General features: G+C 69.8%; 101 protein-coding genes and 1 tRNA gene (2 of these 102 cut by a window edge). 70 read left to right on the top strand and 32 right to left on the bottom strand.

The window, feature by feature from the left end; translation table 11 throughout:
- Positions 1–1,113, top strand: partial view of a hypothetical protein gene (locus ACIRON_RS10855; RefSeq protein WP_402992338.1) — the 3' portion only. It extends 54 nt beyond the left edge of the window; 1,113 of the gene's 1,167 nt are visible here — the last part of the coding sequence; its start codon lies off the left edge, out of view; its stop codon occupies positions 1,111–1,113.
- The gene (locus ACIRON_RS10850) at positions 1,073–1,933 is read left to right on the top strand and encodes a hypothetical protein (RefSeq protein WP_402992337.1); all 861 of its coding nucleotides are present in this window, start codon (positions 1,073–1,075) and stop codon (positions 1,931–1,933) included. The genes ACIRON_RS10855 and ACIRON_RS10850 overlap by 41 nt, the downstream gene beginning before the upstream one ends.
- A 3-nt stretch (positions 1,934–1,936) precedes the next feature.
- Here the strand turns inward: ACIRON_RS10850 and ACIRON_RS10845 are convergent, their stop codons facing one another.
- Positions 1,937–2,572, bottom strand: coding sequence for a TetR family transcriptional regulator (locus ACIRON_RS10845; RefSeq protein WP_091041549.1), 636 nt, complete (start codon positions 2,570–2,572; stop codon positions 1,937–1,939).
- A gap of 161 nt (positions 2,573–2,733) precedes the next feature.
- Between ACIRON_RS10845 and ACIRON_RS10840 the strand changes: the two genes are divergently transcribed.
- The 11 genes from ACIRON_RS10840 (at position 2,734) to pulA (ending at position 21,914) form a co-directional block, all read left to right on the top strand.
- Positions 2,734–4,860 carry an acyl-CoA dehydrogenase family protein gene (locus ACIRON_RS10840; protein WP_402992336.1) on the top strand — a complete coding sequence of 709 codons (2,127 nt, stop codon included), beginning with the start codon at positions 2,734–2,736 and terminating at the stop codon, positions 4,858–4,860.
- A gap of 100 nt (positions 4,861–4,960) precedes the next feature.
- Positions 4,961–6,664, top strand: coding sequence for a right-handed parallel beta-helix repeat-containing protein (locus ACIRON_RS10835; protein WP_402992335.1), 1,704 nt, complete (start codon positions 4,961–4,963; stop codon positions 6,662–6,664).
- Complete coding sequence (locus ACIRON_RS10830; RefSeq protein WP_402992334.1) at positions 6,651–7,046, top strand: hypothetical protein; 396 nt, start codon at positions 6,651–6,653, stop codon at positions 7,044–7,046. Before ACIRON_RS10835 ends, ACIRON_RS10830 begins: the two co-directional genes overlap by 14 nt.
- Positions 7,047–7,098: 52 nt before the next feature.
- A complete protein-coding gene (locus ACIRON_RS10825; RefSeq protein WP_402992333.1) occupies positions 7,099–9,276 on the top strand; it encodes an acyl-CoA dehydrogenase in 2,178 nt (725 codons plus the stop codon).
- Positions 9,273–9,791, top strand: coding sequence for a MaoC family dehydratase N-terminal domain-containing protein (locus ACIRON_RS10820; protein WP_402992332.1), 519 nt, complete (start codon positions 9,273–9,275; stop codon positions 9,789–9,791). The genes ACIRON_RS10825 and ACIRON_RS10820 overlap by 4 nt, the downstream gene beginning before the upstream one ends.
- A complete protein-coding gene (locus ACIRON_RS10815; RefSeq protein ID WP_402992331.1) occupies positions 9,788–10,192 on the top strand; it encodes a Zn-ribbon domain-containing OB-fold protein in 405 nt (134 codons plus the stop codon). Before ACIRON_RS10820 ends, ACIRON_RS10815 begins: the two co-directional genes overlap by 4 nt.
- Complete coding sequence (locus ACIRON_RS10810) at positions 10,189–10,572, top strand: MaoC family dehydratase (protein WP_402992330.1); 384 nt, start codon at positions 10,189–10,191, stop codon at positions 10,570–10,572. The genes ACIRON_RS10815 and ACIRON_RS10810 overlap by 4 nt, the downstream gene beginning before the upstream one ends.
- Positions 10,573–10,672: 100 nt before the next feature.
- Positions 10,673–11,842 (top strand): lipid-transfer protein, encoded by a 1,170-nt coding sequence (locus ACIRON_RS10805; protein ID WP_402992329.1) that lies wholly within the window; start codon positions 10,673–10,675, stop codon positions 11,840–11,842.
- Positions 11,843–11,972: 130 nt separating this feature from the next.
- Complete coding sequence (locus tag ACIRON_RS10800) at positions 11,973–14,951, top strand: carbohydrate binding domain-containing protein (protein ID WP_402992328.1); 2,979 nt, start codon at positions 11,973–11,975, stop codon at positions 14,949–14,951.
- Between the two features lie 128 nt (positions 14,952–15,079).
- On the top strand, positions 15,080–16,483 hold the full coding sequence (locus ACIRON_RS10795) for an alpha-amylase family protein (protein ID WP_402992327.1): 1,404 nt from the start codon (positions 15,080–15,082) through the stop codon (positions 16,481–16,483).
- A 130-nt stretch (positions 16,484–16,613) separates the two neighbouring features.
- Positions 16,614–21,914 (top strand): pullulanase-type alpha-1,6-glucosidase, encoded by a 5,301-nt coding sequence (gene pulA / locus ACIRON_RS10790; protein ID WP_402992326.1) that lies wholly within the window; start codon positions 16,614–16,616, stop codon positions 21,912–21,914.
- A gap of 467 nt (positions 21,915–22,381) precedes the next feature.
- Here the strand turns inward: pulA and ACIRON_RS10785 are convergent, their stop codons facing one another.
- The 3 genes from ACIRON_RS10785 to kstD are packed head-to-tail and all read right to left on the bottom strand — an operon-like array spanning position 22,382 to position 26,408.
- A complete protein-coding gene (locus ACIRON_RS10785) occupies positions 22,382–23,848 on the bottom strand; it encodes an FAD-binding protein (protein WP_402992325.1) in 1,467 nt (488 codons plus the stop codon).
- The gene (locus ACIRON_RS10780) at positions 23,845–24,729 is read right to left on the bottom strand and encodes a MaoC/PaaZ C-terminal domain-containing protein (RefSeq protein WP_402992324.1); all 885 of its coding nucleotides are present in this window, start codon (positions 24,727–24,729) and stop codon (positions 23,845–23,847) included. Before ACIRON_RS10780 ends, ACIRON_RS10785 begins: the two co-directional genes overlap by 4 nt.
- Positions 24,729–26,408: a 3-oxosteroid 1-dehydrogenase gene (kstD, locus tag ACIRON_RS10775; RefSeq protein ID WP_402992323.1), complete on the bottom strand. Its 1,680-nt coding sequence runs from the start codon at positions 26,406–26,408 to the stop codon at positions 24,729–24,731. Before kstD ends, ACIRON_RS10780 begins: the two co-directional genes overlap by 1 nt.
- A 190-nt stretch (positions 26,409–26,598) precedes the next feature.
- Between kstD and hsaA the strand changes: the two genes are divergently transcribed.
- From hsaA to ACIRON_RS10755, 4 genes are read left to right on the top strand one after another with little or no spacing between them, the layout of a single operon-like run.
- Positions 26,599–27,792, top strand: a complete 1,194-nt coding sequence (hsaA, locus tag ACIRON_RS10770; protein ID WP_402992322.1) for a 3-hydroxy-9,10-secoandrosta-1,3,5(10)-triene-9,17-dione monooxygenase oxygenase subunit — start codon at positions 26,599–26,601, stop codon at positions 27,790–27,792.
- Positions 27,792–28,712 carry a 4,5:9,10-diseco-3-hydroxy-5,9,17-trioxoandrosta-1(10),2-diene-4-oate hydrolase gene (hsaD, locus tag ACIRON_RS10765; protein ID WP_402992321.1) on the top strand — a complete coding sequence of 307 codons (921 nt, stop codon included), beginning with the start codon at positions 27,792–27,794 and terminating at the stop codon, positions 28,710–28,712. The genes hsaA and hsaD overlap by 1 nt, the downstream gene beginning before the upstream one ends.
- On the top strand, positions 28,709–29,605 hold the full coding sequence (gene hsaC, locus ACIRON_RS10760; protein WP_402992320.1) for an iron-dependent extradiol dioxygenase HsaC: 897 nt from the start codon (positions 28,709–28,711) through the stop codon (positions 29,603–29,605). Before hsaD ends, hsaC begins: the two co-directional genes overlap by 4 nt.
- Positions 29,606–29,635: 30 nt before the next feature.
- Complete coding sequence (locus tag ACIRON_RS10755) at positions 29,636–30,217, top strand: flavin reductase family protein (protein ID WP_402992319.1); 582 nt, start codon at positions 29,636–29,638, stop codon at positions 30,215–30,217.
- 204 nt (positions 30,218–30,421) lie between these two features.
- Here ACIRON_RS10755 and ACIRON_RS10750 read toward each other — a convergent pair whose 3' ends face one another.
- Entirely contained in the window at positions 30,422–30,835 is a 414-nt protein-coding gene (locus ACIRON_RS10750; protein ID WP_402992318.1) for an RpiB/LacA/LacB family sugar-phosphate isomerase, read from the bottom strand.
- 49 nt (positions 30,836–30,884) lie between these two features.
- On the opposite strand from ACIRON_RS10750, the gene ACIRON_RS10745 reads away from it, so the two are divergent.
- Positions 30,885–31,262: a VOC family protein gene (locus tag ACIRON_RS10745; RefSeq protein ID WP_402992317.1), complete on the top strand. Its 378-nt coding sequence runs from the start codon at positions 30,885–30,887 to the stop codon at positions 31,260–31,262.
- Position 31,263: 1 nt separating this feature from the next.
- On the opposite strand, the gene ACIRON_RS10740 is transcribed toward ACIRON_RS10745, so the two are convergent.
- Positions 31,264–31,716: a nuclear transport factor 2 family protein gene (locus ACIRON_RS10740; protein WP_402992316.1), complete on the bottom strand. Its 453-nt coding sequence runs from the start codon at positions 31,714–31,716 to the stop codon at positions 31,264–31,266.
- Positions 31,717–31,836: 120 nt separating this feature from the next.
- Between ACIRON_RS10740 and ACIRON_RS10735 the strand changes: the two genes are divergently transcribed.
- On the top strand, positions 31,837–32,676 hold the full coding sequence (locus tag ACIRON_RS10735; RefSeq protein WP_402992552.1) for an alpha/beta hydrolase: 840 nt from the start codon (positions 31,837–31,839) through the stop codon (positions 32,674–32,676).
- Here the strand turns inward: ACIRON_RS10735 and ACIRON_RS10730 are convergent.
- Complete coding sequence (locus ACIRON_RS10730) at positions 32,669–33,508, bottom strand: LLM class F420-dependent oxidoreductase (RefSeq protein ID WP_402992315.1); 840 nt, start codon at positions 33,506–33,508, stop codon at positions 32,669–32,671. The two genes, ACIRON_RS10735 and ACIRON_RS10730, sit on opposite strands and share 8 nt — an antisense overlap.
- A 62-nt stretch (positions 33,509–33,570) precedes the next feature.
- On the opposite strand from ACIRON_RS10730, the gene ACIRON_RS10725 reads away from it, so the two are divergent.
- From ACIRON_RS10725 to ACIRON_RS10665, 13 genes are all read left to right on the top strand, one after another.
- A complete protein-coding gene (locus ACIRON_RS10725) occupies positions 33,571–35,178 on the top strand; it encodes a GMC family oxidoreductase (protein ID WP_402992314.1) in 1,608 nt (535 codons plus the stop codon).
- Positions 35,178–35,975 (top strand): enoyl-CoA hydratase/isomerase family protein, encoded by a 798-nt coding sequence (locus tag ACIRON_RS10720; RefSeq protein WP_402992313.1) that lies wholly within the window; start codon positions 35,178–35,180, stop codon positions 35,973–35,975. Before ACIRON_RS10725 ends, ACIRON_RS10720 begins: the two co-directional genes overlap by 1 nt.
- A gap of 54 nt (positions 35,976–36,029) precedes the next feature.
- Positions 36,030–36,602, top strand: a complete 573-nt coding sequence (locus ACIRON_RS10715; RefSeq protein WP_402992312.1) for a TetR/AcrR family transcriptional regulator — start codon at positions 36,030–36,032, stop codon at positions 36,600–36,602.
- 1 nt (position 36,603) lies between these two features.
- Positions 36,604–37,827: a cytochrome P450 gene (locus ACIRON_RS10710; RefSeq protein WP_402992311.1), complete on the top strand. Its 1,224-nt coding sequence runs from the start codon at positions 36,604–36,606 to the stop codon at positions 37,825–37,827.
- Between the two features lie 145 nt (positions 37,828–37,972).
- Positions 37,973–38,752 (top strand): SDR family oxidoreductase, encoded by a 780-nt coding sequence (locus tag ACIRON_RS10705; protein ID WP_402992310.1) that lies wholly within the window; start codon positions 37,973–37,975, stop codon positions 38,750–38,752.
- The gene (locus ACIRON_RS10700; protein WP_402992309.1) at positions 38,749–40,104 is read left to right on the top strand and encodes a cytochrome P450; all 1,356 of its coding nucleotides are present in this window, start codon (positions 38,749–38,751) and stop codon (positions 40,102–40,104) included. Before ACIRON_RS10705 ends, ACIRON_RS10700 begins: the two co-directional genes overlap by 4 nt.
- Positions 40,101–40,295: a ferredoxin gene (locus ACIRON_RS10695; RefSeq protein WP_402992308.1), complete on the top strand. Its 195-nt coding sequence runs from the start codon at positions 40,101–40,103 to the stop codon at positions 40,293–40,295. The genes ACIRON_RS10700 and ACIRON_RS10695 overlap by 4 nt, the downstream gene beginning before the upstream one ends.
- Positions 40,296–40,898: a hypothetical protein gene (locus ACIRON_RS10690; RefSeq protein ID WP_402992307.1), complete on the top strand. Its 603-nt coding sequence runs from the start codon at positions 40,296–40,298 to the stop codon at positions 40,896–40,898.
- On the top strand, positions 40,895–42,376 hold the full coding sequence (locus ACIRON_RS10685) for an aldehyde dehydrogenase (protein ID WP_402992306.1): 1,482 nt from the start codon (positions 40,895–40,897) through the stop codon (positions 42,374–42,376). The genes ACIRON_RS10690 and ACIRON_RS10685 overlap by 4 nt, the downstream gene beginning before the upstream one ends.
- Positions 42,377–42,585: 209 nt before the next feature.
- A complete protein-coding gene (locus tag ACIRON_RS10680; RefSeq protein ID WP_402992305.1) occupies positions 42,586–43,332 on the top strand; it encodes an SDR family oxidoreductase in 747 nt (248 codons plus the stop codon).
- A 5-nt stretch (positions 43,333–43,337) separates the two neighbouring features.
- Positions 43,338–44,603, top strand: a complete 1,266-nt coding sequence (locus ACIRON_RS10675; protein WP_402992304.1) for an NAD(P)-binding domain-containing protein — start codon at positions 43,338–43,340, stop codon at positions 44,601–44,603.
- Positions 44,600–46,210 (top strand): FAD-dependent oxidoreductase, encoded by a 1,611-nt coding sequence (locus ACIRON_RS10670; RefSeq protein WP_402992303.1) that lies wholly within the window; start codon positions 44,600–44,602, stop codon positions 46,208–46,210. Before ACIRON_RS10675 ends, ACIRON_RS10670 begins: the two co-directional genes overlap by 4 nt.
- A gap of 184 nt (positions 46,211–46,394) precedes the next feature.
- Positions 46,395–46,817 (top strand): nitroreductase/quinone reductase family protein, encoded by a 423-nt coding sequence (locus ACIRON_RS10665; RefSeq protein WP_402992302.1) that lies wholly within the window; start codon positions 46,395–46,397, stop codon positions 46,815–46,817.
- A 2-nt stretch (positions 46,818–46,819) separates the two neighbouring features.
- On the opposite strand, the gene ACIRON_RS10660 is transcribed toward ACIRON_RS10665, so the two are convergent.
- The 4 genes from ACIRON_RS10660 to ACIRON_RS10645 are packed head-to-tail and all read right to left on the bottom strand — an operon-like array spanning position 46,820 to position 52,438.
- Positions 46,820–48,061 carry a hypothetical protein gene (locus tag ACIRON_RS10660; RefSeq protein WP_402992301.1) on the bottom strand — a complete coding sequence of 414 codons (1,242 nt, stop codon included), beginning with the start codon at positions 48,059–48,061 and terminating at the stop codon, positions 46,820–46,822.
- A complete protein-coding gene (locus tag ACIRON_RS10655) occupies positions 48,058–49,641 on the bottom strand; it encodes a succinic semialdehyde dehydrogenase (protein WP_402992300.1) in 1,584 nt (527 codons plus the stop codon). Before ACIRON_RS10655 ends, ACIRON_RS10660 begins: the two co-directional genes overlap by 4 nt.
- 12 nt (positions 49,642–49,653) lie before the next feature.
- Positions 49,654–51,270: a GMC family oxidoreductase gene (locus tag ACIRON_RS10650; RefSeq protein ID WP_402992299.1), complete on the bottom strand. Its 1,617-nt coding sequence runs from the start codon at positions 51,268–51,270 to the stop codon at positions 49,654–49,656.
- Between the two features lie 4 nt (positions 51,271–51,274).
- Positions 51,275–52,438, bottom strand: a complete 1,164-nt coding sequence (locus tag ACIRON_RS10645) for a steroid 3-ketoacyl-CoA thiolase (RefSeq protein WP_402992298.1) — start codon at positions 52,436–52,438, stop codon at positions 51,275–51,277.
- Positions 52,439–52,637: 199 nt separating this feature from the next.
- Here ACIRON_RS10645 and ACIRON_RS10640 point away from each other — a divergent pair, with 199 nt between their 5' ends.
- Positions 52,638–53,861, top strand: coding sequence for a cytochrome P450 (locus ACIRON_RS10640; RefSeq protein ID WP_402992297.1), 1,224 nt, complete (start codon positions 52,638–52,640; stop codon positions 53,859–53,861).
- On the opposite strand, the gene ACIRON_RS10635 is transcribed toward ACIRON_RS10640, so the two are convergent.
- From ACIRON_RS10635 to ACIRON_RS10610, 6 genes are all read right to left on the bottom strand, one after another.
- Positions 53,852–54,358: a GNAT family N-acetyltransferase gene (locus ACIRON_RS10635; RefSeq protein WP_402992296.1), complete on the bottom strand. Its 507-nt coding sequence runs from the start codon at positions 54,356–54,358 to the stop codon at positions 53,852–53,854. The genes ACIRON_RS10640 and ACIRON_RS10635 overlap by 10 nt on opposite strands.
- 57 nt (positions 54,359–54,415) lie before the next feature.
- Positions 54,416–55,384 (bottom strand): NAD(P)-dependent alcohol dehydrogenase, encoded by a 969-nt coding sequence (locus tag ACIRON_RS10630; RefSeq protein ID WP_402992295.1) that lies wholly within the window; start codon positions 55,382–55,384, stop codon positions 54,416–54,418.
- Positions 55,385–55,452: 68 nt separating this feature from the next.
- Complete coding sequence (locus ACIRON_RS10625) at positions 55,453–56,259, bottom strand: enoyl-CoA hydratase (protein ID WP_402992294.1); 807 nt, start codon at positions 56,257–56,259, stop codon at positions 55,453–55,455.
- Between the two features lie 121 nt (positions 56,260–56,380).
- Positions 56,381–57,544, bottom strand: coding sequence for a thiolase domain-containing protein (locus ACIRON_RS10620; RefSeq protein WP_402992293.1), 1,164 nt, complete (start codon positions 57,542–57,544; stop codon positions 56,381–56,383).
- The gene (locus tag ACIRON_RS10615) at positions 57,544–58,599 is read right to left on the bottom strand and encodes a thiolase domain-containing protein (RefSeq protein ID WP_402992292.1); all 1,056 of its coding nucleotides are present in this window, start codon (positions 58,597–58,599) and stop codon (positions 57,544–57,546) included. Before ACIRON_RS10615 ends, ACIRON_RS10620 begins: the two co-directional genes overlap by 1 nt.
- 10 nt (positions 58,600–58,609) lie before the next feature.
- Complete coding sequence (locus ACIRON_RS10610; RefSeq protein ID WP_402992291.1) at positions 58,610–59,560, bottom strand: Zn-ribbon domain-containing OB-fold protein; 951 nt, start codon at positions 59,558–59,560, stop codon at positions 58,610–58,612.
- Positions 59,561–59,704: 144 nt separating this feature from the next.
- Here ACIRON_RS10610 and ACIRON_RS10605 point away from each other — a divergent pair, with 144 nt between their 5' ends.
- The 6 genes from ACIRON_RS10605 (at position 59,705) to ACIRON_RS10580 (ending at position 66,025) form a co-directional block, all read left to right on the top strand.
- On the top strand, positions 59,705–60,754 hold the full coding sequence (locus ACIRON_RS10605; protein WP_402992290.1) for an LLM class F420-dependent oxidoreductase: 1,050 nt from the start codon (positions 59,705–59,707) through the stop codon (positions 60,752–60,754).
- A 128-nt stretch (positions 60,755–60,882) separates the two neighbouring features.
- Entirely contained in the window at positions 60,883–61,740 is an 858-nt protein-coding gene (locus ACIRON_RS10600; RefSeq protein WP_402992289.1) for an SDR family oxidoreductase, read from the top strand.
- Positions 61,737–62,963, top strand: coding sequence for an NADH:flavin oxidoreductase (locus tag ACIRON_RS10595; protein WP_402992288.1), 1,227 nt, complete (start codon positions 61,737–61,739; stop codon positions 62,961–62,963). The genes ACIRON_RS10600 and ACIRON_RS10595 overlap by 4 nt, the downstream gene beginning before the upstream one ends.
- A 26-nt stretch (positions 62,964–62,989) precedes the next feature.
- Entirely contained in the window at positions 62,990–63,706 is a 717-nt protein-coding gene (locus ACIRON_RS10590) for a PaaI family thioesterase (protein WP_402992287.1), read from the top strand.
- Between the two features lie 53 nt (positions 63,707–63,759).
- Entirely contained in the window at positions 63,760–65,337 is a 1,578-nt protein-coding gene (gene fadD8, locus ACIRON_RS10585) for a fatty-acid--CoA ligase FadD8 (RefSeq protein WP_402992286.1), read from the top strand.
- A gap of 79 nt (positions 65,338–65,416) precedes the next feature.
- Positions 65,417–66,025: a cytochrome b/b6 domain-containing protein gene (locus ACIRON_RS10580; RefSeq protein WP_402992285.1), complete on the top strand. Its 609-nt coding sequence runs from the start codon at positions 65,417–65,419 to the stop codon at positions 66,023–66,025.
- A gap of 1 nt (position 66,026) precedes the next feature.
- Here ACIRON_RS10580 and ACIRON_RS10575 read toward each other — a convergent pair whose 3' ends face one another.
- Positions 66,027–66,830 (bottom strand): crotonase/enoyl-CoA hydratase family protein, encoded by an 804-nt coding sequence (locus tag ACIRON_RS10575; protein WP_402992284.1) that lies wholly within the window; start codon positions 66,828–66,830, stop codon positions 66,027–66,029.
- 48 nt (positions 66,831–66,878) lie between these two features.
- On the opposite strand from ACIRON_RS10575, the gene ACIRON_RS10570 reads away from it, so the two are divergent.
- The 3 genes from ACIRON_RS10570 (at position 66,879) to ACIRON_RS10560 (ending at position 70,648) form a co-directional block, all read left to right on the top strand.
- Positions 66,879–68,543, top strand: coding sequence for an acyl-CoA synthetase (locus ACIRON_RS10570; RefSeq protein WP_402992283.1), 1,665 nt, complete (start codon positions 66,879–66,881; stop codon positions 68,541–68,543).
- Complete coding sequence (locus tag ACIRON_RS10565; protein WP_218131216.1) at positions 68,540–69,649, top strand: nitronate monooxygenase family protein; 1,110 nt, start codon at positions 68,540–68,542, stop codon at positions 69,647–69,649. The genes ACIRON_RS10570 and ACIRON_RS10565 overlap by 4 nt, the downstream gene beginning before the upstream one ends.
- 177 nt (positions 69,650–69,826) lie before the next feature.
- Positions 69,827–70,648: an alpha/beta fold hydrolase gene (locus ACIRON_RS10560; protein WP_402992282.1), complete on the top strand. Its 822-nt coding sequence runs from the start codon at positions 69,827–69,829 to the stop codon at positions 70,646–70,648.
- A 4-nt stretch (positions 70,649–70,652) separates the two neighbouring features.
- Here ACIRON_RS10560 and ACIRON_RS10555 read toward each other — a convergent pair whose 3' ends face one another.
- Positions 70,653–71,165 carry a hypothetical protein gene (locus tag ACIRON_RS10555; protein ID WP_402992281.1) on the bottom strand — a complete coding sequence of 171 codons (513 nt, stop codon included), beginning with the start codon at positions 71,163–71,165 and terminating at the stop codon, positions 70,653–70,655.
- Positions 71,166–71,343: 178 nt separating this feature from the next.
- Here ACIRON_RS10555 and ACIRON_RS10550 point away from each other — a divergent pair, with 178 nt between their 5' ends.
- Positions 71,344–71,694 carry a hypothetical protein gene (locus tag ACIRON_RS10550; RefSeq protein WP_402992280.1) on the top strand — a complete coding sequence of 117 codons (351 nt, stop codon included), beginning with the start codon at positions 71,344–71,346 and terminating at the stop codon, positions 71,692–71,694.
- Positions 71,695–71,711: 17 nt separating this feature from the next.
- Here the strand turns inward: ACIRON_RS10550 and ACIRON_RS10545 are convergent, their stop codons facing one another.
- From ACIRON_RS10545 to ACIRON_RS10530, 4 genes are all read right to left on the bottom strand, one after another.
- On the bottom strand, positions 71,712–72,422 hold the full coding sequence (locus ACIRON_RS10545; protein ID WP_402992279.1) for a hypothetical protein: 711 nt from the start codon (positions 72,420–72,422) through the stop codon (positions 71,712–71,714).
- A gap of 131 nt (positions 72,423–72,553) precedes the next feature.
- On the bottom strand, positions 72,554–73,795 hold the full coding sequence (locus tag ACIRON_RS10540) for a DUF222 domain-containing protein (protein ID WP_402992278.1): 1,242 nt from the start codon (positions 73,793–73,795) through the stop codon (positions 72,554–72,556).
- Between the two features lie 569 nt (positions 73,796–74,364).
- Positions 74,365–75,441, bottom strand: a complete 1,077-nt coding sequence (locus ACIRON_RS10535) for an acyl-CoA dehydrogenase family protein (protein WP_402992277.1) — start codon at positions 75,439–75,441, stop codon at positions 74,365–74,367.
- A gap of 74 nt (positions 75,442–75,515) precedes the next feature.
- Positions 75,516–76,718 carry an acyl-CoA dehydrogenase family protein gene (locus tag ACIRON_RS10530; protein ID WP_402992276.1) on the bottom strand — a complete coding sequence of 401 codons (1,203 nt, stop codon included), beginning with the start codon at positions 76,716–76,718 and terminating at the stop codon, positions 75,516–75,518.
- A gap of 88 nt (positions 76,719–76,806) precedes the next feature.
- Between ACIRON_RS10530 and ACIRON_RS10525 the strand changes: the two genes are divergently transcribed.
- The 8 genes from ACIRON_RS10525 (at position 76,807) to ACIRON_RS10490 (ending at position 82,989) form a co-directional block, all read left to right on the top strand.
- Complete coding sequence (locus tag ACIRON_RS10525; RefSeq protein ID WP_402992275.1) at positions 76,807–77,976, top strand: Rieske 2Fe-2S domain-containing protein; 1,170 nt, start codon at positions 76,807–76,809, stop codon at positions 77,974–77,976.
- Complete coding sequence (locus ACIRON_RS10520; RefSeq protein WP_402992274.1) at positions 77,976–78,281, top strand: hypothetical protein; 306 nt, start codon at positions 77,976–77,978, stop codon at positions 78,279–78,281. Before ACIRON_RS10525 ends, ACIRON_RS10520 begins: the two co-directional genes overlap by 1 nt.
- The gene (locus ACIRON_RS10515; RefSeq protein ID WP_402992273.1) at positions 78,271–79,338 is read left to right on the top strand and encodes a 2Fe-2S iron-sulfur cluster-binding protein; all 1,068 of its coding nucleotides are present in this window, start codon (positions 78,271–78,273) and stop codon (positions 79,336–79,338) included. Before ACIRON_RS10520 ends, ACIRON_RS10515 begins: the two co-directional genes overlap by 11 nt.
- Positions 79,339–79,489: 151 nt before the next feature.
- Complete coding sequence (locus ACIRON_RS10510) at positions 79,490–80,071, top strand: hypothetical protein (protein ID WP_402992272.1); 582 nt, start codon at positions 79,490–79,492, stop codon at positions 80,069–80,071.
- Positions 80,072–80,206: 135 nt separating this feature from the next.
- Positions 80,207–80,977 (top strand): 3-oxoadipate enol-lactonase, encoded by a 771-nt coding sequence (gene pcaD / locus ACIRON_RS10505; protein WP_402992271.1) that lies wholly within the window; start codon positions 80,207–80,209, stop codon positions 80,975–80,977.
- A gap of 49 nt (positions 80,978–81,026) precedes the next feature.
- Positions 81,027–81,767, top strand: coding sequence for a class I SAM-dependent DNA methyltransferase (locus ACIRON_RS10500; protein ID WP_402992270.1), 741 nt, complete (start codon positions 81,027–81,029; stop codon positions 81,765–81,767).
- A 137-nt stretch (positions 81,768–81,904) separates the two neighbouring features.
- On the top strand, positions 81,905–82,675 hold the full coding sequence (locus ACIRON_RS10495) for a class I SAM-dependent methyltransferase (RefSeq protein ID WP_402992269.1): 771 nt from the start codon (positions 81,905–81,907) through the stop codon (positions 82,673–82,675).
- Positions 82,672–82,989 carry a hypothetical protein gene (locus ACIRON_RS10490; protein WP_402992268.1) on the top strand — a complete coding sequence of 106 codons (318 nt, stop codon included), beginning with the start codon at positions 82,672–82,674 and terminating at the stop codon, positions 82,987–82,989. The genes ACIRON_RS10495 and ACIRON_RS10490 overlap by 4 nt, the downstream gene beginning before the upstream one ends.
- On the opposite strand, the gene ACIRON_RS10485 is transcribed toward ACIRON_RS10490, so the two are convergent.
- Positions 82,973–83,689: an SDR family NAD(P)-dependent oxidoreductase gene (locus ACIRON_RS10485; RefSeq protein WP_402992267.1), complete on the bottom strand. Its 717-nt coding sequence runs from the start codon at positions 83,687–83,689 to the stop codon at positions 82,973–82,975. The genes ACIRON_RS10490 and ACIRON_RS10485 overlap by 17 nt on opposite strands.
- Before the next feature lie 77 nt (positions 83,690–83,766).
- On the opposite strand from ACIRON_RS10485, the gene ACIRON_RS10480 reads away from it, so the two are divergent.
- Positions 83,767–84,156, top strand: a complete 390-nt coding sequence (locus ACIRON_RS10480) for a winged helix-turn-helix transcriptional regulator (RefSeq protein WP_402992266.1) — start codon at positions 83,767–83,769, stop codon at positions 84,154–84,156.
- A 3-nt stretch (positions 84,157–84,159) separates the two neighbouring features.
- Here the strand turns inward: ACIRON_RS10480 and ACIRON_RS10475 are convergent, their stop codons facing one another.
- Both ACIRON_RS10475 and ACIRON_RS10470 read right to left on the bottom strand, forming a co-directional pair.
- Positions 84,160–84,585 carry a nuclear transport factor 2 family protein gene (locus ACIRON_RS10475; protein WP_402992265.1) on the bottom strand — a complete coding sequence of 142 codons (426 nt, stop codon included), beginning with the start codon at positions 84,583–84,585 and terminating at the stop codon, positions 84,160–84,162.
- A gap of 11 nt (positions 84,586–84,596) precedes the next feature.
- Positions 84,597–85,082: a nitroreductase/quinone reductase family protein gene (locus tag ACIRON_RS10470; RefSeq protein ID WP_402992264.1), complete on the bottom strand. Its 486-nt coding sequence runs from the start codon at positions 85,080–85,082 to the stop codon at positions 84,597–84,599.
- A gap of 47 nt (positions 85,083–85,129) precedes the next feature.
- Here ACIRON_RS10470 and ACIRON_RS10465 point away from each other — a divergent pair, with 47 nt between their 5' ends.
- The 7 genes from ACIRON_RS10465 (at position 85,130) to uvrB (ending at position 95,461) form a co-directional block, all read left to right on the top strand.
- On the top strand, positions 85,130–86,014 hold the full coding sequence (locus ACIRON_RS10465) for a TIGR03619 family F420-dependent LLM class oxidoreductase (protein ID WP_402992263.1): 885 nt from the start codon (positions 85,130–85,132) through the stop codon (positions 86,012–86,014).
- Entirely contained in the window at positions 86,011–87,177 is a 1,167-nt protein-coding gene (locus ACIRON_RS10460; protein WP_402992262.1) for a hypothetical protein, read from the top strand. The genes ACIRON_RS10465 and ACIRON_RS10460 overlap by 4 nt, the downstream gene beginning before the upstream one ends.
- Positions 87,178–87,256: 79 nt before the next feature.
- Positions 87,257–89,620, top strand: a complete 2,364-nt coding sequence (locus tag ACIRON_RS10455) for a protein kinase (protein WP_402992261.1) — start codon at positions 87,257–87,259, stop codon at positions 89,618–89,620.
- A gap of 40 nt (positions 89,621–89,660) precedes the next feature.
- On the top strand, positions 89,661–90,455 hold the full coding sequence (locus tag ACIRON_RS10450) for an SDR family oxidoreductase (RefSeq protein WP_402992260.1): 795 nt from the start codon (positions 89,661–89,663) through the stop codon (positions 90,453–90,455).
- On the top strand, positions 90,448–91,617 hold the full coding sequence (locus ACIRON_RS10445) for a sulfotransferase family protein (RefSeq protein WP_402992259.1): 1,170 nt from the start codon (positions 90,448–90,450) through the stop codon (positions 91,615–91,617). The genes ACIRON_RS10450 and ACIRON_RS10445 overlap by 8 nt, the downstream gene beginning before the upstream one ends.
- A 102-nt stretch (positions 91,618–91,719) precedes the next feature.
- Positions 91,720–93,309 (top strand): phospholipid carrier-dependent glycosyltransferase, encoded by a 1,590-nt coding sequence (locus ACIRON_RS10440; protein WP_402992258.1) that lies wholly within the window; start codon positions 91,720–91,722, stop codon positions 93,307–93,309.
- A 10-nt stretch (positions 93,310–93,319) separates the two neighbouring features.
- Positions 93,320–95,461: an excinuclease ABC subunit UvrB gene (gene uvrB, locus ACIRON_RS10435; RefSeq protein ID WP_402992257.1), complete on the top strand. Its 2,142-nt coding sequence runs from the start codon at positions 93,320–93,322 to the stop codon at positions 95,459–95,461.
- Positions 95,462–95,701: 240 nt separating this feature from the next.
- Here the strand turns inward: uvrB and ACIRON_RS10430 are convergent, their stop codons facing one another.
- The gene (locus ACIRON_RS10430; RefSeq protein ID WP_402992256.1) at positions 95,702–96,877 is read right to left on the bottom strand and encodes a macrolide family glycosyltransferase; all 1,176 of its coding nucleotides are present in this window, start codon (positions 96,875–96,877) and stop codon (positions 95,702–95,704) included.
- A gap of 146 nt (positions 96,878–97,023) precedes the next feature.
- Between ACIRON_RS10430 and ACIRON_RS10425 the strand changes: the two genes are divergently transcribed.
- From ACIRON_RS10425 to ACIRON_RS10410, 4 genes are all read left to right on the top strand, one after another.
- A complete protein-coding gene (locus ACIRON_RS10425) occupies positions 97,024–98,649 on the top strand; it encodes a hypothetical protein (protein ID WP_402992255.1) in 1,626 nt (541 codons plus the stop codon).
- A gap of 9 nt (positions 98,650–98,658) precedes the next feature.
- The gene (locus ACIRON_RS10420) at positions 98,659–99,972 is read left to right on the top strand and encodes a nitrate/nitrite transporter (RefSeq protein WP_402992254.1); all 1,314 of its coding nucleotides are present in this window, start codon (positions 98,659–98,661) and stop codon (positions 99,970–99,972) included.
- A gap of 85 nt (positions 99,973–100,057) precedes the next feature.
- Entirely contained in the window at positions 100,058–101,608 is a 1,551-nt protein-coding gene (locus ACIRON_RS10415; RefSeq protein WP_402992253.1) for an ArnT family glycosyltransferase, read from the top strand.
- Between the two features lie 45 nt (positions 101,609–101,653).
- The gene (locus ACIRON_RS10410; RefSeq protein WP_402992252.1) at positions 101,654–103,639 is read left to right on the top strand and encodes a phosphocholine-specific phospholipase C; all 1,986 of its coding nucleotides are present in this window, start codon (positions 101,654–101,656) and stop codon (positions 103,637–103,639) included.
- On the opposite strand, the gene ACIRON_RS10405 is transcribed toward ACIRON_RS10410, so the two are convergent.
- Positions 103,636–104,253, bottom strand: coding sequence for a DUF1707 domain-containing protein (locus tag ACIRON_RS10405; RefSeq protein ID WP_402992251.1), 618 nt, complete (start codon positions 104,251–104,253; stop codon positions 103,636–103,638). The two genes, ACIRON_RS10410 and ACIRON_RS10405, sit on opposite strands and share 4 nt — an antisense overlap.
- A 129-nt stretch (positions 104,254–104,382) precedes the next feature.
- Between ACIRON_RS10405 and ACIRON_RS10400 the strand changes: the two genes are divergently transcribed.
- The 3 genes from ACIRON_RS10400 to ACIRON_RS10390 are packed head-to-tail and all read left to right on the top strand — an operon-like array spanning position 104,383 to position 107,542.
- The gene (locus tag ACIRON_RS10400; protein WP_402992250.1) at positions 104,383–105,657 is read left to right on the top strand and encodes a glycosyltransferase family 4 protein; all 1,275 of its coding nucleotides are present in this window, start codon (positions 104,383–104,385) and stop codon (positions 105,655–105,657) included.
- A 3-nt stretch (positions 105,658–105,660) separates the two neighbouring features.
- Positions 105,661–106,428, top strand: a complete 768-nt coding sequence (locus ACIRON_RS10395; protein ID WP_402992249.1) for a class I SAM-dependent methyltransferase — start codon at positions 105,661–105,663, stop codon at positions 106,426–106,428.
- 7 nt (positions 106,429–106,435) lie between these two features.
- Complete coding sequence (locus ACIRON_RS10390; RefSeq protein ID WP_402992248.1) at positions 106,436–107,542, top strand: prenyltransferase; 1,107 nt, start codon at positions 106,436–106,438, stop codon at positions 107,540–107,542.
- Here ACIRON_RS10390 and ACIRON_RS10385 read toward each other — a convergent pair.
- A complete protein-coding gene (locus ACIRON_RS10385; protein WP_402992247.1) occupies positions 107,519–108,154 on the bottom strand; it encodes a class I SAM-dependent methyltransferase in 636 nt (211 codons plus the stop codon). The genes ACIRON_RS10390 and ACIRON_RS10385 overlap by 24 nt on opposite strands.
- A gap of 74 nt (positions 108,155–108,228) precedes the next feature.
- Between ACIRON_RS10385 and ACIRON_RS10380 the strand changes: the two genes are divergently transcribed.
- Positions 108,229–108,813 (top strand): 2'-5' RNA ligase family protein, encoded by a 585-nt coding sequence (locus ACIRON_RS10380; RefSeq protein WP_402992246.1) that lies wholly within the window; start codon positions 108,229–108,231, stop codon positions 108,811–108,813.
- Here the strand turns inward: ACIRON_RS10380 and ACIRON_RS10375 are convergent.
- From ACIRON_RS10375 to ACIRON_RS10365, 3 genes are all read right to left on the bottom strand, one after another.
- Entirely contained in the window at positions 108,777–109,634 is an 858-nt protein-coding gene (locus tag ACIRON_RS10375; RefSeq protein WP_402992245.1) for a DnaJ domain-containing protein, read from the bottom strand. The genes ACIRON_RS10380 and ACIRON_RS10375 overlap by 37 nt on opposite strands.
- Positions 109,635–109,800: 166 nt before the next feature.
- Positions 109,801–109,876: transfer RNA gene (locus tag ACIRON_RS10370), tRNA-Gly, on the bottom strand.
- Between the two features lie 57 nt (positions 109,877–109,933).
- Positions 109,934–111,028 (bottom strand): hypothetical protein, encoded by a 1,095-nt coding sequence (locus ACIRON_RS10365; protein WP_402992244.1) that lies wholly within the window; start codon positions 111,026–111,028, stop codon positions 109,934–109,936.
- A 100-nt stretch (positions 111,029–111,128) separates the two neighbouring features.
- Here ACIRON_RS10365 and ACIRON_RS10360 point away from each other — a divergent pair, with 100 nt between their 5' ends.
- The 3 genes from ACIRON_RS10360 to ACIRON_RS10350 all read left to right on the top strand — a co-directional run.
- Positions 111,129–112,091, top strand: a complete 963-nt coding sequence (locus ACIRON_RS10360; RefSeq protein ID WP_402992243.1) for a tyrosine-type recombinase/integrase — start codon at positions 111,129–111,131, stop codon at positions 112,089–112,091.
- A 114-nt stretch (positions 112,092–112,205) separates the two neighbouring features.
- Complete coding sequence (locus ACIRON_RS10355; RefSeq protein ID WP_402992242.1) at positions 112,206–113,789, top strand: GMC family oxidoreductase; 1,584 nt, start codon at positions 112,206–112,208, stop codon at positions 113,787–113,789.
- 52 nt (positions 113,790–113,841) lie between these two features.
- Positions 113,842–115,343 carry the 5' portion of an AMP-binding protein gene (locus tag ACIRON_RS10350; RefSeq protein WP_402992241.1) on the top strand. The gene runs 109 nt beyond the window's last position, so only the first 1,502 of its 1,611 coding nucleotides appear in the window; it begins with the start codon at positions 113,842–113,844; its stop codon lies beyond the right edge, outside the window.

Below are 115,343 nucleotides of genomic sequence, written 5' to 3'. Positions count from 1 at the left end.
TTCCTCTACAGCTTCGTCCTCGCGATCCCCGTCTACGTCGACGATGTCTCGGCGCTCTGGAGTGCGCGCGGGCACGCCTGGTTCGGCGACGTGCTGAGTCGGCTCGTGGACGGGTTCTCGTTCCTGTGGGGGTCGGCGGTGATGAACGAGGGATACCCGGTCGCACCCGTATCTGCCTGGCCGACGGTCGTCTTCGTCCTCCTGCTCGTCGTCCTGGTCTACGCGATCTTGCGGACCGGATCGGACGGTCCCTATGCGGTCGCCGGGCGGGTGCTGTGCGCCTGTCTCCTTGCCGGGGGACTGACGAACCTGTTCGTCGTGGTCCAGACCATCCTGGATATCCGTGGCGGACTGGAGGCGCTGCCGTCGGTCATCTGGGCGCTGTCCGACGACGGGATCTGGCTCGGCCTGGTCGTGGGCGTGTTCGGAGCGTTCGCGGCGTACCTGGCGGCGGTGCTTGCCGTTCTCGCCACACTCGCTCTGCGGGACGGTGACGGAACGACCGAGCCCATCACCCTGCCGGAGGACAGGTGGGCGGGGGCGGCGCACGTCGCGACCTGGGGCGCACTGCCGATGCTGGTGGTGGCCCTCGTCGGTGGGTTCGTCTGGGACTACGGTCCGGACGCGGACCCGTACGGAGCGGACATCAGCTCGCGGCAGGCCTGGGTGCGCCTGATCTGGTTCGCTCACGCCAGCCTGACGGCCCCGCACAACCCTCATTCGCTCAGCGGGAGCTTCGACACCTCGGTCTGGCTGCCGCGTACGTTGACATCGGCCGCCCTGGTGGTGCTGGTGTGGCTGGCAATCCGCCTGCTGGTAGCGCGTTGGTCCCGTGCAGGCGGCCCGACCGCGCTCGGCATCGTCCTGCAGTGTTGGGGTGTGGTGGCCGTGCTCGCCGCGGTCGTCGGCCTGTGCGAGGGCGCGCTCGTGCGGCAGGAGGAGTTCGCCGGGGCGGCGTCCTACTGGGCGCTCGAGACGGTCGCCGACGGGGTGCGCTTCGCGGTCTGCTTCGGCTGGATCACCGGGGTGGCCGTAGCGCTCGCCCACCGATTCTCGAAAGGAATCCAGACCGATGTCGAAGCAGTCGAAGCAGTCGAAGCAGAGGCCGGCTGAGACCGAGGCGCCTGCAAGGGACGGGCGGAGTCGGCTGGCATCGCTGGTGACTCGACCGGCCACCTGGGTCGTCGGCGTGATCCTGGTGGCTCTGGGCGCCACCTTCAGCTCAGGCCTGCAGAGCCTCTTCGCGGGGCTCCTTCCTGATGGCTGGAGCGAGCCTGGTAACGGCATCAAGGTCGTGGACGTACGCCGCAAGCCGGTGAGTGGACCGGTGCTGATCCCTCGGTCGGAATCGGCGACGGCCTTCAGCGATCGGAGCGACGCGGTGAGCTCGATCAACGACCCCGAGTGGGAGGCGGAGCACAAGTGGTACGCCGCCGGCTACATCACCTGGGATGTGACGCTCGTCGGGCGACACAGCGACCCGGTGGTGATCACCGACCTGCGCCCCGAGCGGACCGGACCGTGCACGAAACGGCTCGATGACGGCACCCTCGTCGACGACATCCCCCAGGGCGAGGGCAAGAAGATCGAGCTCGAGACCGCCATCGATGCCGAGGTCCCGCAGCTGACGTCGGCGGAGGACGGCTCAGCCTACTTCGACGCCGGGACCGTCACGCTCGCCAAGGGCGAGACGGTGGTGATCTCGATCGAGGCGACCAGCGCGGGGCCGACCTGTGAGTGGGTGCTCGAGGCTGACTACGTCGACCACGGCAAGCGCGAGACGATGACGATCACGGCCCCTGGCGACCGTCCGTTCGCGATCACAGGCCTCATCAGGGAACGCCCCTACGACCTCGTCTGGGGCATTGGCTGCAACCGCGCGCTGAAGCCAGAGGAGATTTCCGCCGACTTCGACGAGCTTCCTGGTTGCTGAGGCTCAGCGGAGCAGGAGGCGTACGGCGACGTCGATCGACTTCTCGACGTCCTCGGCGTCCATGCGGCCGGTGACCCAGGAGATGAGGGCGGAGAGCCATACGTCGGAGATGATCCGGATGATGGCGGCCTCCTCCTCGGTGACCTCTCCGTGATCGGGGGTGCCGTGCATGGCGCGGGCGATGACCGTGGTCAGGCTGGTGCCGACCTCGTGGATCTCGCCGGTCACCGACTGGTCGGCGAACATGAAGGCGCGGACCAGGGCCTCGGTGAGCTTGGGCTGCTTCTGCAGGGCGCGGGTGCGGCGGTTGAGGACGTACATGATCCGCTCGTGGGCGGTGTCGCCCGGCGTCGCGCGGATGGCGGAGCGGTCGACGTCCTTGGTGAACTCACGCGCCAGCGCGGAGACCAGCAGATGGATCTTCGAGGGGAAGTAGCGGTAGAGGGTGCCGAGCGCGACCTCGGCCTTCTCGGCGACCGCGCGCATCTGCACGGCGTCGAAGCCGCCCTCGGCGGCGAGCGTGATCGTGGCGTCGAGGATGCGCCGGCGGCGCTCTCGCTGGGCCGCGGAACCGCCGGTGGGTGCGGTGGCCGGACTCGGGCCGTCGGTGTCTCGTGGCTCCGTGCTGACGGACGTCACTGGTTGTCCCCCCTAGGACTATGACCGGATCTCGATCTGTGGATATCAGGCTAACCGCATCGGCGCCCGAGAGTGAAACACGTTCTTCCGTGAGTCTAGACTTGTAACACGTTCTACATCAGGCTCTATTCCAGAGGCCGCGGAAATAGTAGGAGGTTCCTGTGCCGATCGGCATCACCGACGAACACCAAGCCCTCAGCGAAAGCTTGTGCGATTGGGCCAAAGGGCTGGGCGGCATCGCGCTCGTCCGCGCTGCCGAGGGCACCGCCTCCGCGGGTTTCGACGAGGTGTGGCGAGGTGTCGAGGAGTACGGCGTCGCCGGCATCGCGGCACCCGAGCCGAACGGTGGCGGCGGAACGCTGCTGGACGCGGCCGTCGCGCTCGAGGCCTGCGCCCACGAGCTGCTCCCGGGGCCGCTGCTCGGCAGCGCGGTCGCCGCCTTCCAGGCCGGCGCGGCCGGGCTCGACGATGTGGTCGGTGCTGTCACCGCCGGTGGCTGCGGGATCGCGCTCGACCCGGTCCTGGAGCTCGGCGAGCGTCTGCGAGGAACCGTTCCCGTCGTCTACGACGGCGGGGGATCGGCCCATCTGCTGCTCGGTGCCCGTGGGTCCGATGGCGCGGAGCGCTGGTTCTTCGTCGCGGCCGAGCAGGTGGACGTACGTCCCCAGGTGGGCCCTGATCTGACCAGGCGGGTCGCCGAGGTGCGGGTCGACGTCGATGCCGGTGAGGCGGTCGAGGTCCCGGGCCTGCGGGGCGAGGCGGTGCGGCGTACGGCACTCACCCTCGCTGCCGCCGAGGCCGCCGGGATCGCGCGGTGGTGCCTGACGACGGCCGTGGAGTACGCCAAGGTGCGCGAGCAGTTCGGCGCGCCGATCGGGTCGTTCCAGGCGATCAAGCACCTCTGTGCCGAGATGCTGGAGACGGCCGAGGCGGTGGCCGCGACCGCCTGGGACGCCGCCGCCTCGGCCGACGACGACGCCGCCGATCAGTGGGCCTTCGCGGCAGAGGTCGCGGGGGTCACGGCGATCGACGGCGCCGTCAGGGCCGCCCAGGACTGCATCCAGGTCCTCGGTGGCATCGGCTTCACCTTCGAGCACGACGCCCACCTCTACCTGCGCCGGGCGGTCGCCCTGCGCAGCCTCCTCGGCGGCGGCGACGCCCACGCGGTCGCCCTGGCCGAGCACGCCGTGGCCGGGGTACGCCGCTCGGTCCGTGTCGACCTCGACGGCAAGGACGAGTCGGTCCGTCCCCAGGTGCGGGAGACCGTCGCGACGATCGCGGCGCTTCCCGAGGCGGAGCGCCGCGACGCGCTCGTGGACGCCGCACTTCTCGCTCCGCACTGGCCCGCTCCGTACGGCCTCGGCGCCGGTCCTGTCGAACAGCTCGTGATCGACGAGGAGCTCGCCGCGGCCGGGGTGTCCCGTCCCGACATCAAGATCGCGGGCTGGGCCGTGCCGACCATCCTCAAGCACGGCACCGACGCCCAGCGTGAGCGGTTCGTCGACGCCTCGCTGCGCGGTCGGATCGTCTGGTGCCAGCTCTTCAGCGAACCCGGTGCCGGCTCCGACCTGGCCTCCCTGGCGACTCGCGCCGAGCGCGTCGAGGGCGGCTGGCGGCTGACCGGCCAGAAGGTGTGGACCTCGCTGGCGGCCGAAGCCGACTGGGCGATCTGCCTGGCGCGTACGAACCCCGACGTCCCCAAGCACAAGGGCATCACCTACTTCCTGGTGGACATGCGCAGCGAGGGGATCGACGTCCGCCCGCTGCGCGAGCTGACCGGTGAGGCGCTCTTCAACGAGGTCTTCCTCGACGGCGTCTTCGTGCCCGACGAGCTCGTCGTCGGCGATGTCGACGGTGGTTGGCGCCTGGCCCGCACGACGCTGGCCAACGAGCGGGTCGCGATGGCCTCGACCAACCTCGGCGGCAGCGTCGAGCGCGCGGTGGAGCTCGCAGCGGGTCGTGGCGAGGCCGATCTCGCCCGGGTCGGCCATGCCGTCGCGCTCTCCACGGTCTGCGCGCTGCTCGGCGTCCGCTCCACGCTCAAGGCGCTCGCCGGGCGCGGGCCCGGCGCGGAGTCCTCGGTCGCCAAGCTCTTGGCCGTACGCAACCGCCAGGACGCCTCCGAGCTCGTCGTCGACCTCCTCGGTCCGCTGGCGCTCACCGACGACCCGCAGGTCCGTGAGGACCTGCACCAGTCTCAGCTCACCCGCTGCCTCTCCATCGCCGGCGGCACCACCCAGGTGCTGCGCAACGTCGCGGCCGAGCAGATCCTCGGCCTGCCACGCTAGAGCCCCACGAGTCGACGTGTTCGGCTGACGATCGCCGCTAGGCTTCCTCGGGAGTCGGACCTTTCCAAGGAGGCGGCGCTTGTCGGCCAGGACGTTGCGTGTGACGGGCAAGGCGCGCCGTGGCTATCCCAGCATCCAGGCGGCGCTCGAGGAGGCCTCTCGGTCGCTCAGGGATGTCAGGGTCCTGATCGAGCCCGGGACGTACGACGAGCAGCTGATCGTGCGCGGAAACGTCTCGCTGGTCGCCAGGGAGCCCGGTTCGGTGACGATCCGCTCGGCTGCCGGGCAGGTGCTCGACTGCGACGGGACGATCAGCCTCTCGGGCCTACGGTTCGTCGCCGAGGTGGGGGAGGCGGTCGTCTGCCGGGGTGGTTCGCTCGAGGTCCGGCAGATCGATGTCGAGACCCGGGGCCGGATCAGTCTCTGGGCAGCCCCGGGCACGAGGGTCGAGGCGAGCGGCTCCACCTTCCGAGGTGGGCGGGTGCTCTTCGCCGGGGCTACGGGAGTCGTCGAGAGTTGCGAGCTCCTCGACAGTCCTGACAACGCCCTCGCCGTGATCGAAGGGGCTCGGGTGGAGGTTCGTGACTCCCGTATCGAGCGTCCGCGCTTCAGCGCCGTGAGGGTGGAGGCGGGCTCGTCCGTGACGATCGCGTCCGGCCGTTTCACCTCGTGTCACGACACCATGGTCGCGGTCATCGGCGAGGCGGCGCGGGCCGAGATCTCCGGCACCACCATCGAAGACACGGGCACGGCGATCGGGTTCGCCGAGCGTGCTTCCGGAACCGTGCGCGACGTGACGGTGCGCCGGGCCCGGCATGCCTTCTCCTCCAGGTCGGGGGCGAACCCGACCGTGAGCGGCTGCGCCTTCCTGGAGTGCGTGGAGACCGGCATCAACATCTCCGAGCGTGGTGCCGGGTCCTTCCGGGACTGCGTCATCCAGGACGCGGAGGCGATCGGTGTCTTCGTCAAAGGTGATGGCGCCGAGGTCGGCCAGTGGGGTGCGGTCGACATCAGCGGCTGCACGATCGAGCGGTCCGCGGTGGGGATCGTCGTCGAGGGCGCCGAAGCCCGATTCCGCGACGTCCGACTGAACCGGCTCCGCTTCGCCGGGGTCAGGCTTCTCGCCGGCGCGGCCGCGACCTTCGACGAGCTGAGCCTCAACGACACGCCGGTCGGCCTAGACGCCCGCGGGAAGGCCACCGGGACCTTGACCGGGGCGGAGGTCATCGGGTGCAGCGCGCTCGCGCTCTCGGCCGTGGACGAGGCCCGGATCATGGTCTCGCAGAGCGTCATCGCGGACGCCGGCGGTGGCGTAGGTGTCCAGGGCACGGCGAGCCTGGTGATGAAGCGCTCCGAGCTGAGGGACATGGAGTCGTTCGGCCTGATCGCGATGGGAACCGGCACGCTGGTGGTCGAGGACAGTGACCTGCTGCGGCCCGGTGCCATCGGTGTCATCGGGATCCATGACGCCTTCGTCGACGTCAGGGACACCACGGTGACGGACGCGGCAGACATCGGGTTCCGGGTCCTCGACAAGTGCGGCGGTCAGATCCAGGGGTGCACCGTGTCCGCAGCCGCCGGGCTCGCGGTGACCAAGAACGACTACGTACGCGTCATCGGGCTCACCTCCGCGCTTCTGACGATCACGACCAGCTCGGTGAGCGCGAAGGACGCGGTCGTCGCGCACGTCACGAACATCTACAACACGCCGATGTTCTTCAAGGAGGTCACCGGCCAGGTGGCCATAGGCAACGGGTCCGTGGAGCAGGTCCAGGAGCGAGGAGAGGTCGATGAGCGGCAGTGACGACAGGGAGAACGTCTACAACGAGCCGATGTTCTTCGGAGACTTCAACGGGCAGATGTCGATGGGCAATCGGGAGAGCGTCCAGTATCAGGTCAACCAGGCGAGCGAGCCGGACATCGCCACGGTCGTCGCCGAGGTGTTGAAGAAGCTCGGCGCTCTCGGGCTCCCCGAGGACGATCTGAACGACGCGGTCGTCGAAGGCAAGGCGGTCCTGGCCGAGGTGGCCAAGGAGGAGCCCGACCGCACGGTCGTACGCCGAGGCATCAACTATCTCAAGGGCGCGGTGGCGGGGATCGCGGCCGGTGTGGCCACCGGCGCGAACCAGGGCGCCGCCGAGATCGGCCAGCAGATCGTCCGCGACCTGGGCAGCCTGATCATCTGAATTCTGCGAGCCGGCGCTCGCGCACTGAAGTAGAACACGTTACAGTTTCGGCATGGGAGACGAGACGCTCGATGCCGTACGCAGCGTGGTGGCCGAGGTCCTTGCCCGCGAGTCCGACCGGGGTGACTGGTCGGCCTGGGCGAGTGCCGGCCTGACCGCGCTGCCTGTGCCGGAAGCCCAGGGTGGCGAGGGGTTCGGGTTGACCGAGATCGCGGTGCTGCTGCGCGAAGCCGGGAGCCACGCGGTGCGGGTGCCGGTCTGGGAGACGCTCGCGGTCGGTGCGCTGACGCTCGCCGGTCACGGGACGCCGGGGCAGCAGGACGCGATCCTGCCCGGCGTGGCGAGCGGCGAGACGCTGCTGAGCCCAGCGTGGCTCGAGCCAGGACGACCGCAGACGCCAGCGGCGGCCTACCGGGACGGCGCTGTCAGTGGTCGCAAGACCGGAGTGACGTACGCCGCTGAGAGCACGCGCCTCCTGGTCACCGCGATCTCCGCCGACACCGGTGCGCCGGTCGTGGCGCTCGTCGACCCGAACGGACCCGGCGTCACCCTGGTCCCGGCGAGCACCTCGGGCGAGGTGCCGCAGCACACCGTCGTGCTCGAGGACGCCCCGGCCGAGTTGCTGGGTGAGGGAGCCTTCGAAGCCCTGACCGCCCGTGCCGCCGCCGGGCTGGCGGTGAGCGCCGCGGGCATGCTCGCCGGGGCGCGGGATCTCACCGCCGCCTACGTGAAGAACCGGCAGCAGTTCGGCCGAGCGCTGGCGGAGTTCCAGGCGGTCGCGCTGCAGATGGCCGACGTCTACGTCACCTCCCGCACGCTCGACCTCGCCGCCGACAACGCGGTCGCCGCCGTCGCGGGTCAGCGAGCCGCCACGGCCGACCTGAAGGTCGCCGCCTACTGGTCCAGCCAGGTCGCGCCGTACGCCTTCCGCACCTGCCACCATCTCCACGGCGGCATGGGGGTGGACGTGACCTACCCGCTGCTCGGCTTCACGACCTGGGGCACCGACATCGCCCACCTGCTGAACACCCCGGCCGAAGCCGTCCCGGTCGAGACCGAGGGGACCAAGAACCTCGAGCTGACCGAGGCCCAGCGATCCCTGAAGACCGAGGTCAGAGCGTACTTCGCAAGTCTGGCCCACGAAGAGCCGGCCGATCCGGGTCCGGAGGGCTCCTGGGACCGGCACGGCCCGACGTACCAGAAGCTCATCAAGCAGCTCGGCGACGACGGTTGGATGGGTGTGGGCTGGCCGAAGGAGTATGGCGGCCATGGCCTCGGCGAGGTCGAGCAGACGATCTTCGCCAACGAGGCGCAGTACGCCGACGTCCACCTGCCCTCGGTGACCCTGCAGACGGTCGGCCCGACGCTGATCCGCTACGGCTCGACGAAGCAGAAGGACCTCTTCCTCAACCGGATCCTGGCCGGCGAGGTGCACTTCGCGATCGGCTACTCCGAGCCCGAGGCCGGCACGGACCTGGCGAGCCTCCGCACCACAGCCAGGAGAGATGGCGACCACTACGTCGTCAACGGCCAGAAGCTGTGGACCACCGGGGGCCACGCCGCCGACTACATCTGGCTCGCCTGTCGTACCGACCCGGACGCCCCCAAGCACAAGGGCATCTCGATCCTGATCGTCGACACGACCGACCCGGGCTTCTCCTGGACCCCGATCATCACCGCCGACGGCTCCCACCACGTCAACGCGACCTACTTCAACGACGTCCGCGTCCCGGCCGACATGCTGGTGGGGGAGGAGAACAAGGGCTGGAAGCTGATCACGACCCAGCTCAACCACGAGCGCGTCATGCTCGGCCCGGCCGGTCGCATCGAGGGTCTGCGCGACCGGGTCCTGCGCTGGGCGACCGCTCAGGGTGTCACCGACAGCCCGGACGTACGCACGCTGATCGGGAAGACCACCGCGGTCTTCCGCATCAACGAGCTGCTCAACTGGGAGGTCGCGCGGGCAGCCGAGAGCGGCGAGATCGAGGTCGCCGACGCCTCCTCGTCGAAGGTCTTCGCCGCCGACCAGGTCCAGCACCTGCTCGCCGACCTGATCGCACTGGTCCACCGGCACGGCGATCCCGGCGACCCGGACACGAGGAGCCTGCTCGACTATCTCGACGCCCAAGCGAAGCGGAACCTGGTGCTCACCTTCGGCGGCGGCGTCCAGGAGGTCCAGCGCGAGCTGATCGCGATGTTCGGTCTCCAGATGCCGAGGGTGCCCCGATGAGCGCGGACAAGCAGACGCTTGTGGACGAGGCGGTCCACGAGAAGATCATGGCCGCCGCCGAGGAGGTCAAGGCCTGGGGCGAGGCCGCCGAGCGCGAGGCCCGCGACCTGGTCAACCAGCCCACGATCAACAACTGGCTCGAGGCGATGGGCCTGGAGTCCGACCGGTTCCACCAGGGCGAGGCGCCGCCGTCGATGGCGCAGGTATGGACGATGTACGGCCAGGGTGGGCGCCATCCTGATCGCGACCCGCTGCACGCGATGATGAACGTCCTCACCGACGCCGGCTTCAACGGCGTCCTCGGGACCAACTCCGAGCAGAGCTACGACCGTTACCTCCGCGTCGGCGAGCAGGCCCGCGTCACCACGGCCCTCGACTCGGTAGTCGGCCCGAAGCAGACCGGGATGGGTGTCGGCTACTTCGTCACCTCCAGAAGCACCTGGTACGTCGGCGAGGAGCGGGTCGCGACCATGCTGTTCCGTGTCCTCAAGTTCATCCCCAAGGTGACGGCATGAGCGGCCCCGTGCGCCCGGTGATCGGGCTCGACAACGCGTACTTCTTCGAGGGCACCGCCAAGCAGGAGCTGCGGATCCAGAGCTGCAACGCCTGCGGAACGCTGCGGCACCCGCCGGGCCCGGCATGCCTGGCCTGCGACGCCTACGACCGCGGCCACGTCGTCGCGAGCGGCGTGGGTACGGTCTACTCGTTCACCGTCGTCCACGCCCCGAAGCTGCCCGGCAAGGAGCTCCCGCTGGTGGTCGCGCTGCTGGATCTGCCCGAGGGCGTACGCATCGTGGCCGAGGTGACCGGCGTGCCACCCGAGGGTGAGGACGCCCTGAAGATCGGCGAACGGCTCGTCGTCGACTGGAACGTCATCGATGAGGAGCTCACGCTCCCGATCTGGAGGAGGCCATGACCATGCGGACCGGAGAGAAGCTCCCCGCCTGGGAGCTGCCGATCACCCCGACCCTGGTGGTCTCGACGGCGCTCGCGACCCGGGACTTCCAGGACGTGCACCACGACCGCGACCGCGCCCAGGCGGCCGGCTCGAAGGACATCTTCATGAACATCCTGACCTCGACGGCGCTGTGCGAGCGCTACGTCACCGACTGGGCGGGTCCCGAGATCGAGATCAAGGGCGTCTCGATCCGGCTCGGCGCCCCGGCCTACCCCTACGACACGCTGTCGTTCACCGGCGAGGTCACCGAGGTGGCCGACGGCGTCGCCACCATCAAAGTCACCGGATCGGTCTCCCTCGGTGCCCATGTGACTGGGACCGTGAGGGTCGCCGCATGAAGGCCGACGGCGGGGTAGTCCGGGAGCGAACTGCCCAAATACTCGCCGGTAATAGGCAGTTCGCTACCGGACTACCCCGATCGCGACCTCTGGAGAGAGCATGACGACCCTCAGCAACAGCGCCGCGATCGTCGGCATCGGCGCGACCGAGTTCTCCAAGGAGTCGGGGCGCTCCGAGCTCCAGCTCTCGGTCGAGGCGACCAGAAACGCCCTGAAGGATGCCGGCCTGACCCCGTCTGACGTCGACGGGCTGACCACCTTCACCATGGACACCAGCTCCGAGATCGCCCTCGCTCGCGAGCTCGGCCTCGGGGACCTACGGTTCTTCTCGCGGATCAACTACGGCGGCGGCGCGGCCTGTGCGACGGTCCAGCAGGCCGCGATGGCGGTCGCCACCGGGGTCGCGGACGTCGTGGTCGCCTACCGCGGCTTCAACGAGCGTTCGGGCCAGCGGTTCGGCCAGGTTCAGCCCTGGGCGGCCCAGCAGGTCAACACCAACGGCATCGACAACTCCTGGACCTACCCCCTCGGACTCTCGACGCCGGCAGCGACCGTCGCCATGCAGGCGCGCCGCTACATGCACGACTACGGCGTGACCAGCGCGGACTTCGGTGCCGTGGCCGTCGCCGACCGACGCCACGCGGCGACCAACCCCGCCGCGTTCTTCTACCAGAAGCCGATCACGCTCGAGGACCACCAGGCCTCCCGGATGATCGCCGACCCGCTGCACCTGCTCGACTGCTGTCAGGAGTCCGACGGCGCCGTCGCGATCGTCGTCACCAGCCCTGAGCGGGCCCGCGACCTGCCCAACCCGCCGGTCAACATCGCCGCGGCCGCCCAGGGCAGCGCCGCCGACCAGTACGTGATGACCTCCTACTACCGCGACGAGATCGGCATCCCGGAGATGGGCGTGGTCGCCAAGGATCTCTGGCGCCAGTCCGGCCTCGCCCCGGCGGACATCGACACCGCGGTCCTCTACGACCACTTCACCCCCTACGTGCTCATGCAGCTCGAGGAGCTCGGCTTCTGCGGCAGGGGAGAGGCCAAGGACTTCGTACGCGACGGGGCCATCGAGCTCGGCGGGCGACTGCCGATCAACACCCACGGTGGCCAGCTCGGCGAGGCCTACCTGCACGGCATGAACGGCATCGCCGAGGGCGTACGTCAGGTGCGCGGCACCTCGGTGAACCAGGTCGCCGACGCTGCCCGTGTGCTCGTCACGGCAGGCACCGGCGTACCCACGAGCGGACTGGTCCTGACCTCCTCCTGACCCTCTCCTGACGCGGCCGGGCGCCGCTGGACACCGGGGTTGACGGTGTGATGGGCATCACTCTACCGTCAGACTGCAAGATCTTGCAGCAAGATTCATCCCCCATTGCGACCCCACTCGAGGAGCTCGTATGAATCTGTCCGCGCGCCCGGCCCCGGCCGGATCAGTGATCGTCGTCCTGCTCGCTCTCCTGGCCACCCTGCTGCCCGGCACCACGGCCGTCGCCGCGGAGAGCGCCACCACCAGCACGGCGACCGTCTTCTACTCCACGACCAGCTCGAGCTGGTCCACCTACAACCTGCACTGGGCTCCGGCCGGCGGCTCCTGGACCACCGTCCCCGGGATCGAGATGGAGGCGGCCTGCGCCGGTTGGGTGAAGCGCACCGTCGACCTCGGCACCGCCACCACCTGGCAGGCCACCTTCAACAACGGCAACGGCACCTGGGACAACAACGGCGGTGCCAACTACCAGCTCGGCACCGGCTCGATCACCGTCAAGGACGGCGCCGTCGCTCATAGCGACCCGTGCGCCGACGCCACGGAGGCCGAGGGCACCGAGGCGACCGTCTTCTACGACACCGCGACGATCGGCTGGTCCACCTACAACCTGCACTGGGCTCCGGCCGGCGGCCCCTGGACCACCGTGCCCGGGATCGGCATGGACGCCGCCTGCACGGGTTGGGTGAAGCGCACCGTCGACCTCGGCACCGCCACCACCTGGCAGGCCACCTTCAACAACGGCAACGGAACCTGGGACAACAACAACGGCGCCAACTACCAGCTCGGCGCCGGCATCAACACCGTCAGTGCCGGCGCGGCCACGAAGAGCGCCGAGGACCCCTGCGCGGCCGCCGAGCCCGACACGACGGCGCCGTCCGCGCCGGGCAACGTCCGGGCCGCGGCCACCGGCACCTCCATCGTCCTCACCTGGGACGCCGCCACCGACGACACCGGGGTGAGCGGCTATCGGATCACCCGCACCGGAGGGACCGGGGGCAGCTCGGTCATCTCGGTGGGCTCGACGGTCTACTCCGACACCGGGCTCGAGGAGAGCACGGCGTACTCCTACACGGTCAAGGCGCTCGACGCGGCCGGGAACGTCTCGGCCGCGAGCGCCGAGGCGCGGGCCACCACGGGGGAGCAGCCCGTCCAGGGGACCGGCGCCCCGCTCGGCGGCGACCCCCGCAAGGACCCGATCTACTTCGTGCTCACGGCCCGCTTCTACGACGGCGACAGCGCCAACAACCGCGGCGGCAGCCAGCACGTGAAGTCCGGCAACGCGGCCAACAACGACCCGATGTTCCGCGGTGACTTCAAGGGCCTGGTCCAGAAGCTCGACTACATCAAGGGCCTCGGCATGTCCGCGGTCTGGATCACTCCGGTCGTCCTGAACCGCTCCGACTACGACTACCACGGCTATCACGGCTACGACTTCTACAAGGTCGACCCGCGCCTGGAGTCCGCCGGCGCCTCCTACCAGGACCTGATCGACGCGGCCCACGCCAAGGGCATGAAGATCTACCAGGACGTCGTCTACAACCACTCCTCGCGCTGGGGCGCCAAGGGCCTGTTCACCCCGACCGTCTACGGCGTCCGGGACAGCCAGTGGAGCTGGTACTACGACCAGTTGCAGGACGGCTTCGAGTACGACGGCCTCACCGTGGAGCCGGTCTCCGGCAAGTCCTACTACAACGGCGACCTGTGGTCCACGGCCGAGCCGAGCGGGAACACCTGCCTGAACTGGGGCGTGCCGACCGGCGGGAAGAGCGCCGAGGGCTACACGATCTACAACTGCCAGTGGCCGAGCCCGACCTCGGGCATGTTCCCCGAGGCCCTCTACCACCAGTGCTGGATCGGCAACTGGGAGGGCGAGGACGCCCGCTCCTGCTGGCTGCACGAGGATCTTGCCGACTTCAACACCGAGAACGTGCAGGTCCAGAACTACCTGATCGGTGCGTACAACAAGTACATCGACATGGGCGTCGACGGCTTCCGTGTCGATACCGCCGTCCACATCCCGCGGGTCACCTGGAACCGACGCTTCCTACCCGCGATCCAGGACCGCGTCACCCAGCGCTTCGGGGCCGAGAAGGCCGAGGACTTCTTCGTCTTCGGCGAGGTCGCGGCCTTCGTCAACGACAAGTGGAACCGCGGTTCGGTCAACCACTCCGCGCAGTTCTTCACCTGGAAGGAGCGCCGGGAGTACGCCGCCGACGACGAGGTCGCCGCCATCGAGCAGTTCGACTACGAGAACGGCATGGGTACCGGCAACCAGCCGACCTCCACCAACGCGTTCCTGGAGGGGAACAGCTACCACACGCCCGACCACAGCAGGTTCTCCGGCATGAACATCATCGACATGCGCATGCACATGAACTTCGGTGACGCGTCCAACGCCTTCCACAACGGCAAGGACTCCGACGACTCGACCAACGACGCCACCTACAACGTCGTCTACGTCGACAGCCACGACTACGGGCCGAACAAGAGCAGCGAGCGCTACGCCGGCGGCACCGACGCCTGGGCCGAGAACATGTCCCTGATGTGGACGTTCCGGGGCATCCCGACGCTCTACTACGGCTCGGAGATCGAGTTTCAGAAGGGCCAGAAGATCGACTGCGGGCCCACCTGCCCGCTGGCGACGACGGGACGCGCCTACTACGGCGACAAGGTCGAGGGCACCGTGACCGCCTCCGACTTCGGCGTGGTCTCCAGCGCCTCCGGAGCGGTGGCCACCACGCTGGACGCAGCCCTGGTCAAGCACGTCCAGCGGCTCAACCGGATCCGCCGAGCCGTGCCCGCGCTCCAGATGGGCCAGTACTCGACCGCCGGCATCAGCGGCAACATGGCCTTCAAGCGGCGCTACACGGACGCCGCCACGGGTGTGGACAGCTTCGTCCTGGTAACCGTCACCGACGGCGCCACCTACAACAACATCCCCAACGGCACCTACAAGGACGCCGTCACCGGCGACGTCAGGACCGTCACCAACGGCACGCTCACGGTGGCCGCACCCGGCAAGGGCAACCTGCGGGCGTACGTCCTCGACCTCGGTGGCGCCAACGCCGCGCCCGGCAAGGTCGGCGCGGACGGTCCGTACCTCAAGTAACCCCGCTGAAATTTTGCGCAAGGTCTTGCACACGGCGCGGCCGAACGGGTTGACGTGTGACGGCGATCACCCTACGGTCTCCCTGCAAGATCTTGCAGCAAGATTCAGCCTTCGACACAGGAGGAACCATGGCCAGACCATCCATCGCCAGAACCGCCATGGCTGCCGCACTTGCCTTCTCGGCGGGAGCCGCTGCCGCGCTCACGATCCCGGCTTCGGGCCCGGCACAGGCCGCGCCACCGGGGGACAAGGACGTCACCGCGGTGATGTTCGAATGGAAGTTCGCCTCGGTGGCCAGTGAATGCACCAACACCCTCGGCCCGGCCGGCTACGGCTACGTCCAGGTCTCTCCGCCCCAGGAGCACATCCAGGGGTCGCAGTGGTGGACGTCGTACCAGCCGGTGAGCTACAAGATCGCCGGCCGGCTCGGTGACCGCACCGCCTTCAAGAACATGATCGACACCTGCCACGCCGCCGGCGTGAAGGTCGTCGCCGACGCCGTCATCAACCACATGTCCGCGGGCTCCGGCACCGGCACCGGCGGCTCGTCCTACAGCAAGTACGACTACCCCGGCCTCTACTCCTCCTTCGACCTCGACAACTGCACCGCCCAGATCAGCAACTACCAGGACCGCACGAACGTCCAGGAGTGCGAGCTGGTCGGTCTCGCCGACCTCGACACCGGCGAGGACTACGTACGCGGCAAGATCGCCGGCTACCTCAACGACCTGCTCTCGCTCGGCGTCGACGGCTTCCGGATCGACGCCGCCAAGCACATGGCGGCATCGGACCTCGCCAACATCAAGTCGCGCCTCACCAATCCGAACGTCTACTGGAAGCAGGAGGCCATCTACGGCGCGGGCGAGGCGGTCTCGCCCAGCGAGTACCTCGGCAACGGCGACGTCCAGGAGTTCCGCTACGCCCGCGACCTGAAGCGGGTCTTCAACAACGAGAACCTCGCCTACCTGACCAACTTCGGCGAGGGCTGGGGCTACATGTCCTCGGGCAGCTCGGCCGTCTTCGTCGACAACCACGACACCGAGCGCGGCGGCGACACGCTCAACTACAAGGACGGCGCCAACTACACCCTGGCCAACGTCTTCATGCTGGCCTGGCCCTACGGCTCGCCCGACATCAACTCGGGCTACGAGTGGAGCGACAAGGATGCCGGTCCGCCCAACGGCGGCACGGTCAACGCCTGCTGGCAGGACGGCTGGAAGTGCCAGCACGCCTGGCCGGAGATCAAGAAGATGGTCGCCCTCCGCAACACCGCTCGCGGCCAGGCCGTCACCAACTGGTGGGACAACGGCGCCGACGCCATCGCCTTCGGACGAGGCAGCAAGGCGTACGTCGCGATCAACCACGAGTCCGGCTCGCTGACCCGCACTTTCCAGACGTCGCTGGCGGCGGGCAGCTACTGCGACGTACAGAGCGGCAACAGCGTCACCGTGAACGGCTCCGGCCAGTTCACGGCCACCCTCGGGTCCAACACGGCCCTCGCGCTGCATGTCGGCGCGATGAGCTGCAGCTGACCCCTTCGTCCGACCGTCCGGCGTCGCCCCCCATGGGCGCCGGGCGGTCGGTCTCCACCGCACGACCCTGCACCATCCAGAGAGGCCCCTCACAGTGATTCGAAGAAGTGGCGCACACGGCGCGCCCCGCTTGGCCGCGACCGCGCTCGCGACCGCACTGCTCGCCACGGCGCTGCAGACGGCCACGCCGGCTTCGGCAGCCGAAGCCCCGAAGCCGCCGTCGGACGCCAAGCTGGCCGCCGAGCCGGCCCGCCACGACGCGACGAAGGAGCAGTTCTACTTCGTGCTGCCGGACCGCTTCGCCAACGGCGAGACCGGAAACGACAAAGGCGGCCTGACCGGAAGCCGCACCGAGACCGGGTTCGATCCCACCGACAAGGGCTTCTACCAGGGCGGCGACCTCCAGGGCCTCACCGACCGCCTCGACTACATCAAGGGCCTCGGCACCACCGCGATCTGGATGGCGCCGATCTTCAAGAACAAGCCCGTCCAGGGAGAGGGCGCGAACGCCTCGGCCGGCTACCACGGCTACTGGATCACCGACTTCACCCAGGTCGACCCGCACTTCGGCACCAACGAGGACCTCGAGACCCTCGTCGACGCGGCCCACGCCAAGGGTATGAAGGTCTTCTTCGACGTCATCACCAACCACACCGCCGACACCGTCGACTACGCCGAGAAGAAGTACGGCTACCGCCCCAAGGGCGCCTTCCCCTACATCGACGCCGAGGGCCGCCCCTTCGACGACGCCGACCCGGCCTCCGACCGCGTGAAGGTGGATGAGGACTCGTTCCCCTACACCCCGGCCAACACCGGCGAGATGGTGCCGTCGTGGCTCAACGACCCGACGCTCTACCACAACCGAGGTGACTCCACCTGGGAAGGCGAGTCGACCACGTACGGCGACTTCAGCGGCCTGGACGACCTGTGGACCGAGCGTCCCGAGGTCGTCGAGGGGATGACGAAGATCTACCAGCGATGGGTCCGCGACTTCGACATCGACGGCTTCCGCATCGACACCGTCAAGCATGTCGACCTGGACTTCTGGACCGAGTGGGCCACCGCCCTGGACACGTACGCAGCCAAGCGGGGTCGCGAGGACTTCTTCATGTTCGGCGAGGTCTACTCCGCCGACAGCGACGTCACCTCGCCGTACGTCACCCGCGGCCGTCTCGACGCCACCCTGGACTTCCCGTTCCAGGACGCGGCCCGCGCCTACGCCTCGCTCGGCGCTCCCGCCGCCCGGCTCGCCAAGGTCTTCGCCGACGACTACAAGTACGCCTCCGACAAGGCGAACGCCTACGAGCAGGTCACCTTCCTCGGCAACCACGACATGGGCCGGATCGGCACCTTCCTCGCCGCCGACCACCCCGACGCGACCGACGCGGAGCTGGTCCAGCGTGCCCGGCTCGCCAACGAGCTGATGTTCCTCTCCCGCGGCAACCCGGTCGTCTACTACGGCGACGAGCAGGGCTTCACCGGCGCCGGCGGCGACAAGGACGCCCGCCAGACGCTGTTCGGCTCCCAGGTCGCCGACTACCTCGACGACGACCAGATCGGCACCGACCGCACCCACGCCGAGGACGCGTACGCCACTACTCACCCGCTGTATGCGGCCATCGCCGCGCTGGCGAAGCTCCGCAAGGACAACCCCGCGCTGACCGACGGCACCCAGCAGGAGCTTCACGCCGAGGACTCCGTCTACGCGTTCTCCCGCACCGGGGACGACCGCGAGTACGTGGTCGCGGTCAACAACGCCACCGAGGCGAAGACCGTCACCCTGCCGGTGGAGTCGGCCGCGTTCGAGACGATCTACGGCGGCGAAGGGGCCGCGAAGTCCAAGGACGGCACGATCGAGGTGACCGTCCCGGCGCTCTCCTCGGTCGTCCTGCGCGCCGAGGCAGAGCTCCCGGCGGCCACCGCGAAGCCGGCTGTCTCGTTGACCGCTCCCGCCGCTGGCGCGACCGGCACGGTCACCCTCAGTGCCGACCCGGTGGAGACCGCCGACGCCCGCGTCGTCTTCGCCGCCCAGGTCGGCAACGGCAAGTGGCGCACCCTCGGCTCCGTCGACCACGCCCCCTACAAGATCACCCAGTACGTCCCCGCGACCGTCGCCGCCGGAACCGCCCTGCGCTACAAGGCCGTGGTGGTCGACCGCGACGGACGTACGGCGAGCGATCTGGCCGAGACGACGGCCGGAGCGGCGCCGGAGGCCGAGAACCCGAGCGCCGTCGACCGCGACTACGCAGTCGTCCACTACCGGCGCGCTGACGGCGACTACACCGGTTGGACCCTGCAGGCTGGGGACCCCGGGAATGAGCTCAGCGGCGGGTTCAGCGGCCGCGACGCGTACGGCGCCTTCGCCTGGGTGAAGCTCCCCGACGGCGCCTCCTCGGTGACCTACCGGATCGAGAAGGACGGCACCGCCGACGGTGCCGAGCGGACGGTCGACCTCGCCGAGACCGGCGAGGTCTGGGTCGAGGCCGGCACCGACGGCCAGCAGACCACCAGGCCCGACGGCGTCTACCCGGAGCCCGACACGTCCAAGGCGGTCATCCACCTGCACCGTGCCGACGGCGACTACGACGGCTGGGGCCTGCACACCTGGACCGGCGCGGCGAGTCCGACCGAGTGGTCCAAGCCGCTGCAGCCCAGCGGCGAGGACGCCTATGGCGTCACCTTCGAGGTGCCGTTGGTCGACGGCGCCACCTCGCTCAACTACATCGTCCACAAGGGCGACGAGAAGGACATCCCCAACGACCGCTCGCTCGACCTGGCGACGTACGGGCACGAGGTCTGGCTCAACTCCGGCGACACCGGCTACCTGCTGCCGTCGGTCGGTTCGGCGCCCGAGCTCGACCTTGCCAAGGCGCAGGCGCAGTGGATCGACGAGACCACCGTCGTGCTCCCGAAGGAGATGGCGAGCGGCTCGGCGCTGTCCACGCAGCTGGTCTACGACCGCGACGGCGGCATCACCGTCGAAGGCGGTGCGCTCAGCAGCGAGGGCCGCTGGCTGCGACTCCAGACCTCATCCCTGACCGACGCGCAGAAGGCGGAGTTCCCGCACCTGAAGGACTACACCGCCTTCACCGTCGACACCCGCGACCGCGACCGGATCCGGGACGCCCTCGCCGGCCAGGTCGTGCTCACCCAGCGCATCGGCAACGGCGCGCTGGTCACCGGCACCGGTGTGCAGACCCAGGGCATCCTCGACGACCTCTACGGCGCCAAGGCCGCGAAGGCCGCGCTCGGCCCGGTGTTCAAGGGCAACAAGGTCACCCTGTCCGTATGGGCACCGACCGCCCATGAGGTGAGGCTCGAGCTCGGCAAGAAGTCGGTCTCGATGCGCCGCGACGATGCCAGCGGGGTCTGGTCCGCGACCGGTTCCGCCGAAGCCTGGCGCGGCAAGGAGTACCGCTACGCGGTGAAGGTGTGGGCGCCGAGCGTGCAGGAGCTCGTCACCAACAAGGTCACCGACCCCTACTCGGTCGCGCTGACCGCCGACTCCGAGCGCAGCCTCGTCGTCGATCTCGCCGACAGCTCGCTCGCCCCGAAGGGCTGGTCGAGGCTGAAGAAGCCGAAGGCCGTGTCCATGAAGGACGCTCAGATCCAGGAGCTCCACATCCGCGACTTCTCGGTCGAGGACGAGACCAGCGACCATCCGGGCGGCTACCTCGCCTTCGCCGACAAGGACAGCGACGGCTCGAAGCACCTGCGGAAGCTGGCCGGGTCCGGCACCTCGTACGTCCACCTGCTGCCGGCCTTCGACATCGCCACCATCCCGGAGAAGAAGGCCGACCAGACCACGCCCGACTGCGACCTCGCCTCCTATGCCGAGGACAGCGACGAGCAGCAGGAGTGCGTCGCCGCGGCGGCCGCCAAGGATGCGTACAACTGGGGCTACGACCCCTACCACTACACGGTCCCGGAGGGCTCCTACTCCACCGATCCCGACGGCACCGACCGGACGGTCGAGTTCCGGCAGATGGTGAAGTCGCTCAACGAGGACGGCCTGCGGGTCGTGATGGACGTGGTCTACAACCACACCACCAGCAGCGGACAGGCGAAGACGTCGGTGCTCGACAGGATCGTGCCCGGCTACTACCAGCGGCTCCTCGCCGACGGTTCGGTCGCCAACTCGACCTGCTGCGCCAACACCGCGCCCGAGAACACGATGATGGGCAAGCTCGTCGTCGACTCGATCGTGACCTGGGCGAAGGAGTACAAGGTCGACGGCTTCCGCTTCGACCTGATGGGGCACCACCCCAAGGCCAACATCCTGGCCGTCCGCAAGGCCCTCGACGGGCTCACCCTCGAGAAGGACGGCGTCGACGGGAAGTCGATCATCCTCTACGGCGAGGGCTGGAACTTCGGTGAGATCGCCGACGACGCCCGCTTCGTGCAGGCCACCCAGAAGAACATGGCCGGCACCGGCATCGCCACCTTCAGCGACCGTGCCCGAGATGCCGTACGCGGCGGCGGGCCGTTCGACGCCGATCCTGGTGTCCAGGGCTTCGCGAGCGGCCTCTACACCGACCCCAACTCCTCCACGGCCAACGGCACGGAGGCCGAGCAGAAGGCTCGGCTGCTGCACTACCAGGACCTGATCAAGGTCGGGCTGTCCGGCAACCTCGCCGACTACTCGTTCACGGACACCGCGGGCAACCAGGTGTTGGGGTCGCAGGTCGACTACAACGGCGCGCCCGCCGGCTATGCGGCGGCGCCTGGTGACGCGCTCGCCTATGCCGACGCGCACGACAACGAGTCGCTCTACGACGCCCTCACCTTCAAGCTGCCCGCCTCGACCAGCGCCGCGGACCGCTCCCGGATGCAGGTGCTCGCGATGGCGACGGCCGCGCTCTCGCAGGGCCCGGCGCTCTCTCAGTCCGGCACCGACCTGCTGCGCTCGAAGTCGCTGGACCGCAACTCCTACGACTCCGGCGACTGGTTCAACGCCATCCACTGGGACTGCCGGGAAGGCAACGGGTTCGGCCGAGGCCTGCCGCCGGCGGCCGACAACGAGGACAAGTGGCCCTACGCCAAGCCGCTGCTGGCCTCGGCGTCGTCACCGGAGTGCGCGGACATCGAGGGCGCCTCGGCCGCCTACCAGGACCTGCTCAGGATCCGTACGGACGAGCCGGCCTTCCACCTGTCCACCACCGGGCAGGTCCAGGAGAAGCTCGGGTTCCCGCTCTCGGGCAAGGACGAGACGCCGGGTGTCATCACCATGCGCCTCGGTGACCTCGTGGTCGTCTTCAACGCGACCACGACCAGGCAGCAGCAGAAGGTGACGGGCGCCGCGGGCGTGGGCTACCGGCTGCACCCGGCCCAGGCCGAAGGCTCGGACGACGTCGTGAAGGCGGCCACGTTCGAGTCGGGTTCGGGCACCTTCACGGTGCCTGCCCGGACGGTGGCGGTCTTCACCCGCTGACCCGCTCGAGAACGGTCGCGGCCCCGGCTCGTCGAGCCGGGGCCTGCGGCTTCCTGGTCAGGAAGCTCGGCGTCAGATCAGGAGGGGCTGTTGCCGGCGATGGCGCCGACCACGACGAGCGCGATGACGACCAGGGCGGCGATGACCATGAGGCCGGCCGGGCTCCGGAAGTCGAACATGGGGATTCCTTTCGGCTAGTTCGGCGACAGGCGTCGAGTGGGGATCGATGGCCTGCGGACGCGTCGGGAGAGCCGGATACGGCGATGCCCGTGGCGTCGCGTATACATAACCAGCCGAGACGACAACGCGCGTAGGGTCGAAGGTCCCAATTTTTACCGAAGCTCTTCACGTCCGAACGGATATGTGATATGGCAACATTCCGCCTGGTGAACTTCTGTAAAGACTAGCTGGCCGCCGGCAGGGTCCTCGACCGGGGATCTCTGACCCCGCCGAAGCTGTGAGGCCGGTCACCCCAACCCGGCGGCGTGCCGTCCGGCCCGTCGGCCGAAGTACGACCCGTCGCCGAGCTGCATGCCGGAGGCGTAGCCCTTGGCATCCTGGGCGAGGTTGGCGGCGCAGGCGCCGGCGGCGTAGAGGCCGGCGATCGCGGAGCCGTCCTCGCGGCGTACCTCTCCTTCGACGGTGGTCGCCAGGCCGCCCATGGTGAACCCGGCGTACATCGCCTTGCCGAGCGAGAGGTCGTAGGCGCCCCACGGACCGGTGTCCTGCGGCTCGGTCCACTCCGGCGCCTTGTGGAGCTCCGGGTCCTCGCCGTCGGCGGCATGGGTGTTGTAGGAGGTCAGGGTGGCGTTCAGGGTCTCGAAGGGTACGCCCAGACCGGCCGCCATCTCCTCGACCGTCTCCCAGCCGTCGATGAACGGGCACAGCGGCATCTTCGGGTGCTCGATGTGTGCCGAGTCGACGATCAGGAACGCGGCCGAGTCCGGCTGCTCCATGACGAAGGCGGCCGTACGCGCGTGGTAGGAGTCCTCGGCCACGAACCGCTCGCCGTGCTTGTTGACGATGATCCCGGTGAGCAGGATCGAGGGCGGGTAGAACGGGGCGGTCTGGAACGGCTCGTCCATGAACCGCCAGCGGCCGCCCGCCGAGGCGCCCAGGCGCAGCCCGAGACCGTCGTCGTAGGTGGAGGCGAGCGGGAAGAGCTTCTCGCCGAGCCGGGGCGTGTGCTCGGCGACCATGTCGGCGTTGCCGACGAAGCCGCCGGCGGCGAGGATCACCGCCTTGGCGCGGATCGCGCCGCGCTCCTCGAAGCGTCGCCAGGCGAGGCCGACGACCCGGCCGTCCTCGACCACCAGGTTGGTCGCACCGGTCTCGTAGCGGACCACCGCGCTCGTCTCGGCCAGGCGGTCGGCCATCCGGTCCACGACCAGCTTGGCGCCGCCGGTGTCGCCCGGGACCGGCACCTTGTGGCCGCGCGGTGCGGGGACGGCGAGGTCACGGAACGGGTGGACCTTCTCGTTGCCGGTGTACATCAGCCCCTCGGTGCCGGGCTGGATGACGGCCTTGCCGGGCCAGAAGGTGCGCTCGAACTCGAACCCCAGCGCCTCGAGCCAGTCGAAGTGCTCGACCGAGTCGTCGCAGTAGGCCCGGATCTTGTCGTCCTCGGGCTCCTTGGAGACCGCGTGGATGTAGTTGAACATCTCCTCGGCCGAGTCCTCGATCCCGGTGGCCTTCTGCACCGCGGTGCCGCCACCGAGATAGAAGTGGCCGCCGGCCATCGCCGAGGTGCCGCCGGGCTCGGCGGCACGCTCCAGAAGGATCGTCCGGGCGCCCGCCCGGACCGCCTCCAGTGCCGCCGCTCCGCCGGCCACGCCGAAGCCGACCACGATCACGTCGGTCTCCTCCGACCAGCCGCCGAAGCGCTCCTCGATATCGGCGGGGGAGAGTACGTCGGGGAGTGCTGTGCCGCTCATCGCTTCTCCAAGTAGCAGTCGGCGAGGACCGGGGCGCCGTCGCGAGCGGGGTCATCGGACGAGATCGTGGCTCTGACCAGGATTTTCGGCTCTTCGTCCCAGGCTTCGATCGAGATCGTCTCGCCGGGGAAGACGATCCCGGCGAACCGGGCGCCGAACCCGGCGACCCGGGTGGCGTCGCCGTCGAGCAGGAGTCCGGTCGCCTCGCGCAGCACGATCCCGTAGGAGCACAGCCCGTGCAGGATCGGCTTCGGGAAGCCTGCCTTCGCGGCGAAGGCGGGGTCGGCGTGCAGCGGGTTGCGGTCGCCGCACAGCCGGTAGAGCAGCGCCTGCTGCTCCGTGACGGCGTACGCAGTCGCCGCATCGGGCGCACGGTCGGGAACCGGCAGTGCCGTCGACGGCCCGCGCTCGCCCCCGAAGCCGCCCTCGCCGCGTACGAAGATCGAGCTCCGGACGGTCCACAGCGGATCTCCGGCCGGCGTCTTGGCGGTGCCCTCCTGGACGATCACGGCGGCCTTGCCCTTGTCCCAGACCTCGGCGATCCGGGTCGAGACGACCGCCTCGCCCGAGGTGGGGATGGGGCCGTTCACCTGGATCGACTGGGAGCCGTGGAGCACCGAGGCCAGGTCGATGTCGCAGCCCGGCAGGTCGAGCGAGGGCGGCTCGGTGACGTGGAAGGTCGGTGCCACGACCCCGAAGGAGGGCAGCACGGAGAGGGCGTCGGAGTCCAGGGTGTAGCGCAGCGCGGCCGGGTCGGTCGCGTCACCGGGACGCGAGCCGGCGCCGATGCCGAGGTGATAGAGCAGCACGTCGGAGGAGGTCCACGAGAACGACTGGGACGGCAGCGACGCGCCGATGGCCTTGGTCGGGTCGATGGGCATCAGTTCGTCTCCTTCAGGGCGCAGTCCTCGGCGGCCAGATAGCCGAAGACGAGGGCGGGGCCGATGGTGGCGCCGGGGCCGGCGTAGGTGCGTCCCATGACGGCGGAGGAGACGTTGCCGGCGGCGTACAGGCCCTCGATGGCGGAGCCGTCGGGGCGCAGCACGCGGGCGCGCCTGTCGGTGACCAGGCCGCCCTTGGTGCCGAGGTCGCCGGGGGCCATCTTCACCGCGTAGAACGGCGCCTGGTCGATCACGTTGAGCGAGCAGTTCGGCTTGATGGTGGGGTCGGAGTAGTACTTGTCGTAGGTCGATTCGCCGCGGTGGAAGTCCTCGTCGACGCCCGACTCGGCGAAGCCGTTGAACCGGGCCAGCGTCTCGCGCAGGCCGTCGGCGGGCACCTCGATCTTCTCCGCCAGCCCCTCCACGGTCGACGCCTTCACGACGACGCCGTCCTTGAGCCAGCGCCCCGGGAAGGGCTGCTTCGGCCCGAGCCCGGCGAAGATGTAGCGGTTGCGGTAGCGCTGGTCGAAGACCAGCCAGGCGGGCACGTGGGAGACGCCGGTCTCTTGACCGCGATAGATCTCGTGGACCGCCTCGACGTAGGGGAGCGCCTCGTTCATGAACCGCTTGCCGGCGCCGTTGACGATGATCGAGCCGGGCAGGTTGCGCTCGGCGAGCGCGAACCACGGCCGCCCCGGGAACGGGATCGTCGGGCCCCACCAGGATTCGTCCATCAGGTCGGTGTCGGCTCCGGCCGCGATCCCGGCCAGGATCCCGCCGCCGGTGTTGCTGTGGGCACCGGTGGTCCACTCGACCGAGGTCGGGGCGGGCAGGTACTTCTCCCGCATCTCCAGGTTCCGCTCGAAGCCGCCGGAGCCGAGGATCACGCCGCGCCGCGCCCGGATCACCGTCGTCGGGCCGTCCTCGCCGCGGCGTACCTCGACACCGACGACGCGGCCGCCCTCGGTGACCAGGCCGACCAGCTCGGTCTCGTAGCGGATCGGGACGCCGGCGTCGATCAGCCCTTTGCGCAGCCCGATCGCGAGCGCCGCGCCCATGGCGTACATCTTCTTGCCGCGCAGACCCGCGAGGATGCGGGCAACCGCGATCTTGACCATCGTGATCGGGCCGCGGATCGTGCGCATGCCGAGGCTGATCTTGCGGAAGTCGGCCTGGGTGACGACCATGTTGGCCGGCGACTTCGTGTAGGGCGGGTGCAGCCGCTCGAGCTCCTCGCCGATCACTCGGGCGTCGAGCGGGACCGGCTCGACGGAGCGCCCGGCGCCGCGGCCACCGGGGGCCTCGGGGTGGTAGTCGGCGTAGTCGGGGACCCAGTTGAACCGCACCGGGGTCTTCTCGCAGACGAAGGAGAGCACCTCCGGGCCGCGGCCGAGGAACGTCTCGCGGCGATCCTTCGGTACGACGTCGCCGACGATCGACTCGAGATAGAGGCTGGCGGCCTCGGGGGAGTCCTTCTGGTGGGCCGCCTCGAGGGCGTGGTTGCGGGGGATCCAGACACCGCCACCCGAGCGGGACGTCGAACCACCGAAGTACGCGCTCTTCTCGATGACCACGGTCTCGAGCCCGTGACGGCGCGCGGCCGCCAGTGCGGCGGTCATGCCGGCGCCTCCGGCGCCCACGACCACGACGTCGTAGGTCTCCTCGTCGGACTGTCCCATGGTGCTCCTCAACCTCGTGCCATCAGGCGGCGCTATCTAAGAACTGAAACACGTTCTACCATAGACGACAGTCGACGAAACACGCCCAGGGACTCGACAAAACTGAAACGTGTTCTAGTATTGATCCATCGGCAGCGCACCAACCGCGCCGTCCGAGGACATCTGGGACACCATGCAGGAAGGCAGAGCGGTGAGCGAACCGACACAGCGCCCCCACAAGGACGCACAGACCGTCAGGGACGGGGTGCAGGACCTGCTGCCCACGATCAGGGACCGTGCAGAGGAGACCGAGCGTCTCCGGGTCGTGCCCGAGTCGAGCGTCAAGGAGCTGGAGGAGGTCGGCTTCTTCAAGCTGCTGCAGCCGGCCCGGTTCGGCGGTCTCGAGGCGGACCCGGTCGACTTCTACACCTGTGTGCGCGACATCGCCTCGGCGTGCGGATCGACGGGCTGGGTCTCCAGCGTCCTGGGCGTGCACCCCTGGCAGATCGCGCTCTTCGACGACGAGGCTCAGCAGGCGGTCTGGGGTGAGGACCCCGACACGCGGGTGTCCTCCTCGTACGCACCGGTCGGCAAGGCGGCGATCACCGAGGGCGGATTCAACCTCTCCGGGCGCTGGTCGTTCTCCTCCGGCTGCGCACACGCGACCTGGGTGCTGCTCGGTGGCCTCGTCTTCAACGACGAGGGCCACGTGGTCGACTTCCGTACGTTCCTGGTGCCGCGCGCCAGCTACGAGATCGTCGACGTCTGGAACGTCGTCGGCCTGGCCGGCACCGGCTCCAACGACATCGTGGTCGAGGACGTCTTCATCCCGGAGACCTTCACGCTCTCCATGGCGGAGACCGGACGCTGCAAGGGCCCCGGTCAGGCGGTCAACACCGGCGACCTCTACAAGCTGCAGTTCCACTCGCTGTTCACCACCACGATCACCACGCCGATCATCGGCATGGCCCGCGGCGCCTACGAGGAGCACGTGACCATGCAGCAGAACCGGGTCCGCGCCTCCTACGGTGAGAAGGCGTCCCTGGACCCCTTCGCCGCCGTGCGCGTGGCGACCGCCTCCTCCGACATCGACGCCGCCTGGGCGCTGCTGATGGGCAACATCCGCGAGCAGCAGGCCTACGTCGCCCGCGGCGAGAAGATCCCGATCACCCAGCGGCTGCGGATTCGCCGCGACCAGGTCCTCGGCACCCAGCGGGCGATCGACGCGATCGACCTGCTCTTCGAGGCCTCCGGCGGCCGGGCGCTGGCTTCGGGCACGCCCCTGCAGCGCGCCTGGCGCGATGCCCACGCCGGCCGTGTCCACGCGGCCAACGACCCCGAGCGGGCGCTGCAGATGTACGGCGCCTCCGAGTTCGGGCACAAGGTCGACCCGGGGATGTACTGATGGCTGATGTCGAAGCGGAGCCCGAGACGATGAAGCTGGTGAAGGAGGACGTCGCCCACGACGTCGCGATCAAGACCGAGGCCGCCGGTGAGATCACGCTGCGCTACTACGACCTGGGATCGGATCGGGATGACCGGCTGCCGCTGGTGATGCTTCACGGCGGGGGTCCCGGGGCCTCGTCGTGGTCCAACTTCGGCACGGCGCTGGAGGGTTTCGCGGCCGACTTCCGCACGATCCTGGTCGACCAGCCGGGCTTCGGCGCCTCCGACAAGCCGGAGGTGGTGGGCAACTACTACCGCTTCGCCGGCGACGCGGTGATCGCGCTCCTCGATGAGCTGGGCCTGGAGAAGGTGCACCTGCTGGGCAACTCGCTCGGCGGCGGCACCGCGATGCGGATCGCACTCACCTATCCGGACAGAGTGGGCCGGCTGGTGCTGATGGGGCCGGGCGGACTCTCGCTCAACCTCTTCCACGCCGACCCCACCGAGGGCGTACAACGCCTGATGGACTTCTCCGGCGACCCGACCCGAGAGGCGCTTCGGGCGTTCATCTCGACGATGGTCGTGAACCAGAAGCTGGTCACCGACGAGCTGGTCGAGGAGCGGTTCGCGGACGCGACCGCGCCCGGCGCGCGCGAGGCGATGGCGTCGATGGGGTGGTCGTTCTACAACCCCGAGACCGCCGAGGACGGCATGCTGTGGCGTGAGGCCCACCAGGTCAAGCACCACACCCTGCTCACCTGGGGGCGTGAGGACCGGGTCAACCCGCTCGACGGTGCGTTCCCCGCCCTGAAGCTGATCCCCAAGGCGCAGCTGCATGTCTTCCCGCGCTGCGGGCACTGGGCACAGATCGAGGCCGCTGACGAGTTCCGCGAGGTGGCAGTTTCGTTCTTGAAGAGGCACAAGGAGCGCGCATCATGATCGACATCAGGTCCATGGGCTACGTACGCGTCACCAGCACGGATCTGGAGGCGTGGCGTACGTTCGCGGAGAAGGTCCTCGGGCTGATGACGGCCAAGGGGCCGAACCCGGAGCACCTCTACTACCGCATCGACGAGGTCTCGGCCCGGCTCGTGATCGAGCCCGGCGAGGTGGACCAGCTCGCCTGCGTCGGCTGGGAGGTCGCCGACCACACCGCGCTGGCGCGGGCCCGCGAGCACCTGGAGAAGTCCGGGGTCGCGGTGGAGGAGGGCACCCCCGAGGAGCTCGCCGAGCGCCGGGTGCAGGAGATGCTGCGGTTCCGTGACCCCTTCGACAACGTCTTCGAGCTCTTCCACGGCATCACCTATGAGCGCCGCCCTGCGGTCTCGCCCTACGGCCATACCTTCGTGACCGGTGAGCAGGGGATGGGTCACGTGGTGATCCCGGTCTCCGACGACGTCGAGGCGCTGGAGTTCTACCGCGACACCCTCGGGTTCCGGCTGCGCGACTCGATGAGCATGCCCGGCGAGTTCGCCGGCAAGGAGCCGGGCACGAAGATCTGGCTGCGCTTCCTCGGGATCAACCCGCGTCACCACTCGCTGGCGTTCCTGCCGTTCCCCAACGACTCCAAGTGCGTCCACATCATGCTCGAGGTCGACAAGCTCGACGACGTCGGCCGGGCGCTGGAGCGGGTCAAGAAGTACGGTGCGAAGCTGTCGGCGACGCTCGGGAGGCACATGAACGACGAGATGGTCTCCTTCTACGTGAAGTCGCCGGGTGGTTTCGACATCGAGTTCGGCACCGAGGGACTGCAGGTCGACGACCACAGGTGGGTCGCCCGGGAGTCCACGGCCGTCTCGTACTGGGGTCACGACTTCGGCGTAGGCCAGTGATCGGGTATGCGTATAGAGGTGCCTGATGGGATGTCTCCCGATGCCGCCGAGAGCTGGCCGCATCCCGAGCTGATCGAGTCCTTCCACGGTCGCTTCGACTTCGAGGCGCCACCGTCTCCGCCGGAGACCCCTGCCGACGCGGAGGCGGACGGCCGGTTCCGTACGGTGCTGGGCCGGTTCGCCTCCGGGGTCACCGTGATCGCCGCGCAGACCGCGGAGGGCCCGGTCGGGATGACCTGCCAGTCGTTCTCCTCGGTCTCGCTGCGGCCGCCGCTGATCCTCTTCGCGCCGACCAAGTCCTCGCGCGCCTGGGCCCGGATCCGTCGCGCCGGGCACTTCTCGGTCAACATCCTCGCCGCCGGCCAGGAAGCCGTCTCGAACCAGTTCGCCTCGCGTGCCGCGGACAAGTACGCCGACATCTCCTGGACCCCGTCGGCCCACCATGGCGACCCGCACCTCGAAGGAGCCGTCGGCTATCTCGACTGCGCGGTCCACTCGGTCCACGAGGAGGGTGACCACTACCTCGTCGTCGGCCGTGTCCTGGATCTCGAGGAGGGCACCGCCACCGAGCCGCTGCTGTTCTTCCGCAGCAACTACCGAGAGCTGAGCTGAGCCCGCCGAGTCGGCTCATCCTGACGAGATCCAGCGCCGAGTCGGCTCGAACTGACCAGATTTGGCGCCGAGTCGACGCGTCATGACGAGCCGACTCGGCGGTGCTTTCGGTTAGAACGAGCCGACTCGGCGGTGCTTTCGGTTAGAACGAGCCGACTCGGCGGGGGTTTTGGTCAGAACGAGCCGACTCGGCGCGGGTTTTGGTCAGGGGAGCTCATCGAGGCGACGGATCGCGTCGGCCTCGTCAGGATCGGGTTCGGGCTCGTCGAGGAAGGCCCGGGTGACCTCGACCGCGACGTCGGGGGCGAGGCGCTTGAGGCTCATCGCGAGCACGTTGGCGTCGTTCCAGAGCCGGGCGCCGCGGGCGATCCAGGGCTCCCAGGCGAGGGCGGCGCGGACGCCGGGGACCTTGTTGGCCGCGATCGCCGTGCCGGTGCCGGTCCAGCACATCACCACACCGACGTCGGCGCGGCCCTCGACGACCGCCCGGCCGATGCCGGCGCCGAGGTCGGGCCAGGAGGTGGTGGTGAGCACCTCCACGTCACCGCGCTCGCGCAGGTGGCCGAGCACCGCCCGCGTGGTCTCGTTCTCGTCATCGGCGCCGAACACGATCCGCATGGTCCACAACCTATCGTCGGCAGCCGCGCCCAGGGGTAGCGTCGGCGACATGATCCTCGCCTGTCACACCCTGGTCTACTCCGACGATCCCGATGCCACCCGGGCGTTCTTCCGTGACGTGCTCCAGCTCCCGCACATCGACGAGGGCGATGGCTGGCTGATCTTCGCCACCGGTCCCAGCGAGATGGGCGTCCACCCCACCGGCGGCACCCACGAGGGGCAGACCTACTCCTCGCCCCGCCACCACCAGATCAGCTTCATCTGCGACGACATCGAGGCGACGAAGGCCGAGCTGGAGGCCCGAGGCGCGGTCTTCGACGGAGACGTCGCCGACCACGGCTACGGCCTGGTCGCGATGGTGCGCGTCCCCGGTGCCGACGACGTCCAGATCTACCAGCCGCGGCACCGCACGGCGTACGACGCCTGACTCAGGCGTGGGTGGCCGGTCCGCCCGGGCCGGTGAACTTGGCGCTGGGCTGGTCCTTGAGGCTGGTGGTGAGCTCCCAGGTGCGCTGGTAGCCGGTGTGGGAGATCCGCCAGCCCTGGGGCGTGCGGGTGTAGCGGTCCTCGTAGAAGGCGGCGCCCTCGAGAGCGAACCCGAAGGCGGCGGCGAAGACCTTGTCGTGGAGGTACCAGCGGCCGGTGGCGATGTCGCCGTCGACGGCGATCTCGGGGTGATGGAGGTGGTGCATCGTGATGATCGTGTCGGGCAGATTGGTGCGCATGTAGTCGACGAGCTCGCCCGGTGAGGTGAACGAGAGCCCGGCGTAGTCGGCGGTTGCGTCATCGCTGAAGCAGGTGGCGAACTCGTCCCACTGCTTGGTGTCGAGGAGGCGTACGTAGCGGTACTTCAGCTGCTCGATCTCCCTGGTGTCACTCATGGACCAAGCATAGTAGAACGTGTTCTATAAATGGGGGCTGTGGGCTGTCGTTCTACCGCCGGTCGGCCGGATGTCACGACGAGGACCGTCCGCCAGGTGCAGGATCAAGGTGTGGACGCGATGGTCGAGCTGCGCGAGCGGCGGGCGGCGCTGTTGGCGAACCGCCATCTGACCTGGGTCTTCGGGACCGACGGACCGGGGGTGCGGGTGGGCGAGGAGTGGGCCGGTGGCATCCGGTTGCGGGTGTGCACCCCGCGCTCCGGAGCGACCTCGCAGCGGCCGATCGTGCTGGTCCTGCATGGCGGTGGCTGGTGCTGGGGCTCGCCCGAGCAGTCCCGCTGGATGGCCGGGCGGATCGCGGCCCGCACCGGGGCCGTCGTGGTCGCGCCGGCCTACCGGCTCGCGCCGGAGCATCCCCATCCCGCGGCCGTCGAGGACTGCTGGGCGGTTCTTCGGTGGCTGGTGGTGAACGCCGGCCACCTCGGCGCCGATCCCGGCCGGATCGCGGTGATGGGGGACAGTGCCGGCGGCACGCTCGCGGCCGTCCTCGCCCTGCGCGCCCGCGACGAGGGCGGGCCCCGGATCCGCGGCCAGGTGCTGATCTACCCGCTCGTCGACCTCGTCGGCCTGCGTGGCCCGGGGCTGGGCGGCATCGTGGAGACCTACCTGGGCGGCGACGCGTCGCGCGCCGAGGCGTGGTCGGTCTCGCCGCTGCGAGCCGAGTCCCATGTGGGTCTGCCGCCCGCTCTGGTCCTCACCGCGCGCTTCGACCCGCTGCGCCCACATGCCGAGCGCTACGCCGAGGTGCTGCGTACGGCTGGGGTGGAGGTCGCCGTGCACTGTCCGGACCTGGCGACCCACGCCTACCTCACCCTGCCCGGCCTCTCGCCGGCCTCGCGCGGGGGTCTGGCCCGAGTGGTGAGCTTCCTCGACGGCGTACTCGGCGGCCGGGTCAGCTGAGGTCGAGACGGCCGGCGAGCTTGTCGAGGTAGGTGAGTACGCCGGCCGGCTCGGTGTCGGGGACGCCCCAGATCAGCTCGTCGGCCACCGACCACTCGGCGAGGTCGTCGGGTGTCGGCCGCTTCGCGACGAGCACGCGGACCTCGGGCTTTCCCTCGCGGCCGGCCGACTCCCACTCGTCCTGCAGCGTCTTCACCTTGTCGCCGATGCCGGCCTCGGTCGGGGTCGACATCCAGCCCTCGGCGTTGCGGGCGATCCAGCGCAGCGTCTTGGGGCCTCCGCCGGCGCCGACGATCGTCGGGATCCGGCCCTGCGGCGGCTTCGGGTAGGCCCAGGACGGGCCGAAGGAGACGAATTCGCCCTGATAGGAGGCCTCCTCCTCGGTCCACAGTGCGCGCATCGCCTCCAGATACTCCTTCAGCGCGGTGCGCTTGCGGTCGCCCGGGATGCCGTGGTCGGCGAGCTCGTCGGTGTTCCAACCGAACCCGACCCCGAGCGAGACCCGGCCGCCGGAGAGGTGGTCGAGGGTGGCGATCGTCTTGGCCAGTGTGATCGGGTCGGACTCGACCGGCAGTGCGACCGCCGTGGAGAGCCCGATCCGTGAGGTCACTGCCGCACAGGTCCCGAGTGTGACCCAGGGGTCGAGCGTACGCAGGTAGCGGTCGTCGGGGAGCTCGGCGCCGCCGGTCGGGTGCAGGGCGTCGCGACGCACCGGGATGTGGGTGTGCTCGGGCACGTAGAACGTGTCGAAGCCACGCTCTTCCGCGGCGGTGGCGAGCTCGGCGGGCGCGATGCCGCGGTCCGAGGTGAACAGGACGATGCCGTGGCGCATGACACAACAGTAGAACGTGTTCTAGTCTTTGCGGAAGGGATCACCGGGAGAGAGAAGTGAACATGGAAGCCGACTACATCGTCGTAGGCGCCGGGAGTGCGGGCTGCGCCACCGCCCGCAGACTGGCCGAGAGCGGTGCCAGCGTCATCGTGATCGAGGCGGGCACCAAGGACACCGCTTTCGGGATCAAGAACCTGCTCGAGCTCCCTGGAGCGGTCGCCGCGATGCTCTCCACGCCGCAGCTGAAGAAGCTGGTCGACTGGGGTTACAAGTCGGTCCCGCAGAGCGCCGCCCTCGAGCGGGTCATCCCGATGACCCGCGGCAAGGTGCTGGGTGGGTCGTCCTCGATCAACGGCATGCTCTGGGTGCGCGGCAACCGCCAGAACTTCGACGACTGGGCGGCCGAGGGCGCGACCGGATGGTCCTACGACGACGTGCTGCCGGTGTTCAAGCGGATGGAGGACTTCGAGGGCGGCGCCGACGAGTTCCGCGGCCAGGGCGGACCGGTCAAGGTGCGCTACCAGAAGGACCTCACCCCGGCGACGCAGACCTGGCTCGAGGAGGCGCCCAAGCGGCTCGGTGTCGGTGCGCTCGACGACTACAACGGCAAGGAGCAGGAGGGCGTCGGTGTCGTCCAGCTCTCCGCGTCCGAGGGACGCCGTTACTCCGCGTCCAAGGCCTACCTGCGCGAGGACCCTCTGGACAACCTGCTGATCCTGACCAAGGCGCAGGTCACCCGGGTGCGGATCGAGGGCTCGCGCGCGACCGGCGTCGAGGTGGTCGGCGCCGACGGCGACACGCAGACCATCAGGGCGACCCGTGAGGTCGTCGTCGCGGCCGGCGTCTACGGCTCGCCGCACCTGCTGATGCTCTCCGGAATCGGTCATTCCGACCACCTCCGCGAGCACGGCATCCAGGTCCACGCCGACCTGCCGGTCGGCGACAACTTCCACGACCACCTCTTCGTGCCGGTCTCCTTCCGGATGGACTCGGCGCTGCGGCGGCCGACGCCGGCCTACTTCGCCGCGGGCTTCGCCAAGTCGCGGATCACCCGCAAGGGCTGGGCGGCCGGATCGCAGTTCGAGGCCTTCGGATTCGTACGCAGCGCCCTGGCCGATCAGGTCCCGGACCTGCAGCTGCACGTCCTCTACTGGGTCTACCCGTTCCCGAACCAGGACGGCGACAAGGCGATCCGCCCGCCCACGAACAAGCCCGGCCTGTGCATCCTGCCGACCCTGATCTACCCCGAGAGCCGCGGCACCGTACGTCTGGCCAGCGCCGACCCCTCCGCGCACCCGCTGCTCGACCCGGCCTACCTGAAGTCCGGCAAGGACACCGAGGTGCTCCTGGACGGCATCGCGAAGGTGCGCGAGATGATGGTCGGTCTCGGCGACAACCAGGGCGAGATCACGCCGGGCCCGGACTACGCCGACCCCCAGGCGACCCGCCAGCTGCTGCCCAACATCGTGCACAGCGTCTACCACGGCGTCGGCACCTGCCGGATGGGCTCCGATGAGCGCGCGGTCGTCGACCCGTCGCTGCGGGTGAAGGGCATCGACGGCCTGCGCGTCGCCGACGCGAGCGTGATGCCCTCGATCACCGGAGGCAACACCAACGCGCCCGCGATCATGATCGGCGAGCGCGCCGCCGACCTGATCCTGGGGGCCTGATGTCCGACCTGCTGCTCCGCGAGGACCGTGACCGCGTCCGTACGCTGACCCTCAACCGCCCCGACCAGCTCAACGCCTTCAACTCGGCGCTCTACGCCGAGGTCGCCGAGGCACTGTATGCGGCGGCCGAGGACCCGGGAGTTGCCGTGGTGGTGCTCACCGGGGCGGGCCGGGCCTTCTCCGCTGGCCAGGACCTGCTGGAGATGGCCGAGCTGGCGCAGGGGGAGTCCTCGGACCTGTTCGGCGTGGACTACGGCTTCATCAAGCTGGTCAAGGCGCTCGAGGCCCTCGACAAGCCCTTGGTCCTGGCGATCAACGGGATCGGCCTGGGGATCGGGCTGACCATCATCGGTTACGCCGATCTGGTGCTGATGTCGACGTCGGCCCGCCTCAAGACTCCGTTCACGAGCCTCGGCGTCGCGCCCGAGGCGGCCTCCTCCTACCTGCTGCCGCGTCTGGTCGGACGGCAGGAGGCGGCCTGGATCCTGCTCTCCTCGGAGTGGGTCAGTGCTGAGGATGCCCTTCGGATGGGTCTGGTGTGGCGGCTGGCCGAGCCGGAGGCTCTGGCCGCGGAGGCGCACCAGGTGGCGGCCACGCTGGCCCGGCAGCCGATCTCCAGCCTCCGGGCGGTGAAGGCGACCATGACCGCACCTCTGCGTGAGGGCGCGGCCGCCGCGCGGGAGCGGGAGAACGCGCTCTTCGCCGAGCTGATGGGCGGCCCGGCCAACGCCGAGGCGCTGGCCGCGTTCGCCGAGGGGCGGGCGCCGGACTTCACCAAGCTCCCGCCGGGAGTGTGAAACGTGTTTCAGATTTCCCTTGCGATGAGATAGAACACGTTCTAATCTGGACACATGTCCAGTCAGGTGCACGACGCCGTCGGCCGTGGTCTCGACGGCCGTCAGGCGCGTACGTTCGAGCGGCTCCTGGCCGCCGGATCCGACGAGCTGCGCGCGGTCGGTCACGAGGCCCTGACCGTGCGCGGGGTGGCGGCGCGCGCCGGGGTCTCCTCGGCGACGGCCTACACCTACCTCGCCTCCAAGAACCACCTCTTCGTCGAGCTCTTCTGGCGCCACCTCACCGTGGCACCTGCGGTCGAGGAGGCCGGGTCGCGAGCGGAGCGGGTGCAGGCGGCCGTACGCGGCCTGACCACCCGGATCGCCGACGAGCCTGCGCTCGCGGCGGCGGTGACACCGGCGCTGCTGGGCTCGGACGCCGACGTCGAGCGGCTGCGACTGCGGATCGGAGCCGAGTTCGCCTCGCGGTTCGAGGCGGCGCTCGGGGACGGTGCCGACGGGGCGGTCGGCGAAGCCCTGCTGCTCGCCTTCTCCGGCGCACTGCTGCAGGCGGGCATGGGCCTGATGACCTACGACGAGATGGCCGACCGGCTCGCGCCGGTGGTCGCCGTGATCGTCGGGAGAGAGTGAGATGACCAGCACCACCACCGAGATCTTCGACCCCTACGACTACGACTTCCACGAGGACCCCTACCCGGTCTACGCCCGGCTGCGGGACGAGGCGCCGCTCTACTACAACGCCTCCGACGACTTCTGGGCGCTCTCCCGGCACGCCGACGTGCATGTCGCGGTCAAGGACGACGTCACCTTCTCCAACCGGATGGGGGTCTCGCTCGACGCCAGCGCCTGGAACGCCGACGCCCATCGGGTGATGTCCTTCCTGGCCCTGGACGGCAAGGAGCAGACCCGGCTGCGGAAGCTGGTCTCGGCCGGGTTCACACCCCGTCGCGTACGTGAGCTGACCCCGCAGATCCAGGAGCTCGCCGACCACTACCTCGACGCGCTCTCCGAGGTGGAGGGCGAGGTGGACTGGATCGCCGGGCTCGCCGGCAAGCTCCCGATGGACGTGATCTCGGAGATGATGGGCGTCCCCGTCGCCGACCGCGACGAGGTGCGCCGCCTGGCCGACCTGGTGGTGCACCGGGAGGACGGCGTACGCGACGTGCCGGAGGCCGGGATGACGGCCGCGCTGGAGCTGATCGGCTACTACGCCGAGATGGTCGCGCAGCGGCGCAAGCAGCCCAGCGAGGACCTCACCTCGGCGCTCATCGAGGCCGAGGTCGACGGCGACCGGCTGGTCGACCACGAGGTGATCGCGTTCCTGTTCCTGATGGTCGTGGCGGGCAACGAGACCACCACCAAGCTGCTCGGGAACGCGCTCTATCACCTCGGCGCCCACCCCGATCAGCTCGCCGAGGTGTTCGCCGACCCGGGCGAGAGCGCGCTGGTGGGCCCGTGGATCGAGGAGACGCTGCGCCACGACACCTCCAGCCAGATGCTGGCCCGCTACGTCGCCTCGGACGTCGAGCTGCACGGCCAGGTCGTCCCCGCCGGGTCGAAGCTGCTGGTCCTGCTCGGCTCGGCCAACCGCGACGAACGCGTCTTCACCGCACCGGACGCCTTCGACGTCCACCGCCCCTCCGACGAGCTCGGCCGGATCATGAGCTTCGGCGTCGGGCGTCACTTCTGCCTCGGCGCCAACCTTGCCCGGCTCGAGGCCAAGGTCGTGCTCGCGGAGCTGGTGCGGCGTGCCTCTGGGTTCGAGGTCCACGCCGACCGGGCGGTCCGCGTGCACTCCACCAGTGTGCGCGGGTTCGCTGCGCTGCCGGTCAGGTTCGGCTGGAGGTCGCGGTGAGCGGCCGGGATGTTCACCGAGGTACCTCGGTGAGCGGTGCGAATGCTCGCCGAGATGACTCGGTCAGTGGTCACTCCCTTCGGGGAGTTCCGCGAAGGAAGTGCGCATTCACCGAGTCACCTCGGTCAGCATCCAGGGAGGACGCATGAGCAAGTACGACCAGCCCGACCGCCGCCCGGCGGTGATCACCGGTGCCTCCTCGGGGATCGGCGCGGAGACCGCGAAGGCGTTGGCCATGGCAGGGTTCCCGGTCGCGCTGGGCGCCCGGAGGGTCGAGCGGATCGAGGCGGTCGCCGCGGCGATCCGGGCCGACGGGGGAGAGGCGGTCGCGCACCCGCTGGACGTGACCTCCGAGGACTCGGTGGCCGAGTTCGCCGCGAAGGTGGCCGCGGACCTCGGCGACGTCGAGGTCCTGGTCAGCAACGCCGGCGTCACCCACCCGGGTGCCACGGTCGACGTCGACACCGCGACCTTCGCGGGACAGGTCGACATCAACCTGCTCGGCGCCCACCGCGTCCTGCGTGCCTTCGGGCCCGGGATGATCGAACGGCAACGCGGCGACCTGGTCTTCCTCTCCTCCGACGTGGCGCTGAGGCCGCGACCGTTCATGGGGGCGTACGCAGCCTCCAAGTGGGGCCTCGAAGGCATGGTCAACGCGCTCCAGATGGAGCTCGAGGGCACCGGGGTCCGGGCCTCGATCGTGCGACCCGGTCCCACCCACTCCGACATCGGCAACGAGTGGCCCGCCGAGCTCGGCGGGTTCGTGCTGGAGCAGTGGGTCAGGTGGGGCCTCGCGCGCCATCCGCACTTCCTCAAGACTCAGGCGCTGGCCGATGCGATCACCTCGGTCGTGACCGCCAAGCGCGGAGTCCACATCAGCACCATCGACGTCAACCCCGAAGCCCCTGTGCAGGAGGCACGATGACGATCCCCACCGTCTCCACCGTCCTGGACGACCAGGACCCGAGCGTCCCCGAGATCATCCGCGGCACCGGGCACCTGCCCGAGATGCGGGTCGACCCGATCTCGCTGTTCACCCGAGTCCGCGAGGAGTGCGGAGACCTCGGACGCTTCCGCCTCGCCGACAAGGACGTCGTCCTGGTCACCGGGGCCGAGGCCAACGAGGCGTTCTTCCGGGCGCCCGACGAGGTGCTCGACCAGGCGGCGGCGTACCCGTTCATGACGCCGATCTTCGGCAAGGGCGTCGTCTTCGACGCCTCGCCGGAGGAGCGGCAGCAGATGCTGAAGAACCAGGCGCTGCGCGGCGACATGATGCGCGGGCACGCGCAGACGATCGAGGCCGAGATCCGCCGGATGATCGCCGGCTGGGGCGAGGAGGGCGAGATCGACCTGCTCGACTTCTTCGCCGAGCTGACCATCTACACGACCTCGGCGTGCCTGGTCGGGAAGCCGTTTCGCGAGGAGCTCGACTCGTCCTTCGCCCAGCACTATCACGAGCTGGAGCACGGCACGGACGCGATCGCGTACGTCGATGCCTACGCCGACATCGAGAGCTTCCGGATGCGCGATGCCGCCCGGGAGAAGCTCGTCGCGCTGGTCCAGGCGATCATCGACAAGAGAGTCGCGCGCGGCAAGGTGGCTCGGGAGGAGCGCGACCTCCTCGACGTGCTCATCTCGATCGACATGGACACCGACACCATCACCGGCGTCTTCATCTCGATGATGTTCGCCGGCCACCACACCTCCTCGGGGACCGCGTCGTGGGCGATGATCGAGCTGCTGCGCAACCCGTCGGTGATGGCCGACGTGGTGGCTGAGCTCGACGACCTCTACGCCGACGGCAGCGAGGTGTCATTCCAGGCGCTGCGCTCCATCCCGGTGCTCGAGGCGGCCCTGAAGGAGACGCTGCGGCTGCACCCGCCGCTGATCATCCTGATGCGGCTGGTGCGCGAGGACTTCGAGCTGCTCGGCGAGACCATCCCGGCCGGCACCCTGCTGGCCGCCTCGCCGCGGGTCTCCAACCGGATCGAGGCCGACTTCCCGAAGGCCGATTCCTTCTCCCCGAGCCGCTACATCGACCCGCGCCAGGAGGACATGCAGAACCGCTGGACCTGGATCCCGTTCGGTGCCGGCAAGCACCGCTGCGTCGGCAACGCGTTCGCGATGATGCAGATGAAGGCCATCTTCTCGGTCATCCTGCGCGACTACTCGTTCGAGGCGGCACAACCCCTGGAGTCCTACGCCGACGACTTCACCAAGATGGTGATCCAGCTCCAGCAGCCCTGCCGCGTCCGCTACCGGCGGCGGTCGTCGTGAAGCTGACCGCTGACCTGGGACTTTGCCAAGGGCACCAGGAGTGCCTCGCCGAGGCGCCGGAGCTCTTCGGCTTCGACGACGACAGCTACCAGGTCGTCGTACGCATCACCGAACCGTCCGGCGGCCAGCTCGACGCCGCGCGTGCGGCCGTCAAGTACTGCCCTGCTTTCGCTCTCACATTGGAGGACTGAATGGACCGCGCCGAGATCGAGGGTTTCTGGGCCCACTGGCTCGACCTCAACCGGAAGGCGGAGGCCGACGGCAACTGGTCGCCGCTGGCCGACGTGTATGCCGAGGACGCGACGTACGGCTGGATGTACACCCCCGACGAGCACTTCATGGCCGTGGGCCGCGAGCAGATCCGGGAGTGGGCGCTCGGCACCGAGATGGCCGGCCTCGAGGGCTGGCACTACGACTACCAGGCGACGGTCATCGACGACGTCAACGCCATGGTGATCGGCTTCTGGCGGCAGCGCGCCGGGATCGTCGACGACGCGACCGGCGAGGAGTACGAGATCCTCGGGATCGGCGGGTCCTGGTTCGGGATCGCGCCGCGGCCCGACGGCGACGGGCTGGAGTTCGCCTGGCAGCGGGACTGGTTCGACCTCGGGTCGACCGCGACCACCTTCCTCGACATCGTCAAGGCGAAGAAGGCGACCGCCGGGCTGCTGGAGCGGATGTCGCTCAACGGCATCGAGCAACCCGGCCACTACCGCCTCGCCGACCTGCCCTCGACCGTCTGGCCGCCGCCGGTGGCGGCCGGGAGCTTCGTGACCCAGGAGCTGCCGAGATGACGCGCATCCCCACCAACCCTCCCGCTCAGCAGCTCGTCGACGGCAAGCTCGGCGCGGCGAGCTCCGGCGAGACGTACGCCATCCTCAACCCGGCCACGGGGGCCGAGATCGGGCGCGCGCCCGACTCGACGGCCCAGGACATGGACGCCGCGATCGCCGCGGCACGCAAGGCCTTCGACGAGACCGACTGGTCGACCGATGTGGCGCTGCGGGTCCGGTGCCTGCGCCAGCTCCATCAGGCGATCCTCGACAACGCCGAGGCGCTGCGCGGGCTGACGACCGCCGAGGTCGGCGCTCCCGCGTTCCTGGTGGCCGGGCCGCAGTTCGACACCCCGGTCGAGACTCTGGCCTGGACGATCGACCTGGCCGAGTCCTACGAGTGGTCGCGAGACCTCGGTGTCGGGGTCACGATGGGCATCTCCTCACGACGGACCGTGCGGCGTGAGGCTGTCGGGGTCGTCGCGGCGATCACGCCGTGGAACTTCCCCAACCAGATCAACCTGGCCAAGATCGGCCCGGCTCTGGCCGCGGGCAACACGGTGATCCTCAAGCCGGCCCCGGACACCCCGTGGCTGGCCGCGGAGCTCGGCCGTCTGGTCGCCGAGCACACCGACATCCCGCCGGGCGTGTTCAACGTCGTCACCCCGCGCGACAACCGGGTGGCCGCGATGCTGGCCGAGGACCCGCGGGTCGACCTGGTCTCCTTCACCGGATCGACCGCCACCGGCCGGGCGATCATGGCGGCCGCGGCGCCCAGCCTGAAGAAGGTCTTCCTCGAGCTCGGCGGGAAGTCCGCGGCGATCGTCCTCGACGACGCCGACGTCTCCTCGGCCGCCTCGATGGCGGCCTTCTCGGTGGCCGTTCACGCAGGTCAGGGCTGTGCTCTGACCACCCGGCTGCTGGTGCCTCGCGCGTCCTACGACGCGGCCGTCGAGGCGGCCGCGGCCACGATGGCCTCCCTCGGCGCGGGCGACCCCGCCGATGCCGGCACCATCTGTGGCCCGGTGATCTCCGCGGTCCAACGCGACCGGATCCTCGGCTACCTCGCGCTCGCCGAGGAGGAGGGCGGCCGCATCGCCACCGGCGGCGCGGTCGCGGTCCAGGACGGCGAGCTCGCCGGTGGCTTCTGGATCCAGCCGACCGTCGTCGCCGGCCTCGACAACTCCGCCCGCGTCGCGCGCGAGGAGATCTTCGGCCCCGTGCTCACCGTGATCCCGCACGACGGCGACGACGATGCCGTACGCATCGCCAACGACTCGCCCTACGGCCTCTCCGGCTCCGTGGAGTCCGGGTCGCTGGAGCGCGCGAAGTCGGTGGCCGCCCGGATCCGCACCGGCACGATCGGCGTCAACGGCGGCCAGTGGTTCGGCCCCGACGCGCCCTTCGGCGGCTACAAGCAGTCCGGCCTCGGCCGGGAGATGGGTGTCGAAGGCTTCGAGGAGTACCTCGAGACCAAGCTCATCGCGGAGCCCGCATGACGCCCACTCGGCGCGTCTGTCTCAGCCAGGCCGGTCGAGTCGGCGCGTCTGTCCCGGTCTGGGCTGTCGAGCCGGCGCGTCTGTCCCGCAGCCCCGGCCAAGCCCGGGACAGACGCGCCGAGTGGGCCCGTATAGCCGGGACAGATGCCCCGAGTGGGCATGGGGAATCGGGACAGATGCGCCGAGTGGGCGCGGGAAAGGAGTAGGGAATGAGATTCACCGACAAGGTCATCGTCGTGACCGGGGCGGCGCAGGGGATCGGGGAGGCGTACGCAAGGGGGCTGGCCGCCGAGGGCGCTGCCGTCGTCGTCGCCGACCTGAACGAGGAGAAGGGGCAGCAGGTCGCCAAGGAGATCGAGGCGGCCGGCGGTGTCGCGAGATTCATCCGCTGCGACGTCTCCGACCACGCCTCGGCGGCCGCGCTGGTGACCGAGACGACCGAGGCGTACGGCGGGATCGACGGGCTGGTCAACAACGCCGCGATCTACGGCGACATGGCCTTCGACCTGCTGATCACCGTCGACTGGGACTACTACGAGAAGTTCATGAGCGTGAACCTCGACGGAGCCCTGGTGATGACCCGAGCCGTCTACCCGGCGATGCAGAAGCGGGGCGGCGGGGCGATCGTCAACCAGTCCTCCACCGCCGCCTACCTCTACTCCGGCTTCTACGGACTGGCCAAGGTCGGCATCAACGGCCTGACCCAGCAGCTCGCCCACGAGCTGGGCGGGATGAACATCCGGGTCAACGCGATCGCACCGGGCCCGACTGACACCGAGGCGACCCGGGTCCAGGCCGGTGACGCGGCCAAGGAGATGACGAAGGGCATGGCGATCAAGCGCCTCGGTACCACCGAGGACATGGTCGGGACCGCGAAGTTTCTCCTCTCCGAGGACTCCTCGTGGATCTCCGGCCAGATCATCGCCGTCGACGGTGGCGGGACGTTCCGGCTGTGAACGCGGTGCCGAGGACACGCGCCGGCTTCGTCGGGCTCGGCAACATCGGCAAGCCGATGGCGCTCCAGCTGGCTGGTACGGACGGGATCGAGCTGTGGGTGCACGACATCGCACCCGAGCCCGTCGCGGAGCTGAGCGCCGCGGGCGCGAAGACGACCGCCTCGGTCGCGGAGCTGGCGACCGCGGTCGACGTGCTCAGCGTGATGGTGCGCGACGACGACCAGGTGCGCCAGGTGCTCGCCGAGGTGCTCACCGCCGTCGGCGATCGGCCGGAGGGTGCCCCGCTGACGGTCCTCGTGCACTCCACGGTCGCCCCCAAGACCCCCGCCGAGCTGGCCGCGACCGCCCAGCCGCACGGTGTCCACGTGCTCGACGCCCCCGTCTCCGGCGGCCCGATGGGAGCCGCCGAGGGCACCCTGGCGATCCTCGTGGGCGGCAGCCCCGAGGCGTACGCGGCGGCCGGGCCGGTCCTGGCGGCGATGGGCTCCAAGGTCGTCCATGCCGGCCCGGTCGGCGCCGGGACCAGGTTCAAGCTTGCCCGCAACTTGCTCCACTTCGCCTCCTTCACCGCCGCCACCGAGGCCCACCGCCTCGCCGAGGCTGCCGGGCTGGACCTGGTGGCGCTCGGCGACGTCGTCCGCCACACCGACGCGATCACCGGCGGACCTGGCGCGATCATGCACCGCGACACCACCGCGCCGATCGAGGAGACCGACTTCTGGCACGGCGTCTTCGGCCACGTGGTCGCGCTGGGGGAGAAGGACCTCGGCTTCGCGATCGCGCTCGCCGACGAGCTCGGCGTCGAGGTGCCGCTCGCCCGGCTCGCGCTCGAGCGGCTGGCGCCGGGGCTGGGGATGTCCGGATCCGGACCGGCAGAACCGGTGGAGGACAAGTTCGCCGACCTCCCCGAGGCCCGCGCCCGCGGGCTGCGCAAGATGGAGGAGGTCTACGGCTTCGACATGGCCGACGGCGAGGGCGACTTCTTCCGCTACACCGCCGACCACCTCTTCGGAGACATCTGGCAGCGCCCGGGCCTGACCACCCGCGACCGCCGGCTCCTGCTGATCGGCCTGCTCGCCGGCCAGGGTGCGGCGGACGTGCTCGGGATCCAGGTCCCCGCGGCGTACGCCAACGGCGAGCTCTCCGAGGACGAGCTGCGCGAGATCGTCGTCTTCCTGAGCCACTACGCGGGATGGCCCAACGGTGCCAGGATGAACACGGTCGTCGAGGAGGCGATCGGCAAGGCCCGGAGGAAGGCTCAACGCTCATGACGTACGTCATCACCCAGTCCTGCTGCAACGACGCCTCCTGCGTCGAGGTCTGCCCGGTCGACTGCATCCACCCCGGCCCCGACGAGCCGGGGTTCGGCGCCGCCGAGATGCTCTACATCCACCCCGACGAGTGCATCGACTGCGGCGCCTGCGAGGACGCCTGCCCGGTGAACGCGATCTACCCGGACTACGAGGTCCCCGACGCCTTCGCGCCCTACGTCGACATCAACGCCGCCTTCTTCGAGTTCACGGGCGAGCAGGACGAGCCCATGCCGCTGCCGCCCTCCGGCACCAAGATCCCCGGCGGCCCGCTCAAGGTGGCAGTGGTCGGGGCCGGCCCCGCGGGCTGGTACGTCGCCCAGGAGCTCGCCACCACCCGCCGCTGCGACGTCGAGATCACCGTCATCGACCGGCTCGCGACCCCGTACGGCCTGGTCCGCTACGGCGTCGCACCGGACCACCTGGACACCAAGGAGGTGGCCGCGGACTTCGCCAAGACGGCCCGCCACCGCCGGGTGCGGACGCGCTACAACGTCGAGATCGGGCGAGACGTCACCCACGAGGAGCTGCTCGGCGCCCACCACGCGGTCGTCTACACGACCGGCGCGGGCGAGGGTCGCAGCCTCGGCCTGCCGGGGGAGGAGCTGCCGGGCTCGACCTCGGCCGCGGAGCTCGTCGGTTGGTACAACGGCCATCCCGACCGGGCCGCACTCACCTTCCCGCTCGCCCACGAGCGCGCCGTCGTCATCGGCAACGGCAACGTCGCGCTCGACCTGGCCCGGCTGCTGCTGGCCGACGAGGAGGCGCTGACCTCCTCCGACCTGGCCCCGGCCGCGCTCGAGGCCCTGGCCGCCAGCGGCATCCGCGAGGTCGTCGTCACCGCCCGTCGTGGCGCCGAGCACGCCGCCTTCACCAGCCCCGAGCTGCGCGCGCTGGCCGACGACCCGGGCATCGACGTCGTGGTCGAGGAGGCCGACCTCGCCGGACTCCCGACCCAGGACGGTGCGAGCGAGCGCAACGCCAGCACCTTCGCGGCGGTCCAGAAGGCCGACCTGCTCCGCGACCTGGCCGCCCGGCCGCGTACGAACGCCGCGAAGCGGCTGGTCCTCCGCTTCGGCCTGACCCCCACCGAGATCCTCGGTGCCGACACCGTCGCCGGGGTGAGGTTCGACGGCGGCGAGGAGATCGAGGCCGGACTGGTCGTCCGCGCCACCGGCTACCGCTCCGCAGGGGTCGACGGCGTCCCGCACGAGGAGGGCACCGGCCGCTTCACGCACGAGGCCGGCCGGGTGCTCGGCTCCCGGGCCACCTACACCGCGGGCTGGGCCAAGCGCGGCCCCAGCGGCGTGATCGGCACCAACCGCGCCTGCGCCGCCGAGACCGTACGCACTCTCCTGGACGACCACGCCGCCGGCTCGCTCGCCGACCCCGCCGGCGAGTCCCTCGACGATCTCCTGGCAGAGCGCGGGGTGATCGTCGTCGACCAGACCGGCTGGAACACCCTCGACACCCACGAGCGCGAGTCCGGCAAGGAGATCGGTCGGCCCCGCGTGAAGGTGACCGACCGCGAGGAACAGGTCCGCATCGCGGCTCTCGCCCGCGTCTGACCCCCACCCCACGCCGAGTCGGCGCATCCTGACAGAAAATATCGCCGAGTCGGCTCGTTATGACGAGCCGACTCGGCAGGGATCTCGGTCAGGACGAGCCGACTCGGCGGTCGGTTTGGCCGGTGCGCGTTGGGGAGGTCTGCAAGAGTGGGGGCAAACCGATTCCTCGGGGGAAAGGCACTCCATGTCAGGCAGCTACCAGGACTGGAACCAGTCGATCATCGACGAGTTCCGCTCGAACGACGGCAACGTCACCTCGGTGCCGTTCGGGCGCGGGCTCGTGCTCGTGCACCACACCGGCGCGAAGACCGGCACCGAGAGGGTCTCGCCGGTGGCCAACCTCCACCCGGACCCCGACACCTGGCTGATCGCCGCCTCCAAGGCCGGCGCGCCCGAGAACCCGGCGTGGTACCACAACCTGCTGGCCCACCCGGAGACCAAGATCGAGACCCCCGACGAGGGCGTCGTCGAGGTCGAGGTCACCGAGCTGAAGGACGCCGAGCGCGACGCCGCCTGGGAGCGGTTCAAGGAGATGAGCCCCGGGTTCGGCGAGTACGAGGCGAAGACCGACCGGGTCATCCCGATCCTCGCCCTGCGGCGGCGCTGAGCTCAGACCGGTGTGATCGGCAGCGACCGGCGCGGCTCGAAGGCGAAGTCCGCGCCGGTGCTGAACCGCACCACCGCGACCTCGGAGGCCTCGGGGGCGGGCTCGGGGCGGCGTACGACCTCGGCCCGCCAGCCGTCCTCGAGAGCGGTCACCTCGACGTCTAGGTGAGGGTCGAGGGCCTGCACCGCGGCCTGGAGCGGAACGGACCATTCCGGCCTGATCAGCGAGACCCAGGCACCGTCCTCGTCGGCGGCCGAGGGCCGCACGACGAGTGCGTCGGCATCCGCCTCGACCGAGACGTACGCAGCGGGGTTGAGCATCGGGTGGAGCGCGAGCAGCCGCACCGCTCCCTTGATGTCAGCTGGCAGCGAGAGAGCCCGGGCGAGGCGTGCGGCGGCGATGCCGGCGACCCCGACCAGCTGCTTGCGGCGGATGTCGACGAGCTGCTCGGGTGAGGTCGCGCGGGGCTCGAGCGCGAGCGTGAAGCCACGGTCGAGCAGCGCCATCTGCAGGCAGACCTCGTCGGCGATGCGCACCAGCGCCGAGTGGGAGAACCCGGCCAGGTCGAGATCGGAGAGGAGCGGCCCGGCATAGTCGGCCGCGCCGTCATCAGCACGATCGATCGGCGCCAGCTCGAGCAGAGCCGCCCGGGAACGCTCGTTGACGGCCAGCTCCGGGACGGCCTGCGCCTCGGGGTGGGAGTCGTCGATGACCACGGTCCAGCGACAGTGCGGCGTCCGGTCGGCCGGCATCCGCGGCGGCCGGTGGACCGGACGCACCTGGGCGCGGGGATGGGTCGCGATCGCGGTGGCGTCGAAGGTCGGGTCCTCGATGTCGTGGCACATGCCCCGGACGTACTCCTCGCCCATCGGCTCCACGTCCATCAGTGCCCCGCAGTGGTCGAGGTGGAACTCGCCGTGGTTGGCGTCGTGGACGGTGTAGCGGAAGTCCATGAACTGCGGCGGCGCGCCGATGTCGAGCTGGAGGCCCTTGAAGATGGTCGGTACGTCACCCTGTCCGGGCACCGCCGGCGCGTAGCCGAGCGCGGCCTGCATCCGACGGGTGTAGATCGGCGAGGCGGCGGCCCACTCCACGATCGCGATCCGCAGCATCTCCTCACGCCCGAACGCGGAGATGCACCACGCCATCCCGGAGCGGTCGATCAGCTGGCCGATCAGGAGGAGCTCGCGGACGACCTCGGCGAGCTCCTCCCTGGTCAGGTCGGCGTAGCGGGAGCGGGTCAACGGATGTGGAGCTTCCGCATCCAGCGCAACGACGTCTGCATCTGCTTGGCGTAGTCGTCGAAGGTCTGCTTGCCCTGCGGCCCCATGACCTGCTTCTTCAGGGTCGCGACGTTCTGGGTCTCGGTGTACTTCAGCAGCCCCTGGTCGCCGTGGCGGGCGCCGACGCCGGACTGCTTCATGCCGCCGGACGGGGTCGACTTCGAGGCGTACGCGGTGGCCAGGCCGTCGTTGATGTTGACGTTGCCCGACTCGATCCGCGCCGCGATCGCCTGGGCGCGCTTGAAGTTCGTGGTCCACACCGAGGCGTTGAGCCCGTAGTCGGTGTCGTTGGCCAGCTCGATCGCCTCCTCCAGGGTGGAGTAGCGGTGCAGCGAGACCACCGGCCCGAAGGTCTCGGTGACCCCGTGGAGCATCTCCTTGGTGGTGCCCTCGAGGATGGTCGGCTCGAAGAACGTCGGCCCGATGTCGGGGCGCGCCTTCCCGCCGGTCAGCACGGTGGCGCCCTTGGCGACCGCGTCCTCGACGTGCGACTGCACCCGCGCCAGGTGGTCGGGGGAGACCAGCGCGCCGAGGTCCGGCCCGAAGGCGTACGCCGCCTCGATCCGCATCCCCTCGACGGCGGCCACGAACTTGTCGCGGAACTCCTCGTACCTCGCATCGGGGATGTAGATCCGCTCGATGTGCATGCAGATCTGGCCGGTGTTGCCGAAGACGGCGAACATCGAGCCGCCGACGGTCTCGTCGATGTCGGCGTCGTCGAGGACGATCATCGGGTTCTTGCCGCCGAGCTCGAGGCAGGCGCCGATCAGGTTGCGCCCGGCCTGCTCGCCGATGACCCGGCCGGTGGCGGTCGAGCCGGTGAACATCGCGTAGTCGACGTTGTCCAGCATCGTCGGCCCGACGTCCGGGCCTTCGCCGCAGACGACCTGGAAGAGCCCCTTGGGCAGTCCGGCCTCCTCGAGCAGCGAGATCCCGAACAGCGGCGAGAGTGCGGTCTTGTTGTCAGGCTTGAGGAGCACCGCGTTGCCGGCCATGAGCGCCGGGATCGCGTCGGAGAGACCGGTCGCGAACGGGAAGTTCCACGGCGCGATGATCCCGACCAGACCCCGCGGCGGGTGGCGCTCGATCGAGCTCGACAGCACCGGCATCACGCCCGGGCGCTTCTTGTCCTTGAGCAGCTTCGGCGCCCGCTTGAGGTAGTGCGAGATCACCATCGGCGGGTCGCAGACCTCCTCGAACGCGATCCGGCGTGCCTTGCCCGACTCGGCCTGGATGAGGTCGGCGATCTTGTGCTGGTTGCGCAGGATCAGCTCGTGGGCCCGCTTGAAGACGGCCAGCCGCTCCGGCAGCGGCGTCGCCGCCCACGCCCGCTGCGCCGCCCGGCCGGCCGCGGCGGCCCGCTCCACGTCTTCCGGCGAGGATTGCGGCAGCGCCACCAGCACCTCGCCGGTGTAGACCTCGGTCAGCTTCCAGGACGCACCCGTCGAGGACGGGACCCGGGAGACCAACTCACCCAGCAGCTCCTCGGTGATCCAGTCGGGGCGGCGTACGCCTGCGGTCTTCGCGGTGTCAGTGCTCATGTCTGATTCCGATCAGCTGTTGAGGACGAAGGTTGCGCAACGGTCACCGATCATGACCGCCGGGGCGTTGGTGTTGCCGCCGATGATCGACGGCATGATCGACGCGTCGGCGACGCGGAGGCCGTCGATGCCGCGTACGCGGAGCTGCGGGTCGACCACGGCCCGCTCGTCGACGCCCATCCGGCAGGTGCCGACACCGTGGTAGATCGAGGTCGCCCGGTTGGTCACCTCGTCCTTCATCGCCTCGGCGTCGATCGCCTTGCCGGGGTGGATCTCCGACTTGACCTGGTCGCCGAAGGCCGGCGAGGCCATGATCTCGCGGATCATCTCCACGCCCTCGAGGAGTACGCGCTTGTCGTCGGGCTCGGCGAGGTAGTTGAAGTCGATCAGCGGCTCGGCCGTCGGGTCGGCGCTGCGCAGCCGCAGCGTCCCGCGCGAGCGCGGGTAGATCAGCGACGACATCACCGTCAGCGCGGCCCGCGGGTCGACGTCGTGGCGGATCGGCGCGTCCTGGTTGGGGGAGGGGTAGGCCCAGGGAAGGACGTGCAGCTGCAGGTCCGGTACGTCGGTGGCCAGCGAGGTGCGTACGAACCCGACGGTCTCGAAGACGGTGTGGCCGAGGATCGACTTCCCGACGGTCTGCTCCTTGAGGACCGCCTTGCCGAAGTAGCCCGCGGTGCCGTGGTGCAGGGCCGTCGGCATCTCCCACGTGGTCGGTACGAACATGTGGTCGTGCAGGTTGTCGCCGACCGGCAGCTCGTGGAGGGCCTGGATCCCGTGCTCGGCGAGGTGGGCGGAATGACCGATTCCGGAGAGCATCAGCAGCTGGGCCGAGCCGAAGACACCGGCGGAGACGATGACCTCCTGGGTGGCCGAGATCGTCTGAGGACCCTGTTTGGTGACGATCTCGACCCCCGTCGCCCGCCCGTTCTCGATCACGATCCTCGAGACGTGCACGCGGGTCAGCGTGGTCAGGGTGGGCAGCTCCTGGTCGTGGAGGTAACCCCGCGAGGCCGAGTAGCGCAGCCCGTCGATCGCGCTCTGCTGGAAGGTCGAGACGCCCTCCTGCTCGGCGCCGTTGTAGTCGTCGAGCACCTTCACGTCGAGGGTCTCGGCGGCGGCGCGCTGGAAGGAGAGCGACGCCTCGGTCGGCCGGGGGTGCTTCATGACCTTGATCGGCCCGCCCGTGCCGCGGTAGTCGGTGCCGCCGCCCTCGTAGTCCTCCACCCTTCGGTACGCCTCGTTGACCGAGTCCGCGTCCCAGCCGGTGTTGCCCTCGGCTGCCCAGGCGTCGTAGTTGGCCCGGTTGCCCCGGACCCACAGCAGGCCGTTGATGGAGGAGGAGCCGCCGAGCACCTTGCCGCGCGGCTGGGGCAGCTCGCGGTTACGGGCGTGCTGCTGGGGGACCGTGTGGTAGCCCCAGTCGACGAGCTTCTTCAGCCGCGGCTCGGCGTGCATCGGGCCGATCATGCCCGGCTTGGTGACCAGGTAGTTTCGCTTGTCGTTCTTGCCGGCTTCGAGCAGGATGACGGACTTGCCGGCCGCGGCCAGGCGGCCGGCGACGGCACAGCCGGCCGAGCCGGCGCCGACGACGACGTACTCGGCCTCGGTGACTTTCTCGCGCGCCATGAGGTCAGATCCTCTCGATGATCGTGGCGGTGGCCTGCGCGCCACCGGCGCACATGGAGACCAGGGCGGTGCTGGCGTCGCGGCGCTCGAGCTCGTGCAGCGCGGCGGTGAGCAGGCGGGTGCCGGTGGAGCCGACCGGGTGGCCGAGCGCGATCGCGCCGCCGTTGACGTTGATCTTCTCCTCGGGGACCTGGTGCACCTTGGCCCAGGACATGACCACGCCGGCGAAGGCCTCGTTGACCTCGGCGATGTCGATGTCGCCGATCGTCATCCCGGTGTCCTTCAGCGCCTTCTCGGTCGCCTGGACGGGGCCGTCGAGGTGGTAGTAGGGGTCGGAGCCGACGAGGTTGGAGGTGACGATCCGGGCCCGCGGGGTGAGCCCGAGGGAGGCGGCGACGTCGGAGTCCATCAGCAGCAGGGCCGAGGCGCCGTCGGAGATCTGCGAGGAGGTGCCGGCGGTGTGGGTGCCGCCCTCGAGCACCGGGCTGAGCCCGGCGAGCTTCTCGAGCGAGGTGTCGCGGATGCCCTGGTCCTCGGTGACGGTGCGTACCTCGCCGGTGGGCTTGCCCTCGTCGTCGAGCATGGGGGCCTCGACGGCGAAGATCTGGCTCTTGAAGCGGCCGGCGTCGCGCGCCTGGCGCGCCTTGACCTGCGACCACAGCCCGAACTCGTCGACCTCGTTGCGGGAGAACCCGCGGTCCTTCACGATCCGGTCGGCGCCCTCGAACTGGTTGGGCAGATCGATGTTCCAGTCCGCGGGACGTGGATCGCCGGCTCCCTTGGGCACGTTGGCGCCCAGCGGGATGCGTGACATCGACTCGATGCCGCAGGCGATGCCGACCTTGATCTGGTCGGAGGCGATCATCGCGTTGATCAGGTGCGTGGCCTGCTGGGCCGAGGAGCACTGCGCGTCGATGACCGTGGAGCCGGTGTGGATCGGCAGCCCGGCGTGGAGCCAGGCGCGGCGGACCATGTTGTTGGACTGCTCCCCGGCCTGGGAGACGCAGCCGCCGATGACCTGATCCACCAGGTCAGGGTCGAGACCGGCGCGCTTGAGCACCTCGACCTGGGCGGCACCGAGCAGGACGCCCGGGTGCAGACCCGCCAGCCAGCCCTTGCGTTTGCCGATAGGGGTACGGACGGCTTCGACGATGACGGGCGTGCCCATGGAACCTCGCTCTTCGGGGGTATCGACAAGTCGCTGGTGCGCGGCCGCGCACCGCCACGCCTGATGACGTGACACCGGTTACACTCGATTGTCCCAAAGTAGAACGTGTTCTCGTTTAGCGCAACCCTTGTGTGATCCTGGGCACTGTGTGACGATAAACTAGAACGTGTTACAGAAAAGACCTCGAAGGAGCACACCCGTGACCGCTCTCCCCGTGGATTTCGATCCGACTGATCCAGTGCTCAACGAGGAGCGCATCCCGCTCCAGGAGTTCATGGAGCTGCGCCGTACGGCTCCGGTCTTCTGGATCGAGCAGAAGCCCGAGGCGCGAGCCGGGTTCCTCGACACCGGCTTCTGGGCGGTCAGCAAGCACGAGGACATCCTCGCCGTCTCCAAGGACAGCGAGAACTTCAGCACCAACGAGAACGGCGTCATCATCCGGTTCGCGCCGGACATGACCCGCGAGCAGGTCGAGCTGCAGCGCGCGATGCTGATCCACCACGACGCGCCCGACCACACCAAGCTGCGCCAGATCATCAGCCGCGGGTTCACCCCGCGCGCGATCAACGCCCTCAAGGAGCGCCTGATCGAGCGCGCCAACGGCATCGTCGACGACGCGCTGGCCAAGGGTGAGGGCGACTTCGTCTCCGAGGTCGCCGCCGAGCTCCCGCTCCAGGCGATCGCCGAGCTGCTCGGCGTCCCGCAGGAGGACCGCCGCAAGCTCTTCGACTGGTCCAACCAGATGCTCGCCTATGACGACCCGGAGTACGACGCCGACCCCGAGGCCGCCTCGATCGAGATCCTGACGTACGCGATGATGCTGGCCGCCGAGCGCAAGGCCGACCCCAAGGACGACATCATCTCCAAGCTCGTCAACGCCGAGATGGAGGGCGGCGCGCTGGGCGATGACGAGTTCGGCTTCTTCGTCATCCTGCTCGCGGTCGCCGGCAACGAGACCACCCGCAACGCGATCTCCCACGGCATGCAGGCCTTCTTCGAGAACCCCGACCAGTGGGAGCTGTGGAAGAAGGAGCGGCCCGACACGATGGTCGACGAGGTGATCCGCTGGGCGACCCCGGTGACCGTCTTCCACCGCACCGCGATCAACGACGTGGAGGTCGGCGGCCAGCTCGTCAAGGCCGGGCAGCGCGTCGGGCTCTACTACGCCTCGGGGAACCACGACGAGGACGTCTTCGACGACCCCGACACCTTCGACATCACCCGCGAGCACAACCCCCACCTCGCCTTCGGCGGCCACGGCGCCCACTACTGCATCGGCGCCAACCTGGCTCGGATGGAGGTGCGGATCATGTTCGACGTGATCGCCGACCGGATGCCCGACCTGAAGCCCAACGGCTCACCGCGCCGGCTGCGTCACGCGTGGATCAACGGGATCAAGGAGCTTCCCGTCAGCTACGCCTGACCGGGAATCTTCACATTGGAGAAGTGGGGCCGGCGGAACGGATAGTGCGCCGGCACCCACTTCTCCAACGCTTCGTGGACCACCTCGTAGAGCCCCTGCTGATAGGCCTCGGTGGTCACCCACCAGCTGACGTCGACGTCGTACGCGGCAAGCTCCTCGCTCAGCTCCTGCCGGACGCCCAGCGGGTAGAGATAGGCGCACCCGACGTAGCCGAGGCCGGGCGTCTCCAGGACGTAGGAGAACGACTTGTTCTCCTTCCACTCACCCTCGTGCCAGACCAGGTCGATGTAGTCGTCCTCCTCCGACGTCGGCCCCTCCGGCCACCCACCGCCCCGGGTCGCGTTGATGAGCTCCCGGTCGGCGTTGATGGCACGTACGTCATCGGCCAGGCACTCGCGCGAGAGCGGCCGCGCCGTCAGGTCGCCATGGGTGAGCACCCGCGGCGCCTCGAACCCGTCGGGGACGACGAGCAGCTTGCTCAGTCCTGCGTAGCTCATGGCACAGCACGCTATCGGAGGCCGTGGTTCAGGTGGACAGAACGGGAGTGGCTCGCGTCAGCGCATCGTCACGACGATCTTGCCCTGGTTGTCGCCGCTCGCGAGACGTGCGTACGCCGCCACCGCCTCGCTCAGCGGGAACGTGCTGTCGATGACGGGCGTGACGACGTCGCTCGTCACCAGCGCGGTGATCGCCTCGAGGTGTGTGCGCGACTGGGGCACGACGAGTACGCCGACGTCCTTGCCGGTCCGTGCCTTGACGATCGGGCGGGCGGGCAGGGCGGCGAGGAGGATCCGGGTCGAGCCGCCGACGATCCGGTAGGTGCCGCCCGGGCGCAGGGCGCGGTGGACGCGGAAGGGGGAGCGGTGAGCGACCAGGTCGACGATCAGGTCGTAGCGTTCGCGGTGGTCGGCGTGATCGGCCCAGTCCTCGGCCTCGAAGTCGACGGTGGTGCTCGCGCCGATCCGGTGCATGAAGTCGGCCTTGTCGGCCCGGTCGACGGCGGTGACCTCGGCGCACCGGGCCTTGGCCAGCCCGACGACGAGCGGTCCGCCCGCACCGCCTGCGCCGTTGACCAGCACCTGGTCGCCCGGATGCACTCGTCCTTCGACGGCGCGCCAGGCGATGCAACCAGCCTGCGGGAGGGAGGCGGCTTCGACGTACGACATCCCGGCCGGCTTGCGTGCGAGCAGCCGCGGCTTCGTGGTGACGTACTCGGCCAGCCCGCCGCGGTAGCCGGCCAGTTCCCCGAAGACCTCGTCGCCGACGGAGAGCTCGCTCACCTCATGCCCCACCGCTGAGACCACGCCCGCGATGTCGGATCCCGGCACCGGCTGCCGGGGTCTGCGCAGGCCGCCGACGCGCGAGTAGAACGGCGAGCCGGCGAGGTTCTCCCGGTCGGACCCGTTCAGCGAGCAGGCATGGACCTCGACCAGCACCTCGTCGGCCGTCGGCTCGGGCACCGGGAGATCAGCCATCTCGACCGCGTCGAGCCCGCCGTACGTCCTCTGGGTCAGCGCCAGCATCGCTGCCTCCTGTCTCGCGAGGCAACGCTAGCGCTCCGGCCGGAGGCCGACATCCGGTTTCGCCGGGGTCAGTCGCGGAAGTGCGGTGAGCGCTTCTCCTTGCGCGCGGCGACGGCCTCCTCGAAGTTGCCGGTGAGGAGGCGGACTAGGAGCTGGCCGAGGCCCTCGCCGTGCATGTGCTGCTCGAAGCTCCCAGCGCTCTGCGCGTCGATGAGCGTACGTTTCGTGAGCTCGACGCCCGGGCGGCTCCATCGGGTGATGGCGCTCGCGGTCTCCAGGCAGCTCTCGATCAGCTCGTCCTCGGGTACGACGCGGGAGACCAGGCCGGTGAGCGCGGCCTCCTCGGCACCGATGTCGCGTCCGGTCAGCATCCACTCCGCAGCGCGGGAGGAGCCGACGGCGCGGGGGAGCAGGTAGCAGAGCCCCAGCTCGCTGGCGGTGAGGCCGTTGTTGATCCCGGCCGCGCGGAAGTACGCCGAGGAGGCGGCCACCCGGATGTCGCAGGCCAGCGCCAGGCACAGCCCGCCGCCGATCGCGGCGCCGTTGACCGCCGCGATGACCGGCTGATGCATGGTGCGGAGGGTGAGGACCAGGTCCTCGAGCACCTCCATCGCACGCAGCGCCACCGACACCGCGGTGAGCCCCTCGATCCCCGGCATCCGGCCCTTCTCGCCGCTCTGGTCCGCACCGGAGCAGAAGCCGTGGCCGGCCCCGGTGAGGATCACCGCACGCACCGAGTTGTCGGCCGAGATCTCCTCGAGCCGGGCGACCAGCGGCACGATCACGTCGAACGCCATCGAGTTCATCCGCTCCGGCCGGTTCAGCCGCACCACCGCGACGTCCTCGGTCGGTCGCTCCACCTCGACGTACGTCATCTCAGAACTCCTTCAGCACATGTCGAGCCGGCTCATCCTGACGCCGATCCCCGCCGAGTCGGCGCGTCATGACGAGCCGACTCGACGCGGCACTTGGTCAGGACGAGCCGACTCGGCGGGGTCAGTTGGTCGGGGGCTGCGAACCGACGACCCACATCGAGAAGAACTGCGACCCGCCGCCGTAGGCGTGGCCGAGTGCGCGGCGGGCGCCGTCGACCTGGTGCTCGCCGGCGCGGCCCCTGACCTGCAGGGCGGCTTCGGCGAAGCGGAGCATGCCGGAGGCGCCGATCGGGTTGGACGAGAGTACGCCGCCGCTCATGTTGACCGGGAGGCTACCGTCGAGAGCGGTCTCGCCGGCCTCGGTGAGCTTCCAGCCCGAGCCCTCGGCGGCGAAGCCGAGGTTCTCGAGCCACATCGGCTCGAACCACGCGAACGGCACGTAGATCTCGGCGCAGTCGATCTCGCGGGCCGGGTCGGTGATCCCGGTCGCCTTCCACAGCGCCGCCGCCGCCTCGCGGCCCGCCTGCGGGTTGACCTGGTCGCGCTCGGCGGCCGAGGTGGGCTCGGAGCGCATCACGGTGCCGTGGATCCAGGCGGGCGCCTCGTACGTCTTGGCGACGTCCTCGGCGGCGATCACCATTGCGCAGGCACCGTCGGAGGACGGGCAGGTCTCGTCGTAGTGGATCGGGTCCCAGAGCATCTGGCTCGCCAGCACGGACTCGACCGTGGTGCCCTCGTTGTGCAGGTGCGCGTAGGGGTTCTTCAGGGCGTTGTTGCGGTCCTTGGCCGCGACGATCGCACCGATGTGCGAGGGCGCCTCGGCGCGGCGGATGTAGGAGCGTACGTGCGGGGCGAAGTAGCCGCCCGCGCCCGCGTGCACCGGCATCACGAACGGCACCGGTACCGAGAGCGCCCACATCGCGTTGGACTCCGACTGCTTCTCGAAGGCCACCGTGAGAACGCGCTTGTGCACACCGGCCTGCACCAGCGAGGAGGCCACGATGGCGGTCGATCCGCCCACCGAGCCGGCGGTGTGCACCCGGAGCAGCGGCTTGCCGGCCGCGCCCAGCGCCTCGGCGAGGTAGAGCTCGGGCATCATCACGCCCTCGAACAGGTCCGGTGCCTTGCCGATGACGATGGCGTCGATCTCGTCGAAGGTCAGCCCGGCGTCCTCGAGCGCCCGGTCCATCGCCTCGCGGCACAGCCCGGCCATCGAGACGTCCTCGCGCTTCGCGCGGTGGTGGGTCTGGCCGATCCCGACCACGGCGGCTGGGGTCTTGCCCATCAGTTTCGTCCTTCCATCACGCACACGAGGTTCTGCTGCAGTGCGGGCCCGCTGGTCGCGTGGCCGAGCACCTTGTCGGCCGACCCGTCCCAGATCCGCTTGGCGGCCTCGCCGATCCGGATCGCGCCGGCGCTGAACATCGGGTTGGCGGCGAGCGCCCCGCCCGAAGGACTGACCGCGACGTCGTCCGCGAGGCCGAGCGCGGAGCGCAGGACGAGCTCCTGGTGGCTGAACGGAGCGTGCAGCTCGGCGACCTGGACGCCCGCGGTGCCGCCCACGGCAGCCGCCGCCCGCTCGGCCGATCCGGAGATCGTCAGATCGCGGGTGCCGAGGTGGAGGCCGTCGGAGCTGTGCGCGATCCCGGTGATCCAGGCCGGACGCTGGTTGGCGTCATAGGCCCGGTCGCCGGCGGCGAGCACGATCGCGGCCGCGCCGTCGGTCACCGGAGCGCAGTCGTGCTTGCGCAGCGGGTCGGCGAACATCGGCCGGGCGAGCAGCTCGCCCACCGAGGAGCCGCCGGCACGGACGGCGTACTCGTTCTTCTCCGCATCGGTCAGCGACCGGTTGACGACCTCGGCCAGAGCGGTCTCGTCCCAGAGCCCGGCGTCGAGCCCGAGGCGCGCCTGGAGTGCGGCCAGGGAGACGGTGTCGGGCCACAGCGGCGTCATCGTGTAGGGGTCCAGCTGCAGCGTCAGCGTCCGGCGCAGCACACCGGCCGACGCCTTGCCGAAGCCGAAGACCAGCGCGGTGTCGACCTCGCCGGTCTGGATCTTCAGCCAGGCCTCGTACAGGGCCCAGGCGGCGTCCATCTCGACGTGCGACTCGTTGACCGGGGGCAGCACCCCGATCGCGTCGATCGCGCTCACGAACGAGAACGACCGGCCGGCCAGGTAGTCGGACGAGCCCGAGCACCAGAAACCGATGTCCTTCTTGGCCCATCCGGTCTGCTCGTAGCACTCGGCCAGGATCGGTACGAGCAGCTCGGCCATGCTCGGCGACCCGTCGAAGTCCTTCATCTGTCGCTGGGCGAACCCGACGACGGCAACGTCTCTCACTGAGCGCTCCTCACAGGTGGTGCTTGTAGCTGTCGAAGTCCGCGTCCGGCTCGTCGGCCGGCGCGAAGTGGCTGATGTTCTCGATGCTGGTGCCCCACTCGTCGCGCGGCTTCCAGACCGCCTCGACCCGCATGCCCATCCGGACCTCCTCGGCCGGGATGTCCAGGATCAGGTGCTGCAGCGCGATGTCGGCGCCGTCGAGGAGGACGTACGCGGAGACGTACGGCGGCTTGATCTTCTGTCCCAGGAACGGGACGTTGACGATGCAGAAGGTGGTCACCGTCCCGACCTGGGAGAGCTCGACCTCCTCCGCGGTCGGCACCCCGTCGGTCGGACAGGCGCCGCGCGGCGGGACGTAGACCTTGCGGCACTTCGGGCACCGCTGGCCCAGGATCCGGCCCTCGGCCAGGCCGCGGAAGAACGAGGACTCCTCCGGCGAGGCCGCGTAGTGATAGTCGAGGCTGACCGGGGTCACGATCCGGCTGACGTCGTCACCGGCGGCGGGTGCCGGGGTGGCGGCACGGTCGCCGGTGTCGGGTTCGAAGACGAGGTCGTTGACCGAGCCGGTCCGCTCCTCGGACCATCTGGCTCGGACCTTCATCCCGGTCTCGATGTCGTCGGGGGAGGCGACGTCGACCGCGTGCAGCCACGGGGTGCCCGCGCCGTCGACGGTGATCAGGGCCCACGCGAACGGCCTCTCGAACGGCTGGCCGGCGACGGGCTCGCTGACCCAGGTCCACGAGGTGACCGTGCCGGTGTCGGGGAGCTCGACGAACTCGGTCACGGCCTGGTGGCTGACCGGGTCGTACTCAGGTGGTGGGACGGCGACTCGACCGTCGGCGAGGCGGCCGCCGACGATGGTGGCGTCACGCAGCCCGGTGAGGAAGCGGCCGATCACCGGGCCTGTGGATCTGGTGTAGTCGAAGGCGACCGTCACGGGTGCCTGAAGGGTGCGACTCATGCCGCCACCTCCGTAGCGCATGCGCCAGGATACGGAGGTGGCGGCAAGAGGGCTTCTATGGTCACTCGCTGGCGCTCGTTCATGACAGAAAGTGAAACACGTTCTAGTATTGGCCACAACCCGTAAGAGGCGACGAAGGAGTCGATGAGAGTGAAGCTGGGGCTACAGCTGGGCTACTGGGGAGCACAGCCACCGACCGGGGTGGGCGAGCTCGTCGCCGCCGCGGAGGAGGCCGGGTTCGATGCGATCTTCACCGCCGAGGCGTGGGGGAGCGACGCGTTCACGCCGCTGGCGTGGTGGGGCCGGGAGACCTCCCGGGTCCGGCTCGGCACCTCGATCGTGCAGATGTCGGGACGTACGCCGACCTCGATCGCGATGCACGCGCTGACGCTCGACCACCTCTCCGGTGGGCGGTTCGTCCTCGGGCTCGGCGTGAGCGGCCCGCAGGTGGTGGAGGGGTGGTACGGCCAGCCGTTCGGCAAGCCGCTGGCCCGCACCCGCGAGGTCGTCTCGATCGTCCGCCAGGTGCTCGCCCGAGAGGCGCCGGTGACCAACGACGGGCCGCACTACCCGCTGCCGTTCACGGGCGAGGGTTCGGTGGGGCTCGGCAAGCCGCTCAAGCCGATCGTGCACCCGCTGCGCGCCGACATCCCGATCTGGCTCGGCGCCGAAGGCCCCAAGAACGTCGCGCAGACCGCCGAGATCGCCGACGGCTGGATCCCGATCTTCTACACGCCGCGGTCGGCCCCGATGTATGCCGACTGGCTGGCCGAGGGCTTCGCCCGACCGGGCGCGCGGCGGACCGCCGACGACTTCGAGATCGCCGCGACCTGCCACCTCCAGGTCGTCGCGAACGCGGAGGAGAAGCGGGCGGCGCTCGAGGCGATGAAGCCGTTCGCCGCGCTCTACATGGGCGGGATGGGCGCCAAGGAGCAGAACTTCCACAACCAGGTCTTCGAGCGGATGGGCTACGCCGAGCTCGCCGGCCAGGTCCAGGCCCTCTATCTGACCGGCGAGAAGGAGAAGGCCACCGCGCTCATCCCCGACGAGCTCGTCGACGACCTGCACATCATCGGCACCGAGGGCGAGGTACGCGAGAAGGTGGCCCAGTGGGAGGAGACCGGCGTGACCACCCTGCTGCTGAGCCTCGGCTCGGCCGCCGACGTCCATCGCATCGCCGAGGTGATCGGGTGACCCGGGGGCGCGGGCAGATTCCCGCCATGGCGGGAATCTGGCGGCGCGTAGGCCGGCCGACCCGGGCATTTTCCCGCCATGGCGGGAAAATGCCGCCTGCCAGCGCAGGGGCCGGGGGAGGGATCTGAGTGGGGACGTACGCAGTCACGGGGTCGGCTTCCGGCATGGGCGCCGCGGTGGTCGAGCGGCTCCTGGCTGCCGGGCACCGGGTCGTGACGGTCGACATCGCCGAGGCTGATGTGGTCGCCGACCTGTCGACGCCCGAAGGCCGCCGCGACGCCACCGAGAAGGTGCTCGCCGCGTGCGGCGGCCGGCTCGACGGGGCCGTCCTCGCGGCCGGTCTCGGGCCTGCGCCGGGCCGAGAGCGGCCGGCGCTGATCACCGAGGTCAACTACTTCGGCGTCGTCGAGCTCCTCGAAGGCTGGCGCGAGGCGCTGGCCGCGACCGGCGGGGCGAAGGTCGTGGTCTTCTCGAGCAACTCGACCACGACGATGCCGCTGGTCCCGGGCCGGGCGGTGGCCGCGCTGCTCGAGGGCGACGCGGAGCGGGCGCTGAAGGCGTACCGGATCTTCGGGAAGGGGGCGCCGGCGATGGCCTACGGCGGCTCGAAGGTCGCCGTGACCCGCTGGGTGCGGCGGCGCGCGGTCGAGCCGGACTGGGTGGGATCGGGGATCCGGCTCAACGCGATCGCGCCGGGCGCGGTGCTGACGCCGTTGCTGGAGAAGCAGCTGGCGACACCGAGCGAGGCCAAGCAGATCAAGTCCTTCCCGGTGCCGGCCGGAGGCTACGGCGACCCGGGCCTGCTCGCCGACTGGGTGATCCACATGCTCGGGCCGGCCGCGGACTTCATGGTCGGCAGCGTCGTCGTGGTCGACGGCGGCACCGAGGCGTGGTTCCGGGCCGACGACTGGCCGCGGCCGGTGCCCGGCCGGCGGCTGCGGGGCTATCTGCGCAGGATGCGCGAGTTCAGGAAGGAACGCCGATGACCGACTCGACCACCGATCCGCTGGCCCCGGCGACGCTGGGTCCGGTGACCCTGCGCAACCGGGTGATCAAGGCGGCGACGTTCGAGGGCGCCTCGCCCGGGGCGCTGGTCTCGGACCGGCTGATCGACTACCACCTCGCCGTCGCCGAGGGCGGCGTCGGGATGACCACGGTCGCCTATCTCGCGGTGGCCCCGGAGGGACGTACGCATGCCGACTGCATCTACTGGCGCCCGGAGGCGCTGGCCGGGCTGCGGCGGCTGACCGACGAGATCCACGCCACCGGCGCCAAGGTCTCGGCCCAGATCGGCCACGCCGGCCCGGTGGCCAACGCCAAGTCCAACGGGGTGCCGTCGCTGGCGCCGACGCGGTCCTTCAACGCGCTCGGGATGGCGTTCAACCGCGCCGCGACCGCCGCGGACCTCGCCCGGGTGGTCGAGCAGCACGCCGCCGCGGCAAGGATGGCGGTCGAGACCGGGTTCGACGCGATCGAGGTCCACCTCGGCCACAACTACCTGCCCAGCTCCTTCCTCAGCCCGCGGCTCAACCCGCGCACCGACGAGTTCGGCGGGTCGCTGGCCAACCGGGCATCGTTCCCTCGCCGGATCCTGGCCGCGGTGCGCGAGGCCGTCGGCGGCCAGGTCGCCGTGCTCGCCAAGATGAACATGCGCGACGGCTACCGCGGCGGGTTCGACCTGCCCGAGTCGGTGGAGTTCGCGCGCCTGCTGGAGTCCGACGGTCATCTCGACGCGCTCGAGCTCACCGGCGGCTCCTCGTTCATGAACCCGATGTACCTCTTCCGCGGCGACGCCCCCTACCGCGAGATGGCGGCCAACATGCCGCTGCACCCGGTGATCAGGATGGGCATGCGGATGGTGGGGAAGGGATTCTTCAAGGAGTACCCCTACAAGCCGCTCTACTTCCTCGACAACGCCCGCGAGTTCCGGCGCGCGCTCACGATGCCGCTGGTGCTGCTGGGTGGGGTCACCGACCTGACCGGGATGCGCACCGCGATGGACGAGGGCTTCGAGTACGTCGCGATGGCCCGCGCGCTGCTCCGCGAGCCGGACCTGGTCAACCGCCTACGTGCCGACCCCGAGACGGTGTCGAGATGCATCCACTGCAACCTGTGCATGTCGACCATCTATCCGGGGACCCATTGCCACCTCGACGACGAGCACGTCTACGGTGAGGCTCACCCCATTCTGCAGCCCCCATCCTGCTGAGCTGATTCCTGAAGGCGAGGATCCAGATGTCGATGCACTACGGACGTTCCCAGCACCCGCAGGCGCCTCCCGGATACGTCCACGACGACATGACGAAGGCCGAGATCAAGGAGCGGGAGGCCACCCTGGTCCCGCTCACCGACTCGGTGCGCAGGCTCGTCGACGCGGTCGTGCGCACCCAGGTCGCGGACTCGGTCCTCGATGACGTACGCGGCCGGGTCGAGGCGCTGACCGACGAGCTGCTCGCCGAGGCGCTTCCTGGCCCGCACGGGGTCCGGTTCGGCTCCGACGGCGGCTTCCGCAACTACGGCAACCCGGTGGTCGGGAAGGGGAACGCCTTCGCCCCGCCGGTGGCCGTCCAGCGCGACGGCGAGGACGTCTGGGCCGACTTCGAGCTCGGGCCCGCGTACGAGGGACCGCCAGGACTGGTCCACGGTGGCGTCTCGGCGCTGATCCTGGACCAGATGCTCGGCGAGGCCGCCTCGGCGGGCGGTCGACCCGGGATGACCGGCACCCTGACGATCGTCTACAAGCAGGGGACGCCGCTGGGTCCGCTGCGCGGTGAGGCGCGGATCGCGTCGACCGAGGGCGTGAAGGCGATCGTGCGCGGCCGTCTGCTGACCCGCCCGGCCGACGGCTCCGAGCCGGTGGTGTGCGTCGAGGCCGAAGGGATCTTCATCCTGCCCCGCTGGGCGCGGGAGCAGGTGGACGGGGGAGACCGGGAGCACGTCGGCGACGCCTGAGACTCCCGCTCCAACCTCTAGAACACGTTCTAGTTTCGCGATAGGGTGCGGGCATGGATACCAGCCGCATCGGTCCCCACAACGGTCATCTGATGGTCTCGGCGCTCGAGCGTCACAAGAACCGTCCGATCATCCATCTCGGCGACGTGAGTCTGACCGGGGCGGAGGTGTCGGCGCGGATCAGCCAGTACGTCCAGGCGTTCGAGGCGCTCGGCGCCGGCACCGGCTCGGCGACCGCGCTGCTCGCACTCAACCGCCCCGAGGTGCTCTTCATCCTCGGCGCCGGCCAGACCCAGGGCTTCCAGCGCACCTCACTGCACCCGCTGGGGAGCGCCGAGGACCAGGCGTACGTCATCAACGACGCCGGCATCACCGGCCTGGTCATCGACCCCTACTTCGCCGACCGTGCGGTCGAGCTGCTCGAGCTGTGCCCCGGGCTCAAGCAGGTGCTCACCATCGGGCAGGTGCCGCCGCAGCTGGCGGAGGTCGGGGTCGACCTGGTCGCCACCGCGGCGACCTACGACGTCGAGCCGCTGCGCGCGAGGCTGCTCCCGCCGGACCATGTCACCTCGATCACCTACACCGGCGGGACGACCGGGAAGCCGAAGGGCGTGATCGGGCTGGCCGGGTCGTTCGCGACGATGACCCAGGTGCAGCTCTCGGAGTGGGAGTGGCCCGAGGCGCCCCGGTTCCTGATGTGCACGCCGCTCTCGCACGCCGGCGCCGCCTTCTTCGTGCCCGTCGTGATCAAGGGCGGCACGCTCTTCGTGATGCCGAAGTTCGACCCCGCCGCCGTCCTGGAGGCCATCGAGCGGGAGAAGATCTCCTCGCTGATGGTGGTCCCGACCATGCTCTACGCGCTCCTGGACCACCCCGACTCCCGCACCCGCGACCTGTCCTCGCTCGAGACCATCTACTACGGCGCCTCCGCGATCAACCCGGTGCGCCTGGCCGAGGCGATCGAGCGGTTCGGGCCGATCTTCGCGCAGTACTACGGCCAGTCCGAGGCGCCGATGGCGATCACGTACTTCGCCAAGGGTGACCACGTGAACCCGGACGGTACGCCCGCGTCCCACCGCCTCACCTCGTGCGGTCGTCCCTCGGCGCTGGTGCGCACCGCCCTGATCGGCGTCGACGGCAAGCCGGTCGCCCCCGGCAAGCCCGGCGAGATCTGCGTCGCCGGCCCGCTGCTCTCCGGTGGCTACTGGCAGCTGCCCGAGGTCACCGCCGAGACGTTCCGCGACGGCTGGATGCACACCGGCGACGTGGCCCGCGAGGACGAGGACGGCTTCTGGTACATCGTCGACCGCACCAAGGACATGATCGTCACCGGCGGCTTCAACGTCTTCCCCCGCGAGGTCGAGGACGTCATCGCGACCCACCCCGCGGTCGCCCAGGTCGCCGTCATCGGCACCCCGCACGAGAAGTTCGGCGAGGCGGTCACCGCCGTGGTGGTCCCGCGTCCCGATGCCGTCCTCTCGGCCGAGGTCGTCGCCGAGATCCAGGCCCTGGTCAAGGAGCGGAAGGGTTCGGTCCAGGCGCCCAAGTCGGTCATCGAGATCGACGCCATCCCGATGACCGCCCTCGGCAAGCCGGACAAGAAGGCACTGCGCTCTCGCTTCTCCCAGTGACGTGAGCCAGGCGTAGCCCGCGACCGGAATCCTGTCGATCCGACACGAGAGCTCGGCGGTCCCACTACGCTGACTGCTCATGTCAGGCGCGACGGCGACGGGTTATGGGGTCCTCGCCAAGACTCTGCACTGGCTGGCCGTCGCCGCCTTCGTGCTGCAGTTCGCCGTCGGCTATGTCATGTCGACGGAGGTCGACTGCGACCCGCCGGGGGAGGACCGCAGCGGCGGTGACACCTCCGATGCCGAGGAGGAGCGACTGGACCGCCTCGAGGAGGCGTGCGAGGCCGCAGCGGGTGAGGAGGGCGCGCTCGCCACCGCCTGGGCCGACCTGTGGGACGGCCGGATCGGCCTCGACGGCATCGCTCTGCCCGAGCTGCACCTCCTGCTCGGCCTGGCGATCCTATTGCTCGGTGGCCTGCGGCTGGGGTGGCGTCTGATCGCCACGCTGCCGCCGTGGGACCCGCGACTGACCGCGACCGACCGGCGGGTCGCCCATGTGACCGAGCGGGTGCTGCTCGCGATGATGTTCGTCGTCCCGCTCACCGGCCTCGCGCTGGTGGCGGTCTCCGACGACCTGGTCGCGCTGCACGTGGCAGCCCACGTCGCGTTCTTCGTCGCGCTCGGTGCCCATCTGCTGCTGGTGCTGCGTCGTGGGCTGCTTCCCCGGATGCTGCCGGGGGCTGGGTAGGTCAGCGTCCCTTGAACTCGGGCTTGCGCTTCTCCAGGAAGGCCTTGGGGCCCTCCTTGGCGTCCTCGGAGGCGAAGACGGCGGCGCCCACCTTGGCGTCGTCGGCCCAGGCCTCCTCCTCGTGCTTGCCCTCGGACTCGCGCATGGTGCGGAGGATCGCCTGGACGGCCAGCGGCCCGTTGGCGGCGATCATGTCGGCGAGCTCGTGGGCCTTCTCGAGCGCGGTGCCGTCGGGGACGACATGGCCGATGAGCCCGAGCTCCTTGGCCTCGGGGGCGAGCAGCGTACGTCCGGTCAGCAGCAGCTCGGCGGCGACGGTGTAGGGGATCTGGCGGGGGAGACGGACCGCGGAGCCGCCCATCGGGTAGAGCGACCAACGGGCCTCGGCGACGCCGAACTTGGCCGACTCGCCGGCGACCCGGATGTCGGTGCCCTGCAGGATCTCGGTGCCGCCGGCGATGGCGGGACCCTCGACGGCCGCGATGAGCGGTTTGGTGAGCCGGAAGCCCTTGAGCAGCCCCTTGAGCACCGTCGGGTCGAAGCCCTCCTCGAACGACTCCGAGGGCGGCTTCTCGTCGGCCTTCTTCAGGTCCATCCCGGCACAGAAGTAGCCACCCGCGCCGGTCAGGATGCAGACCCTGATCTCCGGGTCGGAGTTCACCCGGTCCCAGGCGTCCTCCATGATCCGCAGCATCTCGGAGGAGAGGGCGTTGCGGCGCTCGGGACGGTTCATCGTGACGATGAGCTTGTGGCCGTCCTGCTCGACGATCGCGTGCGGCTGAGCAGAAGTTTCTGTGATCGGCATAACACCAGACCCTAGCGGAAAACTGAAACGTGTTCTAGTCTCGCACTCATGGCGCTGAACCTTGCTGACCTCTTCGAACACGCCGTCGACGCCGCGCCCGAGAAGGTGTCGGTCCAAGTCGGCGAACGCAAAGTGACTTACGCGGAGCTGGAGCGTGAGTCCAACAAGCTGGCCCACTACCTGGCCGGCCAGGGGATCGGGAAGGGCGATCACGTCGGGCTCTACTCCAAGAACTCCGTCGAGCACGTCATCGCCCTGCTCGCGATCCTCAAGATCCGTGCGGTGGCGATCAACGTGAACTATCGCTACGTCGCCGGCGAGCTGGAGTACCTCTTCGGCAACGCCGACCTCAAGGCCCTGGTCCACGACCGCGTCTACGCGCCGCTGGTCGCCGAGGTCTCCCCGAAGCTGGAGGGGCTGACGACGTTCGTCGCCGTCCCCAACCCGCTCGAGCCCCACGACGACTCCGACCTCAGCCCGTTCGGCGGTGTCACCCTCGAGGAGGCCTTGGCCGGGCAGTCCGACGCACGCGACTTCGGCGAGCGCAGCGCCGACGACATCCACGTCATCTACACCGGTGGCACCACCGGCTTCCCCAAGGGCGTGATGTGGCGCCATGAGGACTTCTGGCGCGTGCTCGGCGGCGGCATCGACTTCATGACCGGCGTGCCGCTGGAGGAGTACGACCAGTCCAAGCAGGCCGCCGGCGACGGGCTCATCACCCTGCCGCTCAGCCCGCTGATGCACGGCGGCGCCCAGGCGAGCCTGCTCATGCACCTCTTCGCTGGCCAGGTGACGATCCTGGAGCCGAAGTTCGACCCGGTACGCACCTGGGAGATCGTCGACCGCGAGAAGGTCCAGATGATGTTCATGACCGGTGACGCGATGGCGGTGCCGCTCATCGACGCGTACGAGGCGGGCCCAGGTAATGGGCAGAGCTTCGACGGGCAGAGCCTGTTCGCGATCGCCTCCAGTGCCGCGATCTTCTCCAAGTCGGTCAAGGAGCGCTGGATGAAGGCGTTCCCGAACGCCGTCTTCACCGACTCGGTGGGCTCGACAGAGACCGGCTTCCAGGGCACCGGCCTGCAGGACGCCTCCGCCCTCTCCACCGACGGACCTGTGGTCACCGCCGGCCCCCACACCGCGGTGATCGGCGACGACGGACACCCGCTCGACCTGGCCACCGACGTCGGCAAGATCGGCCGCACCGCCCGCAAGGGCCACGTGCCGGTCGGCTACTACAGGGACCCCGAGAAGTCGGCGAAGACCTTCGTCGAGATCGACGGCGAGCGCTACGCGATCCCGGGCGACAACGCCCGGATCGAGGAGGGCGGCCGGCTCACCCTCCTCGGGCGCGGCTCCAACTGCATCAACACCGGCGGCGAGAAGGTCTACCCCGAGGAGGTCGAGGCCGCCATCAAGGCGCACCCCGACGTCTACGACACGCTCGTCGTCGGCATCCCGGACGAGCGCTACGGGCAGGCCGTCGCGGCAGTCGTCGAGCCCCGGCCGGGCGCCACCATCGAGCTCGAGGGGCTGCGTACGTTCCTGCGGGCTCACCTGTCCGGCTACAAGCTGCCGCGTGCCCTGACGATCGTCGACGAGGTTCCCCGCAACGCCACGGGCAAGGCCCAGTACCCCAAGGCCAAGGAGATCGCCCTGGCCACCCAAGCGACCGCAACAGAGCAGGACCCCGAAGGAGCAGAGGCATGATCCGTACGGCACTGTGCGAGGCGTTCGGGATCGACTACCCGATCTTCGCCTTCACCCCCTCCGAGCACGTGGCCGCGGAGGTCTCCAAGGCCGGCGGGCTGGGCGTGCTGGGCTGCGTACGCTTCAACGACGCCGAGGAGCTCGACCGCACCCTGACCTGGATGGACGAGAACACCGACGGGAAGCCGTACGGCGTCGACGTCGTGATGCCGATGAAGGTGCCGACCGAGGGCACCTCGACGGACTTGTCCGCCTACATCCCGGCCGAGCACACCGAGTGGGTCGACAAGACTCTGCTCTCCCTGGGCGTGCCGCCGCTGCCGGAGGGGGAGGGGCGCGAGGGGGTGCTCGGTTGGCTGCACTCGACGGCGCGCTCGCACGTCGACGTCGCGCTGCAGCACCGGCCGGTGCTGATCGCGAACGCGCTCGGCACCCCGCCCAACGACGTGATCGAGAAGGCCCACGAGCATGGGGTGAAGGTGGCCGCGCTCGCCGGCGCCCCGAAGCACGCGGTCTCGCACGTCTCGAACGGCGTCGACATCATCGTCGCCCAGGGCTACGAGGCTGGTGGCCACACCGGTGAGATCGCGAGCATGGTGCTCCAGCCCGACATCGTCGACGCGGTCGGGCCGGACGTACCGGTGCTGGGTGCCGGCGGGATCGGCTCGGGCCGTCAGATCGCCGCGTCGCTGGCGCTGGGCGCGCAAGGGGTCTGGACCGGCTCGATCTGGCTCGGCACCTCGGAGTACCGCAACCTCAACACCCACGCGGGCTGGGAGAGCGCCTTCACCCGCGCCACCTCCGCCGACACCCGCCGGATGCGGATCTACACCGGCAAGCCCGCGCGGCTCCTGAAGTCGAAATGGACCGACGCCTGGGAGGCCGAGGGCTCGCCGGCGCCGCTGCCGATGCCGCTGCAGAACCTGCTCGTCTCCGACGCCCACAACCGCATCAACGCCGCCGGGGATCCCGACGTCGTCGCGATGCCGGTCGGGCAGATCGTCGGCCGGATGAACGAGGTACGTCCCGTCGCCGCGGTCATGGCCGACCTCATCGCCGAGTTCGAGGCGACAGTCAAGCGCCTGGACGCGATCGCCGAGGGCTAGGCCGCCGGCCCTCAGAACCACCAGGGCGCCGGCTCGGATCACCGAGCCGGCGCCCTTCTTCATGCCGGTTTCCCTCGTCGCCTTACCTCAGCGCGCTATCGCACACCATGGTCGCTGGCGCCGCTATCGCACCCGACAACCCGCCCAGAGGCGGGTGAGGACTGACAGGATGGACGCGTGACGATCTCGAGCTACGTACGTGACGGACTCACCTTCGACGTGGTCAACTCGGGCCCGAGCGACGGTGACCCGGTCGTGCTCCTGCACGGCTTTCCGGAGCGGGCGAGCTGCTGGAGCGAGGTGTCACCGATCCTGCACGCGGCCGGCTTCCGCACCCTCGCCCCGGACCAGCGCGGCTACTCGCCGGGCGCCCGGCCGCGTACCCGTCTCGGCTACGGAGCCGGCCGGCTGGTCGAGGACGTGGTGGCGCTCATCGACGAGGTCGGCCGGCCGGTGCACCTGGCCGGTCATGACTGGGGGAGTGCGGTCGGTTGGGGAGTGGCGGCGAAGCGGCCCGACCTGGTTCGGAGCTGGACCGCGATGTCGGTGCCGCACCCGGTCGCGTTCGCCCGGTCGATGAAGGGCCCGCAGCTGCGGAAGTCGGCCTACATGGCGCTCTTCAACATCCCGTTCCTGCCCGAGGCGGTCGCCGGGCGCGGTGGCCGCATGGAGCGGATGATGCGGGGGAGCGGCTGGAACGAGGAGGACGTCGAGCGCTTCCGCGAGGAGATCGTCGACTACGGCGCGCTGCCCGGCGGTCTGGGCTGGTATCGAGCCCTTCCCCTGGCCCCGCGCTTCGGCCGGGTCTCGGCCCCGACGACGATGCTGTGGAGCGATGGCGACGTCGCGATCGGCCGGACCGCGCTGGAGGGCAACGACGACTTCGTCACCGGCCCCTACGAGTTCATCGAGCTGACCGGGGTCAGCCACTGGATCCCCACCAAGGCCCCCGAGGCCGCCGCCTCGGCGATCCTCGGCTCCATCGCCAAGGCCTCCTGAGCCCTCAGCCAGCGCTGCCGACGCTCGGCGAGGTCGCCCGCGGCGCGGTGTCACGCGCCTCGATCGCTGCACGGACACCAACGATCCCGGCGCGGATCATGTCTCCGTACGCTCCTGGTGGCAGCGCCGCTGCGCGCTCATCGGCCTTGCCGATGTGCTCGGCGGCTGCGTCGAAGGCGCCCAGGCGGCGCAGGTTGTCGGCGATGTTGAGGTGCAGGCTCGGGTAGAAGCCGGCGACCGCGAGGCCGGCGTGATGCTCGCCGGCCCGATCGTCGGTCAGTGCGCCTGCTGCGTCGAGGGCGCGTACGTCCCACACGAGTGCCTCGGCGGGTTCGGGGTGCAGGTCGGCGAGGTAGTGGGCGAGCGTGCACCGGTGAAGGGGATCGCCCAGCACCCCGAGGTCTTCCCAGATGGCGAGCAGCTCCTGTCGTGCTCTGGCGGTCTGGCCTTCGTGGCCGAGGGTCACTGCGGCGGTGATGGCGTCCATCGTGGGAGCAACAGCTGGGGTCGCGGTCATGCCTCGATGCTGGGGCTTCGACCGACCTGAAGGTCAAGAGTTGAGTACGCGGGCTCATCACGCCACGCGGTGGCGCCGCGAGACTCGTGGCATGCTCGCTTTCGACCGCCCGGCCAGTGTCCGTTGGCGCATCACGCGCGTGCCCTGGTATCCCGTCACTGCGGCCCTTTCATCCGTCGTGGCTCTCCTTGCCGTCGCGAAGCTGGCCGCGAACTGGCTGGATGTCTATCTCGTCTTCTTCGGCGAGCAGCCGCAGATCGAGCCGTCGAACATCACCGCCTACCGCGTCTGGGGTGCGATCGCGCTCGTCGCGCTCCTCTGCGGCGTCGCCGCCCACATGCTCAACCCCGACCGCCGAATGCTCGGGACCCTCTGGCAGGTTCTGCTGGTCGTGGGCGGTGCCGCGATCCTCGTGCTCTGCTACATCCCTGGTGCGGTGGATCTGCCGGCGCCGGAGCGGGAGGGCGACGGCTACCGCGCCCCGCCCTGCTACTCCGGCGGCGACAACGACGAGTGTGTCGGTGGCTGAGCCGGCCCCTCGGCTCCTCAGGCGTCCGTCGGCGAGGAGAGCACCGTGACCTTCCTGGACGCCTGTGGCCGAGAGGCTCCCTCCGCAGCACGCCAGAGCGCAGCGGCGAGCCACAGGGCGGCGACGGCGACGAGTACGCCCCAGACGATCCGCGCGGCCTGCGGGAGGAAGAACTGGGGGAGCATGGTGACGAGGAGAGCGGCGAGCGGGACGGCGCTCCAGCGGGGGAGGGAGCCCGAGCGCCAGACCGCGATCGAGGCGAGCACGGCGGCGACTGCGACGAGTAGCAGTCCGATCGCGAAGACGGTCATCGCGGTCGGGTCGAGGCGGAAGTCGTTGCCGACGTCGGTCAGGCTGGCGTCGCCGTCGGCAACGGCGCGCTCGCCGATGGCCTTGAGACCGTAGACCTCGGCGCCGTAGTAGGAGATGGTCAGTCCGGAGCCGATGTAGCCGATGACGGCAGCGAGGTGTGCGGTCCTCTCCTGAGGCGTACCGTCGAGGAAGCCGCGGATCGCGCCATAGCCGAGCGGGATGAGGATGAGGCCGACGATGGCGCTGATGTGCGCAATGCTCCAGCCGGCGGAGGCCCACGAAGCGGCGCCGTCGAGTGTGGTCTCGTCAGCGCGCGGGGCTGCGATCTCGTAGACGGCGAAGAGGAGACCGGCAATCGCCAGTGCGATGGCGCCCATCCGGGTTCGGTGGTCGGGGTAGACATGTGGGGTGGTCACTGCGGGCTCCTTGATGGATGCGAAGAGAGCACTGCTCTCAATTGCGAGCGATGATTCCATAGATCCGACTGCGCCGCACGCGCTTTTCTCCGGCGTTCTGAAGATGCGCATCCCAGGTGGTCCTGGGGTCTCTACGTTCGTCGGGTGAAGCGGATGTCGCCGTTGGGTAGGCGTTCGTGGAGGTATTCCGGGTCGTGGGCGCGGTGGTGGTGATGGGAGCAGAGCAGGGCGGCGTTCTCGAGGTCGGTCGCGCCGCCTTGGGCCCATTCGATCCAGTGGTGTGCTTCGGCCCAGGTGCCGGGGATGTCGCAGCCTTCGGCTTCGCAGGTTGCTGATCTCAAGAGGAGGGCTCGGCGTTGGGCGGCGGTGAAGAAGCGTTCCTTGCGTCCGAGGTCGAGGACTTCGGAGTCTCTGCCGAGGACGGCGGGGAGGATGTTGGCGGTGCAGGCCAGCCGTCGGGCTTCGGCGGCGGTGATCGGCGTGCCGCCGGGGATCTGGGCGATGCCGGCTTCTTTGCGGAGCTGGTCGATGTCGATGGTGACGATCACCGTGGTCGCGTCCCCGCCGTGGATGGGGAGCCGGGCCGGGTCGAGGGTCTCGAGGAGCTGGCACAGCGCGCGTCCGAGGCGGCGGGCGTAGGGCAGGTACTCGCCGGTCTCGGTGCGGGTCCCGTCATCACGCCGCGGTGACGCGAAGGCCTCCAGGTTGGTGGCCAGCCGGTCCGCGGCCGCATCCGGGATGACTGCTGTGATCCGGGTGGTGCCGTCCCCGAGGCGTCGCATCGCCAGGCGGGTCTTCTTGCGGGCGTGGGCTTCCTCGGCCGCGAGCCGGCGGGCTTCTTCGGCTTCGGCGATCTCGGGGGCGATGACGTCGAGGATGCGGCGGCCGAGGCGGCGGAGCTGGGTGGGGTCGAACCGGGTCGCGTAGGCGACCAGCGCTTCTTCGGCCATGATCTTGATCTCCGGGTCGAGATCAGCGGGCAGGTCGTCGAGAGCGTTGACGATGACGTGGGCCTGGGCGCGGTTGCAGTCCCCGGTGCGCATCGCGGCCGCCACCCGGCTGTAGTTCCGGTCGAGGGCCTCGGCGAGTCGCAGGTCGGCGCGCAGGGTCTCGGGGCGTTGGTGGGTGCGGTGATGCAACCAGGCCGCGACATCCCGGGCCGCGGACTCGGCCGCGACGTCCTCGGCGGTGGCGAGCACCCGGAGCTCGAGCTCGGCCAGCTGCGCCTTGGCCCGGGCGATCTCGAGCAGCGTGGCGGCCTTCTGGTCGGTGGCGATAAACACCGGGTTCGCTTCCGCGACCCCATCGAGGATGCCGGTGATCGCGACCACGGCCGAGAGCACAGGATGCTGTGGTTGTTGCAGCGTGGTCATCGAAGCGGTCACCTCCCGACGTACGAACTCTTCACACCCGCGCATGCGGATGTGTTCTGGTTCGCTGGTCTCGGAGGCCCGGCAGTACGGGCTATTACTTACCCTCGCAGCTCAGCGTTCACGCCCCTGGTTCCCCTGGATTACCCCACCCCCGTTGTGTCTCGAGTGGAAGGGCACGCCTCTTTCGAGGTGGTCGGCCATCACGTTTACGCCTGCGCCGAGCCTACCACACAAAGCAAAACCAATGAACCCAATCAGGGACAGGTATCCCCAACCAAACCCAGACCGCTGCTGGAAGGCGCATAAGACAGCCAAATGGCACCCAGCCCAGACACCCTGGTTCGAAATCTCCCAACCCAGACACCGTATTGGCCCCACCCGCGCTGGAACCCAAGCACGAGACCAAACGGACACACATCCACATCCCCGCCCGAACGCGGCGAGCGAGCCGGCCAGCACTGCCCCAACGCGCTATCGCACACCGATGTCGTCTGGCGCGATACAGCACAGAAAAACGCCACAAAAGAAGGGGCCCCGGCAACTACCGGGGCCCCTCAAGGAGAAGCGGATCAGGACGCCGCCAGCGATCGTCCGATCCGCAGCGCCTGCTCCGTAGCCCCACCGAACACGAACTCGAATCGCTTCGCGGTCGTGAAGTAGCGATGGGCCTCGCCGTCGAGGTCGATGCCGACACCGCCGTGGACGTGGACGGTGGTGTGGGCGAGGCGGTGGGCAGCGTCTGCGGCCCAGAGCTTGGCGACTGCGACCTGGTCGTCGGCGGGGAGTCCCGAGGAGACCCGCCAGACGGCCTGCCAGAGGGTGAGCCTCTGGGCGAGTACGTCGATGAACCCGTCGGCCAGCCGCTGAGAGACGGCCTGGAACGTACCGATGGCGCGGCCGAACTGCTCCCGGGTCTTGGCGTAGGACGAGGTGAGCTCGAGGGCTCCCTCGGTGATGCCCAACAGCTCGGCGGCCGCGGCTACGGTCAACAGCGAGCCGAGACGGTCGGCGGCAGCGGAGTCCCCGACCCGACGAGCGGGGGCCGAGGTGAACGAGACCAGCGCGGTGACGTCGCCGTCGCTGGTGTGCTGGGCATGGCGGTCCACGCCCTCGGCCGAGGCGTCGACCAGGAAGACCCCGACGGTGCCGTCCGGCTCCGAGGCGGTCACCAGGAAGGCGTCGGCGATCATCCCGGCCCTGACCAGCGTCTTCACGCCGGTGACCGTCTCGCCCGTGGCGACGACGGTCGGGGAGTCGGGCAGGTGGGAGTGCTCCTCGGCGACCGCGGCCGTCAGGACCCGCGAGCCGTCGGCGACACCGGCCAGGGTGTCCGCAGCGGTCTCCGAGAGGAAGAGGCCACACGGCCCGTGCACCGCGAGCGGCACCGGAGCGACCCGGCGTCCGGCCTCGACGAGCACGCGGCACAGCTCGACGAGCCCGAGCCCGGCGCCGTCGTACGCCTCGGGCAGATGCAGCCCGAGCAGCCCGGCCTCGCCGAGGGCGGACCACAGAGCGGTGTCGAAGCGGCCGCGGTCGCCGGCGTCCGCCTCGACCGTACGCAGCCGGTCGACGCCGGTCGCGTCGCCGATGATCTTGGCCGCGAGCTCGGCGGCGTCGTCGGATTCGGTGGTGAAGGAGAAGTCCATGGTGTTCTCGCAATCGACTGTGTTGGTCTCGACACGCTCGCTGACGCTCGCGGCTCGACCGACCGGTGGATGGGTCAGCGCTTGGCGGCAGGCAGGCCGAGGCCCACGTACCCGATGATGTCTCGCTGGATCTCGTTCGTGCCGCCGCCGAAGGTCATCACCAGCGAGGAGCGGTGGAATCGCTCCAGGCGGCCGGCGAGCGCGGCGCCGGGGGAGTCGGCGGTGATGCCCGCGTGCGGGCCGACGATCTCCATGAGCGTCCGGTAGACCTCGGTGGCGAGCTCCGAGCCGTAGACCTTGGTCGCCGAGGCTTCGGCCGGCGAGAGCGCGACCCCGTGGTCGGCGTCGGAGGCGAGCTTCCAGTTGATCAGGGAGAGCGCCTCGATGCGAGCGTGCGCTCGCCCGAGGGCCAGCTGGACCCACTCGGCGTCGATCACCCGGCTGCCGTCAGGCGCGACCGTTGTCCGCGCCCACTCCTTCACCAGCCCGATCGAGTGGACCAGTGGCGCCGCGGAGGTGAGTGCGACCCGCTCGTGGTTGAGCTGGTTGGTCATCAGCGCCCAGCCGCCGCCCCGCGAGGAGACGAGGTTCGACGCAGGTACGCGTACGTCGGAGTAGTAGGTCGCCGAGGTGCCCACCCCGGCCACGGTCTGGACCGGCGTATAGGAGAAACCCGAGGACGACGTGGGCACCAGGATCATCGACAGGCCCTTGTGGCGCGACGCCTCCGGTTCCGTCCGGCAGGCGAGCCAGATCCAGTCTGCATACTGGATCAGCGAGGTCCACATCTTCTGGCCGTTGATGACCCACTCGCCGGTGCCTTCGTCGAGCACCGCCTTCGTCTGCAGCGAGGCGAGGTCCGTCCCCGAGCCCGGCTCGGAGTAGCCGATCGAGAAGTGCAGCTCCCCGGCCAGGATCTTCGGCAGGAAGTACGCCTTCTGCTCGTCGGTCCCGAACCGCATGATCGTCGGACCGACCGTGTTGAGCGTGAGATAGGGGATCGGCACCCCGGCCACCGCGGCGGCGTCGGTGAAGATCAGCTGCTCCACCATGGAGCGGTCCTGGCCGCCGTACTCCTTCGGCCAGCCGATCCCGAGCCAGCCGTCCGCGCCGATCTGCCGGATGGTCGAGAGGTAGACCTCCTTGTCGGCCTCGTCTCCGAACTCGCCCGATGCCCGCGCGAGCGCGGCACGGCGCTCCGGCGTGACCAATTGGGCGAAATAGGAGTTGAGCTCTGAGCGAAGTTGCTCCTGGGCGGGTGTCAAGGCCACATGCATGTGATAAAACTAGAACAGGTTCTACGTTTTGAACAGGCCTGGCGCGCTAGACCTGCGCGCCCCAGAAGACCCAGCGGAAGGTACGACCATGGCCGACCCCACCACCCAGACCCGCACGCTCGACCACGGCTCCCAGCCGGAGCGCTTCGCGCGCGGTTGGCACTGTCTGGGCCTGGCCAGCGACTTCAGGGACGGCAAGCCCCACGCCGTCGAGGCCTTCGGCGGCAAGCTGGTCGTCTGGGAGAACACCAAGGGCGAGCTGGGCGTGCTCGACGGCTACTGCCGTCACATGGGCGGTGACCTCACCCAGGGCACGGTGAAGGGCGACGAGGTCGGCTGTCCGTTCCACGACTGGCGCTGGGGCGCCGACGGCCGCTGCAAGCAGATCCCCTACGCCCGCCGCGTCCCGCTGCGCGCCCGCACCAAGGCGTACGAGACCGTCATCCGCAACGACTCGCTGCTGATCTGGCACGACCCCGAGGGCTCGAAGGCCGACCACGACATCCTGCCGCCGGAGCTGCCCGACGTCAGCAACCGCGAGATCTACACCGACTGGATCTGGAACACGGTTCCGATCAAGGGCAGCCACTGCCGCGAGCTGATCGACAACGTGGTCGACATGGCGCACTTCTACTACGTGCACTTCGCCTTCCCGACCGACTTCCGCAACGTGTTCGAGGACCACACCGCGACGCAGTACATGGCGTCCAAGGGGCGTCCCGACGTCGCCGGCGGCTACGGCGACGCTGACATGTTCCTGAAGTCCGAGGCGACCTACTACGGCCCGGCGTACATGATCAACTGGCTCGAGGTCGACTACAAGGGCTTCGTGACCGAGGTGATCCTGATCAACTGCCACATCCCGACCGGCCCGGACTCGTTCCTGCTGCAGTACGGCATCACCGTCAAGAAGCCCGAGGGTCTCGACGACAAGACCGCCAACTTCATCGGCAAGAAGTATGCCGACATGTTCGGTGATGGGTTCCTCCAGGACGTGGCGATCTGGGAGAACAAGGCTCCCGTGCAGAACCCGTTGCTCTGCGAAGAGGACGGTCCGGTCTACCAGCTGCGCCGCTGGTACGAGCAGTTCTACGTCGACGTCGCCGACATCGAGCCGGAGATGCGTGCCCGCTTCGAGTTCGAGGTCGACACCACCAAGGCCAACGAGTTCTGGCACGAGGAGGTCGCCGAGAACCTGCGCCGGATCGAGGCGGAAAAGTCCGAGAGCCCTGAGTCGAGCGACGCAGGGGTCAGTTGATGGCCTCGTTCGTCCCGACATCGCAGGACACCTTCGAGGACCAGCGGCTCTACACCCAGGCCCGCTTGGTCGAGGTGGAGTGCCTCGACTGCCTCGCCTGCGTCGGGGTGAAGAAGAACAGCGAGCACCAGACCTCCGTCCAGTGGACGGCCGAGGCGCAGGCCCAGTGTCCGGATCTCGTACGCCGCAAGGCCGCAGCCAACGGCGAGCGGCTCGTCCACGCCCGCTGCCCTCGTCTGGCAGCCTCCATCGAAGCAGCCGTCGCCGACGGCCGGATCCAGATCGGAGCCGAAGATGGCTACTGACTCTTTCCTGCTGCCCGTCAGCGACATCATCAAGGAGACTTCCGAAGCGCACTCGATCGTCTTCGAGCTGCCCGAGGACGTACGGCACGCCTTCCAGCCGAAGCCGGGCCAGTTCCTGACCGTCGCGGTGCCGAGCGACCGCGACGGGCTCGCGGCCCGGTGCTACTCGCTCTCCAGCGCGCCGGGTGATCCGCTCACTGTGACCGTGAAGCGCACTGTGGACGGCTACGCGTCGAACTGGATCTGCGACAACCTCCAGCCCGGTGACACGCTGCGTGTCCTTCCGCCAAGCGGAATCTTCACACCGGCCAACATCGACGCCGACTTCCTGCTCTTCGCCGGCGGTTCGGGCGTCACCCCGATCATCTCGATCGCGCGCACGGCCCTCCGCGAGGGCACGGGGCGGATCGTGGTCTTCTACGCCAACCGTGACGAGCGCTCGGTGATCTTCGCCGAGGAGTGGGCGCGGCTCGCCGCCGAGCATCCGGACCGGCTCCAGGTCGTCCACTGGCTCGAGTCGGTCCAGGGGCTGCCCACCGGCGAGCAGCTCAAGGCCTTCGCGGCCGACCGGCTGACGTACGACGCCTTCGTCTGTGGACCGGCGCCGTTCATGAAGGCGACGATCGCCGCGCTCAAGGAGCTGGAGTTCCCGCGGGCGCGGCGGCATCAGGAGAAGTTCGCCTCCCTGGGCGGCAACCCGTTCGGCGACGTCGCTCCGGTCGAGGAGGCCGAGGCGGAGGTCGTCGAGCCCGCCGAGGCCGTGGACGGTGTCACCAAGCAGCCCGTGACGCTGGAGATCGAGCTCGATGGCACCACGACGACGTACGACGACTGGGACCCGGGCACCCCGATGCTCGAGTTCCTCGAGGCGAAGGGCGTCCAGGCGCCCTACTCGTGTCGCGAGGGTGAGTGCTCGGCGTGCGCGTTCCGGCTGCTCGAGGGTGAGGTGAAGATGGTGCGCAACGACGTGCTCGAGCAGGAGGACCTCGACGACGGGATCCGACTGGGCTGCCAGTCGCTGCCGACCACCGACACCGTCCGCGGCACGTACTCCTGAGGGACTCGCGAGAGATACAGATCACCAACCGGTTGCCGGGTCCCGGCATCCGGCGCGATAGTGTCGCGCTGCCCGAACCACATCCCCGCCGGGTCCCTCGACGTGTTGCACGTCGGGTGACAGGTAGGGCTCTAGCGAGGTCTCCCCACACGTGTTCAATCGCAACTTCTACGCAGCCCAGGACGACCGGCGCTTCGTCGTCGGCTATGCCCTCGACCTCGGCTTCAGGGTCTTCGACGCCTACTCGGCACCTGGCCAGCCGTTGAGCGAGATCACCACGACGGCATCGGCCTCGCTGCTCGCGCCTCGGCCGGCGTTCAAGCTCTACGCCCCCAACACCGGCCCCGAGCCGGTGATCACCCGGGTCGAGCTGGACGAGTCCGAGTTCGGTCCTTCGGCCTTCGAGTACCAGTGCAACGGCTGGGGCCTGATCGGCCTCAACTTCGGTGGCGTCGTCGGCATCGGTGGCCTCGGTTGGAGCACCCTCACCACCATGGCGGAGGCCCGTGCGACCCGTTGGCACGCGGTGGAGCCGATCGGCGCCGCTCCGGCGGAGTGGAACTGGCCGGCCGTCGACGACGCCGCGATCAAGATGTTCGAGGCGATCGCCTCGATGGCGGGCTCGGCCGTGGGTGACAGTCCGATCCTGGCCGCCGCCGGTCAGCTCATCAAGGACAAGGGTCTGCTCTACGAGTCCGGCGGCGGGCTCCACGCCCGCCCGGGCCTCGGCTGAGGGTTGATACACGGGGCGTATCAATAGGCGCCTAATCGATACTTCCCATTATCGGTCGGGCGATCCTAGATTTCCTGGCATGGACGTCATCCGTGCAGACCATCGCATCCCGGCCCGCCTCGAGTGGGTGGTGTCATGAACGCGGTGGACGTGCACCACGTCGTGACGGGGCGGCCTGACGGGCCCGTGGTGGTCCTGTCGAACTCGCTGGGCGCCACCCACGCGATGTGGGACGAGAACCTGGCCGAGCTCGAGCGGCACTTCCGGGTGGTGCGCTACGACACCCGCGGGCACGGAGCCTCGCCGGTACGCCCCGGCCCCTACTCGATCGACGATCTCGCCGACGACGTCGTGGCCCTTCTGGACCGCCTCGGCGTCGAGCGGGCCCACTTCGTGGGCCTCTCGCTCGGGGGCATGACCGGTATGCGGCTCGCCGCCCGCAACCCGGAGCGCGTGGAGCGTCTGGTGGTCCTGTGCACCGGGGCGCAGCTGACCCCGTCCTCCGCCTGGCTCGATCGGGCGGCGACCGTGCGGGCGCAGGGGACCCAGGCCGTCGCCGAGGCGGTCGTCGCCCGCTGGTTCACGCCCGGCTTCCTCGAGGCCAACCCTGACGTCAGGGCCACCTGCGAGGCGATGGTCGCCGCCACCCCGGCCGAGGGCTACGCCGGCTGCTGCGAGGTCATCGCGGCCATGGACCTGCGTGCCGACCTCCCCGGGATCACCGCTCCGACTCTGGCCATCGCCGGCGCTGACGACCCGGCGACCCCGCCGCCTCACCTGGAGGCGATCGCCGACGCGGTCGAGGACGGTGGGGTGCTGGTCGTCCGTGACTCCGCGCACCTCGCCAACGCGCAGCAGCCCGCGACCATCACCCCGGCGATCATCGACCACCTGCTGGCGAGGTGAGCGAAACCCAGGTGCGCACGACGGCGTGACCTGGCTAGGTTCGGCGCTGATGCGAGAACCAGATGCCGCGTTCGCCGACCCTCGTCAGGCCGTGCTCTACGACGTCTTCGACGACGACCGCTCCGACCTGGATGCCTACGTCGCGATCGCCCGGGAGATCGGGGCTCGTCGCGTCATCGATCTCGGCTGCGGCACGGGCTCGCTCGCCGTCCGCCTGGCGGGCGACGGCCTCTCCGTCGTCGGCGTCGACCCGGCAGGCGCGTCCGTGGAGGTCGCCCGCACCAAGCCGTACGCCGACCGCGTCACCTGGATCACCGGCGACGCGACCGCGCTCGCCGGTGATCCAGGCGAGGCCGACATGGTCGTCATGACCGGCAACGTCGCCCAGGTCTTCGTCTCCGACGCGGACTGGTCCGCCACGCTGGCCGCGGCCCGTGCTGCCCTCCGCCCCGGCGGATGGTTCGTCTTCGAGACCCGTCGGCCGGAGGTCCGAGACTGGGAGGGCTGGGACGTCGCCCCGACGACGGTCTCCCTGCCGGACGGCCGGACCGCGGTCGTCAGCGGTACGGTCACCGTCGTCGACCTCCCGCTCGTCACCTTCGAACGGTCGACCACCATCGACGAGGAGATCCTGACCTCGACGTCCACTCTCCGCTTCCGCGAGCGCGACGAGATCGAGCGCGACCTTCTCGCCCACGGCTTCGCCGTCGAGGACGTACGCGATGCGCCTGATCGCCCGGGCAAGGAGCTCGTCTTCCTTGCCCGCGTCAGATTCGAGAAGGGGCTCTGAGCGGGAGCCGGCCCGATATCCGATGCCCCAGAAACCTCGTGGCGTCGAGGTCTTCACGTCTGGTTTGCTGAACGACAGGTGGCAAGCCCTGACAGGTGCGGTGGTCATCCCACTGCGAGTGATGGAGGTGGTCGGCGATGGCTGGTTATGGCCCGCTGTGCGAGGCGTACGAGTGGTTGATCCGCGACGACCTCGCCTCTCCCGCCGGCGCTGCGGCGAGGTATGGCGATCTTGTGGAATCGCTCCCGTCCGACGCACGTGTCCTCGACTGCGCCTGTGGCACGGGCCAGCTCGCGGTCGGACTCGCCGACCTCGGCCTGGACGTCGTGGCGACGGATGCAAGCGCCGGGATGGTCGGCCGGACGGAAGAGCTCGCCGGCGAGCACGGCGTCTCTCTGAGAGCCCAGCAGGTCAGCTGGGAGGAGCTGTCGGATCACTTCGATGCCTCGAGCTTCGATCTGGTGTTCTGTGTCGGCAACTCCCTCGGTCATGCCGAGGGTGCAACCGGGCGCCTGACCGCGCTCGCCTCGATGGCTCGGCTTCTACGTCCTGGCGGAGCACTCGTCCTCACCTCGCGCGCCTGGGAGGTCGTCCGCGCTCGTGGTTCTGGGCTCGACATCCGCGATCGACTGGTCCGCCGCAACGGCCGTGACGCGGTGGTCACCTACTACACCCAGGTCGCGCCCGACTGGGAGCAGGAGCACCACTTCGAGATCGCGGTGACGCAGGTCGAGCCGGACGGGTCGCTCCGAACCTGCGCGGAGCGGGTGTCCTTCTGGCCGTACCGCCACGAGGAGCTCGTCGCCGAGCTGCAGAGCGTCGGGCTCACCGTCGAGACCACGACGTTCGACGCCGATGGCGCCGGATACCTGCTGGTGGCTCGCGCGCCGGCCTCGGATGTCCGATGAGCGAAGGAGCAGCTGTGCCCGGCCGCCCCGAGATCGTCTGCATCTGCGGCTCCGTCCGATTCGCCGGCGAGATGCGTGCGGCCAACCGTGATCTGACGTTGGCGGGGGCCATCGTCGTCGCACCGGGTGAGGCGGACGTACAGATCACCGAGGAGCAGAAGACCGCGCTGGGCGATCTCCACCTGCGCAAGATCGACCTGGCGGACCGGGTCCTGGTCGTCAACCCCGGCGGGTACCTCGGTGAGTCCACGCGCAGGGAGATCGCCTATGCCCGCGCCACCGGCAAGCCGGTCTCGTTCACCGCTCCGGCGTGAGCACGTCGAAGACGATCTCGTCCTCGAGCCCCGAAGCCAGGCGCCAGACCGCGTCGGCGAGCTCGTCGGGATCGAGGGTCGCGTAGGGCGCCGGCGAGCCGGGTCCGGTGAGCATCTGGTGGATGTCGCCGCGCTCGATCAGGCCGCCGACGACGAGGGAGCCGACGACCAGGCCGTCCGAGGCCACCGCGGCGGCGAGGGTGCGGGCGTAGGCGCGCAGGGCGCCGGAGGCGGGTGCGTAGGGGCCCAGGAAGGGCATGGGGACGAGGGCGCTGAGGCCGGAGACGTACACCAAGGATCCATGACCGCGAGAGCCCATCGCGGGCAGGACGAGGGCGGCGAGCTCGGCGGCCGGCTCGACGATCTCGGCGGTCGCACGGCGGATGTCCGCGGGGCTTGTCTCGAGGATGTCGACGGTCGGCGCGCGAAGGTCGTGGGCGCCGGGGCCGTGGTAGACGACGTCGACCGGGCCGAGCGCGGCGGTGATCTCGTCGAGAGCGCGGGCGATGGCGCCGGGCTCCCGCAGGTCCGCGGCGACTGCGACGGTCCGCACGCCACTCGCCTCCAGCGCAGCCAGGTAGCCCGGGTGGCGCTCGGCGCTGCGCGAGACCAGGCCGACGGCGTACCCCTCCTTGGCGAACCGCTGTGCCACCGACATGCCGAGGCCGGGGCCGACGCCCAGGACCGCGATCGTGCTCATCTCTTCTCCCTCATGGATAGGTTGCTGATGTCAGCAACCCTCGCCGCCCGGCGGCGATCGCGGAAGAAGGCACTTCAATGTCAGATGGGAACACCGATGTGCCCCGGCACATCGTGAGCGAGGCGCTCGGGCCCGGGTTGCCGGCGCAGGTGCCGGCGGGGGAGTACGAGGCGTGCCCGGTCACGCAGACGCTGCAGATGCTCGGTGACAAGTGGACGCTGCTGGTGGTGATGATGCTGGCCGAGCGCCCGCACCGCTACAACGAGCTGCGCCGCCGCGTCGAGGGGATCAGCCAGCGCATGCTCACCCGGACGCTGCGGGTCCTGGAGGAGGACGGGATCGTCGTACGAACGGTGTTTCCGACGGTGCCGCCGGGCGTGGAGTACGCGCTGAGCGAGCGCGGGCGCGAGCTGCTGGTGCCCCTGGCCGGCCTCGCCGACTGGGTCGTGCGGGGCCAGGCAGCCTGAGACTCAGAACCCGCGGGTCCAGAAGACCTCCTCGTGGAGGTGGCGGGAGCGCCAGCCCTGCGGCGTACGCACGAAGGAGTGCCGATAGCGGCCGCCGACCTCGACGACCCGCTCGCCGCCGGACCCGTCGGCGATGACCATCGGGTTGTCGAAGTACGCCACGACCTCCGCGCCCGCCTCGGTGAAGGTGATCGCGACCTGGCCGATGGTGTGCAGCCGCTTGCTGGAGAACGCGGGCAGCATCTCGGCGAGCCACTTCTTGACGTCGGCGACCTCGCCGACGGTGCCGCCGGACTCGGAGTAGTCGATCGTCGCGTCGGCGGCGAAGACGGTGTCGAGCGCATCCCAGTCGCCGTCGTCGACGGCCAGGGTGTAGCGGGTGAGCGCGTCGGTGATCTCGGCGCGGTCGATGAGTTCCTGCAGCTCCATGGACAAGGCTCCTAGCGAGGTGAGAGGACGATGACCGGGATCTCCCGGTCGGTCCAGGTCTGGTAGGTCTCGAAGTCCGCGTACGTCTCCAGCAGCCGTGGCCACAGCGCGGCCCGCTCGGCCGGATCGGCGACGCGGGCGCGGACGGGGCGTCGCCCGCGGCGGGGGACCCGGACGGCGACGTCGGGCTGGGCGCGCAGGTTGGCGACCCACTGCGGGTCCTTCGGCAGCCCGCCCTGCGAGCCGACCACGACCAGCTCGGAGCCTGACCGCATGAACAGCAGGGGAGTGGTGAACGTGCGGCCGGACTTGCGCCCGACGTGCTCGAGCAGCAGGACGGGCGCGGGTTTGCGCCAGCCCGCCATCACCCGCCACCGACCGCCGACGCGGCCGTTGGTCAGCTTGAACAGCGCGGCGTTGGCCCGGGCGCCGTACTTGATGATCCTCGCCGTCAGCGGCGAGTCGAGGCCTGGGGGACGCTCGAGCGAAGGAGACATGGTCAACACTCTGGCAGAAACATAGAACACGTTCTAGTGTTGGGCGCATGCGCTTCACCTATGCCGAGGCAATGACGCAGGCCGACTACTACGCACCGCTGGCGAAAGCGGCGGAGGCCGCCGGCTACACCAGCATGACGGTGGCCGACAGCCTGATCTATCCCGAGGAGTCCGACTCCACCTATCCCTACACCGACACCGGCGACCGCGAGTTCCTGCAGGGCAAGGAGTTCATCGAGGCGTTCATCCTGTGCGCCCATCTCTTCGCGGTGACCGAGACGCTGCGGCTGACCCCGTTCGTGGTCAAGCTCCCGGTGCGCCCGCCGGTGCTGGCCGCCAAGCAGGCCTCCAGCCTCGCCTTCCTCTCCGGCAACCGGCTCGGTCTCGGCGTCGGGCTGTCCCCGTGGCCGGAGGACTTCGCCGCCCTCGGTGTCGACTGGAAGCGCCGCGGCAAGCGGATGGACGAGTGCATGGACATCCTGCGCGGCCTGACCGACCCGAGCGGTGACTTCTTCGGCTACGACGGCGAGTTCTACGAGTTCGCGCCGCTGCAGCAGCGTCCCGCGCCGACCGAGAAGATCCCGCTCCTCGTGGGTGGTCACGCCGACGCGGCGCTTCGCCGCGCGGTCCTCAAGGGCGACGGCTGGATGCACGCCGGCGGCGACGGCGAGGAGCTCGACCGCCTGCTGGTGCGCCTCCAGGAGATCCGCGCCGAGGAGGGTGACACCCGCGACGACTTCGAGGTCCACGTGATCAGCTACGACGCGTACGACCTCGACGGGGTCAAGCGGCTCGAGGACAAGGGCGTGACCGACTGCATCGTCGGGTTCCGCGACCCCTACGTGAAGGGCGCCGACGCCGAGCCGCTGGAGAAGAAGATCAAGCACCTGGAGTGGTACGCGGAGAACATCATCGCGAAGGCTGGGCAGTGACCGAGCAGAGCGCGGCGTACGGCCTGACCGAACCGCTCCAGCAGGCGATCGCGGAGGCGGAGGAGCTGATCGCGAACGCGCCGTTCATCCGGACCGAGGCCGACCGGCTCGAGGGGTACGAGTACCTCTCCGGCCGGATCCGGATGGCGATGCAGACCGCGTTCGACTACGACCTCGAGCAGCCGCTGTTCGTGAACCCGACCCACCAGTTCTCCAAGCAGGGCCTCGACAACCCCGACGCCATCTACTTCAACGCCTACCTGCGAGAGGGTGTCGAGTACGTGGTCCGGGGTAGACGCGGGACCAGCGCCGACCTCTCGTTCCAGGTCATGGGTGGCGCCTACACCGCGGACTCCGCGGCGACCAGCCTGATGGCCTTCGACGACCGCAAGCTGCAGCTCGACTACGACGGTTCCTTCGAGTTCACCTACACGGCCGAGCCGGGCGCGAAGACCCTGATCGTGCGCGAGGTCTTCAACGACTGGGACACCGAGACGCGTGGCTCGATCACCATCGAGCGCCCCGACACCCTCGGCCGCCCGCGCCGACCGCTCACCCAGGAGCTGCTCCGGAAGAAGTACGAGGTCGCCGCCCGGTCGCTGACCGGCTCGATCCAGACCTGGTTCGCCTTCCCCCAGTTCTTCCAGTACAAGGAGCCGGTCAACACCCTCACCGTCCCGGCCCGCACACCGGGCGGGCTGGAGTCGCAGTTCTCCTCGATCGGGCACTACGAGCTCGCCGAGGACGAGGCGCTCGTGGTGGAGGTGCCGCGCTGCGACGACTGCACCTACCAGGGCATCCAGGTCGGCTCGGACTGGTACGCCTCGACCGACTACGAGACCCACCAGACCAGCCTCACCAAGGCCCAGGCGGTCACCGACCCCGACGGCGTGATGCGCTTCGTGATCTCGGAACGCCCGCCGCTGGACGGCAGGCCGATCGCCAACTGGCTCGAGACCACCGGCCACCGCACCGGCTCGCTGATGCTGCGCTGGCAGCGGCTCGAACGCGACCTCACCGCGGCCGACGGACCGGTGGTCCACAAGGTGGGTCTGGCGGACGTGGCCGACCTGTTGCCGCACACCGAGACACTGAACCCTGGGGGGTATACGGAGCGGATCGCCGCACGTCAGCGGGCAGTTGCGCGCAGAATGCTCAGCTGAAGCGTTGGCCCGGAGCAGTTCGAACCCAGCTGAGGAGGGGTCGCGACGCGATGGCGTACGGCCCCTATGATTGCCGCCCATGGCCAGCCCCCACCTCGAGCCACCGACGATTCCGGGATTCCGGCACCGCCGGCTGATCGGCGCCGGCGGGTCCTCCGACGTCTTCCTCTACGAGTGGTCCCAGGAGAAGGCGGACGTCGTCGTGAAGGTCTGGAAGGACCGGCTCAGCGGCGAGACCCAGGACGCACTCGCCCGGGAGACCAAGGAGGTCGCCGAGCTCGCCGCCCACCCGCACGTGTTGCCCCTGCACGCCGTCGGCGTCTCCGACGACGACCGCAGCTTCGTGGTGATGGACTACCGCTCCGGTGGAGACCTGAGCCCCGCCTGGGAGGGTGAACGGCTCTCGGTCGCCGAGGCGCTGAGCATCACGATCAAGATCGCGGGTGCACTCGACATCGCCGCCCGGCACGGGATCCTGCACGGCGACGTGAAGCCCGCGAACATCCTGCTCACCGCGGCCGGAGAGCCGCAGCTGGTCGGCTTCGGCGGCCTCTCCTCGGCAGGGCGTCCCGGTGGCGCCGGCTCTACCTCGCTGCCGTGGATGGCGCCGGAGATGCTCTCGGACCCACCCGAGCCGAGCGCCTGGGCGGACATCTGGAGCCTGGGAGCGACCTGTTACACGCTGCTGGCGGGACGTACACCGTTCGAGGGGGCGCGGGAGGCCCCCGAGGCGCTGTCGGAGCGGATTCGGGAGCAGGATCCGGTGGCCATCGACCGCGACGACATCCCGGCCTCGTTCGAGGAGGCGCTGCGCAAGGCGATGTTCAAGCGCCGCGCGGCTCGGCACTGGAGCGCGGCCGACTTCGCCAAGGCGCTCCGGGCGGTCGAGGAGGAGATCGGGCTGCCGGTCACTCCGCTCGCCGAGATGCCCGAGCCGGGGTCCGAGGACGAGGTCGCCGAGGTTCCTGAGGTTCTTGCGGCTTCTGCGGTTCCTGTGATCGAGGCGGCTCCGGACCCGGTCCCCGTCCCGGAGCGGGCCGAGTCGTCGGACGCGGGGGACACCGCCGAGGTGCCGATCGTCACCGGTCCTGTCGCCAGCCCTGTCGCCAGCCCTGTCACCAGCCCCGTTGTCGAACCCGAGTGGGTCGACCATGACGACGACGTCCTCGGCCACCGGTTCGACGTCGACCGCATGGCCCGGCTGCTGGCCTCCGCCTACACCCAGCTGCCGATCACGGTGGCCGTCCAGGGGCTGCCCAGGAGCGGCCGGTCGACCTTCATGCGCAAGGTCGAGGAGCGCATCGAGTGGCTGGGCGAGAACGACGCCGCCTATGCCACCCGCACCAGGCACGTACGCATCGACGCCCGTCACTACAGCGACGGGGACGTCGCCGGCGCGGTGCTCGACAGCGTCCGAGGTGCGGGGCGGAGCCAGCCGCCACCGCTGGTCGCGAAGCATCAGGCGGCGCAACGGCGGAAGGCCGAGCTGCAGGCGGCGCTGGCCGGGGTGACCGAGGACGACGGTCAGCGCGGCAAGCGCCGGTCCCAGCCGATGGGCGCCACCATGGCGCTGGCGGCGATGGATCGAGAGGTCGCGGCCTACGAGGCCGCGCTCCGGGCGGCGCCGCCCGGTCCGCCGCCGGGTCCGCAGTCGAGCCGGACCATCGTCTACGTCGACGACCTGGACAGGTGCGACCCGGCCACGGCGGCCGGAGTGCTGCAGGCGATCGACGAGCTCGGCGGCCGGGAGGGTGTTGCGGTCGTCGCGGCCGTGGACGCGCAGATGCTGCGGCGATCGCTCGAGGGACGGGTGGCGGAGCCTGCCGCGTACCTCTCCCGGATCTTCGACGTGCCGTTCGCGCTGCGGGCCTTCTCGGGCGACCCGGCGGTGCGGTTCATGCGGTCGCTGATGCGCCATGCGGTGCCGTCGTGGCCGGCGGCGCTGGCCGCGGGCGCCGGCGACCGGTCCGGGCGCCAGGTCGTGGTGGAGAGCTTCGAGCTCTCTCCGGGGGAGGCGCTGTTCACCAGCGAGCTGGCGCGGTTCTGCGCGACGCCCGGAGGCGCCAGGAAGCTGCTCACGCTCTATCGGCTGGCGCGTACGGCGCCGGTCGCGAGCACCACTGCGGAGCCCTCGGCGCTGCGCGCCCTCGGGGTCCTGATGGCGATCCTGGTCGGCGCCCCCGCCCAGGCCGTGCAGGTGCTCGGCGCCGTGGTCGAGGCGCTGGCGGAGGGCGATGACGGCGCCACGTTCCGGAAGGTCCTCGAGAAGGTCGCCCGCGAGCACACGGCCGGGTGCGGGCGGGCGACGTGCGGCTCGTGTGCCGACTGGTCCCGGGTGCACCGCGCCTTCGCCGATCTCGTCCGGACGCAGGACGTGCCGCAGGAGGTCGGGGCGTACGCCGAATGGGTCGACGAGGTCGCCAGATTCGCTCTTCCCGACTGACCCCTTACAAAAAACTGAAACACGTTCTAGTCTAGGCGCCATGACTGGACTCCTGGATGGCAAGGTCGTCGTACTCTCGGGGGTCGGCCCCGGCCTCGGCCGCTCGCTGGGCGAGCAGGCTGCGCTGATGGGCGCCGACCTGGTGCTCGCCAGCCGCACCGAGAAGCGACTGCAGAAGATGGCCGGCGTGATCGAGGAGCACGGACGCCGTGCGCTGGTGGTGCCGACCGACATCACCGACGAGGACGCGCGCCGGCACCTGGTCGACGCCGCGCTGGAGGAGTTCGGGCACGTCGACGTGCTCCTCAACAACGCCTTCGGCATCCCGCCGATGGACCCGCTCACCCAGATCCCGCTCGACGCGCTCCGGCTGGCCCAGGAGTCCAACGTGTACGCCCCGCTGCGGCTCTCGGCGCTCTTCGCCGACGCGCTCGCGGCCACGCCGGACAAGCCGGGCGGCGCGATCGTGATGATCAACTCCGCGGTGCTCTACCAGAGCCAGCCGGAGTTCGCGGGCTACAAGCTCTCCAAGGGCGCTCTCGCGCACCTGTCCTCGTCGCTGGCCACCGAGCTCGGCCCGCGCGGCATCCGGGTCAACTCCGTCGCGCCGTCCTACATCTACGAGGACGTCAACAAGTCCTACTTCGACTGGATCGCCTCCGAGTCCGGGCGGACCCATCAGGACGTCTACGACGAGAAGGCCGCCCCGACCGACCTGAAGCGGCTCGCCACCCCCGAGGAGGTCGCCCGGGCGGCGCTCTTCCTGGCCAGCGACCTCGCCTCCGCGGTCACCGGGACCGTGCTCAACGTGGACTGCGGGGAGTTCCATGACTGAGGCGCGCCCGGAAGAGAGCGCGCCGCGCGAGCGGTCGGATGTCGGGACGTACGAGGACATCTGCGCCGCCGCCACTCGCACCACCGGGCTGAGCGACTTCAATGGGACCGACCACGAGGAGGGGCTGCGGCTCCTCGTGGAGGACCTGGCGAGCCCCGAGGCCGGGCTGACCCCGGTCGGCAACTACTTCCACCGCTCCCAGGTGAAGTCGGCCCTCGTCGGCCGGCTGATGACGCAGGCCCGGCTCGCGGAGTTCCCCCAGCACCAGGACGTACGCATCGAGCGCCCGATCTTCGTCACCGGACTCGTCCGCACCGGCACCACCGCGCTGCACCGGCTCCTGGCCGCCGATCCGGCGCACCAGGGCCTGGAGACCTGGCTGACCGAGTTCCCCCAGCCGCGGCCTCCGCGCGAGACCTGGGAGGACGACCCGGTCTTCAACGCCCTGCAGGGCGCCTACCGACAGCACCATGTCGCCAACCCCGAGTTCATGGGGATCCACTACATGGACGCCACCAGCGTCGAGGAGTGCTGGCGGCTGCTGCGGCAGAGCGGCAAGTCGATCTCGTTCGAGTCGCTGGCCAACGTCCCGCGCTACTCGGCCTGGCTGGCGAAGCAGGACTGGCGAGACGCGTACGAGGTCCATCGCCGTTCGCTGCAGCTCATCGGGCTCAACGACACCGAGAAGCGGTGGGTGCTCAAGAACCCCTCGCACCTGGTGGCGCTCGAGGCGCTGATGGAGGTCTACCCGGACGCGCTCGTGGTGGTCACCCACCGCGACCCGGTCGTCTCGGTGGCCTCGGGCTGCTCGCTCTCCGCCGAGGCCACCGCGGGGATGTCGACCACGTTCGTCGGGGAGACGATCGGGAAGACCCAGCTGGAGATGCTCTCCCGCTCGTGGCGCTCCTTCGGTGAGACTCGGAAGAGGTACGACGCGGCGCAGTTCCTCGACATCGACTACCGCGCGTTCGTCAAGGACCCGGTCGGCACCGTCGAGAACATCTACGCCCACTTCGACATCCCCTGGAGCGACGCTGCCCGAGCCGAGGTCTCCCGCATCGACGCCGAGTCCCGATCGGGGAGCGCCCGGCCCAAGCACGACTACAGCCTGGCCGACTACGGGCTGACGGAGGACGAGGTTCGCCAGGCGTTCACCCTCTGATTCCGCACGGCCTCCACCACTGCTCCAAGAAGGTGTCCTACGGTTCGACGCGAGCTCACCTGGGTGCGGCTCATGACGCCGTCCGACCAGGGGAGCCATGTGATGAGCCATGCCGCTGCGGTGCTGAGCGCAGGGCCGACGGAGTCGCCGGCCAGGCCGTCGGCCAGGCTGGTCACGGTGCTCGCCCTGCTGGCCGCCTTCGCAGCCTCGATGAGCCTCTACGTCGCCACCACCCAGGCGCTGTCGTACCACGCGCGTGACGAAGGCCCGAACGCGTCGTACGCCATCTCGCTCCACGCGGGCGACCTGCCCACGATCGACACGCCGGTGGCGCACGACAGGGAGCGCTTCCCCCAGATCACCCGCGGCGCGAACCGGGAGGAGGTCGACCGCCACCGGATGATCTGGACCGCCAACCATCCGCCGCTCTACTACCTCCTCGGCGTGCCGTGGGTCGCCCTGGCCGACGCGCTCGAGAACCCGCAGGTGCTGATCGTGGGGATGCGTGCGGTGAGCGCTCTGGCGTACGGGGCGCTGGTGTTCCTGGTCGGCCTGATCGCCTTCGAGGTCACCCCACGGCGCCCGGCCGCAGCGATGCTCGCCACCGCGATCACGGCCTCGCCGGCGGTGCTGGCGGTCGCGGCGGGGTTCATCATGAACGACAGCGTCGCGGTGGCGGCCTCGTCGCTGACCGTGCTCGCGACCCTGCGCATCCTCCGCCTCGGGGTGACCCGGAACCGGATGATCGTGATGGCGGTCGCCGGAACCCTGGCCGCCGCGACGAAGGCGCCCGGCGTGATCACGGTGATCATGTGCGGGGCCGCGCTCGGGGTGACGCTGCTGCTCCGCGACCGCACCCGGAAGGGCTTCCTCCGGGCCACCTGGCTGACCGCGATCGCCACTGGGGTGCCCGGGATGGCGATCGGCTGGTTCTACGTACGCAACATCGTGCTCTACGGCGACGCGACCGCGAGCTCGGCGCTCCTGGAGCGTTACGAGCGGGTGCAGATCGACACCTGGTTCGAGGTGATGACCGCGCCGCGCTTCTGGCACAGCTGGTACGACCATCTGTGGGTGCCGCTTCAGCTGCGTGGCACCGGGATGCACTGGATCATCGACACGATCACCTTCGTCGCGCTGCTCGGGTTGGCCCTGGGAGTCGTCGCGCGCCTGCGCGACCACGGTCGCGAGCGGGGCCTGGTGGTCAGTGCTCCCCGGGTGCCGTCGGTGGCGACCGTCGGTCTGCTCGTGCTGATCGCGCACGCGTTCGTGATCGTCGTCAACCTCGCCCAGTTCCGCTCCGGCGGCGGCAACCCGCACGAGCGCTACCTGTTGACGATCATCCCGCTGGTTGCGATCGTGCTGGCCGTCGGCCTCCTGGCCATCGTCGACGCGGTGCCGTGGGGCGAGATCCGCCGGCGTGAGGAGATCGCGGCAGCGCTCATCTCGGCGTTCCTCGTGGGGATGGCGGCCGCCACCTTCGCCACCTGGGTGCGCACGCAGGTCCGGCTGGGGGCCGATGTGATGCTTCCCGAGATCCGGCCGGTGCCGTACCTGGTCCTGGGGGTCGGCGCGATCTGTGCGTTCGCCGCAGTGGTGCTGCCGCTGGTCTGGGGTCCGTCCGCGCTGAAGCGAGCCTCGTCCGGACGCAGGGAACTAACGGCACCCGAAACTGTCGGTGGTGCCGCGTAGCCTTGGAGACATGCGTCCTGTCACCGATCTCGAGCGTCGTGTCGCCCCGTTCAAGGTGGTCTCCGACTACCAGCCCTCGGGCGACCAACCGGCGGCGATCGCGGAGATCACCAAACGGATCCAGGACGGCGTCAAAGACGTCGTCCTGCTCGGCGCGACCGGCACCGGAAAGACGGCGACCGTCGCCTGGACCGCCGAGCAGCTGCAGCGGCCGCTGCTCGTGCTGCAGCCGAACAAGACCCTCGCCGCGCAGTTCGCCAACGAGCTGCGCCAGCTCTTCCCGGACAACGCGGTCGAATACTTCGTCTCCTACTACGACTACTACCAGCCAGAGGCGTACGTCCCCCAGACCGACACCTACATCGAGAAGGACTCCTCGATCAACGAGGAGGTCGAGCGGCTGCGCCACTCGGCCACCAACTCGCTGCTGACCAGGCGCGACGTGATCGTGGTCTCGACCGTCTCCTGCATCTACGGTCTCGGCACCCCGCAGGAGTACGTCGACCGGATGATCCGGCTGCGGGTGGGGGAGGAGCACGACCGCGACTCGATCCTGCGGAGGCTGGTGGAGATCCAGTACACCCGCAACGACCTCTCCTTCACCCGAGGCACGTTCCGGGTGCGTGGCGACACCCTGGAGATCTTCCCGGTCTACGAGGAGCACGCGGTCCGGATCGAGTTCTTCGGCGACGAGATCGAGCGGCTGATGACGCTGCACGCCGTCACCGGCGAGGTGATCACCGAGGATCAGGAGCTCTACGTCTTCCCGGCGACCCACTACGTCGCCGGCCCCGAGCGCATGGAGCGCGCGATCGACGGCATCGAGGCCGAGCTCGACCAGCAGCTGAGCACCTTCGAGAAGCAGGGCAAGATGCTCGAGGCGCAGCGGCTGCGGATGCGTACGACCTACGACATCGAGATGATGCGCCAGGTCGGGTCCTGCTCCGGGATCGAGAACTACTCGATGCACATCGACGGCCGTGAGCGCGGCTCGGCGCCCAACTGCCTGCTCGACTACTTCCCCGAGGACTTCGTCCTCGTCGTCGACGAGTCCCACGTCGCGGTCCCGCAGGTCGGCGGGATGTACGAGGGAGACATGTCCCGCAAGCGCAACCTGGTCGAGCACGGCTTCCGGCTGCCCAGCGCCCAGGACAACCGGCCGCTGAAGTGGGAGGAGTTCCTGGAGCGGATCGGCCAGACGGTCTACCTCTCCGCGACGCCGGGCAATTACGAGCTGGACCTGGTCAGTCGCGGCGGCGGCGAACCCGATGTGGTCGAGCAGATCATCCGCCCGACCGGCCTGATCGACCCCGAGGTGATCATCAAGCAGACCAAGGGCCAGATCGACGACCTGATCGGCGAGATCAACGACCGGGTCGCCAAGAACGAGCGCGTCCTGGTCACCACGCTCACCAAGAAGATGTCCGAGGACCTCACCGACTATCTCCTCGATGCCGGGATCCGCACGCGCTATCTCCACTCCGAGGTCGACACGCTCAAGCGGATCGAGCTGCTCCGCGACCTGCGGCTGGGGGAGTACGACGTCCTGGTCGGCATCAACCTGCTCCGCGAGGGTCTCGACCTCCCCGAGGTGTCGCTGGTCTCGATCCTCGACGCCGACAAGGAAGGCTTCCTGCGCTCGGACAAGTCGCTGATCCAGACCATCGGCCGTGCGGCCCGAAACGTCTCCGGCCAGGTGCACATGTACGCCGACAAGATCACCCCCTCCATGGAGTCGGCGATCGAGGAGACCAACCGCCGCCGCGCGATCCAGAAGGCCTACAACGAGGCCAACGGCATCGACCCGCAGCCGCTGCGCAAGCGGATCGCCGACATCACCGACATGCTCGCCCGCGAGGAGGAGAGCACCCAGGAGCTGCTCAACACCTGGGCCGGCACCGAGGCCAAGGGACGCGCGGGCAAGACCGCCGCCAAGTCGCCCACCCCGATGCTTGGCGACGCCGCTCGCGAGGCCCGCGAACGCGGCCTCGTCGGCCTCCCCTCCTCCGATCTGGCTCAGCTCATCGGCGACCTCACCGAGCAGATGAAGGGTGCCGCCGCCGAGCTCCAGTTCGAGGTCGCCGCCCGCCTCCGCGACGAGATCTCCGACCTCAAGAAGGAGCTCCGCCAGATGATGGAGGCGACCAAGTGAGGAGGGAGACCGCTCGACCGAGGAACGAGGTCGAAAGCGGTCTCCCGACGAGCGCGGGAGCAAGGCGCGAGCGAAGCGAGCGCCAAGCGACGAAGTGAGGAGGGGGTCGGCGTAAGCCCCTTCGCGCCGAAGGCGCCTCCTGGGTTTATGCCGACCCCCGACGAACGAGGAGCTGCGCGCGAGCGAAGCGAGCGCGCTGGCGACGAAGCAGTCGTTTCGCGACACCTTCCGCCGATCGACCTACGAGAGCATGGCCTCGATCAGATCAGCAGCCCGGCGGGTGCCACCCTCGGCGAGCGTGTCAGCACGCAGCTGAGCGGACCGCGCGGCACGTTCCGGGTCGGCGAGCAGCTCCTCCAGCGACGTACGCAGCGCAGCGGCCGTGACGTCCTCGGCGTCGATCCGCCGGGCGACGCCGAGCTCTACGAGCCGGTCGGCGTTCATGAACTGGTCGACCGCCTGCGGGACCGCGACCATGGGGACGCCGGCCATCAGACCCTCGCTGCTTCCGCCCATCCCGGCGTGGGTGACGAACGCGTCGGCCTGGGCGAGGACGGCGCGCTGGGGCAGCCACGAGTGGACCTCGACGTTGCCGGGTAGGTCGCCGAGGTCGGCCGGCTCGAGCTGGGTGCCGATCGACATCACGACGTGCCAGCCCGGAAGGGCGGCGTACGCCTCGATGCAGGCGCGGAAGAAGTCCGCGCCGGCGGTGTAGGCCGAGCCGAGGGAGACCAGCAGGACGTGTTCGGCGTCGGCGGGTCGGGTCCAGGTCTCCTCGGAGTCGAGCGCGAAGCACGGTCCGACGAAGGTGACGACCTCCTCGTCGACCTTGTCGGCGTTGGGCTGCATCGCCCGCGGGATGAGGGCGAGGGCCCGCTTCGGTGCCCCGGCGAACGTCTCCGGGTCGCGAGTGCTCGCCCCGGCGTCGGCGAGCCAGGCCCCGAACCGGTCCAGGTAGCCGTCGTAGCCGGGCAGCTGGCGCACCTGGGTGCCGACCTCTTCGGCGTACCCGTCCCAGGCGACGAAGGTCGGCGAGAGCTGCACGAACGGGCGCTGCTGCTTCTCCGCGAGGGCGCGGGCGGCATAGCCGCCGATGTCGTAGAGGTAGAGATCGGCCGGCTCGGCTGAGTAGAACGACTCCAGGTGCGGGAGCACTCCGATGGCGTCGTCGAGGAAGATGCCCATCCCGGCGACCGGGTCCTCGGGCCAGAGCCGGTCCTCGACCGGCAGCACCGTCGGCACCGGAACCAGCTCGGCGCCGGTCGGCTTGATCGCGTCGGACATCGACTCGTGGGTGGCGTACGTGACCCGGTGGCCGCGCGCGACCAGCTCCTTGATCAGCTCGAGGCTCGGTAGCAGATGGCTGATCGCGGGTGAGGCGACCATGGCGATGTGGTGCGGCGGTGAAGTAGTCATGACACCTCCGGACGCTATCGGCCCGCCAGGGGCCGACGCGACCGAGTTTTGCGTCAACGTTCGCTCACCTGCCGGTCGCGCCCTGTTCACCGTCTGTGAGCCGTGGCCCGCGTGTCTCGTCAGGTTCGCCGGTTAGCGTCGCGGACGTGACTGTTCCACGGGTCTCGATGTCCCAATCCACGATCTGCGTCCTGCTGCTGGGTGTGCTCGGCTTCGCGATGAGCGCCCAGGTGGCGATCGCGATGCCGGCCCTGTTCAAGGCCGACGAGCGGGCTCACACGGCGTACGCGGTGGCGCTGTCCCAGGGGACGCTGCCGACGATCGACACCGACATCCCCGACGACCCGGCTCGCTACCCGCAGCTGGCCGAGAGCCTCTTCGGGGCCGACGAGGCCCACCGCGACATCTGGGTCGCCAACCACCCGCCGCTGTTCTACGCGATGAGCCTGCCCCTGGTCTGGCTCGGCGACGCCGTCGGATCGCCGGGCCTCACGCTGCTCGGGATGCGGCTGCTCAACGCGCTCGGCTTCGCCCTGACCACGATCATGGTCGGCCTGCTGGCGCGCGAGCTGGTGCCACGACGGCCGGTGGTGCCGGTGATCGCCTCGGCGATGTGCATCGGCTGCGGGGCGATGACCTTCGTGGGCGGCGGGATCTACAACGACGGCTGGTCCTCGGCGGCGGCCTTCACCACGCTCTACCTCGGGTTCCGGATGATCCGCCGGGGAGTGACGCGCGAGCGCCTGATCGCCGCAGCCGCGGTCGGTGTCGCGGCCGCCGGGTTCCGCTCGACGGGCCTCGTCGCGGTCCTCTTCCTCGGTGCGTGCGTGCTGGTGGCCATGTGGCTGCGGGAGCCGTCGCTGCGTACGTTCCTGCGCGGCACGTTCTGGCGCGCCGTCGGGATCGCGGCCTGCATCGGCATGGCGCCGGTGGTCGTGTTCGGCTGGTTCTACGTGCGCAACATCCAGATCTACGGCGACCCGACCGCGTCGAGCTCGCTCTTCGAGAAGTTCGGGCGCGAGCCCAACGGCACCACCCTGTTCCAGCTGGTGAATCCCGAGTTCTACGGCCATCTCCTCGGCAGCCTGTGGACCGACGGCAACATCGGCAACCACTGGAGCCAGGCGGCCGTCGTCGTGCTCACCCTCACCCTGGTCGGCCTCGTGCTCGATGCCGCTGCGAAGGCCAACCCGCGCCGTACGGGAGTCCTGCGGCGCATCCACCTCGCTCCGCAGAGCTCGATGCAGCACCGCCAGGACCTGGCCATCTGGGCGCTCCTGGGCGGCTACTGCCTGCTCATCCTGGTCAACGTCGCCGGGTTCATCGCCGGCGGTGGCTGGATCCACGCCCGCTACGCGGTGCCGTTCCTGCCGTTCCTCGCCGCCGGCGCCGGGATCGCCGCACTGCGCCTGGGGCGGCTCCTGCCGCTACGCGTCCCGACCGGCTCCCGCACCGGCGCCACCGCGCTCGACGAGGCGCGCGACCTGCGCATCGGCCTGGGTGTCTCGCTGGCCTTCATGGTCGTCGGCCTGGTGTGCCACCTCGACACCGAGCAGTACGTCGACGGGCCTGTCACCAGCACCTTCGCGCTCGTCGCCCTGGTGGCCGCCGACCTGGTGATGTTCGCGGTCGCCGCGTACGTCGCCACCGAGCTGCGGCGGCGGATGCGGCCCGGCACGTTCGACACTCCCCGCACTCTCGCCGCTCCTGTGACCGAGATCGCGCGTCCACGACAGGACGCGCGTACCTCGACGGGCCTCCAGGCAAAGTAGCCTCACTATGTGAACGAGCACGATCCCCAGCAGACAACACGAGCATGGTTCGTGTGGGGCATCGCCCTCGCGGTCTACGGCTTGGCCGTCTTCCACCGCAGCAGCCTCGCGGTGGCCGGTCTGGTGGCGACCGAGCGCTTCGGGATCGGCGCCGGACAGCTGGCGACCTTCGTCATGCTGCAGCTGCTCGTCTACGCCCTCATGCAGGTGCCGGTCGGCCTGCTGGTCGACCGGTTCGGGTCGCGTACGGTCCTCTCCGCGGGCGCGCTCATCCTCGCGCTCGCCCAGGCCGGGTTCGCATTCGCGGACTCCTACCCGCTGGCCCTGCTCGCTCGTACGTTCGTGGGGATGGGCGACGCGATGACGTTCATCTGCGTGCTGCGCCTGGTCCCGTCGTGGTTCCCGGCCCGGAAGGTGCCGCTGGTCAGCCAGCTGACCGGCACCGTCGGGCAGCTGGGCGCGATCGCGGCAGCGGTCCCGATGACCTGGGCGCTCGGTCATCTCGGCTGGACCCGGGCCTATCTCACCGCTGCGTTGATCGGCCCGGTCCTTCTCGTGCTGCTGCGCCTCTTCGTCCACGACGGACCCGGTGACCGACACCGCCGAGGCACCACCCTCAAGCCGCGCGAGCTCGGCCGGAGCCTGATGGCGTCCTGGTACCAGCCGGGCACCCGACTCGGCTTCTGGATCCACTTCTCCACCCCGTTCAGCTCCCACCTGATGGGGCTGCTGTGGGGCTTCCCGTTCCTGGTGACTTCCGAAGGTCTCTCCGACACCCTCGCCGGCACGCTGCTCTCGGTCACTGTCATCGCAGCCCTGGCCGCGGGTCCGGTGATGGGCGTCCTCGCCGGGCGCCACCCGTGGCACCGCTCGACGGTGGCGCTGGCGATGATCGCCGCCATGGTGTCGGTGTGGACGCTCGTGCTCGTCTGGCCGGGCGAGGCGCCGCTGCCGGTGCTGCTGCTCCTGATGGCCGTGGTCGGCTTCGGCGGACCCGCCTCGATGATCGGCTTCGACGTCGGCCGCACCAGCAACCCGCCCGCGCGGATGGCGAGCGCCAGCGGGATCATCAACCAGGGCGGCTTCGTCGCCGCGCTGCTCGTGATCGTGCTGGTCGGCTGGATCCTCGACTGGCGTACGCCGGGGGCCTCGACCTCCTACACCCCGGAGGCGTTCCACTGGGCGATGTCGGTGCAGTACCTGTTCTGGGGTCTCGGCGTGGTGCAGATCTGGCGTCACCGGCGCGACGTGCGGCGGCGTACGACCAGGGAGCAGGTCGCCTCCGGTTCCTCGATGGTCGCCGACCGAGGCGCGGCCCTGTAGGAGGCGACGAGTTTTCGCCCACTCGTCACCTGAGCGCCAACCACGACGGCGGCTGATGGGCATCTGGGCCCACTAGCTTGCCGAGGTGCCCACGCCCTCGCGCTCGCTGTCCCAGGTGGCCGTATGCCTGCTCCTGCTCGGGGTGCTCGGCTTCGCGATGAGTGCGCAGTACGCGATCGGGATGCCGCCGCTGCTGAAGGCCGACGAGAAGCAGCACGCGGCCTACGCCATCGTCCTGTCCCAGGGCGTGCTGCCCACGATCGACACGAACACCCCGGCCGACCCGGTGCGCTACCCCCAGTTCGCCGAGGCGCTCTTCGGCCTCGACGAGCCCCGCCGTGACATCTGGGTCGCCAACCACCCGCCGCTGTTCTACGTGATGAGTCTGCCGCTGGTCTGGCTCGGCGACGCCGTCGGCAACGTCGGAGTGACGCTCCTCGGGATGAGGCTGCTCAACGCGCTCGGCTACGCGCTGAGCATCATCCTCGTGGGCCTGCTCGCGCGTGAGCTGGTGCCACGTCGCCGCGTCGTGCCGGTGCTCTCCGCCGCGATGGTGCTCGGCTGCGGTGCGGTGACCTACGACGGCGGTGCGATCTACAACGACGGCTGGGGCACGGTCGCCGCCTCGCTGACCCTGCTGCTCGGCTTCCGGATGGTCCGCGAGGGCGTCACCCGGGACCGGCTGATCTGGGCGACCGTCGCCGGCGTCGCGGCGGCCAGCTTCCGCTCGACCGGCCTGGTGGCGGTGCTCGTGCTGGGCGCGTGCGTGCTGGCCGCGCTGTGGCTGCGCGACCCGACGCTGCGTACGTTCCGCCGGGGTGTGGTCCTGGCGATCCGGATCGGGCTGGCGCCGGTGGTGGTGATCGGCTGGTTCTACGTACGCAACATCGTGCTCTACGGCGACCCGACCGCCTCCGCGGCGCTCTTCGAGAAGTTCTCCCGCCAGACCCACGGCGACACGCTCTTCCAGCTGGTCAACCCGGAGCTCTACCTGCACCTCTACGGCTCGCTGTGGGCAGACGACGTGATCCCAAAGATCTGGATCCTCGCCGCCGTGGCCACGCTGGCCCTCACAGTCACCGGCATGGTGCTCGACGTCAACGCGAAGGCCCGGCCGAGGCCGGACGGGGTGATGCGCCGTGTCGTGATCCCCGGTCCGGAGCCGACCGTCCTCGAGCGCCGGCTGGAGGTGGCGGTACGGGCGCTGATGGGGATCTACTGCGTGATCATCATCGTGAACCTGGCCTCGTTCCATGCCGGTGGCGGCTGGATCCACGCCCGCTACGCGGTGCCGTTCCTGCCGGTGATCGCAGCACTGACCTCGCTCGCGATCCTGCGGGTCGGCCGGCACTGGGTGGACGGGGTCGACGAGGAGCGAGCCGACCTGCGCATCACCCTCTACGCCGGCGTCGGGTTCATCGTCTCGGCGATGGTCGCCCACCTCCACATCCAGCAGCGGATCGACGGCCCGGCCGACGCCTCCTGGCTGATCGCGCTGATCGCGGCCGACCTGGTGATGTTCGTGGTCGCCGCGTACGTCACCGCGCAGCTGCGCCGCCGGCTGCGGCCGGACGGCGAAATCTTCGCCGGCCGGTCATCTGGCGACCAGTCACCTGTTGCCGCGGCGAACATCTGAGCCGCGATGGTGGCCGCTCACCCCCACCACCATCAAGGAGCTCTTGTGGTTGACATCGATCGTCGTAGGTTCCTGGGCCTCGCCGGCGGCGCGGCCGCGCTGACCATGCTCGACCAGAGCATCGCGCGCGCCGCCTCCATCCCCGCCGCCCGCAGGACCGGAACGATCCGCGACATCGAGCACGTGGTCGTCCTGATGCAGGAGAACCGCAGCTTCGAGCACTACCTGGGTACGCTGCGCGGCGTACGCGGCTTCGGCGACCCGCACCCGGCGATCCTGCCGTCGGGCAACCCGGTGTGGCACCAGCCGAACGGGGACAGCACGCTGCTCCCGTTCCACCCCGAGGTCGACGACCTGGGCGCCGCCTTCCTCGAGGGACTCCCGCACAGCTGGACCGACGGCCAGCAGGCGATCAACGGCGGCCGCTACGACCAGTGGGTGCCGGCCAAGGGCACCACCACGATGGCGTACCTCCAACGGCAGGATGCCGCCTTCCACTTCGCGCTGGCCGACGCGTTCACGGTGTGCGACGCCTACTACTGCTCGTTCATCGGCAACACCGATCCCAACCGCTACTACATGCTGTCGGGCTGGACCGGCAACGACGGCAAGGGCGGCGGGCCCGTGCTCTACAACGACGAGGCCGGCTACGACTGGACCACCTACGCCGAGCGGCTCGAGGCCGCCGGGGTGAGCTGGAAGGTCTACCAGGACGAGGGCACCGGCCTCGACGCCGAGAACGGCAACTGGTGGGGCTGGACCCAGGACGCCTACATCGGCAACTACGGCGACAACTCGCTGCTCTACTTCAACCGGTTCCAGGACGCCCGGCCCGGCGACCCGCTCTTCGAGAAGGCCCGCACCGGCACCCGCGCGGTCGACGGCCAGGACTACTTCGAGATCCTCCGCGCCGACGTCGAGGCCGGCAACCTGCCCTCGGTCAGCTGGATCGCGGCGCCGGAGGCGTTCTCCGAACACTCGAACTGGCCGACGAACTACGGCGCCTGGTACATCTCCAAGATCCTGGACGCGCTCACCGCCGACCCCGAGGTGTGGGCGAAGACCGCGCTGTTCATCACCTACGACGAGAACGACGGCTTCTTCGACCACCTGGTGCCGCCGCACATCAACAGTCCGCTGGTGCCGGGGGAGTCGACCGTCTCGACCGAGCACGAGCTCTACACAGGCTCGCACGGCGACGGCCACTACGGTCTGGGCCCGCGGGTGCCGATGTTCGTCGTCTCCCCGTGGAGCGTGGGTGGATACGTCGCCTCGGAGACCTTCGACCACACCTCGATCCTGCGGTTCATGGAGAAGCGCTTCGGTGTCGCCGAGCCCAACATCACGCCCTGGCGTCGTGCCGTGTGCGGTGACCTGACCTCGGCGTTCGACTTCGCGCGCACCTCCGAGCCGCCGACGCTGCCGGACACGAGCGGGTGGGAGCCGGCCGACCGCGAGCGGCACCCGTCCTACTCGCCGGAGACCCCGGCGACCGGGACGATGCCGACCCAGGAGCGCGGCACCCGTCCGGCTCGTCCGGCGCCCTACCAGCTCGAGGTGATCGAGACCGCCGCCGGCGGCGAGGTCGCGCTCGAGATCCGCAACACCGGCAGCGTCGGCGCCCACTTCCAGGCTCGGCTGCTCGCCCCGGAGGGCGCTCCGCACAGCTACACGGTCGGTGCCGGCGACACGCTCTCGGTGCGCTGGCCTGTCAGCGGCGACTACGAGATCCACCTGCACGGGCCCAACGGGTTCTTCCGTTCCTACGCCGGCACCGCGGGCGCCGACCCCGTGCCCGCCAACCTCCGTCGTGAGGGCCGCTCGCACCGACTCACCGTGGCCGCGCCGCGCAAGGCCGAGATCGCCAGTGCGTACCCCGGTCCGATCCACTCCCGCCACCTGGACACCCGCGCGACCGGAGGCTGGTACGACCTGACCCTCACGCTCCCGGGCACCACCTGGGCACGCGGGTTCGCCGGCCACCTGGAGAACGGACGTCCCTCCGTGAGCGACCCGCAGCTGGGCGGCTAGGAGGGATCGCCGGGCCGGTCCTTCTCGGACTGGGCCGGCGGGTCGAGGATCGGGGCAGCTGTCTCGGGGGCTGCCTCGATCTCGGCCTTCGCCGCCTTCTTGGCTGCCTTCTTGGCGGCCTTCTTCTCCAGGCGGTTCACCTCGCGCTGGACGATCGCCTCGCGGCGTACGCCGGTGCCGACCAGGTTGACGACCAGGAAGAGCATCGGGTAGATCGGCCACGGATGCCCGTCGGGGGCGGAGGTGAACAGCCAGATTCCCCAGGTGATGAGGCTGACCATCAAGAAGGTGGCGAATGCCTCCTGCAGCTCCTTGCGGTAGGCAGCCGCACCCTGCTCGCGGAAGCCGAGGGTCTCGGGCAGGTTCGCTCCGGGCTCCCCGGGAGCGGGCTCGACGATCCCCAGATCGTCCACCAGCCCGGGCAGCTCCCCGAGCGTACGAGCCTCCAGGAGGGTCCCGACCCGCTCATCGTGCTCCTCGCGGGTGAGCCGGCCGTCGGCGAAGGCATCGGCGAGAACGGTGCGCACCACCTCCCGATCGGCATCGGAGGCGCGGATGCGTGCATTGTCGGCCTGTCTCGGGTCGAGACGGAACCGGGTCCAGAAACCGTCCACACCACCAGCCTAGACGCCAAGCCCGACACCGTCTGTCGAAGCGCCTGCATTAGAGTGACTCGCGCTGGCTACCTGCTAGTATAGAACACGTTCTAGTTTTGCTCTGCCTAGGTTTGAGGGAGGTGGCGGATGCGGATCGCTCTGCTGTCGTATCGCAGCAAGCCGCACGTCGGCGGTCAAGGCGTCTATATCCGCCATCTGAGTCGGGAGCTCGCCAAGCTCGGGCACACGGTCGAGGTCTTCTCCGGCCAGCCCTATCCCGAGCTCGACCTCGTGGGGGAGGGCGTGACCCTCACCAAGGTGCCGAGCCTGGGGCTCTACGAGGAGCCGAACCCGTTCGGCAACCCGAAGCTCTCCGAGCTCCGCGACCTGATCGACGTCGAGGAGTGGGCCCGGATGCGCACCGGCGCCTTCCCCGAGCCGCTGACCTTCGCCAAGCGCGCCCTGAAAGTGCTGAAGGGGCGGACCGACGACTTCGACATCGTCCACGACAACCAGACGCTGGCCACACCGCTGCTGAGCATCGAGCCCGAGCTCGGCCTGCCGCTGGTGACCACGATCCACCACCCGATCTCCTTCGACCGACGCATCGAGCTGGAGGCTGCTGCAGGCTGGAAGAAGAAGTTCGGCGTCTGGCGCTGGTACTCGTTCGTGAAGATGCAGGCGAAGGTCGCCTCCCAGCTGCGGCGTGTGATCACGCCCTCGGACAACTCCAAGCGCGACATCCTCACCGACTTCGGCGTCCCCTCCGAGCGGGTGCAGACCGTGCACCTCGGCGTGCCGGAGGAGTTCGTGCCGCCGACCACGCCCCGCGTCGAGGGCCGGATCCTGGCCATGGCCAGCGCCGACGCCCCGCTGAAGGGCATCGCCTTCCTGCTCGAGGCCTTCGCCAAGCTGCGTACCGAACGTGACCTCGAGCTGGTCCTCGTCTCCAAGCCGAAGAAGGGTGGTCCGACCGAGCAGCTCATCGAGAAGCTCGCGATCAAGGACCACGTACGTTTCGTCAACGGCATCTCCGACGCCGAGCTCGTCGAGCTGATGGGCTCCGCGGAGATCGCCTGCGTGCCTTCGCTCTACGAGGGGTTCTCGCTGCCCACCGCCGAGCTGATGGCCTGCGGCACCCCGCTCGTCGTCTCCCGTGCCGGCGCGATCCCCGAGGTCGTCGGCCCCGACGACCTGTGCGCGAAGCAGGTCACCCCAGGTGAGACCGAGGAGCTCGAGCAGGCGATCGCGGCACTGCTCGACGACCCCGAGCGCCGGGCCCGCTACTCGGCCGCCGGGCGCGCCCGGGTCGAGGAGCACTTCTCCTGGCACGCCGTCGCCGAGCGGATGACGGCGATCTACCAGCAGTCCATCGACGAGTTCGGTCTCGACAAGCTCGACCAACGAAATGAAAGGAAGTGAGCCGTGCTCACCGTTGACTTCGACCGCCTTGGCCTTCAGCCCGGGGAGCGCGTGCTCGACATGGGTGCCGGCGGTGGCCGGCACGCCTTCGAGATGTACCGCCGCGGCGCCGACGTGATCGCGTTCGACCAGGACGCCGAGGAGCTGGCCAAGGTCAGCGACTGGTTCTTCGCGATGCGTGAGGAGGTCCCCGAGGGTGCGAACGCGGAGACCAAGGAAGGCGACGCGCTGTCGCTGCCCTTCGCCGACGGCGAGTTCGACCGGATCGTCGCCGCCGAGGTGCTCGAGCACATCCACCGCGACGTCGACGCCATCAAGGAGCTCGTCCGGGTGCTGCGTCCCGGTGGCACCCTCGCCATCTCGGTGCCGCGCTGGCTGCCCGAGGTCGTCAACTGGAAGCTCTCCGAGGACTACCACAACACGACCGGCGGCCACATCCGGATCTACACCGACCACGAGCTCATCGACAAGGTCACCAAGGCCGGCCGGCCCAACGACGGCACCCCCGGCGAGGCGATGATCTTCGAGGGCAAGTCCTACGCCCACGGTCTGCACGCGCCCTACTGGTGGCTGAAGTCGGCCGTCGGTGTCGACAACGACAAGAACGTCCTCGTGAAGGCGTACCACCAGGTCCTGGTCTGGGAGATCATGAAGAACCCGCTGCCGCTGCGCCTGGCCGGGAAGGTCCTCGACCCGATGATCGGCAAGAGCATGGTGCTCTACTTCCGCAAGCCTGGCCCGATCGCCTCCGACCCGACCTCGGCTGCCTGATTCGCGGATGAGAGTCGAGATCCCGTACGTCGACGGGGTGCTGACCCCTGCCCAGATCGTCGCCACGGCCGGGTCGATCGCCCGCGCCCAGGAGGCGTCGGGCGCGATCCCGTGGGTCCCGGGTCAGCACACCGACATCTGGAACCACGTCGAGGCGGCCATGGGCCTGCTCGTCGGTGGCCTGGTGGAGCAGGCCGAGGCCGCGTACGACTGGATCCCGTCCCTGCAGAACGGCGACGGGTCCTGGCCGATGAAGATCGTCGCCGGCTCGCCGGTGGAGACGATCGGCGAGTCGAACATGTCGGCCTACTTCGCGGTCGGGCTCTGGCACCACTGGCTGATCCGTCGGGACCGGGCGTTCGTGGAGCGTCTGTGGCCCTCGGTGCGCGCCGGACTCGACTTCGTGGTCGGGCTGCAGCTGCCCTTCGGCGGGATCGCCTGGACCCCGCGCGACCCGTTCGCCCTGCTCACCGGCTCGTCCTCGATCTACCAGTCGCTGCGTGCCGGGGTCGCCCTGGCCGACCTGATGGACGACCCGCAGCCGGAGTGGGAGATCGTCGGCGGCCGGCTCGGTCACGCCCTTCGCCACCACCGTGACTCGTTCGAGGACAAGTCCCACCACTCGATGGACTGGTACTACCCGGTCCTCGGCGGTGCCGTCGTCGGTGCCGCCGGGCACGATCTGATCGAGTCGCGCTGGGACCATTTCGTACGCCCCGGCCTCGGCGCGCTCTGCGTCGACACCAACCCGTGGGTGACCGGCGCGGAGACCTGCGAGCTGGCGATGGCTCTCGACAACATCGGCGACCACCGCCGGGCTCTGGGGCTCGTGAAGGACATGCAGCACCTGCGTGCCGACGACGGTGGCTACTGGACCGGCTGGGTCTATGAGTCGCCCGAGTACCCCAACCCCAACCCCAACGCCTACTGGCCCGAGGAGCACTCCACCTTCACCGCCGCCGCCGTCATCCTGGCCGCCGACGCCCTGGGGGAGCGCTACGGCGGCTCCACCCCGGGCTCGGGGATCATGCGTGGCACCTCCCTCGCCGCTCCGTTCGAGGAGCTGGCGCTGGAGTGTGGCTGTGAGACCTCAGAGGCGTCGCAGCACGCGTAGCGAGCCGACCGCGTCGATCTCCTCGAACTGCTTCGAGGCGAGCGCGGGGAGGTAGATCTCCTCATACGGGGGCCGTCCGCCCCCGGCCGGGTCGGGGAAGACGTCGTGGACCAGCAGGAGACCGCCGGGCATGACCTTCGGTGCCCAGCCGCGGTAGTCGAGCTGCGCCGGCTCGACGCCGTGGCCGCCGTCGATGAAGAGGAACGAGACCGGTGTCGTCCACCACCGGCTCACCGTCGTGGAGGCGCCGATGACCGCGACCACCTCGTGCTCGAGGTCGGCCTGCTCGATCGTGCGCCGGAAGGTCGGCAGCGTGTCCAGGCGCCCGGAGCGCTCGTCGACGAGCGTGGTGTCGTGGTGCTCCCAGCCCGCCTGGTTCTCCTCGCTGCCGTGGTGATGGTCGACGGTGAACACCGTGCCGCCGGTCAGCTTCGCCGCGGCGCCGAGATAGACCGACGACTTCCCGCAGTAGGTGCCGATCTCGACGGCCGGCCCGTGGGGCAGCCGCTCCACGGCGTACTCGAACAGAGCGAGGCCCTCCTCGGGAGGCATGAACCCCGTGGCGTCGAGAGCGTGCTTGAGCAGGTCGGCGGGCATCTCAGGCGTAGACACCCGGGCACCTTAGCCGAGTGGCGAGCGGTCCGCGTCGAGTGGTCATGAACCTGGGGCACGGGGAGAATCCCGCCATGAGCAGAACCTCGGCCGGACACTCGGTGCTCGTGGTCCCGGTGCCCGAGCTGGAGGCGTACGTCCTGGAGCGGACGCGCCACTATGACGACTCGTTCGTCTCCGCGGACCCGGCGTTCGTGCACGCGCACATCACACTGCTCGCGCCCTTCCTGGCCTCGCCCACGACGGACGACCTGGAGCGGGTCGGGAAGATCGCGGCCTCGGCCGCTGCTTTCGACTTCCGGCTCGAGGAGGTGCGTGTCTTCGCAGGCGGCACGATCTATCTGGCTCCTGAGCCCGCGGAGCCCTTCGCGGCCCTGACCGCCGAGCTGAGCGAGGCGTTTCCGCAGTGCCCGCCCTATGCCGGGCTCTTCGAGCCGGTGCCGCACCTGACCGTCGACCACATCGCCGGGGGAGTGGACCTCGGCTCGACACGTACGTCCCTGACGCCGTTCCTCCCCGCGCGATGTCACGCGGACCGGGTCAGCCTGCAGTGGTACGCGAACCACGGCTGCCGCACCATCGCCGAGTGGCCGCTGGGCGCACCCTCGAGGGATGACCCGCGTCAGGGCCCCGGTGCGGAGATCGCCTGCATCACGTAGCCGATGGCGACCAACATCGTCAGGCTGCTGATGGCGATGCCGGCGACCGCGGCCCAGCGGCCCCGTCGCTTGTCGTCGGCGGTGCGGGCCAGGCCGATGATGCCGAGGATGAAGCCGAGCGGGCCGCACATCAGCACGCTGGCGAGGAGCGATGCGACCGAGACCGCGTCGAGCGGCACGGAGTAGAGCGACCAGGCGTTGGCCGGCTTGTCGGCCGACGGCGCGGTCTTCTGCTGCGGGGGAGCCGGCTGTGAAGCCACCGGCTGAGGGTTCGCGGGCTGCGGGGCGGCTGGCTGGGGAGGCGGCGGCTCGGTCACCGTGCGAGCGGGTTTCGGTGCCGGGGTCCGCTGTCGCGATGAGAGCGCGGCGTTCGCCGCTCGAGCCTGCCGCGTGGACTGGCGAAGCCGGCTGGCCGACGGGCGAACTCGAGCGGGTGGCGGCACCGGGGCCGGCGAGCTGCTGCCGGCCGGCGGGGCGGGCCGAGGAGTGGTTGCGCCCCACTCCGCTCGCCAGCGCCGGTCGCGGCTGAGTGGCGGAGTAGCAGGCGAAGCATCCGAGGGCGCCTTCCCCGCGGCTGCCGAGGCAGCGGCCTTACGGCGGCGACGGGCGAGCTCCTCGTCGAGAGTGGCCCTGGCGACCGGGTCGAGCAGCACGTCGCGCGCCCGGTTGATGCGCATCATCAGCTCGCCGTCGGCAGCGCGGCCGCCACGGTCGGGGTGGAACTGCTTGGCGAGCTCGCGATGGCGAGCTCGGACAGCCGCGTCGTCCGCGTCCGAAGGGATCTCGAGCACGGCATAGGCGTCGATGAACTTACCGCTCACTCAACGCCCCCCACGCACAGTCCTTCGGTTGTCGGCCTCGCCCCCAGGCTCATCCACACCTGGTGCCGTAAATCCCAGAGCAGTGAAATCCTAGAGCAGTCGCGGCGAGATGCTGGTTTCGCCACGGGAAATTGATTGAGGGCCGCCCGACTGGGCGGCCCTCGAGTGGAGCGGACGACGAGGCTCGAACTCGCGACCTCAACCTTGGCAAGGTTGCGCTCTACCAACTGAGCTACGTCCGCTTGCGAGAAGAACAGTAGCGGATGTGGTCCGTTCTCCTCCAACTGGGGCCCCGCGTGTCACGCACCATCGTCGGGGACATCGGCTGATGCCGTACGCCGCTCGATCTGTTCCACCAGCTGGGCGACCTGGGCCTGGTGCGCCGCCCGCAGATCTTCGAGCCGCTCGCGCGCATGCGCGCGCTCACGGTCCAGCTCGGCGCGGGTGGCATCGCGGTCCGCCTTCGCTGCCGCCTCGCTCCCGCGGAGGTCGGCCACCTGCTCCCGCAGGGCGTCGATCTGCTCACGGGCGGTGTCGCGCTGCGTACGCAGCCCGGAGATCGTCGCCTCCGCACTCACCGCCGCCTTCCCGGCCGCCTTCTTCTCCGCGATCAGCTGCTCCTGCAGCCGCGCCGTGGCCTTCCCGGCGTGGTCGGCGCGCGCGGTCTCGCTCCGTCGGCGCTGCACGGCCGAGGCGTGCTCGGACTGCAGCTTCTCGAGCTTCTCGGCCAGGGCATCTCGCGCGGCGGTCGTCTCCTCGACGCGCTTCTCGAGGGCGGCGATCGCAGCAGAGGCGGTCTGTGCCGCGGCTGCCGCGTCCGACTCCGCTCTCTCCCGCGCCGCCTGCTCGGCCTGACGGGACTCTTCGGCCGCGGTCGTGGCTGACAGCGCCTCCCGCAGGATCTCGGCCGAGCGCTCGGACTCCTCCAACGCCTCCGCGGCAGCTGCGTCCGCCTCGTCGCGCTCCGCCTCCGCCGTCCGCTGCGCATGCTCGGCGCGCACGGCACGCGCGCTCGCGGCGGCGATCTGCTCCTGGGCCTCGCTCTGCACCGTGGCGATCTGGGCCTCGGCAGCGGTCAGGTCGCCGAGCGTACGCAGCTCCTCCAGTGCCTTCGGGAGCTGGTCGAGGAACCTGTCGGCGAGCTGGGTCAGCTGGGTGGTGATCTCCGCGGCCCGCTGCTGAGCTGCCTGCACGGGTCGAGCGGTCTCGCCGGGATCCCGCGTCTCGGCGAGCCGCTGCAGGCGCTTCCGCTCGCGCCAGGCCGCGGCTCGGTTGTGGGCCGGATCGTCGCAGTACTCCGGCGGCCGGCCGCTTCCGCTCTCCGAGGCCGCCGCGGTCATCGGACAGCCGGGGAAGCGGCAGAGCTTCTCGTCGGCAGCAATCGTTTCCGTCATTACGTCAGCATAGCGTGACGAAAGACGGAACGAATACTTAATGCCGTACAAATGAGATCCCGATGCCGAACACAACATAACCGGCATTATGATGTGTGGCGTGAGCGCGCCCGAGCACCGTCAGCAGACCCCCTCCACAGACCTCGCCGTGACGGAATCCGTCAGAGAGCTCTTCCTCGACGACCTCGGAGACCTGCCCCGCGAAAAACGTGCCGAGGCTCTCGCCCGAAGGTTCCTGCTCTCCTACGCGGGCCACACCCGCGCGGCGTACGGCCGAGACCTCGCCGACTGGTTCGGTTGGTGCGCCGCCCTGGAGATCGACCCGCTCGCCGCCAACCGGGCGATGGTCGACGGCTACGCCCGCCATCTGGAGACACGGCGGAGCTCGGCGACGATCGCCCGACGACTCTCGGCGATCGCGGGCTTCTACCGCTACGGCGTGGCGGAGGAGGTCCTGAGCGCCTCGCCGGCCGCGCACATCAAGCGCCCCAAGACGAGCAACGACTCCCAGACCCTGGGCATGGACAGGGGAGAGGCGCGCGCGTTCCTCGCCGCCGCCCGCGAGCACTCCAGCCGCGCCGCCGCGCTGGTGACGCTCCTGCTCCACGACGGGCTGCGCATCTCCGAGGCGCTGGGCGCCGATGTCGCCGACCTCAGCCACTCCCGCGGCCACCGCATCCTGACGATCACCCGCAAGGGCGGCGCCCGGCGCGACGTCGTCCTCAACCCGGCGACCTCACAGGCGCTCGACACCTACCTCGACGCCCGCGCCGACGGCCCGGTCTTCGTCACGAGCACCGGCAACCGCTGGCACCGCTCCGAGGCCTTCCGCCTGATCCGCAGGCTCGGCGCCTCGGCCGGCATCGAGCACGGCGACAAGCTCTCCCCGCACAGCCTCCGCCACACCTTCGTCACCCTGGCCCGCGAGGCCGGCGTACCTCTCGAGGACGTCCAGGACGCCGCCGGCCACGCCGACCCCCGCACCACCCGCCGCTACGACCGCGGCCGCCACAACCTCGACCGCCACCCCGCCTACGCCCTGGGTGCCTTCCTCGCCGACTGAGAACTGGTCCCCGCGAAGACCGGCTCGCGACGTGCCGACTCAACCCCTCCCCAACCCCGCCTTCACGACGGTAATCTTCCGGAAGCCCGTCATCGTTGACGAAGGAGATCCGGTATGAGCCAGGAACTGACCAGCGACTACGTGGTGGTGGGGGCCGGATCATCAGGTGCCGTGCTCGCGGCACGCCTCAGCGAGGACCCGGGCGTCCAAGTCACCCTGCTGGAGGCGGGACCGCGCGACAAGAGCATGAACATCCACATCCCGGCGGCGTTCTCGAAGCTCTTCCAGACCGAGCATGACTGGGACTACACCACCGAGCCGCAGCCGGCGCTCGGCGGCCGGCGGATCTACTGGCCGCGCGGCCGGATGCTCGGCGGCTCGTCCTCGATGAACGCGATGATGTGGGTCAAGGGCCTTCAGGCCGACTACGAGGAGTGGGGCGCGGCCGCCGGACCCGAGTGGGGCTGGGAGACCGTCAAGAAGACGTACGCGAAGCTCGAGGACGTCGAGGACGCCACCGCGCTCGACGGCACCGGCGGTCCGGTCCGTGTCGAGCGGCAACGGAGCCCTCGTCCCTACACCGAGTCCTTCCTCCAGGCCGCCGAGCAGGCCGGTTACCGGCGCGGACGGGCCAACGGCCCCAATCCCGAGGCGTACGTCGAGACCATGGTCACCCAGCGCCGTGGCTCCCGGTGGAGCACGGCGGCGGCCTACCTCAAGCCCGCCGCCAGGCGCGCCAACCTGAAGGTGGTGACCGGCGCGGCGGTGTCTCGGGTGACCTTCGACGGCACCCGCGCGACCGGGGTCGAGGCCGTCGTCGACGGAGAGCGGACGACCGTCACCGCCCGGCGCGAGGTGATCCTCTCCGGCGGCGCGATCAACACCCCGCAGCTGCTGATGCTCTCCGGGATCGGACCTGCCGAGCAGCTGACCGGACTCGGCATCGATGTCGTCCGCGACGCGAAGGAGGTGGGGGAGAACCTCACCGACCACCTCGTCGCCGGCATCGGCTGGGAGGTGGAACAGGGCTCCCTGGCGACCGCGGAGTCGGCGCGTCAGCTGCTCAACTACCTGCTGCGCAGGCGCGGGATGCTCACCTCCAACGTGGGTGAGGCGTACGGATTCATCCGCTCGCGCCCCGACCTGGAGGCGCCCGACATCGAGATGATCTTCGCCCCGGTCGGCTTCTTCGACGAGGGCCTGGTGCCGTTCGTGGGGGAGGCGGTCGTCGCCGGCCCGATCCTCGTCGACCCGGCCAGTCGCGGCCAGGTCACGCTCGCCTCCAAGGACCCTGCCGCCAAGGCGGTCATCGACCCGCGCTACCTCTCCGACCCCGACGGCAGGGACCGCGCCGCCATGGTCGAGGGCGTCCGGGTGGCGCTGGAGATCGCCTCCCAGCCCGCGCTCAAGCCGTTCCTCGGCAGGTTCCTGCGCCCCGATGTCCCGGTGGACTCGTCCGCAGAGGAGGTCGCCGACGCGGTCCTGACACGTCACGCGCACACGCTCTACCACCCGACCGGCACCTGCCGGATGGGCACCGACGAGGCCAGCGTGGTCGACCCCCGGCTGCGCGTACGCGGCGTCGAAGGCCTCCGGGTCGCCGACGCCTCGGTCATGCCCAGGATCGTGCGCGGCCACACCAACGCGCCCGCGATCCTGATCGGCGAGCGCGCCGCGGAGCTCATCACCAGCGACTGACACCCTCGGCCGACCCTTGGAACCCACCCGTGACTCAGGTCACACTGGTCTCATGACGGATTCCTACGCTGCCGGAGAGACCACCACCCCGCTGCTGGAGGAGACGATCGGCGCGAGCTTCGACCGCACCGTCGCCAGCTTCGGGGACCGGGAGGCACTGGTCGAGGCGAGCACCGGCAGACGCTGGACGTACGCCGAGCTGAGCCGTGACGTCGACGCGCTGGCCGTCGGGCTTCGCAAGGCCCGGATCGCGAAGGGCGACCGGGTCGGCATCTGGGCGCCCAACTGCGCGGAGTGGACGCTGACCCAGGTGGCGACGGCGAAGATCGGCGCGATCCTGGTGAACATCAACCCGGCCTACCGCACCCACGAGCTGGCGTACGCCTTGACCCAGTCGGGCATCAGGATGCTGGTCTCCGCGCCCGCGTTCAAGACATCGGACTACCGGAGCATGGTGGCCGAGGTGCGCGGTGACTGCCCCGACCTCGAGGAGACCGTCTTCATCGGCGACCCGGAGTGGACCGCTCTCCTCGAAGCCGGCGCCGGCGAGAGGCTGAGCGACCACGTCGCCTATGAGCTGAGCCCCGAGGACCCGATCAACATCCAGTACACCTCGGGCACCACCGGCTACCCCAAGGGCGCGACCCTGAGCCACCGCAACATCCTCAACAACGGCTACTTCACCACCGAGACGATCGGCTTCACCGAGCACGACCGGCTGGCGATCCCGGTGCCGTTCTACCACTGCTTCGGGATGGTGATGGGCAACCTCGGCTGCATCACCCACGGGGCCACGATGGTCATCCCGGGCCCGGCCTTCGACCCGGCGGCCACCCTCGAGGCGGTCCAGGACGAGCGCTGCACGGCCGTCTACGGCGTACCCACGATGTTCATCGCCATGCAGAACCACCCTGACTTCGCGAGCTTCGACCTGAGCACGCTGCGCACTGGGATCATGGCGGGCAGCCCGTGCCCGGTCGAGGTGATGAAGCGGTGCGTCAACGAGATGCACATGAGCGAGGTCTCGATCGCCTACGGGATGACCGAGACCTCCCCGGTCTCGACCCAGACCCGCCGCGACGACGACCTCGAGCACCGCACCGCCACCGTCGGCCGGGTGCACCCGCACGTCGAAGTGCGCGTCGTCGACCCGACCACCGGCGCGGTGCTGCCCCGGGGCGAGGCCGGCGAGTTCCAGACCCGCGGCTACTCGGTCATGCTCGGCTACTGGGCCGACGAGGAGAAGACCAGGGCGGCGATCGACGAGGAGGGCTGGATGCACACCGGCGACCTCGCGGTGATGAACCCCGACGGCTACTGCAACATCGTGGGCCGGATCAAGGACATGGTCATCCGCGGCGGCGAGAACATCTATCCCCGCGAGATCGAGGAGTTCCTCTACGCCCACCCTGACATCGAGGACGTCCAGGTCATCGGCGTCCCCGACGAGACCTACGGCGAAGAGCTCTGCGCGTGGGTCCGCCTGCGCCCCGGCGCCGAGCCGATGACGGCCGAGACCCTGAAGGCGTACGCGACCGGCAAGCTCGCCCACTA

It is taken from the genome of Nocardioides sp. NPDC101246, from assembly GCF_044767415.1.
Classification (GTDB): domain Bacteria; phylum Actinomycetota; class Actinomycetes; order Propionibacteriales; family Nocardioidaceae; genus Nocardioides.
Note: the sequence above shows the minus strand (reverse complement) of the source record. Positions and strands in the feature narration are given on the sequence as shown.

Coding starts and splice junctions, on each gene's coding strand:
- ACIRON_RS10850 (WP_402992337.1), top strand. CDS start 1,073: ATGTCGAAGCAGTCGAAGCAGTCGAAGCAGAGGCCGGCTGAGACCGAG.
- ACIRON_RS10830 (WP_402992334.1), top strand. CDS start 6,651: ATGAGCGGCAGTGACGACAGGGAGAACGTCTACAACGAGCCGATGTTC.
- ACIRON_RS10825 (WP_402992333.1), top strand. CDS start 7,099: ATGGGAGACGAGACGCTCGATGCCGTACGCAGCGTGGTGGCCGAGGTC.
- ACIRON_RS10820 (WP_402992332.1), top strand. CDS start 9,273: ATGAGCGCGGACAAGCAGACGCTTGTGGACGAGGCGGTCCACGAGAAG.
- ACIRON_RS10815 (WP_402992331.1), top strand. CDS start 9,788: ATGAGCGGCCCCGTGCGCCCGGTGATCGGGCTCGACAACGCGTACTTC.
- ACIRON_RS10810 (WP_402992330.1), top strand. CDS start 10,189: ATGACCATGCGGACCGGAGAGAAGCTCCCCGCCTGGGAGCTGCCGATC.
- ACIRON_RS10805 (WP_402992329.1), top strand. CDS start 10,673: ATGACGACCCTCAGCAACAGCGCCGCGATCGTCGGCATCGGCGCGACC.
- ACIRON_RS10800 (WP_402992328.1), top strand. CDS start 11,973: ATGAATCTGTCCGCGCGCCCGGCCCCGGCCGGATCAGTGATCGTCGTC.
- ACIRON_RS10795 (WP_402992327.1), top strand. CDS start 15,080: ATGGCCAGACCATCCATCGCCAGAACCGCCATGGCTGCCGCACTTGCC.
- ACIRON_RS10785 (WP_402992325.1), bottom strand. CDS start 23,848: ATGAGCGGCACAGCACTCCCCGACGTACTCTCCCCCGCCGATATCGAG.
- ACIRON_RS10780 (WP_402992324.1), bottom strand. CDS start 24,729: ATGCCCATCGACCCGACCAAGGCCATCGGCGCGTCGCTGCCGTCCCAG.
- kstD (WP_402992323.1), bottom strand. CDS start 26,408: ATGGGACAGTCCGACGAGGAGACCTACGACGTCGTGGTCGTGGGCGCC.
- hsaD (WP_402992321.1), top strand. CDS start 27,792: ATGGCTGATGTCGAAGCGGAGCCCGAGACGATGAAGCTGGTGAAGGAG.
- hsaC (WP_402992320.1), top strand. CDS start 28,709: ATGATCGACATCAGGTCCATGGGCTACGTACGCGTCACCAGCACGGAT.
- ACIRON_RS10755 (WP_402992319.1), top strand. CDS start 29,636: ATGTCTCCCGATGCCGCCGAGAGCTGGCCGCATCCCGAGCTGATCGAG.
- ACIRON_RS10750 (WP_402992318.1), bottom strand. CDS start 30,835: ATGCGGATCGTGTTCGGCGCCGATGACGAGAACGAGACCACGCGGGCG.
- ACIRON_RS10745 (WP_402992317.1), top strand. CDS start 30,885: ATGATCCTCGCCTGTCACACCCTGGTCTACTCCGACGATCCCGATGCC.
- ACIRON_RS10740 (WP_402992316.1), bottom strand. CDS start 31,716: ATGAGTGACACCAGGGAGATCGAGCAGCTGAAGTACCGCTACGTACGC.
- ACIRON_RS10735 (WP_402992552.1), top strand. CDS start 31,837: ATGGTCGAGCTGCGCGAGCGGCGGGCGGCGCTGTTGGCGAACCGCCAT.
- ACIRON_RS10730 (WP_402992315.1), bottom strand. CDS start 33,508: ATGCGCCACGGCATCGTCCTGTTCACCTCGGACCGCGGCATCGCGCCC.
- ACIRON_RS10725 (WP_402992314.1), top strand. CDS start 33,571: ATGGAAGCCGACTACATCGTCGTAGGCGCCGGGAGTGCGGGCTGCGCC.
- ACIRON_RS10720 (WP_402992313.1), top strand. CDS start 35,178: ATGTCCGACCTGCTGCTCCGCGAGGACCGTGACCGCGTCCGTACGCTG.
- ACIRON_RS10715 (WP_402992312.1), top strand. CDS start 36,030: ATGTCCAGTCAGGTGCACGACGCCGTCGGCCGTGGTCTCGACGGCCGT.
- ACIRON_RS10710 (WP_402992311.1), top strand. CDS start 36,604: ATGACCAGCACCACCACCGAGATCTTCGACCCCTACGACTACGACTTC.
- ACIRON_RS10705 (WP_402992310.1), top strand. CDS start 37,973: ATGAGCAAGTACGACCAGCCCGACCGCCGCCCGGCGGTGATCACCGGT.
- ACIRON_RS10700 (WP_402992309.1), top strand. CDS start 38,749: ATGACGATCCCCACCGTCTCCACCGTCCTGGACGACCAGGACCCGAGC.
- ACIRON_RS10690 (WP_402992307.1), top strand. CDS start 40,296: ATGGACCGCGCCGAGATCGAGGGTTTCTGGGCCCACTGGCTCGACCTC.
- ACIRON_RS10685 (WP_402992306.1), top strand. CDS start 40,895: ATGACGCGCATCCCCACCAACCCTCCCGCTCAGCAGCTCGTCGACGGC.
- ACIRON_RS10680 (WP_402992305.1), top strand. CDS start 42,586: ATGAGATTCACCGACAAGGTCATCGTCGTGACCGGGGCGGCGCAGGGG.
- ACIRON_RS10670 (WP_402992303.1), top strand. CDS start 44,600: ATGACGTACGTCATCACCCAGTCCTGCTGCAACGACGCCTCCTGCGTC.
- ACIRON_RS10665 (WP_402992302.1), top strand. CDS start 46,395: ATGTCAGGCAGCTACCAGGACTGGAACCAGTCGATCATCGACGAGTTC.
- ACIRON_RS10655 (WP_402992300.1), bottom strand. CDS start 49,641: ATGAGCACTGACACCGCGAAGACCGCAGGCGTACGCCGCCCCGACTGG.
- ACIRON_RS10650 (WP_402992299.1), bottom strand. CDS start 51,270: ATGGCGCGCGAGAAAGTCACCGAGGCCGAGTACGTCGTCGTCGGCGCC.
- ACIRON_RS10645 (WP_402992298.1), bottom strand. CDS start 52,438: ATGGGCACGCCCGTCATCGTCGAAGCCGTCCGTACCCCTATCGGCAAA.
- ACIRON_RS10635 (WP_402992296.1), bottom strand. CDS start 54,358: ATGAGCTACGCAGGACTGAGCAAGCTGCTCGTCGTCCCCGACGGGTTC.
- ACIRON_RS10630 (WP_402992295.1), bottom strand. CDS start 55,384: ATGCTGGCGCTGACCCAGAGGACGTACGGCGGGCTCGACGCGGTCGAG.
- ACIRON_RS10625 (WP_402992294.1), bottom strand. CDS start 56,259: ATGACGTACGTCGAGGTGGAGCGACCGACCGAGGACGTCGCGGTGGTG.
- ACIRON_RS10620 (WP_402992293.1), bottom strand. CDS start 57,544: ATGGGCAAGACCCCAGCCGCCGTGGTCGGGATCGGCCAGACCCACCAC.
- ACIRON_RS10610 (WP_402992291.1), bottom strand. CDS start 59,560: ATGAGTCGCACCCTTCAGGCACCCGTGACGGTCGCCTTCGACTACACC.
- ACIRON_RS10605 (WP_402992290.1), top strand. CDS start 59,705: ATGAGAGTGAAGCTGGGGCTACAGCTGGGCTACTGGGGAGCACAGCCA.
- ACIRON_RS10595 (WP_402992288.1), top strand. CDS start 61,737: ATGACCGACTCGACCACCGATCCGCTGGCCCCGGCGACGCTGGGTCCG.
- ACIRON_RS10590 (WP_402992287.1), top strand. CDS start 62,990: ATGTCGATGCACTACGGACGTTCCCAGCACCCGCAGGCGCCTCCCGGA.
- fadD8 (WP_402992286.1), top strand. CDS start 63,760: ATGGATACCAGCCGCATCGGTCCCCACAACGGTCATCTGATGGTCTCG.
- ACIRON_RS10580 (WP_402992285.1), top strand. CDS start 65,417: ATGTCAGGCGCGACGGCGACGGGTTATGGGGTCCTCGCCAAGACTCTG.
- ACIRON_RS10575 (WP_402992284.1), bottom strand. CDS start 66,830: ATGCCGATCACAGAAACTTCTGCTCAGCCGCACGCGATCGTCGAGCAG.
- ACIRON_RS10570 (WP_402992283.1), top strand. CDS start 66,879: ATGGCGCTGAACCTTGCTGACCTCTTCGAACACGCCGTCGACGCCGCG.
- ACIRON_RS10565 (WP_218131216.1), top strand. CDS start 68,540: ATGATCCGTACGGCACTGTGCGAGGCGTTCGGGATCGACTACCCGATC.
- ACIRON_RS10555 (WP_402992281.1), bottom strand. CDS start 71,165: ATGACCGCGACCCCAGCTGTTGCTCCCACGATGGACGCCATCACCGCC.
- ACIRON_RS10540 (WP_402992278.1), bottom strand. CDS start 73,795: ATGACCACGCTGCAACAACCACAGCATCCTGTGCTCTCGGCCGTGGTC.
- ACIRON_RS10535 (WP_402992277.1), bottom strand. CDS start 75,441: ATGGACTTCTCCTTCACCACCGAATCCGACGACGCCGCCGAGCTCGCG.
- ACIRON_RS10530 (WP_402992276.1), bottom strand. CDS start 76,718: ATGCATGTGGCCTTGACACCCGCCCAGGAGCAACTTCGCTCAGAGCTC.
- ACIRON_RS10525 (WP_402992275.1), top strand. CDS start 76,807: ATGGCCGACCCCACCACCCAGACCCGCACGCTCGACCACGGCTCCCAG.
- ACIRON_RS10520 (WP_402992274.1), top strand. CDS start 77,976: ATGGCCTCGTTCGTCCCGACATCGCAGGACACCTTCGAGGACCAGCGG.
- ACIRON_RS10515 (WP_402992273.1), top strand. CDS start 78,271: ATGGCTACTGACTCTTTCCTGCTGCCCGTCAGCGACATCATCAAGGAG.
- pcaD (WP_402992271.1), top strand. CDS start 80,207: ATGAACGCGGTGGACGTGCACCACGTCGTGACGGGGCGGCCTGACGGG.
- ACIRON_RS10500 (WP_402992270.1), top strand. CDS start 81,027: ATGCGAGAACCAGATGCCGCGTTCGCCGACCCTCGTCAGGCCGTGCTC.
- ACIRON_RS10495 (WP_402992269.1), top strand. CDS start 81,905: ATGGCTGGTTATGGCCCGCTGTGCGAGGCGTACGAGTGGTTGATCCGC.
- ACIRON_RS10490 (WP_402992268.1), top strand. CDS start 82,672: ATGAGCGAAGGAGCAGCTGTGCCCGGCCGCCCCGAGATCGTCTGCATC.
- ACIRON_RS10485 (WP_402992267.1), bottom strand. CDS start 83,689: ATGAGCACGATCGCGGTCCTGGGCGTCGGCCCCGGCCTCGGCATGTCG.
- ACIRON_RS10480 (WP_402992266.1), top strand. CDS start 83,767: ATGTCAGATGGGAACACCGATGTGCCCCGGCACATCGTGAGCGAGGCG.
- ACIRON_RS10475 (WP_402992265.1), bottom strand. CDS start 84,585: ATGGAGCTGCAGGAACTCATCGACCGCGCCGAGATCACCGACGCGCTC.
- ACIRON_RS10470 (WP_402992264.1), bottom strand. CDS start 85,082: ATGTCTCCTTCGCTCGAGCGTCCCCCAGGCCTCGACTCGCCGCTGACG.
- ACIRON_RS10465 (WP_402992263.1), top strand. CDS start 85,130: ATGCGCTTCACCTATGCCGAGGCAATGACGCAGGCCGACTACTACGCA.
- ACIRON_RS10455 (WP_402992261.1), top strand. CDS start 87,257: ATGGCCAGCCCCCACCTCGAGCCACCGACGATTCCGGGATTCCGGCAC.
- ACIRON_RS10450 (WP_402992260.1), top strand. CDS start 89,661: ATGACTGGACTCCTGGATGGCAAGGTCGTCGTACTCTCGGGGGTCGGC.
- ACIRON_RS10445 (WP_402992259.1), top strand. CDS start 90,448: ATGACTGAGGCGCGCCCGGAAGAGAGCGCGCCGCGCGAGCGGTCGGAT.
- ACIRON_RS10440 (WP_402992258.1), top strand. CDS start 91,720: ATGAGCCATGCCGCTGCGGTGCTGAGCGCAGGGCCGACGGAGTCGCCG.
- uvrB (WP_402992257.1), top strand. CDS start 93,320: ATGCGTCCTGTCACCGATCTCGAGCGTCGTGTCGCCCCGTTCAAGGTG.
- ACIRON_RS10430 (WP_402992256.1), bottom strand. CDS start 96,877: ATGACTACTTCACCGCCGCACCACATCGCCATGGTCGCCTCACCCGCG.
- ACIRON_RS10400 (WP_402992250.1), top strand. CDS start 104,383: ATGCGGATCGCTCTGCTGTCGTATCGCAGCAAGCCGCACGTCGGCGGT.
- ACIRON_RS10390 (WP_402992248.1), top strand. CDS start 106,436: ATGAGAGTCGAGATCCCGTACGTCGACGGGGTGCTGACCCCTGCCCAG.
- ACIRON_RS10380 (WP_402992246.1), top strand. CDS start 108,229: ATGAGCAGAACCTCGGCCGGACACTCGGTGCTCGTGGTCCCGGTGCCC.
- ACIRON_RS10365 (WP_402992244.1), bottom strand. CDS start 111,028: ATGACGGAAACGATTGCTGCCGACGAGAAGCTCTGCCGCTTCCCCGGC.
- ACIRON_RS10355 (WP_402992242.1), top strand. CDS start 112,206: ATGAGCCAGGAACTGACCAGCGACTACGTGGTGGTGGGGGCCGGATCA.